Origin of the sequence: Citrobacter sp. MGH105 (assembly GCF_001037485.2) — a bacterium.
Classification (GTDB): domain Bacteria; phylum Pseudomonadota; class Gammaproteobacteria; order Enterobacterales; family Enterobacteriaceae; genus Citrobacter; species Citrobacter portucalensis.
Map to the genome: position 1 here is coordinate 740,875 of NZ_CP073048.1, position 115,343 is coordinate 856,217.

General features: G+C 52.3%; 108 protein-coding genes, 1 tRNA gene, 2 pseudogenes and 1 riboswitch (2 of these 112 only partly in view). Of the genes and pseudogenes, 48 read left to right on the forward strand and 63 right to left on the reverse strand.

Going from position 1 to position 115,343, the window contains the following annotated elements:
• Together SK35_RS03595 and SK35_RS03600 are read right to left on the reverse strand one after the other, a co-directional pair.
• Positions 1-273 carry the beginning of a multifunctional CCA addition/repair protein gene (locus SK35_RS03595; RefSeq protein ID WP_048215522.1) on the reverse strand. It extends 963 nt beyond the left edge of the window, so 273 of the gene's 1,236 nt are visible here — the first part of the coding sequence; the start codon lies at positions 271-273; its stop codon lies beyond the left edge, outside the window.
• A 62-nt stretch (positions 274-335) separates the two neighbouring features.
• Positions 336-956, reverse strand: coding sequence for a TIGR04211 family SH3 domain-containing protein (locus SK35_RS03600; protein WP_003828434.1), 621 nt, complete (start codon positions 954-956; stop codon positions 336-338).
• A 241-nt stretch (positions 957-1,197) separates the two neighbouring features.
• Between SK35_RS03600 and SK35_RS03605 the strand changes: the two genes are divergently transcribed.
• The 3 genes from SK35_RS03605 (at position 1,198) to hldE (ending at position 6,958) form a co-directional block, all read left to right on the forward strand.
• On the forward strand, positions 1,198-2,499 hold the full coding sequence (locus tag SK35_RS03605; protein ID WP_048215523.1) for a CYTH domain-containing protein: 1,302 nt from the start codon (positions 1,198-1,200) through the stop codon (positions 2,497-2,499).
• Between the two features lie 125 nt (positions 2,500-2,624).
• Positions 2,625-5,465 (forward strand): bifunctional [glutamate--ammonia ligase]-adenylyl-L-tyrosine phosphorylase/[glutamate--ammonia-ligase] adenylyltransferase, encoded by a 2,841-nt coding sequence (glnE, locus tag SK35_RS03610; protein WP_048215524.1) that lies wholly within the window; start codon positions 2,625-2,627, stop codon positions 5,463-5,465.
• A 59-nt stretch (positions 5,466-5,524) separates the two neighbouring features.
• On the forward strand, positions 5,525-6,958 hold the full coding sequence (gene hldE, locus SK35_RS03615) for a bifunctional D-glycero-beta-D-manno-heptose-7-phosphate kinase/D-glycero-beta-D-manno-heptose 1-phosphate adenylyltransferase HldE (protein ID WP_048215525.1): 1,434 nt from the start codon (positions 5,525-5,527) through the stop codon (positions 6,956-6,958).
• Between the two features lie 111 nt (positions 6,959-7,069).
• On the opposite strand, the pseudogene SK35_RS26820 reads toward hldE, so the two are convergent.
• Positions 7,070-7,198 (reverse strand): annotated as a pseudogene (locus tag SK35_RS26820) (hypothetical protein); the annotation flags it as partial.
• A 127-nt stretch (positions 7,199-7,325) separates the two neighbouring features.
• On the opposite strand from SK35_RS26820, the gene glgS reads away from it, so the two are divergent.
• Positions 7,326-7,532, forward strand: coding sequence for a cell surface composition regulator GlgS (gene glgS / locus SK35_RS03620; RefSeq protein WP_008785836.1), 207 nt, complete (start codon positions 7,326-7,328; stop codon positions 7,530-7,532).
• Positions 7,533-7,565: 33 nt separating this feature from the next.
• Here the strand turns inward: glgS and ubiK are convergent, their stop codons facing one another.
• Positions 7,566-7,862 (reverse strand): ubiquinone biosynthesis accessory factor UbiK, encoded by a 297-nt coding sequence (gene ubiK, locus SK35_RS03625; protein WP_048215526.1) that lies wholly within the window; start codon positions 7,860-7,862, stop codon positions 7,566-7,568.
• A 132-nt stretch (positions 7,863-7,994) separates the two neighbouring features.
• A riboswitch (FMN riboswitch) is annotated at positions 7,995-8,144 on the forward strand.
• A gap of 106 nt (positions 8,145-8,250) precedes the next feature.
• Between ubiK and ribB the strand changes: the two genes are divergently transcribed.
• Positions 8,251-8,904 carry a 3,4-dihydroxy-2-butanone-4-phosphate synthase gene (ribB, locus tag SK35_RS03630; protein ID WP_003828424.1) on the forward strand — a complete coding sequence of 218 codons (654 nt, stop codon included), beginning with the start codon at positions 8,251-8,253 and terminating at the stop codon, positions 8,902-8,904.
• Between the two features lie 84 nt (positions 8,905-8,988).
• Here the strand turns inward: ribB and dsbI are convergent, their stop codons facing one another.
• Genes dsbI through SK35_RS03645 form a run of 3 tightly spaced genes read right to left on the reverse strand, consistent with a single transcriptional unit; the run spans position 8,989 to position 12,169 of the window.
• Positions 8,989-9,666: a protein-disulfide oxidoreductase DsbI gene (gene dsbI, locus SK35_RS03635; protein ID WP_048215527.1), complete on the reverse strand. Its 678-nt coding sequence runs from the start codon at positions 9,664-9,666 to the stop codon at positions 8,989-8,991.
• Between the two features lie 14 nt (positions 9,667-9,680).
• A complete protein-coding gene (locus SK35_RS03640) occupies positions 9,681-10,349 on the reverse strand; it encodes a thiol:disulfide interchange protein DsbA/DsbL (protein ID WP_048215528.1) in 669 nt (222 codons plus the stop codon).
• Positions 10,350-10,372: 23 nt separating this feature from the next.
• Positions 10,373-12,169 (reverse strand): aryl-sulfate sulfotransferase, encoded by a 1,797-nt coding sequence (locus SK35_RS03645; protein ID WP_048215529.1) that lies wholly within the window; start codon positions 12,167-12,169, stop codon positions 10,373-10,375.
• 396 nt (positions 12,170-12,565) lie between these two features.
• Between SK35_RS03645 and SK35_RS03650 the strand changes: the two genes are divergently transcribed.
• Positions 12,566-12,742 (forward strand): hypothetical protein, encoded by a 177-nt coding sequence (locus tag SK35_RS03650; protein WP_071446370.1) that lies wholly within the window; start codon positions 12,566-12,568, stop codon positions 12,740-12,742.
• 65 nt (positions 12,743-12,807) lie between these two features.
• Here the strand turns inward: SK35_RS03650 and zupT are convergent, their stop codons facing one another.
• A complete protein-coding gene (zupT, locus tag SK35_RS03655; protein ID WP_003024600.1) occupies positions 12,808-13,581 on the reverse strand; it encodes a zinc transporter ZupT in 774 nt (257 codons plus the stop codon).
• Positions 13,582-13,728: 147 nt separating this feature from the next.
• Between zupT and ygiD the strand changes: the two genes are divergently transcribed.
• Entirely contained in the window at positions 13,729-14,517 is a 789-nt protein-coding gene (ygiD, locus tag SK35_RS03660; protein WP_048215530.1) for a 4,5-DOPA dioxygenase extradiol, read from the forward strand.
• An 85-nt stretch (positions 14,518-14,602) separates the two neighbouring features.
• Here the strand turns inward: ygiD and SK35_RS03665 are convergent, their stop codons facing one another.
• The 3 genes from SK35_RS03665 to tolC all read right to left on the reverse strand — a co-directional run bounded on the left by SK35_RS03665 (position 14,603) and on the right by tolC (position 18,072).
• Entirely contained in the window at positions 14,603-15,763 is a 1,161-nt protein-coding gene (locus tag SK35_RS03665) for a glutathionylspermidine synthase family protein (protein WP_048215531.1), read from the reverse strand.
• A 5-nt stretch (positions 15,764-15,768) separates the two neighbouring features.
• The gene (locus SK35_RS03670) at positions 15,769-16,446 is read right to left on the reverse strand and encodes a DUF1190 family protein (protein WP_003024591.1); all 678 of its coding nucleotides are present in this window, start codon (positions 16,444-16,446) and stop codon (positions 15,769-15,771) included.
• Between the two features lie 147 nt (positions 16,447-16,593).
• Entirely contained in the window at positions 16,594-18,072 is a 1,479-nt protein-coding gene (gene tolC, locus SK35_RS03675; protein WP_095533102.1) for an outer membrane channel protein TolC, read from the reverse strand.
• A 199-nt stretch (positions 18,073-18,271) separates the two neighbouring features.
• Here tolC and nudF point away from each other — a divergent pair, with 199 nt between their 5' ends.
• The 5 genes from nudF to parE are packed head-to-tail and all read left to right on the forward strand — an operon-like array spanning position 18,272 to position 22,677.
• Positions 18,272-18,904, forward strand: a complete 633-nt coding sequence (gene nudF / locus SK35_RS03680; protein ID WP_048215533.1) for an ADP-ribose diphosphatase — start codon at positions 18,272-18,274, stop codon at positions 18,902-18,904.
• The gene (locus SK35_RS03685; RefSeq protein WP_003024582.1) at positions 18,901-19,323 is read left to right on the forward strand and encodes a DUF1249 family protein; all 423 of its coding nucleotides are present in this window, start codon (positions 18,901-18,903) and stop codon (positions 19,321-19,323) included. The genes nudF and SK35_RS03685 overlap by 4 nt, the downstream gene beginning before the upstream one ends.
• Before the next feature lie 24 nt (positions 19,324-19,347).
• On the forward strand, positions 19,348-20,175 hold the full coding sequence (gene cpdA / locus SK35_RS03690; RefSeq protein ID WP_008785825.1) for a 3',5'-cyclic-AMP phosphodiesterase: 828 nt from the start codon (positions 19,348-19,350) through the stop codon (positions 20,173-20,175).
• Positions 20,175-20,756, forward strand: coding sequence for an esterase YqiA (yqiA, locus tag SK35_RS03695; protein ID WP_003024575.1), 582 nt, complete (start codon positions 20,175-20,177; stop codon positions 20,754-20,756). Before cpdA ends, yqiA begins: the two co-directional genes overlap by 1 nt.
• Before the next feature lie 28 nt (positions 20,757-20,784).
• Complete coding sequence (parE, locus tag SK35_RS03700) at positions 20,785-22,677, forward strand: DNA topoisomerase IV subunit B (protein WP_003024571.1); 1,893 nt, start codon at positions 20,785-20,787, stop codon at positions 22,675-22,677.
• Positions 22,678-22,783: 106 nt separating this feature from the next.
• Here parE and SK35_RS03705 read toward each other — a convergent pair whose 3' ends face one another.
• The 4 genes from SK35_RS03705 to qseB all read right to left on the reverse strand — a co-directional run bounded on the left by SK35_RS03705 (position 22,784) and on the right by qseB (position 25,825).
• On the reverse strand, positions 22,784-23,098 hold the full coding sequence (locus SK35_RS03705; protein ID WP_003024557.1) for a putative quinol monooxygenase: 315 nt from the start codon (positions 23,096-23,098) through the stop codon (positions 22,784-22,786).
• A 30-nt stretch (positions 23,099-23,128) separates the two neighbouring features.
• On the reverse strand, positions 23,129-23,710 hold the full coding sequence (locus SK35_RS03710; protein WP_003828397.1) for an NAD(P)H-dependent oxidoreductase: 582 nt from the start codon (positions 23,708-23,710) through the stop codon (positions 23,129-23,131).
• Between the two features lie 109 nt (positions 23,711-23,819).
• Complete coding sequence (qseC, locus tag SK35_RS03715; protein WP_048215534.1) at positions 23,820-25,169, reverse strand: quorum sensing histidine kinase QseC; 1,350 nt, start codon at positions 25,167-25,169, stop codon at positions 23,820-23,822.
• Positions 25,166-25,825 carry a quorum sensing response regulator transcription factor QseB gene (gene qseB, locus SK35_RS03720; protein WP_048215535.1) on the reverse strand — a complete coding sequence of 220 codons (660 nt, stop codon included), beginning with the start codon at positions 25,823-25,825 and terminating at the stop codon, positions 25,166-25,168. The genes qseC and qseB overlap by 4 nt, the downstream gene beginning before the upstream one ends.
• Before the next feature lie 150 nt (positions 25,826-25,975).
• Between qseB and SK35_RS03725 the strand changes: the two genes are divergently transcribed.
• From SK35_RS03725 to ftsP, 4 genes are all read left to right on the forward strand, one after another.
• A complete protein-coding gene (locus SK35_RS03725) occupies positions 25,976-26,374 on the forward strand; it encodes a YgiW/YdeI family stress tolerance OB fold protein (RefSeq protein WP_003024544.1) in 399 nt (132 codons plus the stop codon).
• A 118-nt stretch (positions 26,375-26,492) separates the two neighbouring features.
• Positions 26,493-28,751 carry a DNA topoisomerase IV subunit A gene (parC, locus tag SK35_RS03730; RefSeq protein WP_003828391.1) on the forward strand — a complete coding sequence of 753 codons (2,259 nt, stop codon included), beginning with the start codon at positions 26,493-26,495 and terminating at the stop codon, positions 28,749-28,751.
• Between the two features lie 195 nt (positions 28,752-28,946).
• Positions 28,947-29,684, forward strand: coding sequence for a 1-acylglycerol-3-phosphate O-acyltransferase (plsC, locus tag SK35_RS03735; protein ID WP_003024540.1), 738 nt, complete (start codon positions 28,947-28,949; stop codon positions 29,682-29,684).
• Positions 29,685-29,755: 71 nt separating this feature from the next.
• Positions 29,756-31,168 carry a cell division protein FtsP gene (ftsP, locus tag SK35_RS03740; protein WP_008785819.1) on the forward strand — a complete coding sequence of 471 codons (1,413 nt, stop codon included), beginning with the start codon at positions 29,756-29,758 and terminating at the stop codon, positions 31,166-31,168.
• A gap of 16 nt (positions 31,169-31,184) precedes the next feature.
• Here ftsP and SK35_RS03745 read toward each other — a convergent pair whose 3' ends face one another.
• On the reverse strand, positions 31,185-32,660 hold the full coding sequence (locus SK35_RS03745) for a TrkH family potassium uptake protein (RefSeq protein WP_020996330.1): 1,476 nt from the start codon (positions 32,658-32,660) through the stop codon (positions 31,185-31,187).
• Between the two features lie 199 nt (positions 32,661-32,859).
• On the opposite strand from SK35_RS03745, the gene SK35_RS03750 reads away from it, so the two are divergent.
• Positions 32,860-35,031 carry a YgiQ family radical SAM protein gene (locus SK35_RS03750; RefSeq protein WP_003024532.1) on the forward strand — a complete coding sequence of 724 codons (2,172 nt, stop codon included), beginning with the start codon at positions 32,860-32,862 and terminating at the stop codon, positions 35,029-35,031.
• Between the two features lie 103 nt (positions 35,032-35,134).
• On the opposite strand, the gene SK35_RS03755 is transcribed toward SK35_RS03750, so the two are convergent.
• The 4 genes from SK35_RS03755 to yqhD all read right to left on the reverse strand — a co-directional run bounded on the left by SK35_RS03755 (position 35,135) and on the right by yqhD (position 39,493).
• Positions 35,135-35,590: an HIT family protein gene (locus tag SK35_RS03755; protein ID WP_008785817.1), complete on the reverse strand. Its 456-nt coding sequence runs from the start codon at positions 35,588-35,590 to the stop codon at positions 35,135-35,137.
• Positions 35,591-35,634: 44 nt separating this feature from the next.
• The gene (locus SK35_RS03760; RefSeq protein WP_003828381.1) at positions 35,635-37,089 is read right to left on the reverse strand and encodes a DASS family sodium-coupled anion symporter; all 1,455 of its coding nucleotides are present in this window, start codon (positions 37,087-37,089) and stop codon (positions 35,635-35,637) included.
• Between the two features lie 188 nt (positions 37,090-37,277).
• On the reverse strand, positions 37,278-38,105 hold the full coding sequence (dkgA, locus tag SK35_RS03765; protein WP_048215536.1) for a 2,5-didehydrogluconate reductase DkgA: 828 nt from the start codon (positions 38,103-38,105) through the stop codon (positions 37,278-37,280).
• 224 nt (positions 38,106-38,329) lie between these two features.
• The gene (yqhD, locus tag SK35_RS03770) at positions 38,330-39,493 is read right to left on the reverse strand and encodes an alcohol dehydrogenase (RefSeq protein ID WP_048215537.1); all 1,164 of its coding nucleotides are present in this window, start codon (positions 39,491-39,493) and stop codon (positions 38,330-38,332) included.
• 194 nt (positions 39,494-39,687) lie between these two features.
• Here yqhD and SK35_RS03775 point away from each other — a divergent pair, with 194 nt between their 5' ends.
• Positions 39,688-40,587 (forward strand): AraC family transcriptional regulator, encoded by a 900-nt coding sequence (locus tag SK35_RS03775; RefSeq protein WP_048215538.1) that lies wholly within the window; start codon positions 39,688-39,690, stop codon positions 40,585-40,587.
• Between the two features lie 93 nt (positions 40,588-40,680).
• On the opposite strand, the gene yghB is transcribed toward SK35_RS03775, so the two are convergent.
• Both yghB and metC read right to left on the reverse strand, forming a co-directional pair.
• A complete protein-coding gene (gene yghB / locus SK35_RS03780) occupies positions 40,681-41,340 on the reverse strand; it encodes a DedA family general envelope maintenance protein YghB (protein WP_003024510.1) in 660 nt (219 codons plus the stop codon).
• A 131-nt stretch (positions 41,341-41,471) separates the two neighbouring features.
• On the reverse strand, positions 41,472-42,659 hold the full coding sequence (gene metC / locus SK35_RS03785) for a cystathionine beta-lyase (RefSeq protein WP_003828372.1): 1,188 nt from the start codon (positions 42,657-42,659) through the stop codon (positions 41,472-41,474).
• Positions 42,660-42,909: 250 nt separating this feature from the next.
• On the opposite strand from metC, the gene exbB reads away from it, so the two are divergent.
• Together exbB and exbD are read left to right on the forward strand one after the other, a co-directional pair.
• The gene (exbB, locus tag SK35_RS03790; RefSeq protein ID WP_003024507.1) at positions 42,910-43,644 is read left to right on the forward strand and encodes a tol-pal system-associated acyl-CoA thioesterase; all 735 of its coding nucleotides are present in this window, start codon (positions 42,910-42,912) and stop codon (positions 43,642-43,644) included.
• 6 nt (positions 43,645-43,650) lie between these two features.
• Complete coding sequence (gene exbD / locus SK35_RS03795; RefSeq protein ID WP_008785812.1) at positions 43,651-44,076, forward strand: TonB system transport protein ExbD; 426 nt, start codon at positions 43,651-43,653, stop codon at positions 44,074-44,076.
• Between the two features lie 77 nt (positions 44,077-44,153).
• Here exbD and SK35_RS03800 read toward each other — a convergent pair whose 3' ends face one another.
• Together SK35_RS03800 and SK35_RS03805 are read right to left on the reverse strand one after the other, a co-directional pair.
• On the reverse strand, positions 44,154-44,561 hold the full coding sequence (locus SK35_RS03800; RefSeq protein ID WP_008785811.1) for a hypothetical protein: 408 nt from the start codon (positions 44,559-44,561) through the stop codon (positions 44,154-44,156).
• A 1-nt stretch (position 44,562) separates the two neighbouring features.
• On the reverse strand, positions 44,563-44,967 hold the full coding sequence (locus SK35_RS03805) for a hypothetical protein (protein ID WP_048215539.1): 405 nt from the start codon (positions 44,965-44,967) through the stop codon (positions 44,563-44,565).
• 104 nt (positions 44,968-45,071) lie between these two features.
• Between SK35_RS03805 and SK35_RS03810 the strand changes: the two genes are divergently transcribed.
• Positions 45,072-45,575, forward strand: a complete 504-nt coding sequence (locus SK35_RS03810) for an ESA_00282 family adhesion-associated protein (RefSeq protein ID WP_008785809.1) — start codon at positions 45,072-45,074, stop codon at positions 45,573-45,575.
• Positions 45,576-45,643: 68 nt separating this feature from the next.
• Here the strand turns inward: SK35_RS03810 and SK35_RS03815 are convergent, their stop codons facing one another.
• Entirely contained in the window at positions 45,644-46,684 is a 1,041-nt protein-coding gene (locus SK35_RS03815; RefSeq protein ID WP_048215540.1) for an aldo/keto reductase, read from the reverse strand.
• 155 nt (positions 46,685-46,839) lie between these two features.
• Between SK35_RS03815 and yghX the strand changes: the two genes are divergently transcribed.
• The 11 genes from yghX to hybG all read left to right on the forward strand — a co-directional run bounded on the left by yghX (position 46,840) and on the right by hybG (position 56,707).
• On the forward strand, positions 46,840-47,727 hold the full coding sequence (gene yghX / locus SK35_RS03820) for a YghX family hydrolase (protein ID WP_048215541.1): 888 nt from the start codon (positions 46,840-46,842) through the stop codon (positions 47,725-47,727).
• 215 nt (positions 47,728-47,942) lie between these two features.
• Positions 47,943-49,583, forward strand: coding sequence for a methyl-accepting chemotaxis protein (locus SK35_RS03825; protein ID WP_048215542.1), 1,641 nt, complete (start codon positions 47,943-47,945; stop codon positions 49,581-49,583).
• Positions 49,584-49,667: 84 nt separating this feature from the next.
• On the forward strand, positions 49,668-49,955 hold the full coding sequence (locus SK35_RS03830; protein ID WP_048215543.1) for a DUF2623 family protein: 288 nt from the start codon (positions 49,668-49,670) through the stop codon (positions 49,953-49,955).
• Positions 49,956-50,143: 188 nt separating this feature from the next.
• Positions 50,144-51,262: a hydrogenase 2 small subunit gene (hybO, locus tag SK35_RS03835; protein ID WP_003024486.1), complete on the forward strand. Its 1,119-nt coding sequence runs from the start codon at positions 50,144-50,146 to the stop codon at positions 51,260-51,262.
• A gap of 2 nt (positions 51,263-51,264) precedes the next feature.
• Positions 51,265-52,251, forward strand: coding sequence for a hydrogenase 2 operon protein HybA (gene hybA / locus SK35_RS03840; RefSeq protein ID WP_003828357.1), 987 nt, complete (start codon positions 51,265-51,267; stop codon positions 52,249-52,251).
• Positions 52,241-53,419: a Ni/Fe-hydrogenase cytochrome b subunit gene (hybB, locus tag SK35_RS03845; RefSeq protein ID WP_003828354.1), complete on the forward strand. Its 1,179-nt coding sequence runs from the start codon at positions 52,241-52,243 to the stop codon at positions 53,417-53,419. Before hybA ends, hybB begins: the two co-directional genes overlap by 11 nt.
• Positions 53,416-55,119, forward strand: a complete 1,704-nt coding sequence (gene hybC, locus SK35_RS03850; protein WP_003828353.1) for a hydrogenase 2 large subunit — start codon at positions 53,416-53,418, stop codon at positions 55,117-55,119. Before hybB ends, hybC begins: the two co-directional genes overlap by 4 nt.
• Positions 55,119-55,613 (forward strand): HyaD/HybD family hydrogenase maturation endopeptidase, encoded by a 495-nt coding sequence (locus SK35_RS03855; RefSeq protein ID WP_032944999.1) that lies wholly within the window; start codon positions 55,119-55,121, stop codon positions 55,611-55,613. The genes hybC and SK35_RS03855 overlap by 1 nt, the downstream gene beginning before the upstream one ends.
• Positions 55,606-56,094 (forward strand): hydrogenase-2 assembly chaperone, encoded by a 489-nt coding sequence (gene hybE, locus SK35_RS03860; RefSeq protein ID WP_008785804.1) that lies wholly within the window; start codon positions 55,606-55,608, stop codon positions 56,092-56,094. Before SK35_RS03855 ends, hybE begins: the two co-directional genes overlap by 8 nt.
• Positions 56,087-56,428, forward strand: a complete 342-nt coding sequence (hypA, locus tag SK35_RS03865) for a hydrogenase maturation nickel metallochaperone HypA (protein WP_003828349.1) — start codon at positions 56,087-56,089, stop codon at positions 56,426-56,428. Before hybE ends, hypA begins: the two co-directional genes overlap by 8 nt.
• A 30-nt stretch (positions 56,429-56,458) precedes the next feature.
• Positions 56,459-56,707, forward strand: a complete 249-nt coding sequence (hybG, locus tag SK35_RS03870) for a hydrogenase maturation factor HybG (RefSeq protein WP_003024459.1) — start codon at positions 56,459-56,461, stop codon at positions 56,705-56,707.
• Positions 56,708-56,801: 94 nt separating this feature from the next.
• Here the strand turns inward: hybG and yghU are convergent, their stop codons facing one another.
• Positions 56,802-57,668: a glutathione-dependent disulfide-bond oxidoreductase gene (gene yghU, locus SK35_RS03875; protein WP_048215544.1), complete on the reverse strand. Its 867-nt coding sequence runs from the start codon at positions 57,666-57,668 to the stop codon at positions 56,802-56,804.
• 218 nt (positions 57,669-57,886) lie between these two features.
• Between yghU and SK35_RS03880 the strand changes: the two genes are divergently transcribed.
• Complete coding sequence (locus SK35_RS03880) at positions 57,887-60,175, forward strand: FdhF/YdeP family oxidoreductase (RefSeq protein ID WP_048215545.1); 2,289 nt, start codon at positions 57,887-57,889, stop codon at positions 60,173-60,175.
• A gap of 153 nt (positions 60,176-60,328) precedes the next feature.
• Positions 60,329-62,188 carry a bifunctional glutathionylspermidine amidase/synthase gene (gss, locus tag SK35_RS03885; RefSeq protein WP_048215546.1) on the forward strand — a complete coding sequence of 620 codons (1,860 nt, stop codon included), beginning with the start codon at positions 60,329-60,331 and terminating at the stop codon, positions 62,186-62,188.
• A gap of 329 nt (positions 62,189-62,517) precedes the next feature.
• Here the strand turns inward: gss and SK35_RS03890 are convergent, their stop codons facing one another.
• From SK35_RS03890 to tssB, 19 genes are all read right to left on the reverse strand, one after another.
• Positions 62,518-62,889: a hypothetical protein gene (locus SK35_RS03890; protein ID WP_048215547.1), complete on the reverse strand. Its 372-nt coding sequence runs from the start codon at positions 62,887-62,889 to the stop codon at positions 62,518-62,520.
• 8 nt (positions 62,890-62,897) lie between these two features.
• Positions 62,898-63,344, reverse strand: coding sequence for a DUF1311 domain-containing protein (locus SK35_RS03895; protein ID WP_048215548.1), 447 nt, complete (start codon positions 63,342-63,344; stop codon positions 62,898-62,900).
• Between the two features lie 574 nt (positions 63,345-63,918).
• Positions 63,919-64,377, reverse strand: coding sequence for a lysozyme inhibitor LprI family protein (locus SK35_RS03900; RefSeq protein WP_048215549.1), 459 nt, complete (start codon positions 64,375-64,377; stop codon positions 63,919-63,921).
• Positions 64,374-65,255 (reverse strand): LysM peptidoglycan-binding domain-containing protein, encoded by an 882-nt coding sequence (locus tag SK35_RS03905; protein WP_133158653.1) that lies wholly within the window; start codon positions 65,253-65,255, stop codon positions 64,374-64,376. Before SK35_RS03905 ends, SK35_RS03900 begins: the two co-directional genes overlap by 4 nt.
• 25 nt (positions 65,256-65,280) lie before the next feature.
• Complete coding sequence (locus SK35_RS03910) at positions 65,281-65,760, reverse strand: Hcp family type VI secretion system effector (protein ID WP_048215550.1); 480 nt, start codon at positions 65,758-65,760, stop codon at positions 65,281-65,283.
• Positions 65,761-65,782: 22 nt separating this feature from the next.
• Positions 65,783-67,129, reverse strand: coding sequence for a VasL domain-containing protein (locus tag SK35_RS03915; protein ID WP_048215551.1), 1,347 nt, complete (start codon positions 67,127-67,129; stop codon positions 65,783-65,785).
• A gap of 10 nt (positions 67,130-67,139) precedes the next feature.
• Positions 67,140-70,571 carry a type VI secretion system membrane subunit TssM gene (gene tssM, locus SK35_RS03920; RefSeq protein ID WP_156174805.1) on the reverse strand — a complete coding sequence of 1,144 codons (3,432 nt, stop codon included), beginning with the start codon at positions 70,569-70,571 and terminating at the stop codon, positions 67,140-67,142.
• Between the two features lie 110 nt (positions 70,572-70,681).
• Positions 70,682-72,103, reverse strand: coding sequence for a type VI secretion system protein TssA (tssA, locus tag SK35_RS03925; RefSeq protein WP_075551231.1), 1,422 nt, complete (start codon positions 72,101-72,103; stop codon positions 70,682-70,684).
• Between the two features lie 2 nt (positions 72,104-72,105).
• Positions 72,106-72,834: a type VI secretion system-associated protein VasI gene (gene vasI / locus SK35_RS03930; RefSeq protein WP_048215553.1), complete on the reverse strand. Its 729-nt coding sequence runs from the start codon at positions 72,832-72,834 to the stop codon at positions 72,106-72,108.
• Positions 72,831-75,587 (reverse strand): type VI secretion system ATPase TssH, encoded by a 2,757-nt coding sequence (gene tssH / locus SK35_RS03935; RefSeq protein WP_048215554.1) that lies wholly within the window; start codon positions 75,585-75,587, stop codon positions 72,831-72,833. The genes vasI and tssH overlap by 4 nt, the downstream gene beginning before the upstream one ends.
• Positions 75,588-75,595: 8 nt before the next feature.
• Entirely contained in the window at positions 75,596-76,354 is a 759-nt protein-coding gene (gene icmH / locus SK35_RS03940) for a type IVB secretion system protein IcmH/DotU (protein ID WP_048215555.1), read from the reverse strand.
• A 4-nt stretch (positions 76,355-76,358) separates the two neighbouring features.
• The gene (gene tssK, locus SK35_RS03945; protein WP_048215556.1) at positions 76,359-77,690 is read right to left on the reverse strand and encodes a type VI secretion system baseplate subunit TssK; all 1,332 of its coding nucleotides are present in this window, start codon (positions 77,688-77,690) and stop codon (positions 76,359-76,361) included.
• Between the two features lie 2 nt (positions 77,691-77,692).
• Entirely contained in the window at positions 77,693-78,226 is a 534-nt protein-coding gene (gene tssJ, locus SK35_RS03950; RefSeq protein ID WP_048215557.1) for a type VI secretion system lipoprotein TssJ, read from the reverse strand.
• Complete coding sequence (gene tagH, locus SK35_RS03955) at positions 78,223-79,512, reverse strand: type VI secretion system-associated FHA domain protein TagH (RefSeq protein WP_048215558.1); 1,290 nt, start codon at positions 79,510-79,512, stop codon at positions 78,223-78,225. The genes tssJ and tagH overlap by 4 nt, the downstream gene beginning before the upstream one ends.
• Before the next feature lie 24 nt (positions 79,513-79,536).
• Positions 79,537-80,625 (reverse strand): type VI secretion system baseplate subunit TssG, encoded by a 1,089-nt coding sequence (tssG, locus tag SK35_RS03960; protein ID WP_048215559.1) that lies wholly within the window; start codon positions 80,623-80,625, stop codon positions 79,537-79,539.
• Positions 80,589-82,442: a type VI secretion system baseplate subunit TssF gene (tssF, locus tag SK35_RS03965; protein WP_048215560.1), complete on the reverse strand. Its 1,854-nt coding sequence runs from the start codon at positions 82,440-82,442 to the stop codon at positions 80,589-80,591. Before tssF ends, tssG begins: the two co-directional genes overlap by 37 nt.
• Before the next feature lie 4 nt (positions 82,443-82,446).
• Positions 82,447-82,863 (reverse strand): type VI secretion system baseplate subunit TssE, encoded by a 417-nt coding sequence (tssE, locus tag SK35_RS03970; RefSeq protein WP_048215561.1) that lies wholly within the window; start codon positions 82,861-82,863, stop codon positions 82,447-82,449.
• On the reverse strand, positions 82,860-84,332 hold the full coding sequence (tssC, locus tag SK35_RS03975; RefSeq protein WP_048215562.1) for a type VI secretion system contractile sheath large subunit: 1,473 nt from the start codon (positions 84,330-84,332) through the stop codon (positions 82,860-82,862). Before tssC ends, tssE begins: the two co-directional genes overlap by 4 nt.
• 290 nt (positions 84,333-84,622) lie before the next feature.
• Positions 84,623-85,126 carry a type VI secretion system contractile sheath small subunit gene (gene tssB / locus SK35_RS03980; RefSeq protein ID WP_048215564.1) on the reverse strand — a complete coding sequence of 168 codons (504 nt, stop codon included), beginning with the start codon at positions 85,124-85,126 and terminating at the stop codon, positions 84,623-84,625.
• A 628-nt stretch (positions 85,127-85,754) separates the two neighbouring features.
• Here tssB and SK35_RS03985 point away from each other — a divergent pair.
• The 8 genes and pseudogenes from SK35_RS03985 to SK35_RS04015 all read left to right on the forward strand — a co-directional run bounded on the left by SK35_RS03985 (position 85,755) and on the right by SK35_RS04015 (position 94,922).
• A complete protein-coding gene (locus tag SK35_RS03985) occupies positions 85,755-86,273 on the forward strand; it encodes an Hcp family type VI secretion system effector (RefSeq protein ID WP_032944948.1) in 519 nt (172 codons plus the stop codon).
• Between the two features lie 222 nt (positions 86,274-86,495).
• The gene (locus SK35_RS03990; RefSeq protein WP_082193807.1) at positions 86,496-88,478 is read left to right on the forward strand and encodes a type VI secretion system Vgr family protein; all 1,983 of its coding nucleotides are present in this window, start codon (positions 86,496-86,498) and stop codon (positions 88,476-88,478) included.
• Positions 88,475-88,903: a DcrB-related protein gene (locus SK35_RS03995; protein WP_048215565.1), complete on the forward strand. Its 429-nt coding sequence runs from the start codon at positions 88,475-88,477 to the stop codon at positions 88,901-88,903. The genes SK35_RS03990 and SK35_RS03995 overlap by 4 nt, the downstream gene beginning before the upstream one ends.
• Positions 88,904-88,926: 23 nt before the next feature.
• Positions 88,927-93,312: an RHS repeat-associated core domain-containing protein gene (locus SK35_RS04000; RefSeq protein ID WP_187426976.1), complete on the forward strand. Its 4,386-nt coding sequence runs from the start codon at positions 88,927-88,929 to the stop codon at positions 93,310-93,312.
• Between the two features lie 9 nt (positions 93,313-93,321).
• A complete protein-coding gene (locus SK35_RS04005) occupies positions 93,322-93,729 on the forward strand; it encodes a hypothetical protein (protein ID WP_048215566.1) in 408 nt (135 codons plus the stop codon).
• Positions 93,730-93,949: 220 nt separating this feature from the next.
• A pseudogene (locus SK35_RS27105) lies at positions 93,950-94,040 on the forward strand (RHS repeat-associated core domain-containing protein); the annotation flags it as partial.
• Positions 94,041-94,057: 17 nt separating this feature from the next.
• Positions 94,058-94,423, forward strand: coding sequence for a hypothetical protein (locus tag SK35_RS04010; RefSeq protein WP_231912272.1), 366 nt, complete (start codon positions 94,058-94,060; stop codon positions 94,421-94,423).
• A complete protein-coding gene (locus tag SK35_RS04015; protein ID WP_048215567.1) occupies positions 94,416-94,922 on the forward strand; it encodes a hypothetical protein in 507 nt (168 codons plus the stop codon). Before SK35_RS04010 ends, SK35_RS04015 begins: the two co-directional genes overlap by 8 nt.
• 65 nt (positions 94,923-94,987) lie before the next feature.
• Here the strand turns inward: SK35_RS04015 and SK35_RS04020 are convergent, their stop codons facing one another.
• From SK35_RS04020 to SK35_RS04035, 4 genes are all read right to left on the reverse strand, one after another.
• Positions 94,988-95,245: a SymE family type I addiction module toxin gene (locus tag SK35_RS04020; protein ID WP_048215568.1), complete on the reverse strand. Its 258-nt coding sequence runs from the start codon at positions 95,243-95,245 to the stop codon at positions 94,988-94,990.
• 302 nt (positions 95,246-95,547) lie between these two features.
• Positions 95,548-96,330 carry a hypothetical protein gene (locus SK35_RS04025; protein ID WP_048215569.1) on the reverse strand — a complete coding sequence of 261 codons (783 nt, stop codon included), beginning with the start codon at positions 96,328-96,330 and terminating at the stop codon, positions 95,548-95,550.
• Positions 96,331-96,962: 632 nt separating this feature from the next.
• Positions 96,963-97,038 (reverse strand) — tRNA-Phe (locus SK35_RS04030).
• 105 nt (positions 97,039-97,143) lie between these two features.
• A complete protein-coding gene (locus SK35_RS04035; protein WP_048215570.1) occupies positions 97,144-97,851 on the reverse strand; it encodes a DUF554 domain-containing protein in 708 nt (235 codons plus the stop codon).
• A gap of 468 nt (positions 97,852-98,319) precedes the next feature.
• Here SK35_RS04035 and SK35_RS04040 point away from each other — a divergent pair, with 468 nt between their 5' ends.
• Positions 98,320-100,455, forward strand: coding sequence for an ornithine decarboxylase (locus SK35_RS04040; RefSeq protein WP_048215571.1), 2,136 nt, complete (start codon positions 98,320-98,322; stop codon positions 100,453-100,455).
• A gap of 52 nt (positions 100,456-100,507) precedes the next feature.
• Here the strand turns inward: SK35_RS04040 and SK35_RS04045 are convergent, their stop codons facing one another.
• From SK35_RS04045 to mutY, 4 genes are all read right to left on the reverse strand, one after another.
• Complete coding sequence (locus tag SK35_RS04045) at positions 100,508-101,764, reverse strand: nucleoside permease (RefSeq protein ID WP_008785778.1); 1,257 nt, start codon at positions 101,762-101,764, stop codon at positions 100,508-100,510.
• Between the two features lie 210 nt (positions 101,765-101,974).
• Positions 101,975-103,060, reverse strand: coding sequence for a membrane-bound lytic murein transglycosylase MltC (mltC, locus tag SK35_RS04050; RefSeq protein ID WP_008785777.1), 1,086 nt, complete (start codon positions 103,058-103,060; stop codon positions 101,975-101,977).
• An 86-nt stretch (positions 103,061-103,146) separates the two neighbouring features.
• Positions 103,147-103,416 (reverse strand): oxidative damage protection protein, encoded by a 270-nt coding sequence (locus tag SK35_RS04055; protein ID WP_003027126.1) that lies wholly within the window; start codon positions 103,414-103,416, stop codon positions 103,147-103,149.
• 27 nt (positions 103,417-103,443) lie between these two features.
• Positions 103,444-104,496 carry an A/G-specific adenine glycosylase gene (gene mutY / locus SK35_RS04060; protein WP_048216390.1) on the reverse strand — a complete coding sequence of 351 codons (1,053 nt, stop codon included), beginning with the start codon at positions 104,494-104,496 and terminating at the stop codon, positions 103,444-103,446.
• A gap of 160 nt (positions 104,497-104,656) precedes the next feature.
• On the opposite strand from mutY, the gene trmB reads away from it, so the two are divergent.
• The 4 genes from trmB to ansB all read left to right on the forward strand — a co-directional run bounded on the left by trmB (position 104,657) and on the right by ansB (position 107,706).
• Entirely contained in the window at positions 104,657-105,376 is a 720-nt protein-coding gene (gene trmB / locus SK35_RS04065; protein ID WP_003825406.1) for a tRNA (guanosine(46)-N7)-methyltransferase TrmB, read from the forward strand.
• Complete coding sequence (locus SK35_RS04070) at positions 105,376-105,702, forward strand: YggL family protein (RefSeq protein WP_003027115.1); 327 nt, start codon at positions 105,376-105,378, stop codon at positions 105,700-105,702. Before trmB ends, SK35_RS04070 begins: the two co-directional genes overlap by 1 nt.
• 49 nt (positions 105,703-105,751) lie before the next feature.
• On the forward strand, positions 105,752-106,471 hold the full coding sequence (locus SK35_RS04075) for a DUF2884 domain-containing protein (RefSeq protein ID WP_003825409.1): 720 nt from the start codon (positions 105,752-105,754) through the stop codon (positions 106,469-106,471).
• Positions 106,472-106,659: 188 nt separating this feature from the next.
• A complete protein-coding gene (gene ansB / locus SK35_RS04080) occupies positions 106,660-107,706 on the forward strand; it encodes an L-asparaginase 2 (RefSeq protein ID WP_003027108.1) in 1,047 nt (348 codons plus the stop codon).
• Between the two features lie 114 nt (positions 107,707-107,820).
• On the opposite strand, the gene hemW is transcribed toward ansB, so the two are convergent.
• The 5 genes from hemW to SK35_RS04105 are packed head-to-tail and all read right to left on the reverse strand — an operon-like array spanning position 107,821 to position 111,127.
• Positions 107,821-108,957: a radical SAM family heme chaperone HemW gene (gene hemW / locus SK35_RS04085; protein ID WP_003825412.1), complete on the reverse strand. Its 1,137-nt coding sequence runs from the start codon at positions 108,955-108,957 to the stop codon at positions 107,821-107,823.
• The gene (locus tag SK35_RS04090; RefSeq protein ID WP_003825414.1) at positions 108,950-109,543 is read right to left on the reverse strand and encodes an XTP/dITP diphosphatase; all 594 of its coding nucleotides are present in this window, start codon (positions 109,541-109,543) and stop codon (positions 108,950-108,952) included. The genes hemW and SK35_RS04090 overlap by 8 nt, the downstream gene beginning before the upstream one ends.
• Before the next feature lie 7 nt (positions 109,544-109,550).
• The gene (yggU, locus tag SK35_RS04095; protein ID WP_003027101.1) at positions 109,551-109,841 is read right to left on the reverse strand and encodes a DUF167 family protein YggU; all 291 of its coding nucleotides are present in this window, start codon (positions 109,839-109,841) and stop codon (positions 109,551-109,553) included.
• The gene (locus SK35_RS04100; RefSeq protein WP_003825417.1) at positions 109,838-110,404 is read right to left on the reverse strand and encodes a YggT family protein; all 567 of its coding nucleotides are present in this window, start codon (positions 110,402-110,404) and stop codon (positions 109,838-109,840) included. Before SK35_RS04100 ends, yggU begins: the two co-directional genes overlap by 4 nt.
• 18 nt (positions 110,405-110,422) lie before the next feature.
• The gene (locus SK35_RS04105) at positions 110,423-111,127 is read right to left on the reverse strand and encodes a YggS family pyridoxal phosphate-dependent enzyme (RefSeq protein WP_048215572.1); all 705 of its coding nucleotides are present in this window, start codon (positions 111,125-111,127) and stop codon (positions 110,423-110,425) included.
• A gap of 17 nt (positions 111,128-111,144) precedes the next feature.
• Here SK35_RS04105 and SK35_RS04110 point away from each other — a divergent pair, with 17 nt between their 5' ends.
• Positions 111,145-112,125: a type IV pilus twitching motility protein PilT gene (locus tag SK35_RS04110; protein WP_048215573.1), complete on the forward strand. Its 981-nt coding sequence runs from the start codon at positions 111,145-111,147 to the stop codon at positions 112,123-112,125.
• Here SK35_RS04110 and ruvX read toward each other — a convergent pair.
• The 5 genes from ruvX to endA all read right to left on the reverse strand — a co-directional run.
• Positions 112,122-112,538, reverse strand: a complete 417-nt coding sequence (gene ruvX, locus SK35_RS04115) for a Holliday junction resolvase RuvX (RefSeq protein WP_003825428.1) — start codon at positions 112,536-112,538, stop codon at positions 112,122-112,124. The two genes, SK35_RS04110 and ruvX, sit on opposite strands and share 4 nt — an antisense overlap.
• Positions 112,538-113,101 (reverse strand): YqgE/AlgH family protein, encoded by a 564-nt coding sequence (locus SK35_RS04120; RefSeq protein WP_003027086.1) that lies wholly within the window; start codon positions 113,099-113,101, stop codon positions 112,538-112,540. Before SK35_RS04120 ends, ruvX begins: the two co-directional genes overlap by 1 nt.
• Before the next feature lie 176 nt (positions 113,102-113,277).
• A complete protein-coding gene (gshB, locus tag SK35_RS04125; RefSeq protein ID WP_048215574.1) occupies positions 113,278-114,225 on the reverse strand; it encodes a glutathione synthase in 948 nt (315 codons plus the stop codon).
• 19 nt (positions 114,226-114,244) lie between these two features.
• Positions 114,245-114,976, reverse strand: coding sequence for a 16S rRNA (uracil(1498)-N(3))-methyltransferase (rsmE, locus tag SK35_RS04130; RefSeq protein ID WP_008785768.1), 732 nt, complete (start codon positions 114,974-114,976; stop codon positions 114,245-114,247).
• Between the two features lie 74 nt (positions 114,977-115,050).
• Positions 115,051-115,343, reverse strand: the end of a protein-coding gene (gene endA, locus SK35_RS04135; RefSeq protein ID WP_008785767.1) for a deoxyribonuclease I. The gene runs 415 nt beyond the window's last position; 293 of the gene's 708 nt are visible here — the last part of the coding sequence; its start codon lies off the right edge, out of view; it ends in the stop codon at positions 115,051-115,053.

Below are 115,343 nucleotides of genomic sequence, written 5' to 3' on the forward strand. Positions count from 1 at the left end.
ACGACGCTGAAGATCGGCCTCCAGCGTGACATCTGCGGCGGCATAGCAGGTGAACCCGGTATACCCCGAGCCTGACTTACGTTCGGTACGCGCCAGCGCATACTCTTCGCGGGTTTGCGGATGCAGAAACACGGGAAAATCGCGGCCTACCTGCTGGTAGCCCGCGTCGAGCATCTCTTGCGGCGTGGCGCCAACAACAACCCAATCTTTATCTTTAATCGGTAGCCCTAATAACGCATCCCGAACAGCACCACCGACCAGATAAATCTTCACGCCACTTTCCTTTTGAAAACTATGATCCCTTAATCATATGTCAGTGTGGCGGAGAAGGCGATTCAGTTCATCCAGCGATCTTTGCGTTTACGGCTTGGGATCATGTGTGGCAGAACCAGGCCGAGCAGCAGACCAAGACCCAACACGCCGCCACCGTACATAAACCACTGCATGATGATGGTGCGCTGTTTGTCATCAAGCTGAAGGTTGGCTGCGCTGACCTTCTTTTGCGCCACGATAAGCTCGTTTTTCAGCTTCTGGTTTTCTTGTTTCAGTCCGTCGATCACGCTGTCGCTTTGCGCGACCTTTTGCTGCATATCGGCGGTGCGCTGGTTCCACGTGGTATCGATATTATTGAGCTTATCGGTCAAGGTCTTAACCTGGTTTTCCAGGTCGGGAACGCGGGTACGCAGGCTCGGCGTACTGTTCAGCTCTTTCAGCGGGATCCAGGCGGTACGACCGGTGCTGTCTTTCACCTGGCCGTAGTTAGTGTTGGCATCGGTCTGTAATAGCGTGACTTCCTCGCCGGCGTTAACCGTACCCACGAGGCGATAATTATCTCCCGGACCGCTGCGGACCCAGGTGTTCAGTTCGTCAGAGACATAGCGCTTTTCTTCGGCATGAGAGACTGCAGTGGCGCTAAGTGCGAGTAAAGTTAATCCAATCAGGCGTAATTTTGGCATCAGGCTGTCGTTATTGTCATAGAAAGTGGAACGATAGTAGTGGCATCAGTGTCTCTACGCAAAGCATTCGACATCAATCGGAATCATCTGTGTCCTTTTTGCCACCACTCGAAACTTTTACGCCCGTCAAATTGCTCGTTGCATGGCAATTTGGCGCAAAATACTATCTACTGACCATAAATAACGAACTTAGTTCGCAGTCAGTTTTCTCAACTGTGACATAACCCATAAGTACAAGACCATGGCTCAGGAAATCGAATTAAAATTTATCGTCAATAGTGACGCTGTAGATGCGCTACGTGAACGTCTGAATACGCTGGGGGGAGAGCATCATGCGCCCAGCCAGTTGCTGAATATCTACTACGAAACACCGGATGCGTGGTTGCGTGGTCACGATATGGGGCTGCGTATTCGCGGTGAAAATGGTCATTACGAAATGACCATGAAAATTGCCGGACGCGTGACGGGCGGACTGCACCAACGGCCGGAATATAACGTTGCGCTAAACGCGCCTGAGCTGGACCTCACCTTGTTCCCAACGGAAGTCTGGCCTGATGGCGAGCTGCCCGCTGAGCTCGCTTCTCAAGTGCAGCCGTTGTTCAGCACCGATTTTTACCGTGAGAAATGGTTGGTTGATGTTGATGGCAGCCGGATTGAAATGGCCCTCGATCTGGGGGAGGTGAAAGCGGGCGAGTTTGCAGAACCTATCTGTGAGCTTGAACTTGAACTGCTAAGCGGCGATACCCGTGCGGTACTGAAGCTGGCAAACCAGCTGGTTTCGCAAACCGGTTTACGCCAGGGTAGCTTGAGCAAAGCAGCGCGCGGTTATCACCTGGCTCAGGGGAATGCGCCGCGCGAACTCAAACCGACACGCATTTTGAAAGTTCCGGCGAAAGCGAGTATTGAGCAGGGGCTGGAAGCGGCGCTGGAGCTGGCATTATCACAGTGGCAGTACCATGAAGAGCTGTGGGTGCGCGGCGTTAAAGGGGCGAAAGCCGAGGTGCTGGCGGCTATGGGCCTGGTGCGTCACATTCTGATGCTGTTTGGCGGTAATGTGCCGCGAAAAGCGAGCGCTCACTTACGTGATTTGTTGACCCAGTCGGAAGCGATCATTTCGTCGGACGTTTCTGCTGTTTCGGCGGTTTACAGCACGCAAACGGCAATGGCCAAGCTGGCGCTGACCGAATGGCTGGTGACCAAAGGATGGCAGCCGTTCCTTGATGCGAAGGCGCAGGGAAAAATTGCCGACTCCTTTAAGCGTTTCTCGGATACCCATCTTTCACGCCATGCCGCTGAGCTGAAAACCGCTTTTGCGCAGCCGCTGGGCGATCAGTACGCCGATCAGCTTCCACGTTTGACGCGCAACATTGATAGCATGCTGATGCTGGCGGGATACTACGATGAAAATGTCGCATCAGAATGGATCGCCAACTGGCAGGGTTTGCGCCACGCCATTGCGGCCAACCAATATATTGAAATTGAACACTTCCGTAACGAGGCAATTGCACTGGAACCGTTCTGGCTGCACAGCGGAAAACGATAATCAGGGCCGAGGCCGGGATGCCTGATGGCGCTGCGCTTATCAGGCCTACGCGATGTGTGTAACTGTCATGTAGGCCGGATAAGGCGAAAAGACGCATCCGGCACCATTCAAAGGATAACCCGTAAATGAAGCAGCTCTCTTCACCGTTACAGCAGTACTGGCCGACCGTTGTTGAGCGGCTGCCAGCAGCAATATCTGAGTCCTCGCTTAGCGTTCAGGCGAAGTCAGTACTTACATTCAGCGATTTTGTCCGTGACAGCATTATTGCCCATCCCGAATGGCTGGCTGAGCTGGAAAGCGCTCCACCCCTGGCGGATGAATGGCAACACTATGCCGACTGGTTACAGCAAACATTGGCTGACGTTAGTGATGAAAACACGCTGATGCGTGAGTTACGCCTGTTTCGCCGTCGCATTATGGTGCGTATCGCCTGGGCACAGACGTTGTCGCTGGTGACCGAAGAGAGTATTTTGCAGCAGCTAAGCCATCTGGCTGAAACGTTGATCGTCGCCGCGCGTGACTGGTTATACGCCGCCTGCTGTCGCGAATGGGGTACGCCCTGTAATCCTGAAGGTGTGGCGCAGCCGCTGCTGATTTTAGGCATGGGGAAACTGGGTGGCGGCGAGCTGAATTTTTCCTCCGATATCGACCTGATTTTTGCCTGGCCAGAACATGGCAGCACACAGGGCGGGCGACGCGAGCTGGATAACGCCCAGTTCTTTACCCGTATGGGCCAGCGGCTCATTAAGGTATTAGATCAGCCCACAATGGATGGGTTTGTCTATCGGGTGGATATGCGTTTACGCCCGTTTGGTGACAGCGGTCCGTTGGTACTGAGCTTCTCTGCGCTGGAGGATTATTACCAGGAGCAAGGGCGCGACTGGGAACGCTATGCGATGGTCAAAGCCCGCATTATGGGCGATGCCGACGGCACTTACGTCAGCGAGCTTCGTGCCATGCTGCGGCCTTTTGTTTTCCGTCGCTATATTGATTTCAGCGTGATCCAGTCGTTGCGTAACATGAAAGGGATGATTGCGCGTGAAGTGCGCCGCCGTGGTCTGAAAGACAACATCAAGCTGGGGGCGGGCGGTATTCGCGAAATAGAATTTATCGTGCAGGTATTCCAGCTGATTCGCGGCGGACGTGAACCGTCGCTGCAATCCCGCTCGCTGTTACCGACGCTTAGCGCCATCAATGCGCTGCACCTGCTGTCTGATACCGATACGGAACAACTGCGAGCAGCCTATCTCTATTTACGCCGCCTGGAAAACCTGCTGCAAAGCATCAATGATGAACAGACCCAAACGTTGCCAGGCGATGAACTGAATCGCGCGCGGCTGGCGTGGGGGATGAACGTTGATGACTGGCAGCAATTAACTGATGTGCTGGCCAATCATATGGACAACGTACGCCGGGTATTTAACGAGCTGATTGGCGATGACGAAGCTGAAACCCAGGAAGAGTCGCTTTCAGAACAGTGGCGCGAACTGTGGCAGGATGCATTACAGGAAGATGACACCACGCCGGTGCTGACGCATCTGGCGGATGACGATCGCCGGCGCGTGCTGTCTCTGATTGCTGATTTCCGCAAAGAGCTGGATAAACGCACCATTGGCCCACGCGGACGCCAGGTGCTGGATCATTTAATGCCGCATCTGCTGAGCGATGTCTGTACGCGTGACGACGCCTCAGTCCCGCTATCGCGCATTACCCCTCTGCTGGTGGGGATTGTTACCCGTACGACCTATCTGGAACTGCTGAGCGAATTCCCCGGGGCGCTGAAGCATCTGATTTCGCTCTGTGCGGCCTCGCCGATGGTCGCCAGCCAGCTGGCGCGGTATCCGCTGTTGCTCGATGAACTGCTGGATCCGAACACCCTGTATCAACCTACCGCGACGGATGCTTACCGTGATGAGCTGCGCCAGTATTTGCTGCGCGTGCCGGAAGATGACGAAGAGCAGCAACTTGAGGCTCTGCGCCAGTTTAAGCAAACGCAGCTACTGCGTATTGCCGCGGCCGATATCGCCGGTACACTGCCGGTGATGAAGGTGAGCGATCATTTAACCTGGCTGGCGGAAGCTATTATTGATGCGGTAGTCCAGCAGGCGTGGACGCAGATGGTCGCGCGCTACGGTCAACCCACTCATCTTAGCGAACGCGAGGGGCGTGGTTTTGCCGTCGTCGGCTATGGCAAACTGGGCGGTTGGGAGTTGGGTTACAGCTCGGATCTCGATTTGATCTTCCTGCATGACTGTCCGATGGACGTGATGACGGACGGTGAGCGTGAGATTGACGGGCGACAGTTCTATCTGCGTCTGGCGCAGCGCATTATGCACCTCTTTAGTACCCGTACTTCGTCCGGTATTTTGTACGAAGTGGATGCGCGTTTGCGTCCGTCAGGAGCGGCGGGGATGCTGGTGACATCAGCTGACGCTTTTGCCGATTATCAGCGTAACGAAGCCTGGACATGGGAGCATCAGGCTCTGGTGCGTGCTCGCGTAGTGTACGGCGACCCGCAGTTGACCTCTCAGTTTGATGCGATTCGTCGCGATATCATGACCCTCGTCCGTGATGGGAAAACTTTGCAGACCGAGGTGCGCGAAATGCGTGAGAAAATGCGTGCCCATTTGGGTAATAAGCATCGCGATCGTTTTGATATCAAAGCGGATGAAGGCGGCATCACAGATATTGAGTTTATTACGCAGTATCTGGTGCTGCGCTATGCGCATGAAAAACCGAAGCTGACGCGCTGGTCGGATAACGTGCGCATTCTGGAATTACTGGCGCAAAACGACATTATGGACGAGCAGGAAGCGCTGGCGCTTACCCGTGCTTATACGACGTTGCGTGATGAACTTCATCATCTTGCGTTGCAGGAACTTCCAGGCCATGTGGCGCTGGAGCACTTTGACGCTGAACGTACGCTGGTGCGTGACAGCTGGCGGAAGTGGCTGGTTGCCGAGTGAAGTGTGCTATTATCGCGCGCAAATTTTAAGACCCTCAGAGAATCTCTCAGGAGACAGGAATGAAAGTAACGCTGCCAGAGTTTGAACGTGCAGGAGTCATGGTTGTCGGTGATGTGATGCTGGATCGCTACTGGTACGGTCCTACCAGCCGTATTTCACCTGAAGCGCCGGTTCCGGTGGTGAAGGTCGATACCATCGAAGAACGTCCCGGTGGCGCAGCAAACGTGGCGATGAACATTGCCTCTCTGGGAGCGAATTCGCGTCTGGTGGGCCTGACCGGTATTGACGACGCGGCGCGTGCGCTGAGCAAAACGCTGGCGGATGTGAACGTAAAATGCGATTTCGTTTCCGTGCCGACCCATCCGACGATCACCAAACTGCGCGTGCTTTCCCGCAACCAGCAGCTGATTCGCCTGGATTTCGAAGAAGGTTTTGAAGGCGTAGATCCGCAGCCTCTGCACGAGCGTATTAATCAGGCGCTGGGTTCTATCGGCGCTCTGGTGCTCTCCGACTACGCCAAAGGTGCATTGGCAAGCGTGCAGCAGATGATTGCTCTGGCGCGTAAGGCTGGGGTGCCGGTGCTTATCGATCCGAAAGGAACCGATTTTGAACGCTACCGTGGCGCAACGCTGCTGACGCCGAACCTGTCTGAGTTTGAAGCGGTGGCGGGCAAGTGCAAAAGCGAAGATGAACTGGTTGAACGCGGCATGAAAGTGATTGCTGATTTCGACCTTTCCGCACTGCTGATCACGCGATCCGAGCAGGGGATGACGTTGCTGCAACCGGGCAAATCGCCGCTGCATATGCCGACCCAGGCGCAGGAAGTGTATGACGTGACCGGTGCAGGCGATACGGTTATCGGCGTGCTGGCGGCGACGCTGGCGGCGGGTAACTCACTGGAAGAGGCGTGCTATTTTGCTAACGCCGCAGCCGGTGTTGTCGTCGGTAAGCTGGGGACCTCTACCGTTTCTCCGATTGAACTGGAAAACGCCGTGCGCGGTCGGGCCGATACTGGCTTTGGCGTGATGAGCGAATCTGAGCTGAAACAGGCCGTTGCCAGCGCCCGCAAGCGCGGCGAGAAAGTGGTAATGACCAACGGCGTGTTCGACATCCTGCATGCGGGCCACGTTTCCTATCTGGCGAATGCGCGCAAGCTGGGCGATCGTCTGATCGTGGCGGTAAACAGCGATGCTTCGACCAAACGTCTGAAAGGCGAAACGCGTCCAGTCAACCCGCTGGAACAGCGTATGATCGTGCTGGGCGCGCTGGAATCCGTCGACTGGGTGGTCTCTTTTGAAGAAGATACGCCGCAGCGTCTGATTGCTGGCATTCTGCCGGATCTGCTGGTCAAAGGCGGCGACTATAAGCCAGAGCAGATTGCGGGCAGTGAAGAGGTGTGGGCGAACGGCGGTGAAGTGCTGGTGCTGAACTTCGAAGATGGCTGCTCTACGACAAATATCATTAAGAAGATCCAGAAAGACAGCGATAAATAACACCTGAAAAGTTTGCCGGATGGCGGTGTGAACACCTTATCCGGCCTACGTGACGTAACGTTTGTAGGCCGGATAAGACGCTTTCGCGTCGCCATCCGGCATTTTTACGTTTTATTCTTGAGCCACAGCGCTACTTTCCACTGATTTTAACAGCTCGGCCAGTGCTGACAGCGAACCGCTGGACAATCCAATTTCACTTAACAGCGAGTCAATCAGCGGCGCTTGTGTACGATAAGGAAGAGTTGTCGGAAACTGTGAATCAGAACGTTGATTTGCGCACAATATGTACAGAATAACTTCGTATCCAGGGAAATACTGAAATTAGAAAAAGCATATGGCCTTAGCAGATATTCAATAACTGGAGGGTATGCTCATGAACAGCAATATGTATTCACTGAACAATTTCGATTTCCTGGCCCGTAGTTTTGCCAGGATGCAGGCTGAGGGCCATCCCATTGATATCCAGGCGATAACCGGGAATATGGATGAAGAACATCGTAGCTGGTTTTGCAAACGCTATGCGCTGTACTGCCAGCAGGCGACGGAAGCCAGGAAGCTAGAACTGGAACACTAACAGAAAAACGGGCCTTGCGGCCCGTTGTCGTTTTTACTCTTGCGGATCAACTGACGGGATCGCGGGGGCTGGCTTAACTTCTGCCGTTTTATCACGTGATTCAAGCTCAGTCAGACGTTGCTCAAGCAGCGCCAGCTTTTCACGCGTGCGCAATAAAACCTGAGTCTGTACATCGAATTCTTCGCGGCTTACCAGATCCAGACGGGTCAGTTGTGACTGCAGCGTTTGACGAATTTTCTTCTCGACGTCTTCGCCAAACTCGCGGATCCCTTTCGGCATCGACTCGTGAACCTGACGAGCAATCTGCTCAATTTTTTTCGGGTCAATCATTGTGGTTTCCCTGAACTGGTACGTGTTGCTGCCTATTGTAGTGCGAACTGGCACAGGCATAAACCAGAATTGTGTGAAGCTAAGACGAGTAAAGGCGTTGATGAAGGTAATCAATAGCGTTATAGTTAACCCGCTTATTCTCAGGGCGGGGCGAAATTCCCCACCGGCGGTAAATCAACTGATGTTGAAAGCCCGCGAGCGCTTTTTGTTACGGCAAAAAGGTCAGCAGATCCGGTGTAATTCCGGGGCCGACGGTTAGAGTCCGGATGGGAGAGAGTAACGATCCAGTCGGGCATGGACCCGCTCACGTTATTTTTTTGCCGCTTAGACGGTACTCCTAAGACTGCCCTGATTCTGGTAACCATAATTTTAGTGAGGTTTTTTTACCATGAATCAGACGCTACTTTCCTCTTTTGGTACGCCTTTCGAACGTGTTGAACATGCGCTGTCTGCGCTGCGTGAAGGACGCGGTGTAATGGTGCTTGACGACGAAGACCGTGAAAACGAAGGCGATATGATTTTCCCGGCAGAAACCATGACCGTAGAACAGATGGCGCTGACCATCCGTCACGGTAGCGGTATTGTATGCCTGTGCATCACTGAAGACCGACGCAAACAGCTCGATCTGCCAATGATGGTGGAAAATAATACCAGCGCTTACGGTACCGGTTTTACCGTGACCATTGAAGCCGCAGAAGGCGTAACCACCGGCGTTTCCGCAGCAGACCGTGTTACTACGGTGCGTGCGGCAATTAAGGATGGCGCAAAACCTTCCGATCTTAACCGTCCGGGGCACGTTTTCCCGCTGCGTGCTCAGGCAGGCGGCGTGTTGACCCGCGGTGGTCATACTGAAGCAACCATCGACCTGATGACGCTGGCAGGGTTTAAACCAGCCGGTGTGCTGTGCGAACTGACCAATGATGACGGCACCATGGCCCGTGCGCCAGAGTGCATCGAATTTGCCGGTAAGCATAATATGGCTGTAGTGACTATCGAAGACCTGGTGGCTTACCGTCAGGCGCATGAGCGCAAAGCCAGCTAATTGCTGACTACCGCGACAACCGTGGTAGGGATAAAAAAACCGAAGTCAGTTTTCTGGCTTCGGTTTTTTGTTATTACAACCTGGCTATTTTTTTCTGGACAGTTTAAGTGCCCAGGCTCCGCTCATTACCAGCAACAGCACTAAACACAAACCAAAAGCGAGCAGGCATGCCTGCGCCATATTCATAAAATGCCATGGCGGAAGCAGATACCAGCCTTCGGACTGCTGGTACAGATCGACAAACCACTTTTGCATACTGCTAAGCGCTACGCCATCAGGAACGACAGGTGCGTCATAGCCGCAATCTCCAGTGGGCTTAAACCATTCTGGAGCCCAGTTTGCCAGCGGCAAATTGAAAGGGAATGTCGGATCGGTGGAACATCCCTGTACGCCAAAGAGCGAATCCGGGTCCGGGTTATGTACCGCATAATGAATGCCATTAAGTTTGATGGAGAACTTAATGCCCATAATGCTGCCATAAAATGCCGCAATGCAGCCGACCAGTTTTAGAATGAGGTTTTTAGGGTTTATTGCCGCGATCAGCCCACCGAAAACCATCACAAACATGGCAAAGCGGATGTATACACATTGCTCGCAAGGGGCCATGTAGAGATAGATTTGGAAGAACGAGTGCGCCAGAATAATTAACCCACCCATGGCACAAGCCATTAGCAACCACAAAAAGCGTCGCTCCTGCCATCTCACCAGGGTATTAACCGGTGTGGTACATAAGTCTCGCCACAATCCTTTGATAAAATCCATAGCCGGTTCCCTGTTTATTTTGTCGCCAGCTCTCTGACAAGCTCAGCCATGGAATCAATCGATTTGATGCTTTTGGTGTAGATCAGGTACTTACCATTGACCACGTAAGCCGGAACCCCCTGGATTTTGGCAACATCATAAGCCGCTTTCCATTTTTCCAGTGTCTCCTGGACTACGGGTTCTTTTAAGGCGCTCTCGAAGTCTGCTTGGCTCATACCTGCAGCGTCCAGTCCTGTTTTGATGAATGACGCGGGATCTTTACCGTCAGACCAGCGTTCCTTTTTGTCGTGGTAGGCAGTGTAGTAAGCGAATTTGGCTTTTTTGAACTGTGATTTGGCGTCAAACAATGAGATCCCTGCGGCCTGATCCTTAGCAATCATTACTGCAAAGACTTCACTGGCCTGTTTACCGTATTCTCCTTTGGTCTCGAGATGAAAAGGAGTGAAGGTCACGAGATCGGCAACTTTATCTGACACCGGACCGGTCACGGCTTTATCATATTTGTAGCAGAATGGGCAGGCGTAGCTAAATACTTTGATCAACGTTTTATCAGCATTGGGAATCGGTTTCTCCAGCACCATATAGTCAGTACCTTCAGTAAAAGCCGATGCTGCAAATGGTGATACCAGTGCTGCCATTAATACCACGCTTTTAAATAATGAAGTAATCCATTTAGATGACATAATTAATCCTTAACCTAACGAAATTATTTAAACATTTGTTGTGGGCGAACCAGTAATGCGCGGTAGTGCGTTTGGTTTGGTTTATCGGAAAGGACATCAATTTCGACTTTGACTTCTTTTGTTTTGTAGTCAATTTCGTTGATTTTGCCGATGGTAGGCTGTCCAACATCAAATAAATTAATAGAACCACCAAATCCAAACATCGTGTCGCGGTCTTTTTGATATTCAATTACCGACGTGATAGGACTGTAGAAATCATAACCGCGCTCTTTCCCGTATTCCCAAACTTGCTGAACGGTTCCTTTTTTCTCGTCAATTTTATATTCGACGAACCGGGAGTATTTCATTGTTGGTAGTGCTGGTTGTTCGAGTCCACGCCCATCGCCATTGTCAAAGATGGTTAGCGTTCCTTTGCTGGAGAGCCAGGCGGTGTGTTGGGTGTAGGTAAAATCGAAATCAGTATTCTCGCACTTACCGTTTTCATCACACTTCAGCGCGTTGCCCTTATCATCAACCGGTTTTAACAGTTTGCTTGCCAGCGCCTTATTCCAGCCTTTAGACGGTGCCAGGATCCATTTCACCTGTTTATCGCGACCGATTTTGACGACACCCTGATGGCGGGAAGAAAGAATGATGGAGTCATCTTTAGCGTCATAGGCAATGGAGTTTACGTGAGCCCAGTTACGGCCCGCACCAACGCCGAGGGCGTCACCATAGGGGGTATCTGGCTCTAGTTTTGCCTGTTGGCCTGCATGAGCGAGATCCACATTGACGCATACCGCGCCTGCGTCCAGAGCACCCAGCAGCGCGTCACGCATCGGGTCGAGAATTTGTGTCAGATCCCATACGTCAACAACACGTCCAGATTTATCGACTTCAATAATCTGGTCGCGGATGGTATGTACGTGAAGGCCATCTTCTTTGCGATAATCGCGTTTACCTACGCGTAGCAGTACGGTGCCGTTCACTGTTTCGACCGACTCATGTGAAGCATCCAGGAATCCGCGTGGCAGCTTATGGTCGGCCAGAACTTGCCCCAGCATATCGAATTCATACCAGTGCTGGCCCTGGACGGCGGTGAAGGTGCCTCGCGGTGTTTCACGAATACCCATCAGGTAGCCGCGCTTGTTGATATCCATGTCATGGCCGTCATAGAAGGTGTCCTGATCCAGCCACCACCGATATTCACCTTCCGTATCGACGACAAAGGTAAAGGGTGCGATATCAAAGGGGAGTGCTCCGCCAGCAGGACCCGCATCCAGGATGCCGGCATTTTTATCTTTTTCACCATGCCAGTGGAATTCTGCACCCTGCGGGGTAAAGGTGTGGGTATTCACCAGATAAAGACGATCTTCAAAACCCGGTGCTACTTTAATCACTTTTGTTTGCTGTAAATCAGATATAGAGCGGTTATCCATGTAGTGATTTACGATGGCGGAAGTTTGCACCACATAATCATCTTTCATGGCCTTACCGTTTTCTTTATATTCAACGGTTACCTTATTTGCGAACTTTTGATAAAGGCCAAAAATAGGAATGCCATCGTACGTGGCGAGTGACTCTTTGCCGACGGTATAAGTCACCGGAACGCCTTTTTCACCTTTACCATGGACGGTAACTTTAACATCTGAAATAACGTGGCTATCTAATTCAACCAGCGCAGTAAGCGGGGCATTTCCATAAGGGTCAACTACTATTGCGCCCAATTTTCCTGCAGGTTGGGCCGGTTGAAAACCAGCGGCAAGAGAGTTTCCTGCTGCTAATCCAAATGTCAGTGCCAGAGTCCCTGCCAGAAGTGTTTTTCGGTATTGTGTAAACATGGATATATCTCCTTATATTACCTATAAATATAATCTTGCTGAATATATTATGTTTTTACTGTTTTGATAAAATAAAGCAGCATTGCTAATACTATTTTTGTAATGCCTTAATTAATATTGATGAAATGTATTATTCTGCAGGAGCTAATTTTTATTATTTTTTTGATAGTATGAGTGAGATATTTTAAGAACAATATTTATTATTGCGTAGTGTGATCTTGTCGACATTGTTTTAATTGTTTATAACGAGTTTGGCTAATAGCGTAGCCGCTGATTTATATGATCGAAATCATATATTTGTTTGTGAAATATGCCACTATATGAGTATGTCAGAATAAGTTTGTGTAAAATTTTAACGTTAAATGTTTAATGATGTTAAATTTTAAGGGTAAAAGAATGTTTATTGCCTGGTATTGGATTGTATTAATTGCACTTGTTGCGGTGGGGTATTATTGCCATATGAAACGTTATTGTCGGGCATTCCGCCAGGACAGAGATGCCTTACTTGAAGCGCGAAACAAACTCTTTCGCCGCTCTGGTGAAGATAACAGCGCGGTTAAGGAACAGGATTAGTCCTTCATATTCTGCTATGGATGAGCGGATGCTGTAAATTTGCAGGGTGGCATCCGCCCTCTGGATTATCCGATTCCCATCGACTGGAGGATGACGAGGCTTAATCCCATCACCGACATTCCACATAACACCCCATAACTAGGATTATTATTGGGATCGATCTCTTTTGCCAACGGCATCAATTCATCGACGGACAGCGCCACCATAATACCTGCGACAGCCGCCATTATTGCCGCCATCACCACTGGTGATATAAGGCTACCGAGAATTAACCACGCCAGTACGCCGCCCAGTATTTCTGCCATACCTGAAATCCCTGCCCAGAATATCGCCGTACGTTTGGAGCCTGTGGCGGCATAGACGGGACCCGCCACCGCTAATCCTTCAGGAATATTGTGCAATGCAACAGCGAGGGCAATACCAAAGCCCAGCTCAAGGTTGCTACTGGCGGTAACAAACGTCGCAATCCCTTCAGGAAAGTTGTGCAGGCTGATGCCGAGCGTTAATAAAATCGCGGTGCGTTTAATAGAGCCGGGTAGAGGCTGCGTTGTTTTTTGTACCAGATCCTGAGGGTGCGCGTGCGGCAATAGACGGTCCAGGCCAAAGTAGCCCAGTAAGCCGACGATAAACATTCCGTAGCCCAGCACTGGCGACATACCTTCAGCGGCCAGCGCAGCAGGTAGCATCTCCATAAGGGAGATCAGTAACATAATCCCGGCGGCGAAGCCTAAAGAAAAGGCGAGAACGCGGTTAGACGGTTTTTGCCCTAACACGCCGAGAAATGCGCCGATAAACGTGGCGGCACCTGCCAGTAAAGTCAGAAGTAAAGGTACTGACATCGACAAATAAAACTCCTTATCAATCTGCTGTCCGGGTTAGATCGTCAAAATAACTGATGATCTTCATCATGGTTATCTGAGTTCTTCATCAACCGAATAAGCGTATTGTGGTGGTATCAAAATGACTCCCTCAGTAAGGATATCATCATGTCTTCAACTCGTATGCCAGCATTGTTTTTGGGTCACGGTAGCCCGATGAATGTTCTGGAAGATAACGTTTATACCCGTGCCTGGCAGCAACTGGGGGAAACGTTGCCGCGTCCGAAAGCCATTGTGGTTGTCTCTGCGCACTGGTTCACCCGTGGAACGGGTGTGACAGCGATGGAAGCCCCCAAAACGATCCACGATTTTGGCGGTTTTCCGCAAGCATTATATGACACCCATTACCCGGCTCCAGGCTCGCCTGAACTGGCGCAGCATCTGGTTGACTTACTTGCTCCAGTGCCTGTGACCCTGGACAAAGAAGCCTGGGGTTTTGACCACGGTTCCTGGGGCGTGCTGATCAAGATGTATCCGAATGCGGACATTCCGATGGTGCAGTTGAGTATCGACAGCACCAAACCCGCGTCATGGCATTTTGAGATGGGCCGTAAGCTGGCGGCGCTGCGTGATGAGGGCATTATGCTGGTGGCCAGTGGTAACGTGGTGCATAACCTGCGCACTGCACGTTGGCACGGTGAGAACACGCCTTATCCGTGGGCGACTTCATTCAATGACTATGTTAAGGCAAACCTGACATGGCAGGGACCGGTTGATCAGCATCCATTGGTGAACTATCTCGATCATGAAGGTGGATCGTTGTCGAACCCGACGCCGGATCACTATCTGCCGCTGCTGTATGTACTCGGGGCTTGGGACGGTAAAGAGTCTGTCACGATCCCGGTAGATGGTATTGAGATGGGAAGTTTAAGTATGTTGTCGGTGCAGGTTGGATGATGAATGCCCGATGGCACTGCGCTTATCGGGCATTAAGTTCGCGTCGTAGGCCGGGTAAGGCGAAGTCACCACCCGGCTCTCTCAATTATTCGACAAAAATATGCGGATAGAAACGTGACAGATCCTGCGTGATTAATGCGCGGTCTTCACGAATGCCGATCCCGGCTGGTTGATCGTTGATCAGCCAGCTGCCAATCAGCATATAGCTGTCGCCAAACTTCGGTAGCTGATGGAACTGCTGCACGATCATGCCTTCTTCACCGTACGGTCCTTCCACGGATTCGATCGTTTTACCGTTCTCAACGATGGAGACGTTAGCCCCCTCGCGCGAGAAGATCGGTTTGACGACGAATTTATCCATCTGCGGATGATCGTCTTCGGCGAAGTACGCTGGCAGCAGGTTCGGATGGTCCGGGAACATTTCCCATAACAGCGGCAACAGTGCTTTGTTGGAGATAATGCTCTTCCAGGCCGGTTCCAGCCAGCGAACGCCAGCGTCTTCCAGCTTGGTGGAGAACATTTCACGCAGCATGAATTCCCACGGATAGAGCTTGAACAGGTTAGCAATTACCTGATCCTGCATGTCGGTGAACTGACCTTTTTCACCAAGACCAATATCTTCTACATAGAGGAATTCTGTTGCGATCTCAGCTTCGGCAGCGCAATCCTGCAGATACTGGATCGTACCGCGATCTTCTACCGTGTCACGACAGCAGGTCAGATGAAGCAGTTGAAAACCATACTGCTCACGCAGCTCGGTGAAACGCTCGATCAGTTTTTCCTGCAGACTGTTGAACTGATCGCTGCCTTCCGGCAGGTTGCCCGCATTGAGCTGATCTTCCAGCCAGATCCACTGGAAAAACGCGGCTTCGTACAGCGAGGTTGGCGTATCGGCGTTGTTTTCTAAAAGCTTGGGTTCACCCGTGCCGTCCCACGCCAGATCGAGACGTGAATAGAGCGACGGTTGCTGTGTCTGCCAGGACTGGCGGACAAAGCCCCAGGTATGCTTCGGAATGCGAAACTTGGTCATCAACTCATCGCTGGCGATGACCGTTTCCACCACCTTGAGGCACATTTGATGCAGCTCTGCGGTGACCTCTTCCAGTTTTTCAACCTGAGCAAGAGTGAGCTTATAGTACGCGTCTTCACACCAGTACGGCTCGCCGTACATAGTGTGAAAATTGAAACCGTATTCGGTGGCTTTGTCGCGCCAATCCGGGCGCTCAACAATACTGACTCTTTCCATGACGATCAGCCACCCATTGAACGTGTGGTGGTGCCGCTTGCGCTACGCTGCATGGTGCTCTGTTTGGCCACAGACTCACCAAATCCGCCGCGGGTTACGGTAGAGGTGGTAGCTGGTTTCGGTGCCATAGCGGTTTTCGGTACGGTCATGGTGCGACCCGGCGTTGCTGCACCGTAGTTTTTACCGCTGGCATCCGTGTATTTGCCGTAAGCCGGGCTGGCTGGGTTTTTCGAGCTGAACAGCGGTTGCTGAGCGCCCATTCCGCCGCCCATCAGTCGGCCCATCATGTAGCCCGCCATCAGCGGCATCCAGAAGCTGCCGCTGCTTTGATTCTGCGCCTGAGCCTGGCCTTCACCGGTCGGTGCCATTCCCGCTTGCGCAGGAGCCTGCTGGCACTGGCCTTCGCCGAATTCAGCGATACAGTCTTCACGAGTGGCGTATTTTGGTGCGGTACGTTCAGCTTCTTTCAGCGCATTGTTAAACGCGGTAGTACATTCGGCGCTTTTACCCGGATTCGCCGCAGAGCAGTCGTCAGCGTTCTGATAAAGCGAAACCGTTTCGTCGCTCTTTTCACAGCCCGCGAGCATAAACACAGCGGTAACTGCCAGGGCGACAGGAGTCAGATGGCGCGCGCTCCAGCTTTTGCGGAACGAGGCGTGATGTATAGATTTTGTCCGTTTCATTTATGTCTTCCAGTACCCAGTGGTAACTCTGCTCAGAATAGAGGATGACTGGTCGAAATTGAAGCGGTAAGAGGCGAGAATGCGGAAGAAGGGGCGGATCTTTACGTTGTCTTACGTTCAGACGGGGCCGAAGCCCCGTCATCAGCATCAGTTACGGAACGGGTTGTTGCCGGTGCTGCTGGTTGAACGTACTGCTGTCGGCTGCGCCGCAGGCGTCGCGCTGTTGGACGTATAACCGTCCGCCGCGGCATCTTGCTGCGCGTTTTCCGGCGCGATCGAATCCGGGGTCGTGGATACGGGTTTACCCAGCGTATTATTCAGTGCCACCAGATCCTGCTCGTTCAGCGTACCGAGCGCAGATTTGACGTTTAACTGGTTGATAAGATAGGTATAACGCGCATTCGCCAGTTGCTGCTTGGCGTTGTACAGCGTGGTGGTGGCATCCAACACATCCACAATGGTACGTGTACCTACGGAATAGCCGGCTTCCATCGCATCCAAAGAACTTTGTGCAGAGACAACCGCTTGTTTGTACGCGTTAATGCTACTGATAGACGCATTAATGTTGTTGAACGAAGAACGAACGGTCTGCACCACGCTGCGGTGTGCGCTTTCCAGCTGTTCACTCGCGCCAACAAAGTTGTACTGCGCTTGTTTCACCTGCGAGTTAACCATTCCGCCCTGGTACAGCGGCAGCGAGAAGCTCAGACCGATTTTGTTCTGGCCCATGTTGCTGTCGTCATACTGGGAGCTGTTGGTTTTAGACCCGCTGTACGAGGTGTCAGATACCCCGGTAGAGGCGGTCAGGTCCAGAGTCGGTAAATGACCATCCTGCGCCAGACGAATCTGCTCACGTGCCAGATCCTGGCTCAAGCGGGCCTGCAATAACGACAGGTTGCGGTTTTCTGCTTCTTTCAGCAGCGCGTTTACCGCCTGCGGTTTGTTGGTTTTAAAACCATCAACGTTCAGTGAAGCCAGTTCCGGGTAGTAGTTACCGGTTACCTGGCGCAGCTGTTCTACCGCGTTATCCAGATTGTTACGCGCGGTAACTTCGTTCGCCAGTACAGTATCGTATTGTGAGCGGGCGTTTTGTACGTCAGTGATGGCAACCAGGCCAACGTTAAAACGCTGAGTGGTCTGATCTAACTGACGATAGACCGCATCTTTCTGTGCCTGGGTATAAGAAAGCACGTCAATTGCGTTCAGTACGTTAAAATAGGCCGTGGCGGTATTCAGGATCAGCGTTTGCTGATCGGTCTGATAGGTCACGTCCTGAATGCCTGCTGATTTTTCTTGCAGCGTCAGGGCACGCCATTTAGACATGTCAAAAATAGACTGAGTTAACTGCAAAGATGCGCTGGTGGCGTTGGAGTTGACGCCATTTGCATCACGGTAGCCATTGCTGTAGGTGTAATCGGCACCTAAACCCAGTTGCGGCAGTAATGGGCTACGCGCTTCGTTAATTTTTTCGAATGCAGCATCGCGATCGGCGGCGGATTTACGCAATTCCGGGTTGCTCAGGCGTGCTTGCTGATAAACCTGCATCAGGTTTTCTGCCTGGCTCAAAGTACTGAACCCCGACAGGCTCAGGCCGATAAGGATGGGGAGCAATTTCTTCATTTGCATTCCTTGTTGTGAAGCAGTATTTAGCGCTGATCAAATTGTAAAAATATTTGCTGATTCTAGCAGAATCCGCCACTTCAAAAAGTTGGCGTTACGTGCCATACGGCGTTAATTTGCATCAATTTAACACAAGGGCGTTCAAACATCAGTCAAACGACCTTGAAATTCACATTTTAATCACTATTGGTTTCAGGACAGCACAATGAGTAAACCAGACAACTTGCCAATGACTTTCACTAAAAATGATGTAGAAATTATTGCACGAGAAAAGCTATACCGCGGTTTTTTTTCACTGGATCTTTATCGGTTTCGCCATCGCCTGTTTAACGGGGGGATGAGCGGCGAGGTAACGCGCGAAATTTTTGAGCGCGGACATGCGGCAGTCTTGCTACCCTTTGACCCTGAGCGAGATGAAGTTGTGCTGGTCGAGCAGATCCGTATCGCGGCATTTGATACCAGCGAAAGCCCGTGGTTACTGGAAATGGTGGCCGGGATGATCGAAGAGGGCGAAACCGTTGAAGATGTAGCCCGTCGTGAAGCAATGGAAGAGGCCGGGCTGGAAGTTAAACGGACGAAGCCAGTTCTGAGCTATCTGGCAAGCCCGGGTGGCACCAGTGAGCGCCTGTCTATTTTAGTCGGCGAAGTGGACGCCACGACCGCGAGCGGGATCCATGGTCTGGCTGATGAAAACGAAGATATTCGTGTTCATGTGGTAAGCCGGGAACAGGCTTACCAATGGGTAGAAGAGGGGAAAATCGACAACGCAGCGTCTGTCATCGCCTTGCAATGGTTACAGCTGCACTATCAAGAGTTAAAAACTGAGTGGAAAAAATGAAGCGTTACACACCTGACTTCCCTGAAATGATGCGTCTGTGCGAAACCAACTATTCGCAATTGCGCCGCCTGCTGCCACGTAATGATGCAGCCGGTGAAACAGTGAGCTATCAGGTAGCAAACGCACAATATCGGTTAACGATCGTGGAATCGACCCGATACACTACGCTTGTTGCGATCGAACAAACGGCACCGGCCGTCACATACTGGAGCCTGCCTTCATTGACCGTGCGCCTGTATCATGACGCAAGGGTGGCTGAAGTGTGTTCAAGTCAGCAGATCTTTCGCTTCAAAGCGCGGTATGATTATCCAAATAAAAAGTTGCATCAACGCGACGAAAAGCATCAAATTAATCAGTTTTTGGCCGACTGGTTACGGTACTGTTTAGCACATGGAGCGATGGCGATTCCGGTTTATTAGCGTCGTGAAACCTAAGGACACCATTTGGAAAGCCTGTTAACCCTTCCTTTGGCTGGTGAGGCCAGAGTCAGGATCTTACAAATTACAGATACTCACCTGTTTGCCGAAAAGCATGAAACGCTGCTGGGTGTGAACACCTGGGACAGCTATCAATCCGTACTGGATGCAATACATGCAGAGTCGCCTGAGTACGATCTGATCGTCGCGACGGGTGATTTGGCGCAGGATCAATCCGCTGCGGCTTATCAGCATTTTGCTGAGGGCATCGCAAGTTTTCGTGCGCCCTGCGTTTGGCTACCGGGTAATCACGATTTTCAGCCGGCAATGTACAGCGCGCTGCAGGATGCGGGCATTTCCCCGGCCAAACGCGTTTTCATTGGCGAACAGTGGCAAATATTGTTGCTGGACAGCCAGGTGTTCGGCGTTCCCCACGGTGAGTTAAGTGAATTCCAGCTCGAATGGCTGGAGCGTAAACTTGCTGATGCGCCAGAGCGTAATACCTTGCTGCTTCTGCATCATCATCCTCTGCCTGCGGGCTGCAGCTGGCTCGATCAGCACAGTCTGCGTAATGCCGCTGAGCTGGATAACGTGCTGGTGAATTATCCTCGCGCCAGGTATCTATTGTGCGGGCATATTCATCAGGAACTGGATCTGGACTGGAACGGTCGCCGTCTGCTGGCGACGCCGTCGACCTGTGTGCAATTTAAACCGCACTGTTCCAACTTCACATTGGATACCATCAGCCCAGGCTGGCGGACGCTGGAGCTTTTTGCCGACGGGACGTTGCAGACTCAGGTACGTCGTCTGCAGGGTAATCGGTTCCACCCTGATACCGCTTCAGAAGGCTACTGATGTCTACGCTTCTCTATCTTCACGGATTTAATAGCTCTCCTCGTTCGGCGAAGGCGTGTTTACTGAAAAACTGGCTGGCGGAACACCACCCGCACGTTGAGATGATCGTGCCGCAGCTACCTCCGTATCCTGCGCAAGCCGCAGAGATGCTGGAATCGATCATTCTTGAACACGGCGGAGAGTCGCTGGGGATTGTCGGTTCCTCTTTAGGCGGCTATTACGCCACCTGGCTGTCGCAATGTTTTATGCTGCCGGCAGTGGTGGTGAACCCTGCCGTACGGCCTTATGAACTGCTGGTCGACTATCTCGGTCAAAACGAGAACCCCTACACGGGGCAGCAATATGTGCTAGAGTCACGCCATATTTACGATCTTAAAGTCATGCAGATTGACCCGCTGGAAGCGCCGGATTTGATCTGGCTGCTCCAACAAACGGGCGATGAAGTGTTGGACTACCGCCAGGCGGTGGCGTATTACGCCTCCTGCCGTCAGACAGTTATTGAGGGCGGAAACCACGCATTCACGGGCTTCGAAGATTATTTCAACCCGATTGTCGATTTCCTTGGACTGCACAGTTTCTGACGATCAATTCGAATTGCTTATTTAAACCATGACGCAAACTTATAACGCTGATGCCATTGAGGTACTCACTGGGCTTGAGCCGGTACGCCGTCGCCCTGGGATGTACACCGATACGACCCGTCCGAACCATCTTGGGCAGGAAGTGATTGATAACAGTGTGGATGAAGCACTGGCGGGCCACGCAAAACGCGTGGACGTGATCTTACATGCCGACCAGTCTCTGGAAGTCATTGATGACGGACGCGGCATGCCGGTAGATATTCACCCTGAAGAAGGCGTTCCGGCGGTTGAGCTGATCCTCTGTCGTCTGCACGCGGGCGGCAAGTTCTCTAACAAGAACTACCAGTTCTCCGGTGGTCTGCACGGTGTGGGTATCTCCGTTGTTAACGCCCTGTCCAAACGTGTGGAAGTGAACGTGCGCCGCGACGGGCAGGTATACAACATCGCGTTTGAGAATGGCGATAAAGTGCAGGATTTACAGGTTGTCGGTACCTGCGGCAAACGCAATACCGGGACCAGCGTGCACTTCTGGCCGGATGAAAGCTTCTTTGACAGCCCGCGTTTTTCTGTTTCGCGCTTAACGCACGTACTGAAAGCAAAAGCGGTACTGTGCCCAGGCGTTGAGATCACTTTTAAGGATGAGGTCAACAACAGCGAGCAGCGCTGGTGCTACCAGGATGGTCTGAATGACTATCTGAGCGAAGCGGTGAATGGCCTACCGACACTTCCGGAAAAACCGTTTATCGGTAATTTCAGCGGTGAGACGGAGACGGTGGACTGGGCGCTGCTCTGGCTGCCGGAAGGCGGCGAGCTGCTGACCGAAAGCTATGTGAACCTGATCCCAACCATGCAGGGCGGTACGCACGTTAACGGTCTGCGTCAGGGACTGCTGGATGCGATGCGCGAGTTCTGCGAATACCGTAACATCCTGCCGCGTGGCGTGAAGCTGTCGGCGGAAGATATCTGGGATCGCTGTGCTTATGTGTTGTCGGTAAAAATGCAGGATCCGCAGTTTGCCGGACAAACCAAAGAGCGCCTCTCTTCGCGTCAGTGTGCGGCATTCGTCTCTGGCGTGGTGAAAGATGCATTCAGTTTGTGGTTGAACCAGAACGTGCAGTCAGCCGAACTGCTGGCTGAGATGGCGATTTCCAGCGCGCAGCGTCGTCTGCGTGCGGCGAAAAAAGTAGTGCGTAAAAAGCTGACCAGCGGTCCGGCGCTGCCGGGTAAACTGGCGGACTGTACCGCACAGGATCTTAATCGCACCGAACTGTTCCTTGTCGAAGGTGACTCCGCGGGCGGATCGGCCAAGCAGGCGCGCGATCGTGAATATCAGGCGATCATGCCGCTGAAAGGTAAGATCCTCAATACCTGGGAAGTCTCTTCCGATGAAGTGCTGGCTTCGCAGGAGGTTCACGATATTTCCGTGGCGATCGGTATCGATCCGGACAGCGACGATCTGAGCCAATTGCGCTACGGCAAGATCTGTATCCTGGCGGATGCGGACTCCGATGGCCTGCACATCGCTACGCTGCTGTGCGCGCTGTTTGTGAAGCACTTCCGCACGCTGGTGAAACACGGTCACGTCTACGTGGCGCTGCCGCCGTTATACCGTATCGACCTCGGTAAAGAGGTGTATTACGCGCTGACGGAAGAAGAGAAAGCGGGCGTACTGGAGCAGTTAAAGCGCAAGAAAGGCAAGCCGAACGTGCAGCGCTTTAAAGGTCTGGGTGAAATGAACCCGATGCAGCTTCGTGAAACTACGCTGGATCCGAACACCCGTCGCCTGGTGCAGCTCATTATCGATGATGAAGACGATCAGCGTACCAACGCAATGATGGATATGCTGCTGGCCAAGAAGCGTTCTGAAGATCGTCGTAACTGGTTGCAAGAGAAAGGCGACCTGGCGGATCTCGAAGGGTAATTGCATGTAAAAAAGCCGGAGACGGGCGTAAAATGCCTTATCCGGCTCTCATCTGACGAAGCGATTTATGCCGGATAGCTAAGCGTCACCCGGCAAATCGACAATCTTAAATGCCCGACTCCAGAATACGAATATTCATGTCCAGCACGTCACCTTTCACGGCTTCGCTGTAGGCTTTCATATGCGGGGTCTGCAAATGCGCTTCAAGATGCGCGATGCTTTCCCACTGCTCAACCATCACGATTGAATCTGGCGCTGTGGTCTGAAAACTCACACCTGCGGCGTGATCCACCATCGGCGCATAGCCGTGGCAGCCTTCTTCTTTCAGTACGGTCGGAACGATTTTGGCAAACTGATCCAGTACCGCCTGGCGGTGATGTTGACCTGGACGTGTACGGATTTCTGCAATAACGGTAAGCATGGTTAACTCCTTCTAATTCCAGGTTACCAGTTAACCAAAAATTTCGGTCAGATGCTTGCGATATTCTGCGATATAACGCGGGACGTCCGGCATTTTAATCACGTCATTGGTGATAAAGGTCGGCAGCGCTTCCATTCCCAGGAACTGGTTTGCTTTATGGAACGGGAGATAGACGCCATCAACGCCAACGCCATGGAAGAACTGGTCTTTTTCAGTGAAGGCTTCCATCGGTGCGTTCCAGGTCAGGGACAGCATGTATTTTTTGCCCTGAATCAGCCCGCCGGAGCCGTATTTTTTTGAGGCATCTGAACGTGTGCGGCCGTCGCTGGCGTACAGCGTACCGTGACCTTCGGTAAACACGTCATCGATGTATTTTTTCACGGTCCACGGTGCGCCCATCCACCAGCCTGGCATCTGCCAGATAACCGCATCGGCCCAGACGAAATTCTGCACTTCTGCTTTTACGTCATAATCGCTGTCTGCGCGTACGACTTTAACATCATGCCCGAGGTCGCGCAGGATACCGTCCGCGACCTCGGTCAGGGTGTCATTCAGTTGACCATTAGAATGGCCGAATTTTTTCGCCCCGTTGATAATCAGAATGTTGCTCATTTTGTGTCCTCAAGGAAATACGTTTGAGGACGATTTTACTCCCACCAGCGGTACGGTGAAATTAGCAAAATGTGCAAAGTCTTTTGCTATATGAGCAACAATAACGCAATTACCAACTGACTTTTGCTTCAAAGCCACCTTCCGGAGCGTTGCCGAACGAGGCTGACATTCCATGCAGTGTTGCGATACGACGGACAATCGACAGACCGAGACCGCTGCCGGTCACGCTTTGTCCCGGTGGACGATAAAAGCGTTCACCGATGTGTGTAAGTACCTCTGGCGCAACGCCAGGACCGTTATCTTTGACGCTGAAGTTACGGGCGTTGAGCGTCACTTCCACAATGCTCCCCTGCGGACTGTAGCGAATGGCATTATCCAGCAGATTTCGTACCATCAGGCTCAGCAACAGCGGCTGTCCTGTACGCGTGATATTGTGCGCGTTAATCTGCAAACGTACGTCAATGTGCGCCTGCTGGGCCGGGTGGTAGATATCCATCACCGCGGATTGCAGTAGCTCCTCCAGCGAGATTTCTGCCACATCCTGAAGATTATCGAGGGAGTCGAGGCGCGAAAGCGTCAGGAGCTGATCGACCAGTCGGGTGGCGCGTTCAATTCCCGCATGCAGCTGCACCAGCGCTTTTTCCCGCGTTTGCGGGTCGTCGTCTGACAGTTGCACCACTTCGGTTTGCACCTTCAGCGCGGTCAACGGACTGCGCAGCTCGTGAGCGGCGTCAGAGGTAAAGCGCCGTTCGCGGACCATCATAGAGTGGATGCGGGTAAACAGCTGATTAAGCGATTCAACCAGCGGGCGCACTTCGCTTGGCACACCTTTCGGGTCGAGCGGTTCTTCTGACTCCGGGGCGCGCCAGCGCAGAGCTTGCGCCAGTTTTTTTAGCGGCCTGAGTTCGCGACTCAGCATGACCACCAGGATCAGAAACATCAGCGGCAGCGCAACCAGCCACGGGGTTAACTGTGCGGTAAGGATCGACAGCGCCATATCCTCCCGGTATTCCCACTCCTGGCCCACCACAATGCGATATTTTCCATCAGCGGAATTCAGCCACAGGAAGCGCCAGGAATCGTTGTCGCCCCTGAGTTGGCCGTCGCTAAACCCCTCCCGGCTGTAGCTGTAGGGAATATCCTGGCCATTGTCGCCATCGTGTAGCACCATTTTGCCGTCGGTGGAGTAGATGGCAAACGCCAGTGCGTCGTCATCAATATGGCCATGTTTCAGTTTTTTTGGCGTGCGGGCCATATTGTTTGAGGTGGTGACATCGCTGATATCCAGCGTGCTAAGCCGCTTGGCGAACAGCATCAGCTGCGTATCAAACAGCTCATCGACATTATCGGTAGTCTGCCTCCAGGCCACAAAACTGGATACGGCCCAGGTTGCTGATGCCAGAATCAGAAAAATAAGCGTTAGCCTGACTCGCAGGCTGAGGCGTTGTGTGAGTTTCATGCGTCATCCAGGGTATAGCCAATGCCATGCACGGTACGGATAAAGTCGCTGCCGAGCTTACGGCGTAAGTGATGGACGTGGACCTCAACCGCATTGCTGGAGACATTTTCGTCCCAGGTATACAGTTTTTCTTCAATCAGTTTGCGGGGCAGGACGCGACCTTTGTTGCGCATCAGCAGTTCCAGCAGCGCGAACTCTTTAGGTTTGAGTGACAAAGGTTCACCCGCCGCCGTGGCGACCAGCGCGCCGGGATCGAGCGTTACCTGGCCATGGCACAATGTGTTGCTGGCCTGGCCACTGGCACGACGTACCAGTGCCTCCAGTCTGGCGGCAACTTCGATCAGCGCAAAGGGTTTGCACAGATAGTCATCTGCGCCCAGGCGCAGGCCTTCTACGCGTTCTGCCAGCGCGTCGCGAGCGGTCAGAATCAGCACAGGCTCCTGCTTTCCGTTGGCTCGCCATTCGCGCAAAATGTCCCGTCCGTCTATGCCTGGCAGCGTCAGGTCGAGGATTACCGCATCATAAGGTGCGCTGTAGAGTGCTTCTTTCCCTTGGCGACCTTCGGTAAACCAGTCGATGCTGAAACCCATTTTACTCAGACCTGTTTTCAGGCCATCGCCAATCAACGTGTCATCTTCGATCAGTAAAATACGCATATGTTCATCCCTGCGATAACTCATTTGCAGTCAGTAAACCTGTGGCTACAGTCTCTGTACAGCAAAAAAAGTATCTTTTTTTGCCTTAAGAACTTGTTAAGGATTAACTTATTTAATAGTCGTAAACCAACATGAAAGGGAGACATGACGATGAAAAAATTAGCTGCAATGGTTGCCGTAATGGCACTGTGTTCCGCACCTGTTCTGGCAGCTCAGCAGGGCGGCTTCTCTGGGCCAACGACAACCACCACGCAGAGCCAAAACGGCGGATTTGTCGGCCCGAACGGTAGCAGCACGACGGTAGAAAGCGCCAAATCACTGCGTGATGACACCTGGGTTACCCTGCGCGGGAACATCGTTGAGCGTATTTCCGACGACCTGTACGTGTTTAAAGATGCGACCGGCACGGTGAATGTGGATATCGATCACAAGCGCTGGAACGGCGTAACCGTCACACCGCAGGATGTGGTTGAAATCCAGGGTGAGGTGGATAAAGACTGGAACTCCGTTGAAATCGACGTGAAACAGATTACCAAAGTTGCTAAGTAATCCCCATCAGGGCCGCATTCGCGGCCCTTTTCTTTGTGACTCAACACGCCAGATAGGGTAGTATCTGCGGCAATATTGCCCTTCAATAGAGGGGTACAAAGTTGAGGAACCACGATTAATGAGCGATATGGCAGAGCGCCTGGCGCTGCATGAATTCACGGAAAACGCCTATCTGAACTATTCCATGTACGTCATCATGGACAGGGCGTTGCCGTTTATTGGCGATGGTTTGAAACCCGTTCAGCGTCGCATCGTATACGCGATGTCCGAACTGGGGCTGAATGCCAGCGCCAAATTTAAAAAATCCGCCCGTACAGTCGGTGACGTGCTGGGTAAATACCATCCGCACGGCGACAGCGCCTGCTATGAAGCGATGGTGCTGATGGCGCAGCCGTTCTCTTACCGTTACCCGCTGGTCGACGGGCAGGGGAACTGGGGGGCACCGGACGATCCGAAATCCTTCGCGGCGATGCGTTATACCGAATCACGCCTGTCTAAATATGCGGAAGTCCTGCTGGGTGAACTCGGTCAGGGAACGTCGGACTGGGTGCCAAACTTCGACGGCACCATGCAGGAGCCGAAGATGCTGCCTGCTCGTCTACCAAATATTCTGCTGAACGGCACGACCGGTATTGCCGTTGGTATGGCAACGGACATTCCGCCACATAATCTGCGTGAAGTGGCAAAAGCAGCGATTACCCTGATTGAGCAGCCGAAAACGACGCTGGATCAGTTGCTGGATATCGTGCAAGGGCCGGATTACCCGACCGAAGCGGAGATCATTACTTCGCGCGCGGAAATTCGTAAGATTTACGAGAACGGACGCGGCTCCGTACGTATGCGTGCGGTATGGACGAAAGAAGACGGCGCGGTGGTGATTTCCGCGCTGCCGCATCAGGTTTCCGGGGCAAAAGTGCTGGAGCAGATCGCTGCTCAAATGCGCAATAAAAAGCTGCCGATGGTAGACGACCTGCGCGACGAATCGGATCACGAAAACCCGACCCGTCTGGTGATTGTCCCGCGCTCTAATCGTGTGGATATGGAGCAGGTGATGAACCACCTGTTTGCCACTACCGATCTCGAAAAAAGCTACCGTATCAACCTGAACATGATCGGTCTTGATGGTCGTCCGGCGGTGAAAAACCTGCTGGAGATCCTCACCGAATGGCTGGCGTTCCGCCGCGATACCGTGCGTCGCCGCCTGAATTATCGTCTGGAAAAAGTGCTCAAGCGCCTGCACATCCTTGAAGGTTTGCTGGTGGCGTTCCTCAACATTGACGAAGTCATCGAAATTATTCGTCATGAAGATGAACCTAAGCCTGAGCTGATGTCGCGGTTTGGCATTTCTGAAACCCAGGCTGAAGCCATCCTTGAGCTGAAATTGCGCCACCTTGCCAAACTCGAAGAAATGAAAATCCGCGGTGAGCAGGATGAGCTGGCGAAAGAGCGCGATCAGTTGCAGGCCATTCTGGCTTCCGAACGTAAAATGAGTAACCTGCTGAAGAAAGAGCTGCAGGCCGATGCAGACGCCTATGGCGACGATCGTCGTTCTCCGTTGCAGGAGCGCGAAGAAGCGAAGGCGATGAGCGAGCACGACATGCTGCCATCTGAGCCGGTGACCATTGTGTTGTCCCAGAGTGGCTGGGTGCGTAGCGCGAAAGGCCATGACATCGATGCGCCAGGATTAAGCTATAAAGCGGGCGACAGCTTTAAGTCGGCAGTGAAGGGTAAGAGCAACCAGCCGGTGGTGTTCGTGGACTCGACCGGTCGCAGCTATGCCATCGACCCGATTACGCTGCCGTCGGCGCGCGGTCAGGGTGAACCGCTGACCGGGAAGCTCACGCTGCCGCCAGGCGCGACGGTTGAGCACATGCTGATGGAAGGCGACGATCAGAAACTGCTGATGGCCTCCGATGCGGGCTACGGTTTTGTCTGTACCTTCAATGACCTGGTCGCACGTAACCGTGCGGGTAAGGCGTTGATTACGCTGCCAGAAAATGCGCGCGTGATGCAGCCGGTGGTGATTGAAGATGAAACCGACATGCTACTGGCTATTACTCAGGCTGGCCGCATGTTGATGTTCCCGGTGAGCGATTTACCGCAGTTGTCGAAAGGCAAAGGGAACAAGATCATTAATATCCCTTCAGCGGAAGCGGCGAAAGGCGAGGATGGCCTGGCGCAACTTTACGTGCTGCCGCCGCAGAGCACGCTGACCATCCACGTCGGTAAGCGCAAAATCAAACTGCGTCCTGAAGAGTTGCAGAAAGTGACCGGAGAGCGCGGCCGTCGCGGCACGCTAATGCGTGGTCTGCAGCGTATCGACAGCATTGAGATTGACTCGCCTCGACGCGCCAGTCACGGCGACAGCGAAGAATAACGCTACCGTCCGGCTCTCCCTGTTAAAGCCCAGGGAGAGCCAACGTTAAAAATTCCCGTGAAACCGTTGTTTATTCGTGCGTTGCGATTAACAATACGCTTTTCCAGAGAGCCGCCCTTAACAAAGCCCTAACCTGATACCGCGTGATGAATCAGGTGACGTAAAATGCCAGGCTCTTAGGCCTTAGAGGTTGTTATGCTATATATTTTTCGTTTAATTATTACTGTTATTTACTGCGTTCTGGTCTGTATTTTCGGTTGCATATACTGTCTGTTCAGCCCACGAAATCCAAAACACGTTGCAACGTTCGGTCATATGTTTGGCCGCCTGGCTCCCCTTTATGGCCTGAAGGTCGAGTGCCGCATGCCGGCAGACGCGCAGAACTATGGTAATGCTATCTATATTTGTAACCATCAGAACAACTATGACATGGTTACCGCTGCGAATATCGTTCAGCCGCCGACGGTGACGGTAGGTAAAAAAAGCCTGCTGTGGATCCCTTTCTTCGGGCAGCTGTACTGGTTAACCGGTAACCTGTTGATTGACAGAAACAACCGCGCTAAAGCGCACAGCACCATTGCTGCCGTGGTGAATCATTTCAAAAAACGTCGCATTTCTATCTGGATGTTCCCTGAAGGGACGCGTAGCCGCGGTCGCGGTCTGCTGCCGTTTAAAACCGGCGCGTTCCATGCAGCGATTGCTGCTGGTGTCCCGGTCATTCCGGTGTGCGTTTCCACAACCTCGAACAAGATAAAACTCAATCGACTCAATAATGGTCTGGCAATTGTCGAGATGTTGCCACCGGTGGATATTAGCCACTTTGGGAAAGATCAGGTTCGTGAACTGGCAGCGCATTGCCGCACGCTGATGGAACAAAAAATCGCAGAACTCGATAAAGAAGTTGCTGAGCGGGAAGCCGCCGGTAAGGTTTAATCCGCGCAATTCGGGTTTTTTACAGGAAATGACTTCCTGCGTGTTAATAGCCAGTTTTTTATGGAGTTTATATGTCATTCAGTCGGCGTCAGTTCATTCAGGCATCGGGGATCGCACTGTGTGCAGGTGCTGTTCCGCTGAAGGCTAATGCTGCCGGTCAGCAACAACCGTTACCCGTGCCTCCGCTGCTGGAATCCCGCCGGGGGCAGCCGCTATTTATGACGCTGCAACGTGCGCACTGGTCCTTTACACAAGGCACGCGCGCACCTGTCTGGGGAATTAACGGCCGCTATCTGGGACCGACAATCCGCGTCTGGAAAGGGGATGACGTCAAGCTTATCTACAGCAACCGTCTGACTGAAAATGTCTCGATGACCGTCGCCGGGTTACAGGTACCTGGCCCGCTGATGGGCGGCCCGGCGCGCATGATGTCCCCGAATGCTGACTGGGCGCCGGTGCTACCGATTCGCCAGAATGCCGCCACGTTGTGGTATCACGCTAATACGCCAAATCGTACTGCTCAGCAGGTCTATAACGGTCTTGCCGGGATGTGGCTGGTTGAAGATGAAGTGAGTAAATCACTGTCTATTCCCAACCACTATGGCGTGGATGATTTTCCGGTCATTATCCAGGACAAGCGGCTGGACAACTTTGGCACGCCGGAATACAGCGAGCCCGGCAGCGGTGGCTTTGTCGGTGATACGCTGCTGGTCAATGGGGCGCAAAGCCCGTATGTCGAAGTCTCCCGCGGCTGGGTGCGCTTGCGTTTGCTGAACGCTTCAAACTCGCGTCGTTACCAACTGCAAATGAGCGATGGCCGTGCGCTGCATGTGATTTCCGGCGATCAGGGTTTTTTACCTGCGCCTGTTTCGGTGAAGCAGCTCTCGCTGGCACCGGGCGAGCGTCGTGAGATCCTGGTGGATATGACTAACGGTAATGAGGTCTCTATCACCTGCGGTGAGGCGGCCAGTATTGTCGACAGGATCCGCGGGTTCTTTGAGCCTTCCAGTATTCTCATCTCCACGCTGGTATTGACGTTGCGCCCGACAGGTCTTCTGCCGCTGGTGACCGATAGCCTGCCAATGCGCCTGCTGCCAACGGAAATCCTCAGCGGTTCGCCGATTCGCAGCCGTGATATCAGCCTGGACGACGATCCTGGCATCAACGGTCAGCTGTGGGACGTCAATCGTATGGATATTACTGCCCAGCAGGGCTCCTGGGAGCGCTGGACGGTGCGGGCGGATATGCCCCAGTCCTTCCATATTGAAGGTGTTTCGTTCCTGATCCGTAATGTGAATGGCGCGATGCCGTTCCCGGAAGATAGAGGCTGGAAAGATACTGTCTGGGTTGATGGCCAGGTTGAATTACTGGTTTATTACGGACAGCCTTCCTGGGCCCATTTCCCGTTCTACTTTAATAGCCAGACGCTGGAAATGGCGGATCGTGGCTCAATCGGACAGATGTTGGTGAACCCGGCGCCGTAATGCGCCGGGGTATTCGTTACGCCCGCCAGAACATGCGCGAGAACAGGATCAGAATGGGGTAAATCTCCAGACGCCCCATGATCATGGCCGCGCACATCAGTAGCTTTGCTTCCTCGTTTAAGGTGCCAAATGTCGTGGCGGTGACGCCAAATCCTAGCCCCATATTGTTGATGCAGGCGGCGACGGTGGCGAAAGAGGAGAAGAGATCGTAGCCCATCAGATTGAGCGCCCAGATAAAAAAGCTGGTGAACAAAACGTAGAGAAAGAAAAAGCTCCATACCGAACGCACCACCCGGTCGCTTACCACGCTATTGCCCACTTTGATGTTAAGCAGGGCACGGGGATGCGCGAGCTGGTGTAACTCCTGACGGCACTGCTTGAACATAATCAAAAAGCGCAGCACCTTAATCCCCCCGCAGGTCGATCCCACACAACCGCCGAAGAAACTGGCGCTGAGCAGCATGAAGATCGTGTGCGAAGGCCACTGCGCGTAATCCGCCGTCGACAGGCCATTATCTGTCAGCATCGAACTGGCCAGAAAAAAAGCATGCACCAGGCTGTCCGTTAATCCGTACATGCCTGCCCGCCAAACTTGCCAGGTGGCGATCAGAGTGACAACCAGAGCGATAAGCAAAAAGAAACGCAATTCGGCATTGCGACGAAAGGGTTTGAAGGTACGTTTCACGATAGCAACGTACCAGAGGGTGAAGTTAAACGCAGACAGCAGTGAAAATATCCCTGCGACAAGCTCAATGGCATGGCTGTTATAAAAGCCGATGCTCTCGCTGCGAGTGGAAAATCCGCCGAGAGAGACCGTCGACAGCCCGTGGCATAAGGCGTCGAAAAACGACATCCCGGCAGCCCAGTAGGCCAGAGTACAAATAAGACCCAGAATGACATAGGTCATCCACAGCGTGCGTGCAGTATCAGCAAGTCTTGGCGTGAGGCGTTCTTCTTTAAAAGGGCCCGGCATTTCAGACTGATACAGCTTCATGCCACCAATACCCAGCAGCGGCAATACCGCCACGGCGAGGACGATAACACCCAGACCGCCAATAAAATTGAGCTGAGCCCGATAGTACAGATACGACTTCGGCAAGGCGCTGACGTCATCAATCACCGTTGCGCCTGTAGTGGTAATCCCAGAAACTCCTTCAAACAGGGCATCCGCAAAAGAGAGGTTTAAGCCATCGTCCATCCACATCGGCATCGCGCTGATAAACGAAAACAACAGCCAGAACAGGACGATAATGACGAAACCATCCCGGGTGCGCAGTTGAATCCCCGCATGTTTGGTTGCCAACCACGCCCCGCCGCCGAGGGTGAAGAAAGTCATAAACGTGCTGAAAAAGGCGAACAAGCTCCGCTCTTTGTTTAACAAAGCGATGAGCATCGGTGGCAGCATAGAAAAGCTGTAGAGAAGAACCAGAAATCCGCACAGGTGAACAACAACCCGTAACTGGGAAATATGCAGTGAATCGTTGAGTCGCAATGAAAAATCCCCCGCCGAAAAAGAGTTATCTCAGCTGGCCGGCATGGTCTTAATTATGATTGATAAAAATGATCGTCGTAAAATTTAACAATTTATATAACTTTCTACTGGTCTGGTTCAGACTCCACTTCATTTCTTGCCGACATACAGCGTATAATCCTCGGCCTTTGATTATTTTTTTACCATTTTTGGAAGCATTATGAGCGCAATATCCCTGATCCAGCCGGACAGAGACCTTTTCTCCTGGCCGCAGTACTGGGCTGCCTGTTTTGGCCCGGCACCGTTTTTGCCGATGTCACGCGACGAAATGGACCAACTTGGCTGGGATAGCTGCGACATCATTCTGGTTACCGGCGATGCATACGTCGATCATCCCAGCTTTGGCATGGCAATTTGCGGACGTATGCTGGAAGCACAAGGCTTTCGCGTAGGGATTATCGCCCAGCCGGAGTGGAACAACAAAGACGATTTTATGCGTTTGGGTAAACCGAACCTGTTCTTTGGTGTGACCGCAGGCAACATGGACTCGATGATCAACCGTTACACCGCCGATCGCCGACTGCGCCATGACGATGCCTACACACCGGACAACGTTGCGGGCAAACGTCCGGACCGCGCCACGCTGGTCTATACCCAGCGCTGTAAAGAAGCATGGAAAGATGTGCCGGTTATTCTCGGCGGTATTGAGGCCAGCCTGCGCCGTACCGCGCACTATGACTACTGGTCCGATACCGTTCGTCGCTCTGTTCTGGTGGATTCCAAAGCCGACATGCTGATGTTCGGCAACGGCGAACGTCCGCTGGTGGAAGTGGCGCATCGTCTGGCGATGGGCGAAACCATCGATCAGATCCGCGACGTGCGTAACACTGCGATTATGGTTAAAGAAGCGCTGCCGGGCTGGAGTGGGGTGGATTCCACGCGCCTCGACACGCCGGGTAAGATTGACCCGATCCCGCATCCGTATGGTGAAGATCTGCCGTGTGCTGACAACAAGCCGGTCGCACCGAAAAAGCAGGAAGCGAAAGCGGTAACCGTACAGCCGCCGCGCCCGAAACCGTGGGAAAAAACCTACGTGCTGCTGCCGTCCTTCGAAAAAGTGAAGGGCGATAAAGTGCTGTATGCGCATGCGTCGCGTATCCTGCACCACGAAACCAACCCAGGCTGTGCGCGTGCGCTGATGCAAAAGCACGGCGATCGCTACATCTGGATCAACCCGCCAGCCATTCCGCTCTCTACCGAAGAGATGGATAGCGTCTTTGCGCTGCCGTACAAACGCGTGCCGCATCCGGCGTATGGCGACAGCCGCATTCCGGCCTATGAGATGATCCGTTTCTCGATCAACATTATGCGTGGTTGCTTTGGCGGCTGTTCGTTCTGTTCGATCACCGAGCACGAAGGGCGCATCATCCAGAGCCGCTCTGAAGACTCGATCATCAATGAAATCGAAGCCATTCGCGACACCGTTCCAGGCTTTACCGGCGTGATTTCCGACCTCGGCGGCCCAACGGCGAACATGTATATGCTGCGCTGTAAGTCACCGCGCGCCGAGCAAACTTGCCGTCGTCTGTCATGCGTCTATCCGGATATCTGTCCGCATATGGACACTAACCACGAACCGACGATTAACCTTTATCGTCGTGCGCGTGATTTGAAAGGCATTAAAAAGATCCTTATTGCTTCGGGCGTGCGTTACGACATCGCGGTTGAAGACCCGCGTTATATCAAAGAGCTGGCGACCCACCACGTTGGCGGCTACCTGAAGATTGCGCCAGAGCATACCGAAGAAGGCCCGCTGTCGAAGATGATGAAGCCGGGGATGGGCAGCTACGATCGCTTTAAGGAATTGTTCGATACCTACTCTAAGCAAGCGGGTAAAGAGCAATACCTGATCCCGTACTTTATTTCCGCGCACCCGGGTACGCGTGACGAAGATATGGTGAATCTGGCGTTGTGGTTGAAGCAACGTCGTTTCCGTCTGGATCAGGTGCAGAACTTCTATCCATCGCCGTTGGCGAACTCCACAACCATGTATTACACCGGGAAAAACCCGCTGGGTAAAATTGGTTATAAGAGTGAAGACGTGGTGGTGCCGAAAGGTGATAAGCAGCGTCGTTTGCATAAAGCCCTGCTGCGTTACCACGATCCAGCCAACTGGCCGTTAATCCGCCAGGCGCTGGAAGATATGGGTAAAAAGCATCTGATCGGCGGTCGTCGCGAATGTCTGGTCCCGGCGCCTACGCTGGAAGAGATGCGCGAAGCGCGTCGCCAAAACCGTCATACTCGCCCGGCATTGACCAAGCACACACCGGTGGCGCATCAGCGCCAGACGCCTGCCGCAAACAAAAAACGCGGGAAAGTGGCAGGGCGCTAATCTGCCTTGCCCGGTGGTGAAACGCTTATCAGGCCTACAAATAGCACGATTTTGTAGGCCGGATAAGGTGCTTGAACCGCCATCCGGCAGAGAGACTCAGTATTTATGCTTCACGAATTCTGGCCGCTAATGCGGCCAGTTTTGCATCATCCGCTCGTTCATGATCGTGTGACGAAAGATATCCTTCATACTGCTCGAAAAATTTGTTCTGCCGCGCTTCAATCGGTTTCCAGTGGGTTAGATCGCCAGTACCGTGCATGGGGCTTAATTTGCTGTGCACATGGTCTACGCCGAAACCTTCGAAGAACATCCCCGTACGACTGACATCCGGGAAAGCTTTATCCAGTTTCTTAGCCACTTTTTGGGTCGCCAGCATCAGATCAGCCAGTGCCTGCGGCGGCATATCGAAGGCATAGCTGGGATAATGCTTTTTCGGGATCACCACGGTGAAACCGTCGGTGTTCGGGAAAATCGACAGAAAAGCCAGATGATGCTCGTCTTCCCAGACCTTATGGCAGGGTGCTTTACCTTCAACTATTTGACAGAAAATACAGGTCATTCCTTTTCTCCGCAGGTAAGGTGATTCGTCAGGACGCAGTCAGTTTAGTACAGACCCAACACCTTCCACCACATCAGACCCACGGTGATAAACACCGCCTGGTTAAACAAGCTGATGATAAATCCTGTACGCCACCAGACGCCTGTTGGAACGTACCCGGCACCAAACAGGATTGGACCGCGAGCGTGGGTGTACTGGGTGAGCGAGCAGTACAAACTGCTGGTGAAGGCCAGCATTAATGCCGTGGGGGCTGCGGGAATATTCAGATGCAGGCCGACACCAAGGAAAACGGCGTACAGCGCGGCAATCTGTGCATTACCGCTGGCAAAAAAGTAGTGGGTATAGAAGTAGGCAGCGTTCAGCAGCAGCAGGACGATCACCCAACTGGTACCGTGCATAGTACTGCTCAGGCTATCGCCGATCAGATTGCCAAACCAGGTGGTGAAGCCCAGTTTTTTCAGTTGGTTCGCCATCATCAACAGCGCGGCAAACCAAATCAGTGTGTCCCATGCGCCTTTCTCGCTCTTCACATCTTCCCAGCTCAGAACGCCGCTTAGCAATAAAATGGACAGTCCCACGAACGAGGCAGTGGTGGCGTCGACGCCTAACGTATCGCCAAAAATCCACAGCACCAGCAGTACGCCGACGGTAGCCAGCATCAGCCATTCGCCGCGAGACATACTGCCCATTTCCGCCAGCTCTTTGCGCGCCAGGTTAGGGGCGTCCGGCGTGTGTTTAATTTCCGGGCGCACGATCCAGTAGACCAGCAGTGGAACCAGCAGTAATGACACAAGGCATGGCAGCAGAGCCGCCATAAACCAGCCGCCCCAGGTCAGCGTGACGCCCGCATTGGCCGCCAGTTTCACCGCCAACAGGTTGCCGGTATAGCCGGTCATAAAGAGCGCGGCGGTGACGTCGTTGACGTTGCCAATACAGGTGATAAGAAAGGTACCGATTTTACTGCGGGACTCATCTTCCGGGTTCGAATGGAAACTGCGTGCCAGAGAGTCAGCAATCGGATAGATGACGCCGCCGCAGCGTGCTGTATTACTCGGCATTGCCGGGGAGAGGATCAGATCGGCAAAAGCCAGACCATAGGCGAGTCCCAGCGTGCGCTTGCCGAGCAGACGGATCATCTGCAGCGCAATGCGTCGTCCGAGGCCTGTTTTGATAAACCCGCGGGCAATCATAAAAGCCACGACAATAAGCCAGATAAGTGAACTGTTCAGCTCACTCAGTGCCGTGGTGATAGCGCCGCTGGCGGTTTTATCCCCGGCAGCATAGGCGAGTGCAAAAACCGTAATCCCAATAATGCCGACCGCGCCGATGGGTAAAACTTTTGCCACGATAGAGGCAATAGTCGCGACGAAAATAATTGCTGAATGCCAGGCTGGCGCACTTAACCCGGAAGGTGGAGTAAGCTGCCACAGTCCGGCAGAAATGAATATTATAAGAATTAATGGGAGCCATTTGACTCCGCTACTTTTTTTCTCAGTCACGTTTACGCACCTATGGATATGGTGAATGTATTCATTAAATAAATATATTTATTTAATAATTAACAGGTTATGTTGCGTAATGCTGCTCCAGCGACTGCAAGAAATACATCAATATATGTGTGTGAATTGTTTCCTGATATTTCAAATCAGTAAAGGCCCGACGAGAGTGTCGGGCTGGAGGGAAGGGGTTAACCGCCGAACTGATCCGGGTCTGGCCCCAGACGTTTGCCCTGATCGAGTTTCGCGATTTCGCCTAATTCGTCTTTATCCAGGCGGAAGTCCCAGACGTTAAAGTTATCTGCGATACGCGCAGGGGTGACCGATTTTGGAATCACCACCAGCCCGCTATCCAGGTGCCAGCGGATGACAATCTGCGCCGGTGATTTGCCATATTTCTCAGCGAGGTCACGGATGATCTTTTGATCAAAGACGTCTTTGCCGCCCTGCGCCAGCGGGCTCCAGGATTCGGTCTGGATTTTATGCGTTGCGTTCCAGGCGTGCAGTTGGCGCTGTTGCATAAGCGGATGAAGTTCGATCTGGTTAATCACCGGAGGTACGCCGGTTTCATCCATCAACCGCTGGAGATGATTGATCTGAAAGTTGCACACGCCGATGCTCTTAATCAGCCCTTCTTTTTGCAGGTCGATCATGTTTTCCCACGCTTCAACGTAGTGGTCGATCGCCGGAACCGGCCAGTGCATCAGGTATAGATCGAGGTAATCAAGCTGGAGTTTTTCCATGCTTTCGAGTAAGGCTTCCCGGGGGCGTTTTTGGTCATCATTCCACAGCTTGGTGGTGATGAATAACTCGTCCCGTGGTACGCCAGCATCGCGTATTGCTTTGCCGACACCTTCTTCGTTTTTGTACGCCGCAGCGGTATCAATTGAGCGATAGCCCACTTCCAGCGCTTTATGAATGGCGGTGATGACTTCTTCGTTGCTTGCCTTCCAGACCCCCAGGCCCAGTTGTGGCATGACGTTACCATCCTGTAGCTTGATAATGGTTGGACTGGTCATAATTCCCCCCCACACTTAATCCTTCAGGCTGCCTCTTTGTTGGCTGCTTGCGTTTACCCCGGTCACGTACTTATGTACGCTCCCGGGGATTCACTTAATTGCCGCCTCGATGCATCATGAATGATTGGGTGTAAATTGAGTTCACCGGGGCAGCCCCCGGTGAGTTAGGTGTGACTTAAGCCTGGTATAAATACCCAAAAACGAAAGGCGGAGGTTAAAAAACCTTAGCGGGCAGCTTCGTAAATCCGACGGCTGACTTCAAGCGTAATGTCCTGATGTTCGCCCAGTTGCGTACCGCCGTGTGCTTCCAGTTTTTCCAGCAATGCCGGGATGGAGCTACCGTCCAGGCCATAGTCAGACAGGCGAGTGGGTACGCCCATTTGTTCGAAGAAAGCGCGGGTAGCGGCAATGGCGGCGTCGATGCGCTGGTCGTCGGAACCTTCGGTGATATTCCAGATACGCTCTGCGTATTGCAGCAGTTTGGCACGCTTGGTATCACGTTTTTCATTCCACAGCGCTGGCAGAACGATGGCCAGCGTTTGAGCATGATCCAGACCGTGCATTGCGGTCAGTTCATGGCCCAGCATATGCGTTGCCCAGTCCTGCGGTACGCCTGCGCCAATCAGGCCGTTCAGCGCCTGGGTTGCCGCCCACATGACGTTCGCACGCACGTTGTAGTTTTCCGGCTCCTGCAAGGCTTTCGGACCTTCTTCTACCAGCGTGAGCAGAATGCCTTCGGCAAAGCGATCCTGAATTTTCCCGTCTACCGGATAAGTTACATACTGCTCAACGGTATGCACGAAGGCATCTACAACGCCGTTCGCAACCTGACGTGGCGGAAGGGTATAGGTGTAAACCGGATCCAGAACGGCAAATACTGGCTGCACAAACGGGGTCATAAAGGCCAGTTTATCGCCGGTGGTTTTACGCGAAATTACCGCGCCGGAGTTAGATTCAGAGCCGGTTGCAGGCAGGGTTAATACGGAGCCCATCGGGATGGCGCTTGTTACGTCGTTGCCGTGGGTTTCCAGAATGCGCCATGGATCGATGCCATCAGCGTACTGTGCCGCTGCCGCGATGAATTTGGTGCCGTCCAGCACTGAACCGCCACCTACCGCCAGCAGAAACGTCACTTTCTCATCACGCACGATTTTTACTGCGTTCATCAGCGTTTCATAAGACGGGTTTGGCTCGATACCGCCAAACTCCAGCACATCCAGGCCTTTCAGCGCGTCCTGAACCTGCGCCAGGACGCCAGTTTTTTTCACGCTGCCGCCGCCGTAGGTAACCAGTACGCGAGCGTCCTGAGGAATTTGATCGCGCAGCTCAGCAATCGCGCCTTTACCAAACAAAATACGTGTTGGGGTATGGAGATTAAAGTTGTTCATTGCTCGTTCCCTTTGGTGGGTAATAAAAGAGGGCAGGTGAGTGTCTGCCGGATGATGAACATTGTGGTCGCCCGCCGCGCTGCTCTCAATGCTCATTTCTGCCGATGTCTTGCCCATTTCTACAGACTGCTGGAGAAAACGGATAAATCTGCGCATTATGTCAGGGTCGAAAACCGATGATGAAATGGTGTCCCATGAACCGTGATGAGATCTGTCTTCTGCTGACAGATAAAATTAAGCAGCTGAAAAACAATGAAAATAGACTTAACGAACTGCTGCCAGATGTCCGCCTGCTACACGGTACGGAGCCGGCGGCGCGTACACCGGTCATGTATCAGCCAGGCATCATATTTCTCTTTTCGGGACATAAAATTGGTTACATCAATGAGCGCGTATTTCGCTATGACGCCAACGAATACCTGCTGCTAACCGTACCTTTACCCTTTGAATGTGAAACCTATGCGACGCCGGAGGTTCCTCTGGCCGGTATTTATCTGAATGTCGATATCCTGCAATTGCAGGAGTTGCTGATGGACATTGGGGAAGACGAGCTGTTCCAGCCCGCCATGGCGGCCAGCGGGATTAACTCTGCAACGCTCTCTGACGAAATTCTCTGCGCTGCTGAGCGCCTGCTGGATGTGATGGAGCGACCGCTGGATGCGCGTATTCTGGGGAAACAGATTATTCGCGAGATCCTCTACCATGTGCTGACCGGACCGCGCGGCGGCGCGTTACTTGCGCTGGTCAGTCGCCAGACGCATTTCAGTTTGATAAGCCGGGTACTGAAGCGGATTGAAACCAAATACACCGAAAACCTCAATGTAGAACAGCTGGCGGCAGAGGCGAACATGAGCGTGTCGGCTTTTCATCATAATTTTAAAGCGGTGACCAGCACGTCGCCGCTGCAATATCTTAAGAGCTATCGCCTGCATAAAGCACGGATGATGATGGTTCACGATGGGATGAAGGCCAGTGCGGCTGCCATGCGCGTCGGCTATGAGAGCGCATCGCAATTCAGTCGGGAGTTCAAACGTTTCTTTGGCGTAACGCCGGGGGAAGATGCGGCAAGAATTCGTATGATGCAGGGGAGTTGATTTCTTGTAGTAGGCCTGACAGGTATACCGTAGGCCTTAAAGCCGCGCGCCATCAGGCATAATGCCGGGAATTACCCCGGCTACGGATAATACTCAGGCGCTACAGTATTTTTTTTTAATCACCACGAACAATGTTCCCAACAATCCTGCGGTTAACAGGGCAATCGGCAGGATCATTAGAAAGGTCATCACCTGATCTTCATGGCGTTTAACGAATGGGATCATGCTCAGCGCATAGCCGAAACTGGTGACGACGGTGACCCACAGCAGGCCACTCAGCCAGTTAAAAAACTGGAACCGACGGTTAGGAAGCCCTGAAATGCCCGCCATCGTTGGCAGCAAGGTGCGAACGAACGCCAGGAAACGCCCTGCCAGCAGCGCCATCAGGCCGTGTTGATCAAACATGCAGGTGGCGCGCTGATGGTATTTTTCCGGTAATTGCGCCAGCCAGCCTTTCACCGTGCGCGTGTTGCCTAGCCAGCGTCCCTGAATATAACTCAGCCAGCAGCCCAGACTGGCTGCGGCCGTCAGAATAGCTATGGTAGGTAAAAAACTCATCACGTCCTGAGCGATCAGCGCTCCTGCCAGTAATAACAGGCTGTCTCCGGGTAAAAAGGAGGCGGGCAGCAGGCCATTTTCTAAAAACAGCGTGGCGAACATGACGAAGTACACCACGCTCACAACGTGCGGATCCGCCAGTGCGGCAAAATCGTGTTGCCAGAGCGCGGAGACAATATCTTGAATGACTACCATGGACTTTCCTGTGGAACAGCGTTTATGTGTGGATTGTACTCCTGAATTGCCCGGGATGCCTTGATCCCGGACGCAACAATTGCAGACTTTTCCACCAGAAGTGTCTGCATATATGTCCATCTGTGGCAATTTTACTCGATTCGGGCAAATCCTGCGGCCAAATCGGCAATCAGATCGTCAACATTCTCTAAACCGATATGTAAACGGATGAGCGTTCCGCTGAAATCCACCTCGCCTTGCGGACGGATTGCCGCAATGTGTTCCGGCTGGTTGGCGAGAATCAGCGACTCAAAACCGCCCCAGGAGTAGGCCATGCTGAACAGGCTGAAGTGATCCAGATACGCAGCAAGCTCCTCATTATTGAGCTTCTTATTCAATATAAAGGAGAACAGGCCGCTGCTGCCGGTAAAATCACGCTTCCAGAATTCATGCCCTTTACTGCCGGGCAGTGCCGGGTGGTTCACGCGGGCGACCTGCGGATGGCTGGCCAGCCACTCGGCGACCTTTAAGCTGCTTTCATGGTGCTGACGCAGGCGAACGCTCAGCGTACGCAGTCCACGGCTGGTCATATAGGCGGTATCGGCGTCCAGCATTTGCCCCATCAGATAGGCATTTTCGCGCAGTTGATCCCAGCAGCGGGCATTAGATACCGCCGTGCCGACCATGCCGTCAGAATGACCAATCAGATATTTGGTGCCTGCCTGAATAGAGATATCAATGCCAAAATCCAACGCTTTGAACAGCACCCCGGCAGCCCAGGTGTTATCAATCATGATGATTGCATCCGGCGCGACGCTTCTGACGGCGGCAACAATAGCGGGAACATCATGCACTTCCATAGTGACAGAGCCGGGAGATTCCAGAAATACGACTTTCGTGTTCGGCTGTATGTGCTTAACGATATCGGCGCCAACCAGCGGATCGAACCAGCCGGTGGACACGCCGAGCTTGCCGAGAATTTTGGTACAGAAATCCTGACTGGGTTCATAGGCTGTGTTGGTCATCAGCACATGATCCCCTTGCTCCACAAAGGCAAGGATGGTGTTGGCAACGGCCGCCGCACCGCAGGGGAACAGCGCGCAACCCGCACCACCTTCCAGTTCGCACATCGCTTCCTGAAGAGAGAAATGCGTCAGGGTTCCGCGACGCCCATAGAAAAGCGCACCGTTCGCCCGGTTGTGCGTGGCCTGTTTTTTAGCCTCTACGGTGTCAAAAACCAGCGAAGAAGCGCGCTGGATCACGCTATTTACCGAGCCCAGCGTGTACTTTTTACTGCGTCCTGCGTGAACGAGTTTGGTTTCAAGTTGCTTATCTGCCATGTTGTCTTACCTGTTTTTATACGTCTGGATGTCTAAACTACCATGAATCAAAGATGACGCATCCTGCAGAACGTTCATACAGTAGAAAATAATCTCAAAATGCTTCTGGTGACTTTTTTACTGCGTAAGCGCAAGGAAAAGAAACCAAAGGTGCGGCAATATGTAAATAGTAATGAGAACGACTATCAATTCGACGTCGTTTTGATATGATTACGCTCAGATTTTGTGATTTGCGTCCTGGAGATACAGAGTGGGTAATAATTTGATGCAGACGGATCTTTCCGTCTGGGGTATGTATCAGCACGCCGATATCGTGGTTAAGTGCGTGATGATTGGGCTGATTTTGGCGTCAGTGGTCACCTGGGCTATCTTCTTTAGTAAGAGCCTTGAGTTCTTTACTCAGAAACGCCGCCTTAAGCGTGAACAGCAACTGCTGGCGGAAGCCCGCTCTTTAGATCAGGCAAGTGAAATTGCCGCAGGATTCGATGGCAAAAGCCTGGGCGCACAGTTGATTAACGAAGCGCAGAACGAGCTGGAACTGTCAGAAGGCAGCGACGATAACGAAGGCATTAAAGAGCGTACCGGCTTCCGTCTGGAGCGTCGTGTGGCGGCGGTAGGTCGTCATATGGGCCGCGGTAACGGATACCTGGCCACCATCGGGGCTATCTCTCCATTCGTCGGTCTGTTCGGTACCGTATGGGGCATCATGAATAGCTTCATCGGGATTGCGCAAACCCAAACGACCAACCTCGCCGTTGTTGCGCCGGGTATCGCAGAAGCGCTGTTAGCGACCGCAATCGGTCTGGTCGCAGCAATTCCAGCGGTTGTTATCTACAACATTTTCGCACGTCAGATTGGCAGCTATAAAGCGATGCTGGGCGACGTCGCGGCACAGGTGCTGTTGCTGCAAAGTCGCGATCTGGACCTGAATGCAAGCGCATCCGCGCATCCGGTACGTGCAGCGCAGAAATTACGTGTAGGATAATGTTCCATGGCAATGAGCTTTAATGAAAACCTGGACGATAACGGTGAAATGCATGAAATCAACGTGACGCCGTTTATCGACGTTATGTTGGTTTTATTGATCATCTTTATGGTTGCCGCGCCGTTGGCAACCGTAGATGTGAAGGTGAATCTCCCTGCCTCCACCAGCACGCCGCAGCCGCGTCCGGAAAAACCGGTTTACCTGTCAGTTAAAGCCGATAAGAGTATGTTTATTGGCAACAATCAGGTGACGGATGAAACCATGATTAACGAGCTAAATGCGTTAACTGACGGGAAGAAAGACACCACGATTTTCTTCCGGGCAGATAAAACCGTTGATTATGAGACCATGATGAAGGTGATGGATACGCTGCATCAGGCGGGCTTCCTGAAGATTGGTCTGGTTGGCGAAGAGACAGTGAAAGCGAAGTAATCTTCCTCATTGCCGGGTAATGGTTGCCGCCTTACCCGGCGTGTCTCTCCTGATTCAACTCCCTCGCACACATGTTCTTATCTGTTCTCATCTAACGCGACCGTGGTTATCCTGGTGGGTTCGTAGTTCCCTTCAGACAGCTTTCGCGTCAGGCGTAAGGTGGCCGTTTCCCGCGCGAGTATATGCTGGTAGGTGCTTTCCAGTCGGGCCATGATTTTGTCCCGCAGTTCTGGTTGCTGCTCCATAATGGCTTCGATCGCGGCACCGTAGATCTCTTCTTTAGCCTGTAGCGAGTAAATTTCACGGCGATTTTGCCATTTCATCCGCACCAGTGCAGCGGGAATAGAGACTATCTCCTGAGCAACGCTTTCCAGTGTCGCGTTTTTATTGGCAATCAACACGGCTAAATTTTGCTTTAAGACAAACTCATCGCTTTTATGGTTATCTAAAGCCAAATAAACATTATTATCCTCAACATCTTTCATTTTATTTCTCTTCCAGAGAATAAAAAATAGGGTCGCTGGTTTCACGGGTAATTAAATTAAGCCAAATTTTGTTGCCCTGTTCATTTATGATGGCTGTTTTTTGAGTCAAAATTTTACTTAATTCTTGTGCATTAATGTCGCCTTCTGCCTGTAGTGAATTGAGTAGACGAGAGAATGACTCAATTTTTGCTGCACGAAATAGACGCTCTTTTAAATGGCGGTCGCACTCTTCAAATAGCATATTTCGTGACTGACCGGTAGCGGTTGAGCTAATCAAAATATCGGATTCGTAATCGCTTAATGTTATCTTCCCCTGAGTCAAATTTTCACTATTATCTGTGGAGGTGGTATTGTCAGGTGAGTTGGATAAGTGAAAACACGAGGGAACAAGATGCTCGGGAAGCATGTTGAAATATCCTTTGATGCCAATGATATGTTGTTTTAAATAAACCATGCCGCGTTGACAATAGCATGGCGTAATTTTAAAATCAAAAAAAATGGAGCCAGTATATGAACAGTATATTTTATTCTGTTATTACCCTGCTATTGCTGACCTGCGGGGTACTTTTGTTGATGCGCAGTGCAAATAAAAACCGTAATGCAGAAAATGGATACGCTGAAAACCAGCCGGAAATACTGAGTAAAGAAGAGGGTGAAGATCATTTCTCGGTACTGATGAATTCGATTACTCCGGTTTGGTATTGGCGCGTCAATCACGAATATATCGATTTTATCCACTCGACGATCAAACGGATGACAATGGTGGAGCTGAATGAGACGCCAGGGCTATTTGATGCACAGCGGCGTTGCAGCGATCTCAACTCTGCAGTGTATAAATATTACGACAATATTAAAAAACGCTGTCTGAGTGGCGAGAAAGTCCCGCATGCCGATCTGGACGTGCTTAACTTACGTCAGTGCTTCAGGGAGTTCAGCCTGGAAGCCTACCCTGCACTTGTCGCGCTGGTGTGGCCGGAATATCAGCGCCCAGAAATCAAAGCAGAAGAGGTGTGAGGGACTGGCTGGCCCGTATTACGTGCCGGGAAGAACAACGTTGCTACCCGGCACGGTGTTACCTACGGTTATTTGTCAGATGAGGCCTGCCACAGGTTCAGCTTACCGTCCGCGACGTGCTTATCGATCTGCGCCAGTTCTTCGGCGCTGAACGTCAGATTCGCCAGCGCCTGAACGTTTTCTTCCAGTTGCTCCGGTCGACTGGCGCCAATCAATACCGACGTTACCCTGTTGTCTTTTAGCAGCCAGCTTAAGGCCATTTGTGCCATCGACTGTCCACGCTGTTGCGCCATCTCATTAAGCAAACGCAGGCTGGTAAGGTTTTCTTCCGTCAGCATGTTTTCCGTTAACCCACGAACCTTTTTCCCTTCACGCTGCATGCGTGAACCTTCCGGAATACCGTTGAGGTATTTCCCCGTCAGCAGTCCCTGAGCCAGCGGCGTAAATGCGATGCAGCCCATGCCGTTGGATTCCAGCGTATCCAGCAGGCCGCTGCTGTCTACCCAGCGGTTAAGCAGGTTGTAAGACGGCTGATGGATCAGCAATGGAATTTTCCATTCCCGCATCAGCTCGGCCATTTTCTGCGTACGTTCCGGAGAATAGGATGAGATGCCGACATACAGCGCTTTACCGCTTTGCACGGCGTGGGCCAGCGCCGAGGCGGTCTCTTCCATTGGCGTATTTTCGTCAACGCGGTGAGAGTAGAAGATATCGACATAGTCGAGACCCATGCGTTTCAGACTCTGGTCGAGGCTGGCGAGCAGGTATTTGCGCGAACCGCCAGAACCGTATGGCCCAGGCCACATGTCATAGCCTGCCTTGGTGGAGATAATCAGTTCATCGCGATAGTGTGCAAAATCCTCGCGCAGCAATCGGCCAAAATTCTCTTCTGCGCTGCCCGGTGGCGGCCCATAGTTATTGGCTAAATCAAAATGCGTGATGCCTAAATCAAATGCTTTACGCAACAGGGCGCGCTGTGAATCCAGCGCCTGAACGTTCCCAAAACTGTGCCATAAACCCAGCGATAGCGCGGGTAAACGCAAACCGCTGCGCCCACAGTAGCGATAGAGCATCTGCTCGTAACGTTCAGGATTGGCAAACCAGGCCATGAGATCTCCTTAGTGCAGGTGAATTTCGAAACAACGTTTCTATTCTAGCGGGTTCACGGTGAATATCCCGTTCACCAGGTCACACTGAGATGAAAAACTGGGCAAAAACAGGTCACTGTGCTTTGCTTAAAAAAACATCAATCAGGAGTGCGACGATGCCGCGTTTGACTGCCAAAGACTTTCCGCAAGAGCTGCTCGACTACTATGACTATTACGCGCATGGCAAAATAACGAAACGCGAGTTTCTCAATCTGGCAGCGAAATATGCAGTGGGTGGCATGACGGCGTTGGCCTTATTCAATTTATTGAAACCCAACTATGCCCTCGCAACGCAGGTAGAATTTACCGATTCCGATATTCTGGCGGAATATATTACCTATCCTTCGCCTGAAGGGCATGGTGATGTGCGGGGGTATTTAGTTAAACCTGCGAAGGTGACAGGGAAAGTTCCGGCGATGGTGGTAGTGCATGAGAATCGTGGGCTGAATCCGTATATTGAAGATGTGGCGAGACGGGTGGCGAAGGCGGGCTTTATGGCACTTGCGCCGGATGGATTAAGTTCGGTAGGGGGATATCCTGGCAATGATGATAAAGGTCGGGAATTGCAGCAGCAGGTTGATCCCGTAAAGTTGATGAATGATTTTTTTGCCGCCATTGAATTTATGCAACATTATTCAGGGACGACGGGAAAGGTAGGTATCACCGGATTTTGCTACGGTGGTGGTGTGTCGAATGCCGCTGCTGTGGCTTTCCCTGAACTGGCCTGCGCGGTGCCTTTTTATGGGCGGCAGGTTCCTGCATCAGATGTCCCTAAAATAAACGCGCCTTTATTACTGCACTATGCGCAATTAGACACACGTATTAATGAGGGATGGCCTGCCTATGAAGCGGCGCTTAAGGCCAATAAGAAAGTCTATGAAGCCTATATCTATCCCGGCGTTAATCATGGCTTTCACAACGATTCGACCCCCCGTTATGATAAAGCTGCCGCTGATTTAGCCTGGGAACGTACTCTTGCGTGGTTTAACAAATATTTGCGATAGAAAACAATAGATTATTTAATGCTTATAACTAATTACCTGAATAATAATGCTACCTAATTTCATTAGCATTCATATTGATATAGTGTGGAGAGATAGTGGATGTACTTAAGAAAGTAAAAAAATAAAGAACGCATTATATCTTCTCTACTGCCTGCCGATAACAAGGATAAGTATCGCCTGATGGCGAATTCCTCATCAACGGCAAGGAAATTATTATGCGTTTGCTGAAAAACTTCACTATTCGTATTGTCATGTTGGCAATACTGGGACTTTTTTGCCTGCTCTGGTCGGGCGTGGGTTTATTCAGTCTTCATTCGTTATCAAAAATATCTGAAGGCAATGATATTGACCGTCATCTTGTCCATCAGATGACGGTTCTCAGTCAGGGCAACGATCAGTACTTTCGCTTCGTAACGCGCTTAAGTCGCGCCATGGATGTCAAAATGAGTGGCGGAACGCCTGATTTTGCGCCAGCGCAACAGTCCCTGGAGAATATGAGCAAAAAACTCCAGGAGATGAAAACATTATCTCCGGGCCCTATGGACCCTGACGTCGCTAACGCAGTACTGACGAAGTGGCAGGCGCTGCTGGACAACGGCGTGATCCCGCAAATGCAGCTGGCGCAGCAGGGAACGCTTACGGCCTTTGCTGAGCATGCCAGCACTATTACACCTGCGTTGAGCCGTGAATTTGGCGCCAGTGCCGAGCGTTTTAACGCCACGGCAGGTGAGCGACTCGATACCACCCGCGTGATGGTCGATGGCAAAACCTCTATCATCCGGACGCTAATTATCACCGCCGTTATCCTTGGGATTGCCCTCCTTTTCTTTACCGACCGCTACCTTGTTTCCATGATGGTGAAACCGCTGGGACGTATTCGCCAACAGTTCCAGCAGATTGCGCAGGGCGATCTTAGCCATCCCATCGAAGATTTTGGTCGTAACTGTGTGGGTCAACTGGTGCCGTTATTGTGCGCGATGCAGGATAGCCTACGCGAAGCCGTCAGTACCATCCGTTCAGGTAGTGACAACATCTGGCGAGGGGCGACGGAAATTTCCACCGGCAATAACGATCTCTCCTCACGTACTGAAGAGCAGGCTGCGGCACTGGAAGAGACCGCTGCCAGCATGGAGCAACTGACCGCAACGGTAAAACTGAACGCAGAAAATGCGCGTGAAGCCAGCCAACTTGCCGATACGGCCACAGAAACGGCAGGCAAAGGGAGCACGTTGGTTTCAGAAGTGGTAGAGACGATGGACGGCATTGCCGCCAGCTCTAAACAGATCGCGGAAATCACGTCAGTTATTAATAGCATTGCTTTCCAGACCAACATTTTGGCGCTGAACGCGGCGGTTGAAGCAGCCAGGGCAGGCGAGCAGGGGCGCGGTTTTGCCGTCGTCGCCGGTGAAGTACGCAACCTTGCCAGTCGCAGCGCCGGGGCGGCGAAAGAGATTGAGACGCTGATTGGCGAGTCATCGCGTCGTGTTGATCAGGGCGCTCGTCTGGTTAAAGAAACAGGATTAACCATGGAGGCGATTCTGCGTGGCGCCACCGAAGTGACTGTCATCATGAAGCAAATTGCCTCTGCTTCGGAAGAACAGAATAAGGGTATCTCGCAGGTGAGCGTGGCGATCACGCAGATGGACAGCGTAACGCAACAGAATGCTGCGCTGGTAGAACAAGTTTCCGCCGCGGCAGTGGCGCTGGAACGACAAACAGAGGAGCTGCAACGCTCGGTGCAACAGTTCCGCCTTTCCGCTAATGATGTGCAATACGCAGCCAGTCAAACCGCTTCCTCTTCAGCAGACAGCAAAACGTCTGCGGCCGCTAAAACGGATGAGTGGGTGTCCTTTTAAGCCGTTATAAAAAGTTCGTGATACCTCTGGTCTTTGCTTAAAAAATCGCTATATAATTTATTATATAGCGATTGGAGGTTATGCATGGACAACCATTTTGGTAAAGGTCTGATGGCCGGATTAAACGCCTCAAGTGCGAACAGTGCACGCTCAGTGGCGAATTTTTGTGCGGATTATAAGCGTGGTTTTGTGCTGGGATTTTCACATCGAATGTTTGAAAAAACGGGCGATCGACAGCTCAGCGCGTGGGAAGCGGGGATCCTGACGCGCCGTTATGGGCTGGATAAAGAGATGGTGATGGATTTCTTTAAAGAGAACCAGTCCAGTACAACAATTCGGTTTTTCATGGCCGGCTATCGACTCGAAGCTTGATCCGAAAGGGGTATTATCTTGCTTTAATTAATTACACTATTGACCTACGCCTTCGTTTTGTTGCTCCGCCGAAGTATTATAATGCACATAACCATATAAAAAGTGTGGTAATGGCGCGCCGATCGCAATATGCAACATGCGAATGGTGCAAAATAAAAGCCAGGTCTTCGCAACGGAATAACTATAAAATGACTGGAGATAACTCTCTCATCAATTCGAGCGGCATTAATCGCCGTGATTTCATGAAGCTTTGTGCAGCACTGGCCGCTACCATGGGGCTCAGTAGCAAAGCCGCCGCAGAAATGGCCGAATCAGTTTCTCGTCCTCAGCGCCCACCGGTTATCTGGATTGGTGCTCAGGAGTGTACGGGTTGTACTGAATCGCTGCTTCGCGCGACACACCCTACAGTGGAAAACCTCGTTCTGGAGACAATCTCTCTGGAATACCATGAGGTGCTCTCTGCCGCCTTCGGCCATCAGGTCGAAGAGAACAAACATAACGCTCTGGAGAAGTACAAAGGGCAATATGTTCTGGTAGTAGATGGTTCTATCCCACTGAAAGATAATGGTATTTACTGTATGGTTGCCGGCGAGCCGATCGTGGATCACATCCGCCGGGCCGCAGAAGGCGCAGCCGCTATCATTGCCATCGGCTCTTGCGCCGCGTGGGGTGGTGTTGCTGCCGCTGGCGTTAACCCAACGGGTGCAGTCGGCCTGCAAGAAGTACTGCCAGGCAAAACCATCATCAACATCCCCGGCTGTCCGCCGAACCCGCATAACTTCCTCGCAACGGTCGCGCATATCATCACTTATGGTAAGCCGCCGAAGCTGGATACCAAAAACCGTCCGACATTCGCCTATGGCCGTTTGATTCACGAACACTGCGAACGCCGCCCGCACTTCGATGCTGGTCGCTTTGCTAAAGAGTTTGGCGATGAAGGCCACCGTGAAGGTTGGTGCCTCTACCATCTGGGCTGTAAAGGACCAGAAACCTACGGCAACTGCTCAACGCTGCAATTCTGCGATGTGGGTGGCGTGTGGCCGGTGGCTATCGGTCACCCTTGCTACGGCTGTAACGAAGAAGGCGTCGGCTTCCATAAAGGTATTCACCAGCTTGCTCACGTGGAAAACCAAACGCCGCGTTCCGAGAAACCTGATGTCAACATGAAAGAAGGCGGCAATGTTTCTGCCGGAGCGATTGGACTGCTGGGTGGCGTAGTAGGACTGGTTGCCGGTGTCAGCGTGATGGCGGTTCGTGAACTGGGGCGTCAGCAGAAGAAAGATAACGCTGACTCACGGGGAGAATAACCGTGAACAGACGTAACTTTATTAAAGCAGCCTCCAGCGGGGCATTGCTGTTGGGCGCAGCGCCGTCCATCAGCCATGCGGCTGCAGAAAACCGTCCGCCGATCCCTGGTTCTCTTGGGATGCTCTATGACTCGACGCTGTGCGTAGGCTGCCAGGCCTGTGTCACCAAGTGTCAGGATATCAACTTCCCGGCGCGTAACCCGGAAGGCGAGCAAACCTGGTCGAACAACGACAAACTGTCGCCGTATACCAATAACATCATTCAGGTGTGGCGTAGCGGAACAGGCGTTAACAAAGACCAGGAAGAAAATGGTTACGCATACATCAAGAAACAGTGCATGCACTGTGTTGATCCGAACTGCGTTTCCGTTTGCCCGGTCTCCGCGCTGAAGAAAGATCCGAAAACCGGCATCGTCCATTATGACAAAGATGTCTGCACGGGCTGTCGTTACTGCATGGTCGCCTGCCCGTACAACGTGCCTAAGTACGACTACAACAACCCGTTTGGTGCGCTTCACAAATGTGAACTGTGTAACCAGAAAGGCGTTGAGCGTCTGGACAAAGGTGGTTTACCGGGTTGTGTTGAAGTGTGCCCAGCCGGTGCGGTGATTTTTGGTACGCGTGAAGAGCTGATGGCTGAGGCGAAAAAACGTCTCGCGCTGAAGCCAGGTAGCGAATACCACTATCCGCGTCAGACGGTGAAAGCAGGCGATACCTATCTGCATACGGTACCGAAGTACTACCCGCACCTGTACGGTGAGAAAGAAGGTGGTGGTACGCAGGTTATGGTACTGACGGGTGTTCCTTACGAGGATTTGGATCTGCCGAAGCTGGATGATCTTTCAACTGGTGCGCGTTCCGAACATGTTCAACATTCCCTGTACAAGGGCATGATATTACCCCTGGCTGCGCTGGCGGGCTTAACCGTGCTGGTTCGTCGTAACACGAAAAACGACCATCACGATGGAGGAGACGATCATGAGTCATGATCCTAAACCGCTGGGCGGAAAAATAATCAGCAAACCGGTCATTATTTTTGGGCCGCTTATCGTCCTGTGTATGCTCCTGATCGTGAAACGTCTGGTCTTCGGACTGGGCTCAGTCTCCGATCTGAACGGCGGTTTCCCATGGGGTGTATGGATCGCGTTTGACCTGTTGATTGGTACTGGCTTCGCGTGCGGCGGTTGGGCGCTGGCGTGGGCGGTGTACGTTTTCAACAGAGGACAATACCATCCGTTGGTTCGCCCGGCGCTGCTGGCGAGCCTGTTTGGCTACTCGTTGGGTGGTCTGTCGATCACCATTGACGTCGGTCGTTACTGGAACCTGCCGTATTTCTACATTCCGGGCCACTTCAACGTGAACTCGGTACTGTTCGAAACGGCGGTCTGTATGACCATCTATATCGGCATCATGGCGCTGGAATTTGCTCCGGCTCTGTTTGAACGCTTGGGGTGGAAAGTTTCCCTCAAACGTTTGAATAAAGTGATGTTCTTTATTATTGCCCTCGGCGCGCTGCTGCCAACCATGCACCAGTCTTCAATGGGTTCATTGATGATTTCTGCGGGTTATAAGGTGCATCCGCTATGGCAAGCTTATGAAATGCTGCCGCTTTTCTCGGTATTAACCGCCTTTATTATGGGCTTCTCGATCGTCATCTTTGAAGGCTCGTTGGTACAAGCCGGTCTGAAAGGTAACGGTCCGGACGAGAAAAGTTTGTTCATCAAGCTGACGAATACCATCAGCGTGCTGCTGGCTATTTTCGTCGTTCTGCGCTTTGGCGAACTGATCTATCGCGACAAGCTGTCCTATGCGTTTTCAGGCGATCTTTACTCCCTGATGTTCTGGCTTGAAGTCGTGCTGATGGTCTTCCCGCTGGTGGTGCTGCGTGTCACTAAGCTGCGTAATGACTCGCGCATGCTGTATCTGTCTGCGCTGAGCGCATTGCTGGGTTGTGCAACATGGCGTCTGTCCTATTCGCTGGTGGCGTTCAATCCTGGTGGTGGCTACCACTACTTCCCAACCTGGGAAGAGCTGTTGATTTCTATTGGTTTTGTGGCTATTGAGATTTGTGCATACATCGTACTCATTCGTCTACTGCCGATACTTCCTCCTTTAAAACAAAACGATCAAAATCGTCATGAGGCGAGCAAAGCATGAGCCAGAGAATTACTATTGATCCGGTAACCCGTATTGAGGGTCATTTACGCATCGACTGCGAAATCGAAAATGGCGTGGTATCTAAAGCATGGGCTTCCGGTACCATGTGGCGCGGCATGGAAGAGATCGTGAAAAACCGCGATCCGCGCGATGCCTGGATGATTGTGCAGCGTATCTGTGGCGTTTGTACGACCACTCACGCTATCTCTTCCGTTCGTGCAGCAGAAAGTGCGCTGAATATTGATGTTCCGGTGAACGCACAGTATATCCGTAACATCATTCTGGCCGCGCACACCACGCATGACCACATTGTTCACTTCTATCAGCTGTCTGCGCTGGACTGGGTGGATATCACCTCTGCCCTGAAAGCTGACCCAGCGAAAGCGTCTGCCATGCTGAACGGCGTGTCCTCCTGGCACCTGAACAGCGCAGAAGAGTTCACCAAGGTTCAGAACAAGATCAAAGATCTTGTTGCCAGCGGTCAGTTAGGCATTTTTGCTAACGGTTGCTGGGGGCACCCGGCAATGCAGCTGCCGCCGGAAGTGAACCTGATTGCGGTCGCACACTACCTGCAAGCGCTGGAATGCCAGCGTGATGCCAACCGCGTTGTGGCACTGTTGGGCGGTAAAACGCCGCACATCCAGAACCTGGCAGTAGGTGGGGTTGCTAACCCAATTAACCTTGATGGCCTCGGCGTGCTGAACCTTGAACGCCTGATGTACATCAAGTCCTTCATCGATAAGCTGAGCGACTTTGTTGAGCAGGTGTACAAGGTTGATACCGCGGTTATTGCTGCGTTCTATCCTGAGTGGCTGGAACGTGGTCAGGGTGCGGTTAACTACCTGAGTGCGCCGGAATTCCCGACAGATGGTAAAAACGGCAGCTTCCTGTTCCCGGGCGGTTACATCACCGATGCCGATCTGTCGACCTATCGTCCGATCACCTCTCACTCCGATGAGTACCTGATCAAAGGGATTCAGGAGAGTGCGAAACACGCGTGGTACAAAGACGAAGCGCCGCAGGCTCCGTGGGAAGGCACAACGGTTCCTGATTACACCGGTTGGTCAGACGACGGCAAATACTCCTGGGTTAAAGCACCGACCTTCTACGGTAAAACGGTTGAAGTGGGTCCGCTGGCCAACATGCTGTGTAAACTGGCGGCCAAACGCGAGTCTACCCATGCCAAGCTGAATGAAATCATCGCGATTTACACCAAGCTGACCGGTAAAACTATCGAAGTGTCGCAGTTGCACTCTACGCTGGGCCGTATTATTGGCCGTACTGTTCACTGCTGTGAACTGCAGAACGTTCTGCAGGATCAGTACAACGCGCTGATTGTGAACATCGGTAAAGGCGACCACACCACCTTCGTGAAACCGGATATTCCGGCAACAGGCGAATTCAAAGGTGTTGGTTTCCTCGAAGCGCCACGCGGTATGCTGTCTCACTGGATGGTGATTAAAGACGGCATTATCAGCAACTACCAGGCGGTTGTACCGTCAACCTGGAACTCTGGCCCACGTAACTTTAATGATGAAGTGGGACCGTATGAGCGCTCGCTGGTAGGTACGCCGATTGCCGATCCAAACAAACCGCTGGAAGTGGTTCGTACCATTCACTCCTTCGACCCTTGTATGTCATGTGCGGTGCATGTGGTGGACGTTGACGGGAACGAAGTGGTCTCAGTTAAGGTTCTGTAATGCGGATATTAGTCTTAGGGGTCGGCAATATTTTGCTGACCGACGAAGCCATCGGGGTACGTATCGTTGAGGCATTAGAGCAACGGTACATCCTGCCAGACTTTGTTGATGTTCTGGACGGTGGTACGGCTGGGATGGAGCTTCTCGGCGATATGGCGAACAGAGATCATCTGATCATTGCTGACGCCATTGTGTCGAAGAAAAACACGCCAGGAACGATGATGGTCCTGCGGGATGAAGAGATCCCGGCGCTGTTTACCAACAAAATCTCACCGCACCAGCTTGGCCTGGCCGACGTATTGTCGGCCCTGCGTTTTACCGGCGAGTTTCCGAAAAAGCTGACCTTAGTCGGCGTTATTCCGGAATCGTTGGAACCGCATATCGGGCTAACGCCAACGGTTGAAGCGATGATTGAACCTGCGCTGGAGCAGGTTCTTGCCGCGCTTCGCGAATCAGGCGTTGAAGCGATCCCTCGGGAGGCGGCTCATGTCTGAGGAGTTTGTCGGTTTTCAGACGGCCCCGAAGACGCAGATTCAGGCAGCGTTTGAAGAGGTTGCCCGGCGTTCGATGCACGATCTCTCTTTCTTGCATCCGAACATGCCGGTATATGTTTCTGATTTTACGCTGTTTGAAGGACAGTGGACGGGGTGTGTTATCACACCCTGGATGCTCAGCGCACTGATTTTCCCCGGACCGGACCAGATCTGGCCGGTGCGTAAAGTCAGCGAAAAAATCGGGCTGCGTCTGCCGTATGGCGAGATGACCTTTACCGTGGGTGAACTGGAGGGCGTATCGCAATACCTTTCCTGTTCACTGATGTCGCCGCTTTCGCACAGTATGTCGGCGCAAGAAGGTGTGCGTCTGACTGACGATTGCGCGCGCATGCTGTTATCGCTGCCGGTGAGCGATCCGAATGCGCCGCAGCTAAATCGCCGCGCGCTGCTGCTGGGTCGTCGGAACTGCGAAAATGCATGAGCTGTCCCTTTGTCAGAGCGCGGTTGAGATTGTTCAACAGCAGGCAGAGCAGCACGGTGTCAAACGTGTAACCGGTGTTTGGCTGGAAATCGGAGCGCTCTCGTGCGTTGAAGAGAGCGCCGTCCGTTTCAGCTTCGACATCGTCTGTCAGGGCACGCTGGCGCAAGGGTGTGAGCTGCATATTGATTACAAACCAGCCCAGGCATGGTGCTGGGATTGCAGTCAGGTTGTGGAAATCACCCAGCATGATGCGCAGTGTCCACTATGTCAGGGCGATCGTCTGCGGGTTGATGCAGGCGATTCACTGAAAGTGAAAAGTATTGAAGTCGAATAACCCATAGGTTGCTATGGGGCGGAGTCAGATATGTGTATTGGAGTCCCTGGTCAGGTTCTGGCCGTTGGTGAAGATATTCACCAGCTTGCGCAGGTTGAAGTGTGCGGCATCAAACGTGATGTCAATATTGCCCTGATTTGTGAAGGTGATACCGCTGAGCTGGTCGGGCAATGGGTGCTGGTGCACGTAGGGTTCGCCATGAGCATCATTGATGAAGATGAAGCTAAAGCCACGTTAGACGCACTTCGCCGCATGGAGTACGACGTCACCAGCGCATGACAATCGGTTAGTGCCTGATGGCGTTACGCTTATCAGGCCTACGCCTTCTATGTAGGCCGGATAAGGCATTTATGCCGCCATCCGGCATCTTGCGTTAACCCTGGCGCTTATCTTCGGTATTGGTGTCGAAGTCGCTGGCGTCATGACGTTCATGAAGCTGCTCGTTTAGCGGCCCGTTAGTGCGGTTTACAATACGGCCACGCTTAACCGCCGGACGCGCGGCAACCTCTTTTGCCCATCGCTGCACGTGCTTGTAGCTTCCTGCGTCGAGGAACTCTGCCGCGTCGTACACGTTGCCCAGCACCACATTGCCAAACCACGGCCAAACCGCCATATCGGCAATGGTGTATTCATCTCCTGCCACAAACTGATGCTGTGCTAACTGTTTATCCAGCACGTCGAGCAAGCGCTTGGCTTCCATAGTGAAGCGGTTGATCGCGTACTCGATTTTTACCGGCGCATAGTTATAGAAGTGACCAAAACCACCGCCGAGGAACGGCGCCGCACCCTGTAACCAGAACAACCAGTTCAGTGTTTCAGTACGTTTTGCCAAATCCTGCGGCAGGAAATAACCATATTTTTCCGCCAGATAGAGCAGAATTGCGCCAGATTCGAATACGCGAACCGGTGGGTTTTGCGAGTGGTCGCGCAGTGCCGGGATCTTCGAGTTCGGATTCACCTCAACAAAGCCGCTGGAAAACTGATCTCCATCGCCAATGCGAATAATCCAGGCATCGTATTCCGCGCCCTTCACGCCCTGCGCCAGCAGCTCCTCCAGCATAATCGTCACTTTCTGCCCGTTTGGTGTACCCAGCGAATAGAGCTGCAGCGGATGCTTGCCAACCGGCAGCGTTTTTTCGTGGGTGGCACCGGAAACAGGACGGTTGATATTGGCGAAAGCGCCGCCGTTCGATTTTTCCCACGTCCAGACTTTCGCGGGCTGATAGGTATTGTCTGACATATTGACCTGCCTTCTGAGTGGTTGTGTTGATGCAGTGTAGCAGTTAGGTAGAACTCAATTTAACAGATTGGGACTTTATGTCGCTTTGTGCTGAAAGGGGAAGATAAATCTAACCCGTTCATTGTACCTGGCCCGTACTCCATGAAGAGGAAATCAATGTTGGACGGAAATTGCTACCGTATTCACCATCAAAAATTGGCGGTGAATAAGCAGTAATAATGAAAAATGGTGTTCCAGGAGTAAGCGGTTATCAGGGCCCTGCGGGTGGGTGGAGTGCGGTAAAAGCCGTCACTGCTTCGGTGTTTTCGCAAAAGGCTGTCGCGCGCGACATTATCGCGATGTTCAAAATGAACCAGGTGAAAGGGTTCGATTGTCCGGGCTGTGCGTGGCCGGACCCCGGGCATCGTGCGCCAATGGAGCTGTGCGAAAATGGCGTTAAGGCGGTTTCCTGGGAGACAACCAGTAAGAAAGCGTCACCGGAATTTTTCAGTCGTCACCCGGTTTCCACACTCTGGCACTACAGCGATTATGAACTGGAAAACATTGGTCGTTTGACGCATCCAATGAAATACGATGCAGTGTCAGACACCTGGCAGGCGGTGGATTGGGATATCGCCTTTCGGGAGATCGGCGAGCGTCTGCGCAGCTATGACTCAGCACAACAGGTTGAGTTTTATACCTCCGGCAGAACGTCAAATGAGGCGGCGTTCCTGTATCAGCTGTTTGCCCGCGAATATGGTAGCAGCAACTTTCCTGATTGCTCAAACATGTGCCACGGACCGACCAGCGCAGGGCTAACGCCGGCCATTGGCCTTGGGAAAGGGACCGTTGAACTTGATGATTTTGACCACTGCGATCTGGTGATTTGTATCGGGCATAACCCTGGTACTAACCATCCACGCATGCTGACCACCTTACGCGACGTTGCCAAACGTGGAGCCAAAATTATCTCCATCAACCCGCTGAACGAAAGGGGGCTTGAGCGCTTTAGCTTCCCGCAAAGTGCGAAAGAGATGTTCACCGGTCAGGCGACGGAGCTGAGCAACGACTACTACCAGGTAAAAATGGGCGGTGACGCCTCGTTGCTCAAAGGCATAATGAAGGCGCTGATCGAAATGGACGAAGCGCGGATCCTACTGGATCTGCAGCCGACGCTCGATCATGCGTTTATCGACCAACATACCGCGGGATATGCAGCGCTGTATGACGACTTACGTCAGCATAACTGGGCGGAGCTGGAACAGGACTCGGGTCTGACGCGTAGTCAGATGGAAGATCTGGCGCACAGCTACAGTAAATCCAGCGCCACGATTGTTTGTTATGGTCTGGGCATCACTCAGCATAAAAACGGCACCGAGAACGTCCAGCAGCTGGTAAATCTGTTGTTGCTGAAAGGTAATATGGGTAAGCCGGGGGCGGGGATCTGCCCGTTACGCGGCCATTCTAATGTGCAGGGCGATCGTTCTGTAGGGATCAACGAAGCGGCGTCCGAAGACTTCCTGCAACGCCTTGAGAAGCATTTTTCTATCCGCGTTCCGCGCAAACATGGACGCTCCAGCGTGGAGAGCATTCGGGCCATCGAGCGGGGAGACGCAAAAGCGCTCATCTGCATGGGCGGCAATCTGGCGGTAGCGATGCCCCAGCCGCAGCGTACCTTTGCGGCGATGAAAAATCTGGATCTGCAGGTCCATGTGGCGACCAAACTGAACAGATCGCATCTGCTGCTGGCAAAGCATAACTACCTGCTACCTGCATTAGGCCGAACGGAGCGCGACATGCAGGCGACGGGGATCCAGTCGGTGACCGTCGAAGATTCTATGTCGATGGTCCACGCTTCCTGTGGCGCGCTGAAGCCGGCTTCCCACTGGCTAAAATCGGAGCCCGCGATTGTGGCGGGCATGGCGCGTGCCACGCTGCCGCATTCTCCGATCAGCTGGGAAGCATTTACCGGGGACTACACGTTGATCCGTGACGCCATTGAAGCCGTGATCCCCGCATTCCACAACTACAACGCACGTATTGCCGAGCCGGGCGGATTTCGTATGGATACGCCTGCTTCGCGCCGTGAATGGCGAACGGAAAATGGCAAAGCCAACTTTATCGTCAGTCATCAGCGGGCGGTAGGGCGGGAACATCAGCCTGCTGATGCACTGGTTCTGGCGACGCTGCGTAGCCACGATCAGTACAACACCACGATTTATGGTATGAACGATCGCTATCGTGGCATTACTGGCCGTCGGGATGTGGTGTTTTTAAGCGCCGAAGAAGCGACGAGCCGCGGTCTGAGCCAGGGTGATGTGGTCAACGTTCAGGCGCTGGACGACAACGGTCAGCCCTGCGCGGATCGCATCATGTACGGCTTAACGGTGGTGATTTACAACATGGCGGCTGGCTCAATTGGCGCTTATCTGCCTGAAGCGAATGTCCTGCTTTCGCTGGATGCGGTAGATACACAAAGTTTGACTCCGGCGTATAAAAGCGTACCGGTCACCCTGACCAAAGCGTAGTTCCTGCTGTGAATTTTTCGCCTCTGAGCGCCAGCCGCTGCGTTGAGGTGTATGATGATGTCGACCTCTGTCCGGTTAGTGTCGCAGAGCAGGCAATCAGAGCGAAAAATTCACGCCAACCTGCTCAGGCTGTATTGTTTTGAGGTAAGGTGCATGAGCAAAGGAACGACCAGTCAGGATGCCCCATTCGGGACATTATTGGGCTATGCCCCAGGTGGCGTAGCAATCTACTCTTCAGATTACAGCTCCCTCGACCCACGGGACTACGACGATGATGCAGCATTTCGCAGCTATATCGACGATGAATACATGGGCCACAAATGGCAGTGCGTAGAGTTCGCACGCCGCTTTCTCTTCCTTAACTATGGCATGGTCTTCACCGATGTGGGCATGGCCTGGGAGATATTCTCCTTACGCTTCCTGCGCGAAGTGGTGAATGACAATATCCTGCCGTTACAGGCATTTCCGAATGGTTCGCCCCGCGCGCCGGTAGCAGGCGCACTGCTTATCTGGCAAAAAGGCGGCGAATTTAAAGATACCGGGCATGTGGCGGTCGTCACCCAGTTGCTGGAAAACAAAATCCGTATTGCCGAACAGAATGTGCTCCATACGCCGCTGCCTCCCGGACAGCAGTGGACCCGCGAACTGGAGATGGTGGTTGAGAACGGTTGTTACACCCTGCGTGATACCTTTGACGACACGACTATTCTTGGTTGGATGATCCAGACCGATGATACCCGTTTCAGCCTACCGCAGCCGGAGATCGCCAATGATTCGCTGAAAATTGGCGGCGCGCGACTGGAAGATAACGGGCAATTTGACGGTAAATGGCTGAATGAGCAGGATCCGCTGCAAAAAGCCTACGTGCTGGCGAACGGCCATGTGATTAATCAGGACCCGCATCAGTACTTCACCATTACCGAGAGCGCCGAGCAGGAGCTGATTAAAGCCACCAACGAGCTGCACCTGATGTATCTGCATGCGACCGATAAGGTGCTGAAAGACGACAACCTGCTGGCGCTGTTTGATATCCCGAAAATCCTCTGGCCGCGCCTGCGCCTTTCCTGGCAGCGTCGTCGGCATCATATGATTACGGGGCGTATGGATTTCTGTATGGATGAACGTGGACTGAAGGTGTATGAGTACAACGCCGATTCCGCATCGTGTCATACCGAAGCCGGTTTGATTCTCGAAAGATGGGCCGAGCGTGGTTACACAGGGCAGGGACACAACCCGGCTGAAGGGTTGATCAACGAACTGGCTGGTGCCTGGAAGCACAGCCGTGCACGTCCGTTTGTCCACATCATGCAGGATAAGGATATCGAGGAAAACTATCACGCGCAGTTTATGCAGCAGGCGCTGCGTCAGGCCGGGTTTGACAGCAAAATTCTGCGAGGTCTGGATGAACTGCGCTGGGATGACGCCGGTCAATTGATTGACGGGGAAGGCCGTCTGGTGAACTGCGTCTGGAAGACCTGGGCGTGGGAAACCGCAATTGAACAGGTGCGCGAGGTCAGCGAAACGGAGTACGCCGCGGTGCCAATTCGTACCGGGCATACGAGTCAGGAAGTGCGCTTAATCGATGTGTTGCTGCGCCCGGAAGTGCTGGTCTTCGAACCTCTGTGGACGGTTATCCCTGGCAACAAAGCGATTCTGCCGATCCTCTGGCAACTGTTCCCGCACCACCGTTATCTGCTTGATACGGATTTCACTGTTAATGAAGAGCTGGCGCAAACCGGTTATGCGGTGAAACCTATTGCAGGACGTTGTGGCAGCAACATCGATCTGGTGAGTCATCAGGAAGAGCTCCTGGATAAAACCAGCGGTAAGTTTGCCGAGCAGAAGAACATTTATCAGCAGCTTTGGTGTCTGCCAAAAGTTGCCGGTAAATATATCCAGGTTTGTACCTTTACCGTAGGTGGTAACTATGGCGGTACCTGCCTGCGTGGTGACGAGTCGCTGGTGATTAAAAAAGAGAGCGATATCGAACCGCTGATTGTGGTGAAGGAATAATCGCGCAACCCCTGTGATGGTGATGTTGCCATCACGGGGTTATTTGATGGGAATAATTTTCGAAATACTCGAAAGCAAGAACCCGCCTTTTGGGCGGGTTCTTTAAATAGTGGTGCCGGACTCGGTGTAGTTCTTTGGGCTAATGAACTGTTTTCAATAAGAATGCTATTTTTTTAGTTTGCCAAGACCACCGGACAGACCACCACAAAACGAACCCTTATCGAATTGCAGGATTAACCTGCTGGTTTAAACACAACCAGATGATGTGAGTTTGGTTACTACTTCTCTCTCTAAATTATTGTGTAAATGCTAAAATGCTAATCATAAAATCACTCATTACTTTTATTTTTTATCCGCGACTTTTTATATTCGTCATATATTATGATGGTGTCATCATAGACCGTTAGTCTTGCGGAATAATCTTTATTATTTTTGTATTTTATTTTCATTGAGAGTAATTTATTTTCAATGTTTGAGCAGTCTCTTTTAATCGAATCCTCTACAAACTGATAAGTCAATTTTTCTTGACGAACATCAAAATCTCTTATCCATCCTTCACAGGAATCAGCGGTTTCAAAAAAATCCCGCAAGTCTTGCGGCATATCATAAATAACGATATGGTTAACATTTTCTGCAGACAAATAGTTGCAATGAGAAAATATCATAATGAAATTAATTATAATAAGGAATCTCTTGCGCATAATAATCTCTATATATAATCGTTAAGCCATTTTATTTGTGAAATATTCATCTCGGTTTTGCAATATAATGAAGATATTGGAATCCCATAACCGGAAAGCGCTCCAATACTAAGTGATGAATAGCCGCATTGTTTTTCCCTGTAAAGGATAAAATAACGATGAAGTTCGGGGAAGGTTATTCTTGCAAGGTGAATGTTAGAATCGTATGCAAGGGTCCCATCTTCATTAAGGCCTCTTTTCTTCCCTTCATTATTATCGAATATTTCCAGCCTTTTTTGTGCATTGATTTCTTCTTTTTTTAAAGCGATAACACTTTGCTGGTATTTGTCCATAAGGCACCAGTAAACTCTATCTTGTTGTATTAACTGGTCGTATGAGCAATCAGATGTTTCTATAGCGTGTGCGCTGGCAATGTTATATATAAATACAATATATAGAATGTTTTTTATGTTCATTGATTAGTATCCTTAAGAATTATCTTTCTTATTCGCAATAATGATAATATATGTGAGTATTATGGTTTGTTGTAATCTCCTTGGTTAGCTAATTTTTTTTGGTCGTAAGTAACTATAATTAAACTTCAGTCTTTGTATTCAATGATGATTCTGTGTTGGCTTGTTATAGTAATATCAATAGACGCTTTCTGGCAACCTTATTCCCTATTTAAAAATTTTATCTTCATAGTCATGATAGAGAAAAATAGCATCATCTGTCATAGTCAAAATTAGTAATAACTTATGATTGTTCGTATATTTTGTCTTCAGTCTACTGTTCCATATGTCTAATTTTGTACAGTATTTATGTATGTTTTTTACGGTGTCATCCAAAACTGGGTTTTTGTTATCGAAAAAGATAGGTAAATAATACAATAATCAGTATATAAACTTACTTGACGAACTTCTTTTGGGATTTTAGATGATAAATAATAATACTCGTCTGGGGTATATGTTTTTGAATATTCTGGCTTCTCGCGTGAATATGATGAGTTGCATACAAAAAGTAAAAAGCATAACAGTAAACGAGTCATGATTATTTCATACCCTCTGTATAATCTGGAATGTCTGCATGTATTAATTGTTCGCCTCTTTGCCTGTTTAGTTCAGCCATACAGGAATATATGCGAGTAAAACTACCCACACCATTTCCCCATGATTCTGCAAACGAGCACTGAGCAAGACGATAACGAATAAACTCTTGATTAGATTTATCCAGTCTGTAAAGTGCAATAGGGATAGCATCATCCAGTGCTGCACTTTTGACTTCAGACCATTTATTTATACGCAATCTGATATTATCTTCGGCTTTTCTCAGCGTTATAGTGCTTTCAATTACTTCATTTCTCAGGCAGTCGACAAGTTCCGCCTCTTCTCCTGATTCACAGTTGTTTTTACTTAGATAATAAACATTATTTGCATATGTGCTATGGATTGAGTAAATGCTAATTATCAGCGGAGCTAATATTATCAAAATCCGTGAAATACTAATCATTGATTTTTATTTCCTGTTGCAGATGTAAATAATGTGTGTACATAAGATAATTTTTCTGCATATTTAGAATCGCCACCACCATTATAACTGCTGGCAATAACGCTAGCTGTTATTGGCGATATCCACCCTGTAATAACTCTTTGTATACGACCCTTACAGTATCGTAACTCTTGACCATTATGAACTTTATTGGGGTTCACACCGGGGTTTGCCCTTATTAAAATATCCATTGTGGTGCCTATTCGATTTGTGTCTTTGGCTATAGCGTCAAATGTACTATGACCTTCAGTCGAAGATATTTTTACAGTATAAATTGTTTTGTCATTTGAATCATCCACAGAAACCATATCTGATTTTGATAATCTATTCATTAAGTATATAATTGCAGCTCTGATATTCATATGTGGATCTGCTATCATATTACTTGATGTGATACCTTGCCATGTTGAACCAGAAGGAATGACCAGGCTAACCGCCTCCGACCTACGGATTACAACTGGAGCAGCTTTATCTCCCTGAACACCAATGCGTAATGGTTTGTGTTCCCATTCATGTTTATGCCCATCTGCATCACCTTCTGTCCATAACATCGCTTTAATCCATAGCCAGTCCAGACGAGTATATGAAGGATATTTTGATAAATACCTATTCATATCAGACATTGCTTGAAAAATAAACTGATCATATGTATTCCAATTTGCTTTATTTTCCTTATAAGCATCTTCTCTTATTTTTTTCCATATATTGAGTTTATCAGTGCCAGTTAATGATTTCCTTTCAGGAATATTAGTTTTAAGCTTATCCCTCTGAGGTTGCTCAGTTCTAGGAATACCTTTGTGAATAGAACCATTTAACTGGCTTTTACTCCTTAATGTCATATGTACTCCTTGGGTAAAGATTTCACTAAAACACCCTCTCATTCCATAAGCTGTACGCACTGGTCCCGGCAATGCAGTGTTCCCAGTTGATTGATTCATATATAAAAGAAATACTTTCCTGAGGTTGTACTTCGCTGTCAATGATTACATGTGCAATCGAGAAATTAATATCACTAATTCGGGCTTTTTTTAATTCCAGCTTGTAATATTTTTCATTAATTCCAAATCGATTTGTCCGATAAAAATCAAAAGTGCAGGTCAATATTTCATTATCGTTAATTGCTTTTCCCAGCAAAGGAGATGATTTATCGACAGGTTTTTTTATCGTAACTGAATGATGATTGACATTTTGATCCCGACTTAATCCATGCGTCAGTTCATATACCATAATATGATCAAGATGCAGTAACTGAGCTTTATTACCGATAGAATCAAGTGAACAGCAACCTGCTGAAATCAATCCTTGCTTTTCACCGTTCAGAGTTAAATAAATTAAATTTGCCATGTTGTTCTCCTCGCGTTAACGATTATTTTCGTGATTTTGCATTAGTTGCCGACTCTGGCACTACATTGCTTTTCAGCAGCAGCCAGCGGCTTAATACGCCATTCATCTGTTCATTAACTTGTTTTTCCAGCGCTTCCGTATTCCGTCCCTGTGCCCTGGCGTCCTGGTACTGTGTCAGCAGGGATTCCAGCGGCGTTTCCTGATTCAGCAGTCGTTCCGCCTGCCAGGTGACGGTTTTGATATAGGAGAGGGTAAAGCCCTGTTTCTCTGTCTCCCGTTGCATCATCAGGTCGGCAAAGTCACGCAGATTTTGCCGCGCCTGCTGCAAGCCACGCATTTGCGGGCTGCTTTGCGCGCGGGTTTTCAGGATTTCATTCCACTGCGCTGTTGCCTGCTGCTGTTGCAAACTCTCCGGCCAGCGGCTGTCTGCGGTTTGCATCATCTGCATGCCTGTTTCCAGCAGTTGCAGCGGCGAGGTGTCGGGAAGCTGTTGCAGCCGTTGCCCGTAACTGTCCAGTTCAGGCGACGACAGCCAGACTGTTGCCGCGCCCTGTGCTGTATCCCTGACTTGTGAAAGTTGTTGTTGCATCGGGTACACCTGCCACCACCACAGTGCGGCAGCGGCAGCCGTCGTACAGGCAATACCCGCCATAAAACCTTTACAATTCCGGCCTGGCGTGGCGCTGGCGACCGGTGTGGTGCCGTTGTGGACTTCCACCTTCATTTCCGGCAGGTCGGGCAGGGGAGGAAGGCTTTCCTCCGTGACGGGCTGTGTGCTCTCCGGGGCATAGATCAACGTTCTGACGGTGGTCTGTGACGTAGTACCCACGCTGCTTTTTGGCTGTGGTTCTAGTCGTTTACGCGTGTTCTGCACAAAATAAAGCAGGTTTTCTACGTGCGGCTGGCGTTTCAATTCTACCTGCTGGAGTTTGTCGCAGATCAACTGCAATGCGCGCTCAGTCCGGTACAGCAACGGCAGGTTAGTGTCTGAAAAGGACAGTTGCTGGCGTAGGATATTACCGGTCCGGGTATTGAGCCAGTCAAGCATCCCGGTACGGGCTGATTCATCCTGCGGCCAGAATTTATCCCAGTCGTGGCTTATCATGGCCGCCAGTAGCTCCACACCTTCGCAAAATCCGGCCAGCCCGTGTGTACGCGTGCGCGCCAGGGTGTAATAGGTAGCTGTGTGCAGATCCACGCCGTTGGCTTTAAAGATCGCCAGTGCCAGTGATTCCACCAGTTTCCAGTTCAGCTCTGGCTGCGACGGGTGAGAGGATTTATTGATCTCTTCCCGCAGGGCGCTGAATTCCGGCAGGCCGCGAGGATCGCTGCCGGTAACAATAATTTGTGTGAGTATGTCTTGGCTCATTTCAGCCTCCTCAGTACAGGGTATCCGGCAACCGGAACTGGCTGAACAGCCCGCCGGTGAACGGGTTATCTACCGTGTCCGTATGCACCCGGTACACCATTGCGCCGCCGTCCACGTTAAAACGCACGCTGAATGTGCCATCCTGTACGCCGGTGAGTTGCCCTGCACCAAACAACCTGAACTGTGCCCACGGTCCGCTGAAACCGATGCTGCGCGGCGTTTTGCCGCCGGTGCCAATCAGCGTCAGCTTGCTTTCATTACCCTCACGCATGTTATTTGGCCAAACCAGATGCGCGGTATAATTGCGGCCCTGGCTGTAGTCCACTAACTGACCGTCAAGGTTGAGTACGCTGCGCCGTTTATTGCCGGAAAGCGATACGGTTTCCACGGCAAACTGAGCGCCAAGGCCGTTTTGCCTGCTGAAGAAGGCATCGCGAATTTCCTGCGCGGCATTCAGTTGCTCCTGGACGTCTTCGCGAATAATCACGTTGTTATCCCCGTCCTCCAGACTCAGGTTGTTTTCTATAAACAGACGCAAATTCTGTTGGTAGAACGTGTCCAGTACACCATCCGGTTTAAAGAAGCGTTCAAAGGCATCCAGCGATGCATCCTGTGACGAACGAGGGTTAAACGGATAGTTGTTGGCGAGCTGCTCGTTAAACGGTTTCACCACGTTGTCGCGCCAGTCCACTTCCATATAGTGAACCGCCTCCACCATTACCACATGCCAGGCCTGATCGGCCAGCCTGCCCACCCAGCGGTTAAGCGGGGCAGGCAATGTTTTTGCCATCTGGCGGGTGGTGAAGATTGGATCGCTGCTGTTTTGATCAAGCCGTAGCTGCACCGCCTTCAGTGCTGATTTTCCCTGTACCGGTGCGTTCTGGATCGCCAGCAGATAACGGTGCAGTTCCGTCAACTGTTGATAAACTGCCTGCAGGGTGTTTTCTTTGTCTTTCTGTACCGCCAGCGTGCTGTTCTCCGGGGAAAACTCATGTCCCAGGCGGGTTAGTAACTGATACTCCGGCTCTGCCATGGCTTCCTGAAGCGCTCTGTCATCCAGTTTTTCAGAGAGTACAGCGGGCTGTGTATTGTCGCGCAGTGCCGTCAGCGCCCGCTGGAGAGGCTGATCGCCGCTGATGATTTGCTCCAGTGCGCCGGTTAGCTCAGCAATGGATTCGTAATTGCGCACGTTAAGGTTATCCATCCCGGCGCGCCAGGTGGCGGTGTAGTCGCTGAGATACTGTTCGGTGAGCTGACGCTGGATTTCCGCCCGGTCTGCCTCGCTGTATTTCACACTGTGGGTCAGGTTCAGCACCCAGGAATCCATCGCCGTCAGTTCGACCAGCGCATCGCGCTGTTTGACAAAATAACTTTGCAAGCCGTAACGGGTGAGGAATTGCGGAACAATAAGTTTATTATCATCCCCGGAGGTAAACACCTGATCAAACGTGGCGCCCACCTGGTCACGCAGGTTCAGATCGGCGGGCAGCACGCCGAGGGCACGCGTTTTCAGACTCTGGTAAACACGCTGGTAGACGGGCAGTTTGCTGAGTTCTTTCTGGGCCGCCACCACCGGGCCGTAATAAGGCGTCCAGCGGCTGGTGGCGTCGACGTTGCCTGCCTGACGTTCCGCGTGCCAGTCTGTATGCTGCAGGGCATAGTCCAGATGAGACATAAGCTGCGCCTGGAGATCTCGCTGGCCATGGAACTTATCGCTCCAGCGTTTTGCCATGTACTGTTTCACTACCTCGTTGCTGCGTCCGCTTTTATCCTCCAGCATTCTGATGACGCGCAGTACCGCAAGTTTTTCCTCGCTCTCCGGCGGCGCGGCGTTCATCTCTTTGACCAGACCATTAAACAGGGCGGGCAGGTAACGCTGCTCCAGCAGTTGTAGGTAGGTCTGCTCCACATACGGGCCGACACGCCTGCCCTGATACAATCCCATATCGGCCAGGCGGCTGCGATCGCCCCAGTCACCGTAGGCCAGCGTGGCGTCACGCACCGGGTTGAGTAACGGCAGTTGCAGGTTGCCATAATCATCCATACCCTGCGGTGGCGGAACCGACATAAAGGCTTTGGCCTGCTCCAGTACGGTGATGCCGGAACGCCAGTTGTTATTGTAATAGTGATGCCAGCCCATAATCAGCAGCAGCGCGGCGATGCCCCCGGTGACGGAAAACACCGATAACCGGCGGCGGGACTGCATCAGCCAGACGCGGCTTTCACCGGCGAGGTTAGGCTCTGCCAGTAAAGTCTGTGGAAACAGGTTGCGGGTAAAATAGGGGGCTGTGTCCACCAAAGGCCAGGCCGTCATAGGGCTATTGCCCAGGCGGAACTGACGGGCGGCAGACTGCATAAAAATATCGTCTATCTGGCCGCGTTGCAGGGAGGAGGTGAAGTACACGCCTCGCAGCATGACGTCCATATTTTCCCCGTCCAGTAATCCGCTCAACAGGGATACCAGCGGTTCACGGCTGCCCTGTATCTGACGAACAAAGCTGAACAGGGAACTGCGGGAGCCGGGGGTTAGCAGTCGCTCCGGCAGGGCGTTATTGAGCTGTTCGCTCCAGGTCTGCCAGAATGCATTCAGCTCTGCGCGCCAGTTGTCATTTTCATGAGCATGACGGGTAAAGGTAACGCCAAGAATGGCATCGCGATCGTTCCTGTCCAGAGACTGAAACAGAGCAGCGAAACCGTACAGTAAATCCAGCCTGGTCAGTACCACATACACCGGTAACTGGCAGTGAAGGTGCTGGCGTATATCCTGCAAACGTCCGCGCAGAATTTGCAACAGGTGCTCCCGGCGGCGTTTGTCGGCAGTCAGCAGATCGGGCAGATCCAGCGTCAGTATCAGGCCGTTCAGCGGCTGTCTGGCGCGTTTTTGTACCAGCCAGTCCAGCATAGTTGTCCACAGGCGACGGTGCAGCACATCCGCCTCCTGTTGCTCAAACAGGAGGCCGTCTGCATCAAAAATGACCGCCTGTTTTCCCACATGTGGGATAACATACCGGCGCAATTCCACTCCCCGCACGGCCTCCGGGGCGTAAATAATGTCGGATGGAAAACCTTCGCGCAGCAGCGACGTTTTGCCACTTCCGGATGGACCAATAACCATATACCACGGCAGTTGCCACAGGTAGCGACGGTTGTCGAGATGGCGTTGCAGACGCAGCAGCCAGTGGTCGAGATAACGTTGCTGGGCAGTCAGTTCTACAGTCAGCGGATCTTTTTCCTCTTCACGCTGTTGTTTTTGCTGTTTTTCCAGCAGTTGCAGGCGCCTCATTACCCTGACGGTAAGCCATACCAGCGCTGCGAGCGCCCAGGCTGCCGTCGCCAGCCAGCGGTTCGTCAGCGGTTTAAGCCACTGCTCGTCGTAGAACGACCATGACGGGCCTTTCCACCAGATCCATACCAGCAGCACAATCCACGCCAGTGCCAGCAGCCAGGCGGCGGAAACCTTAACGCGGGGCATCGCCGGTCGGAGGACGGATCGCAGACTGCTGAACAGTCGAGGGGTTGGTAATCTGAACACGGTAACTCCTTGTTACGTTATTATTTTTCTGCCGTGAATTTGTTTTCCAGTTGCTCCAGCAGGGACGGCTCCCAGTCAGCCAGCGTCATACGCAGCCCTGCTTTAAACAACATCCGGTACTGCTGCTGTGCAAGCTGCACCATTCCGGCGTCTTCCATCAGTTGCGCGCCCAGATACTGCCGGAGAAACTGATCGCGCGGATCGCCTTCCGGCAGCTTTTCCAGGTATTGCAGTGCGGCTTCCAGTCCCTTCTCGCTGAAACACTGGTGGACAGCCTCTGTGTCTTCGTCGGTCCGCACAATCGGGGCTGTCTGACTGCCCGGAGACGTCGCCAGCCACTGTTTTGTCTGCTCACTCATAAACGGCGTGCGGTCATTAAACCGCAGGGTGGCAAGTTGCGGCAGGCGGACGAGAAAACGGGCCATTTCATCCCGGATGGCTTCTGCTGCACTGGAGTAACCCAGGCGTTGCGCGGTTTGCGCCGAAAGGTAATGCCCATCGAGCCAGTACGGGGCCAGAAGCAGGCTTTTTTCCACCTGTTGCCAGAGCGCCAGATCGGCATTGCTCAGTCGGGTCTGATAATCGGCGGTCATATCAGCAGGTACCGCCGCCAGCGGCGTTCGCCCGTCGCTTTCTGCCTGGGGTACGGATGTAATGGCCTGCCATAACGCATGGCGACGCAGGCGGTAACCCTGCGGCGAATCCGGCTGGCGCTCACAGAGAATGGCGGAGACTTTCAGCAGTGTGTCGCGCCAGGCCTTATCATCATGACTGTCAATATCGACGGTCGGGATAGCGGGGGCGGACACCGATGGCGATACCGGGGAGGGTAGTGTGGCTGCGGCCGGAGGTGCGCCGACGGATGGCGTGGGTGACGGGGCAGACAGCGCAGGCTCTGCCCCGCGAAATGCCCGGCGATACTGCGACGAGAGATCGTCGACGGCCTGCGCCAGTGCCGGGATATTTTGCTCCTGCCAGCGCTGCGCCAGTTTTGCCAGCTCAGCCAGCAGGTTGTCGCGTTGCGTGATATCTGCCGATTCTGCGAAGCTCTCTGCACCGGATTCAAATCGTTTCAGTACCTGGGCGGCGAAACGCTGTTTATGAGCTGCATTTTGCGGTGCGGCCTGCGTCCAGTAATGTTCCACATATAACGTCAGTAAACGTAACGCCAGCAGCGGATCACCGGCGTGTTGCAGCGTACGTAATAGGTGGGCCAGCAGGCGAAAGTCTTTGCTTTCCGACGCCAGAAGCACTAATCCCCGGCGCTGTATTTCCGGGATATCCAACTGACTGTGCGTCAGTGAGCCAAGTTTAAGCATTTCGCCGTCGATATATTCCCAGTCGGGATTATCGTCTTTCAGCGCGGAGACATGTTTATCTTCCGGCAGATTTTCAAGCAGGTGTGAAATCCAGGTATCCGGGTTACGTAAGTCCATTGCCATTTTTATTCCCCCGCCCAGTGGCAGGCGTCACGCAGCGGTGCGATGGTTTTCGCCAGCCCGTCAATGTTAAATGTCAGTTTTCCGGCGGCACTGTCCGTACCGGTGTTGATGGTCAGGGTTTTTGTGCCAAAGAGCTGCTTAATTTCGTCAATACCGGATAGTCCGCGGCTGGACTCCAACAGGACACCGTTCTCACGGATAAACCAATGAGACTGAAAGCGTCCGTGGTCAGTGGTCAGCGTCACGGCGATGTCGTTCTGCGTCATGGAATGGGTCAGCGCCACCTGCATCCGGGTGATGTTGTCCACACAACTGAACATCAGTACCGGGCGTGGCGGGACGTTGCCGATGGCAGGTGTAGTAATAACCACAGTAGGGCGTTCGCCATCGCTCTGCGTCATCAGTAGTGCGGTGGAATTATCCGGGCGCTGTTTCTCCTGGGCGAAAGCCCGTTTCCAGGCTTCACCTTCATAACGGGCCTTTACCAGCGCGCCATTAAAGCTGGGTTGCTCTGGTGCCAGAATATGGTCATAGCAGTCAAGACGCTCCAGTGCAGCAGGCTCCCGGCGACAGTCCAGCATGGCACTGAGCGTCGTCTGTGCGTTGGTTTCCGGCACCACAATCCCCGGCAGTACGGCAATCACCTGTTTTGCAGGTGTTTCCGCCTGTACTGCGCGGGGGAATAATCCCGGCAGCAGCATTATGATCATGAGCGTCTGTATTCTGCTCATAGAACGGTTTTGTCCTCTGTTTCTGGTTCCGACTGTGTGTCGGAATCAGTGCTATCCTCCGGTGCATCTTCCACATCAGCGATAAAGGAGCCGTTTGTCACACCCAGCGTGATACGGGCAATGGCGATATTCGCCGCCATTTTCTGCAACAGCAGCAGGGAGAGCGGCGGCAGCATCTCACCGTCGATGACCGACTCCAGCATCCGCGCGCCGTTTTCAGCGCGGGTGACGCGCTGCATTATTTCGTCGGTGACTTCCGGCTCAATTATCACCTCTGCACCGAAGCGTGTACGCAACACGTTATCCAGCCGCGCCAGTTTCCCGGCGATAATGACGGAGAGTGTTTCACGCGACAGCGGCAGGTATGGCACCACTTCCATGCGTGCCAGTAGCGCAGGTTTGAAGAAGTCTGCCAGTATCGGATACAGCGCGTCGTGCATGGTTTCAGGGTGATCGGCATGTTCGACAATCAACTGATAACCGAGGTTGGAGGTGAGGAAAAAGACGATGTTTTTACAGTCAATCAGACGGCCTTCGCCATCTGCCATCTCGCCCTTGTCGAACGCCTGGTAGAACAGGTTAAGCACGTCCGGGTGCGCTTTTTCCACTTCATCAAGCAGCACTACGGAGTAAGGTTTTTGACGAATCGCTTCGGTCAGCACGCCGCCCTCGCCGTAGCCAACATAGCCTGGAGGGGAACCAATCAGGCGAGAAACAGTATGTTTCTCCTGGAATTCGGACATATTGATGGTGGTGAGGTACTGGCGACCGCCATAGAGAAGTTCTGCCAGTTGCAACACGGTTTCCGTTTTACCCACGCCGCTGGGGCCGGCCAGCAGGAATGCACCCAGAGGTCGCCCCGGGCGGCGCAGATCCGCACGCGCTGTCAGCAGGTGCTTATGCAGATGCTTAATCGCCAGATTCTGGCCCTTGATAATGTCACCCAGCCACAGCGGCAAATCGGTGATGACCGACATCTCGTTCTGCGACAGACGGTTAAGTGGTACGCCTGTCCATTCGGCAATCACAGCTGCGATTTGTTTTTTATCGACGTGTGGGGAAACCAGAAGCTGCGTATGGTGCAGAGTATTCAGTTCGGCGGTCAGCGCTGCCAGTCGTTCTGCGGGACAGCGTTCTGGGACGGTTTCTGGTTGCTTCGTCGCGAATTCATTTGCCGGAACGGGGGTGTTTTCGGCATCCACTTCTTCTGACTGCACATTTTCTTCTTCACTGCTAACGGATTCATCCAGCAGCCCTTTACGCAGCGAGATAATTTCCTGTACCAGCGCCTGCTGCTGGTGCCATGCCGTTTCCAGTTCATCCAATTCGGTCAGCGTTTCGTCATACTGCACCAGTACTTCATTCAACCGCGAGGTATCAGATCGCAGGCCTATGCGGATTTCACGCTCAAGCTGGTGAATTTCTGCTTTGCACTGATGGCTCAGTGTGGTCAGCGCTGAAATTTGCCGTGGTGGAGAGGAAAGATTGATCGCAACGCGGGCGCAGGCGGTATCCAGCACATCAATGGCTTTATCCGGTAACTGACGTCCGGAAAGATAACGCTCGCTTAACGTTGCTGCTGCCTGTAAGGCTTCATCATCAATCAGCACGCCGTGGGACTGCTCATACACCACCGACAGGCCGCGCAAAATAATGGTGGATTCGGCAGCATTGGGTTCGCGTACTTTTACCAGTTGGAAACGACGCGACAGGGCGGCGTCTTTCTCGAAATATTTTTTATATTCGCTCCAGGTGGTGGCGGCGATGGTTTTCAGCTCGCCGCGTGCCAGCGCAGGTTTTAGCAGGTTAGAGATATCCAGCCCGCCCTGCTGGTTGCCCGCACCAATCAGCGTGTGGGCCTCGTCGATAAACAGAATAACGGGTTTCGGTGACTGAATGACCTCCGCCATCAGCCCCTTAAAGCGCTTCTCAAACTCGCCTTTCACCGACGCACCTGCCTGTAGTGCACCAAGATCCAGGGTCATAATATCGGTATCGCGCAGCTTGTCCGGTACCTTGCCTGCGACAATGCGCAGCGCCAGTCCTTCGATCAGCGCGCTTTTGCCGACGCCTGCCTCACCGACTACCACCGGATTGTTTTTACGGCGGCGGCAGAGAATATCAATCATCAGGTCAATTTCATTATCGCGGCACAATACTGGATCGAGCCTGCCGTTGCGGGCATCATCGGTCATGTTTCTGGCGTAGCGGGCAAGCAGGCTGTCTCCGGTATCGGTTGCGGCGCTGATGACCTGCCCGTCCGCATTCAGCATAACCGACTCGGCTGAAGCCTTCGTCCATCCAGCAAAATCCTGCTGTAGCTGGTCGCGGTTGATGGCGGTGAGCAGCCGGGCGGCGGCGGGCAGCACGTAGCGCAGCGGCGAGTGGAGCAGGGCGAGCAGCAGGACGCCCCCGCGCAACTCTGTCTGCTGCATTTCAGCGGACGCCAACAGCCAGGCCTCTTTCAGCCATTCAACCAGCATGGGGGAAAACGACGGATAGCTATCCACTGAACGGGTGGTGGCGTAATTTTCCACTGTCAGCGCCTGGCGTAAATCATCGGTGCCGATCCCGGCGCGTTCAGTAATGACCCGCAAATCGCTGCGCGGGATAGCCAGCATCTGGAGCAGTACGTGGCTGACAGTGATTTCCGCCGCCTGCTGGCTCATACACTCCGAGGCTGCGGCTTCCAACGCCTGTTTCGCGAAGGGATTAAGCCGTTTTACCAGTGTGGCCAAATCAATCTGGATCATATGTGTCCTTACCTGGCGAGCAGCCGGTTTAACTGGTGAAGAATGTCCTGCGTCTGGCCGTCCAGGCGCAGCAGATAGAACAGATAAAACAGCGCCAGCACGATGATACCGCCGGACAGAACATGGCGGATGGTCAATCGTTTAATGAGCTGGTAGCGTCCGCCATGGGCTTTTTTATCCTGGTGCAGCAGTGGAAAGGGCGCATCGCCGCGCAGTTTATGCAGGACGTGATACAGGCGGCGGTATATCTGCTCAAACTCCCCCTGATCCTGAGGCGCGACTTTATAGCGCCCGCGAAAGCCCAGTGAAAAGCAGATATACAAAAACTCCAGCAGATCCTGGTAGCGTTTTGGCTCGCGCATCAGGCGTTCCAGCAGAATAAAGACCTTTTCACCACCCCAAGCTTCATTGTGGAAATGCACCAGTAACGACTGTTTGATCCACTCGTTCTTGTTGGACCAGCCGTTACCCAGTGCCGCTTCATCTATAAAAGTACAGAGGATGTAACGAAACGAGATAATCACGCCTGGCTCATAGCCCTGCTCCTGAAGTAGCTGCTCCATTGCCTGCACATCCGTCACCACCTGAGTGAACAGGTGTTCAGGCATGGCATGGCTGTTCATCCCCGCAACACGCATTACCATCCCCAGCAGCGGTGTGGCTGCGTCGATCATCGGGTTCAGGCTGTTGCCGCGCAGCGTAAGCTGGTACTGACGGAGGCCTTCGCTTTCGTATTCGGGTAAAGGGGGCTGTGATAGCGCATCCATCGTCTTATCCTCTTATAGCCCACAGTTGCATGTTCAGATCCGGAAACGAACCGGATACATGCAGGGCGACGGCACCGGTGGCCGCCACATCCGCCCAGGCTGGAGCGCTCTTGTCCAGTTCGAAATAGCTGAAACCGGCATGGTACGGAAGCTGGCGGGGGGCCACCATCAGCGTATGCAGCGGGATACCGGGGATTTGCACACTGACCATATTGCGAATTTTTTCCGGCGAGGAAATTTTTGACTGCTGGATAAACTGGCGCTGGAGTTGCTGTGTCTCCATTTTCGCCGCCACCGCCAGCACGAAGGTGGCTGACTGCAACAGCGCTGAGTCATGTATGTCAGCCTGCCAGATGCCATCGCGCAGATGCAGCGGCAGGTTAACCGCCCTGGGCGACAGGACGGTATGCAGTGCCCGCTTCACTTCCGGCAACAGTGTTTTGAAGGTTTCTGTCAGGTTGCGGTGATCGTAGATATCCAGCGGGCAGGGCAGGCGGGACGATTCGGTAAATGTCATGAGTTCACCTAGCAGTCCGGCTAGATCGAGATAAAACATTTCCGGATGAAGCTGTGATCTGCGGGCGCGATGGGTGAACCGGGTTTGGTTACGGTTGAGCAGTTGCAGCATCATAAATTCCGCCACGTCTGCAATACCGCTTTGCGCCGGAGAGCCAATACGATTAGCCAGGTCATTAGCCCGTCCGCCAACCGCTTCCTGTACCTCGCGCAAAAATTCACGCAGCCGCGTGCTAACGTAGATGTTCTGGCAGGTGGGGATAAAGCTGTCATCCAGTATCAGGGAGCCGTCAGCGTGCCTGTCTTTGATACGGCACAGTGGTAGCGTGACATATGCGCTCATATCATCAGCCCCGCTCATAATACGAGGCGTTAACTGTCCCAGTGTCAGTGCCCGCGCATCACCATTCTCTGAATGCAGATCCCGGACATCGGCATCGTGCAGTCGGTAACGTCCGATCTGCTGTCCGTAGCTGACTTCGCCTCTCACGTCACTGGCAACGGGTAAGGCCAGATAGATATTACGGCTCTCTTCGTCAGGAAAGCTGTCCGGATGTAGCGGAGCGGGCAGCGAATCCTGGTCCGGAATGGAGAACACCGTGCCGTCCGGCAGGGTGCCGGACGCACTGTCGAGCATAATTTTGCCCTGTGCCAGCGACTCATTATTAAGCGAAAGCTCGGTAAATCCCCAGGACAGATCATTAATGGTCCGGAAACGCAGATTATTCACATAATCGTTATAACGTTGCTGCTGCTGGAGGTGGTGCGGACGCATCAGTGTCCCTTCCCGCCACATCACTTTGTTTCGCGTGGTTGCCATCGTTAATCATCCTCTTTTTTCATTTCAATACTGCTCTGTCGGATATGTACCAGCAGGCGGTAGTGGTGTCCTGTCCCTGCCACCGGTTCGATTTGCTTCCATTGTGTGGTCTGGTCGTCGGAGAAATAGGCAATCACGCCGATAAACTGTGTTTTCTCATCCAGCTTCACCGGTGGCAGGGTTTTTATGGTGTCGGGCAGCAGGCTGAAATCCTGATGATCGATATAGTTTTTCCCCAGTGCATCCGGTAACGGCGTACTTGCGAGCTGGTCATAATCCGCAGCCTGTAATTTCGAATCATCACTCAGGTAAACCAGTTGTACGTCCACCGCCGCAGCTTCACCGTCCGCATTGATGTTGGCATCCGGCTCCGTCAGCAACGTAATCGTCACCAGTGACGACTGGTCAGCCAGTTTTCCGACCTGAATATCTGGGTTTTTAATGACCTGGCCGATTTTTTTTGCTGTTTCACAACCACACAAGGCGATGGTTAACAACGCCACCAATACCCAGGCGAGGAAACCACGCCCTGTCATGCTTCCGGCTCCCGCTGTTTTTCACGAAGTACCCGGTCAAAGACCTGGGCATACACTTCGTTAAAAAGCATCTCAAAACCCTGCTGGCGGCTGGAGGCCAGTTCGTCGTAGTAATCGCAGTACATCTGCCAGGCTTCGGCATCATCCAGCGGCTTGCGTAGTTCATGGCTGCGGCGATACTGCACAAAACGGCGCATCAGGCTCTGTGGCGAGAAGGCGTCCAGTAGCACGCGCAGCGATTCCACAATGGCCGCGTGGTTGGCTTCTTCGTGATGGCGGATATTGCGCAGGCTCTCGCTGACGGCGGCAGGTGCGGCGAGATGAACCGGGCTTTTTCCTTCGGCAAACAGCACGTCCAGAGCGGTGGCGTAGTCCATATTCAGGCGCAACGGATTATCTTCCAGCGGGCGCAGATGTTTGTCAGAGAGGCTGTTGCGGTGCTGCTGTAGCTCAAGCAACCCTTTAACCGCCGCCTGCAGTGTCCTCCCGGCTTCTTCCAGAAAATCATCGGCATCTTTCGTGTTATGCACAGTAAGCGATCCTCCCAACCCGCGTAGCAACGGGGTTATAGCAAGATGGCGCTGTGCCGCCTCTGCCGGTGAAATTGCGTCATCATCGCTGTCCTGCGGATAGGCATACATTGATGGCAGATCCATAAACGGTGTGTTGATCCCGCCATGTGTGACCGGATCAGACAACGGAGCGGATGGACGTACAGGCGTGATTGCCGCAAGAGGATTGTCCCTTGTGGTCAGACTTTCGGTCCGCAGCGCCTGCAATGGGTCGGTGGAAAAGCCATTCACAACGGTATCGGCAAGCTGGTGGCGGGACGGCATTCCCGGATATTCCGGTGCGCCGTCAGTGGACAGCAACGTGTCTGACAAAATGTCGTGGTTAGAAACAATGGTTTCAGGGGTAGCCATCTCTTCGTCGTAATGCCGCATCCCGCCCTGATTCAGATAAACCCGGAGTATCAGATGCCCCGTCTGGATCTCATCGCCCTGGCGTAACTGCACCAGATCCGAGGCTACCGTGACTTTGGCCTGATTCAGCCATAGTGGTGCAGTCAGCTGATGCAGGCAGAATGCGCCATCATGCAGGCTGATGCTGAACGCTTTCGCCGGAACATCCTGATGCCTGTCCTGAACCGGCCAGTGGCACTCACTGCTGTGGCCCACATCCCCGCTCTGTGTGAACAGACACCGTGCCGCGCGCCCGCTTTCCAGTTCGCTGCCGTTGACGACATGCAGTGAAAGCGTTTGTTGCCGCGTTTTTTCTTCCGCCATATCATGCTCCATGATGGTTATATTTTACTCCCTGACCCTGATGGTGACTGAGGGATGTTCTCCCGGTTCGCCGAGAAATGACGTCCAGCCCAGTAGTGCGCTCTTGTTATCGCCCAGCCGCATGGTGCCCACCTGCTCCGGTGCCAGTCCCAGGTGCAAATCCCAGGCAAGTTGATCGCGCAGGACGAAGGAGACAAACATCGCCAGCAGCAGAAAGCTTTCTCCTGATGGCAGGAACGAGAGAAACCGCTTACGACTCAGGTTGTTAATGCTTAACTGAAATTTACCGCTGAGATCGGGAACACTCGTCCCGAGAACAAAACTGCCCAGCACCGATCGACCGGCCAGTTTTTCGCCATTTTTAATCGTGTAACATCCGAGACTGTTTTGCTGATCCGGCTCTATTTCCACCATCCGTCGCTGCCAGTTTTGCAGCGTCACGTCAGATAAATTTAAATCGAAACAGTGCGCGACCAGCGAGCAGACGATCTCTGGCGAGCGTCCCGGATTCGCCAGTATTCCGGCATAGGCCAGCATTTTGCTGTGATTAACTGGCAGCCTTTCGCGAAGTTGCCGGTGGCCAAGCCCGACCAGGGAATACATCCGTTGCGAGAACGCATCCACGCCACCGTTACGGAAAGAGACGTGGTAGCGATACTTACGCCAGGTATGCCAGACGAACTGTGTCAGGCGGTGGCTGAACATATCCAGAAAATCGCCAACCGGACTTTGCTCATGTGCGGATTTCCAGGCCAGGTGATCAAGGTAATAACCTGGCAGGGGAGACTGGCTGCCCTGTAGCCCCATAAAGGTGGTGGTCATCCGGAACTGCCCGGAGGTCTCCTGCTCTAGCGCGCTGACATCACTTACCGGAAAGCCCAGTCTGGCATCAGCCCGGAAATGAATGGTCTCCTGTGACGGAGGGGTATCCAGCGATAATTCCGGTGTTTCTCCCCCCTCTGATGCCAGCCGGTGCAGCAGTTCTGAGAGGGCAAAAAAATTACAGGCGCAGGCGTCCTGAAGAAAACTCTCCCGTAATGCGTTTTGTTCATCCTGTACCGGAGCATCGTCCGGGGTCAGATGAGCGGGTGTTGCCCGGTTCTTTCCGCCCATTTCCATGACTCCTGGCTTTCCGTGTTAACAACTGTCAGCATGTGGAATGAATTGACGCTGGCATACAGCGACAGAAAGTGTGACAAAACTGCACCCAGAAGGTACATCTCTCCTTCACAGACAAACGGTCCCGGATGGATATACAGAGTTGACGCCAGACCACGCACCGGTATCCCGGTAAACAGGCGATCAACGGGTCTGGTGTCCAGCCGTTCAATGGCATCCAGCTTTTGCTGTGACAGGCGAGCCATCTGTGGATGATGAATGGCGTGGCGGTCAAAATTGGCTATGACCTGTTTGAGCGCATCAGCATCCAGCAGTGACAGATAATTCAGGTTCATGGCGGACAACAGGGACCAGTGCAGGCTGCCGTCTATAACCGGCCAGAGTGGCGGCGTGGGTCGGGTGATATTGCGAAACGATGCCACTGATGCGTTTTTACCTGTTGTACCGGTTATGTCGCCAGGCAGGATCTGTATCGGCAACTCACGGTTGGTGCAGGTCAGCGATACTGAGACCACTTCATTATTAAGCAGCGAGGCATCCGGGTGGCCGCCATCAGCGTGAATAAAAGCAAGGCTATGATCAAAGCCCCGCTGAAACAGCGAGGTCTTTGTCCGGTGCTGCCAGTAGACAACTTCCCGCTTGCGACTGTATTCCATCTGATGACTGAAGCTTTCAAATGCAGGCCACTGACGCACAGAAGGTGTTGTAACGGGTTGTCCAAACTCTTTTTTTCTGAATATATCCTGCGTCTGGCTCACCACACTGTTAACCGAAAAAATGTCGTAATGATCCGGATAGTGGCGGCTGGGTATCAGTGGATAATCTGCCCGCTGGTGATCCAGCGTAATCGCTTCGGCATGATGGAAAAAAAGATTAATGGCGGGCGCACAATATAAACGCAGGGAATCGCAGTGTAACTGGATATCCACGGGTAAGGGGCGCGAAAAACGCAGCCGCAGGGTGAAACGATTCTCCTTTAACCTGTCAGGTAGCGCCGGAATGCCACAGACATCGAAAAAGAGAAAACTGTCGGTGTAGCAGAAAAATTCCTGGAGAATGCGGTAGCCGCTGTGGACATTACCGGGCCAGGGCAGCATGGCATCTTCTGGTTCAAACCCCACAGCTTTCAGCATAAATTCGGGCATCGGGATCGACTGCTCGCCCGTAAGCAACTCTGCGCCCTGTAAATATTCGCAAAACCACAAATACAGCTGGTAGCGGGTATAGTTATCATCGTTGCCCAGCCAGAAGCGCAGCTTGTTTAGATCCAGAGTGGTGAAATCTGTACCAGGTGCGATGGCAAATGTAATATCAATAATGCCATGGCGGGGCGTACTGCGATCCTCTACCTGATCCAGTTGAACGGGCAGCAGCCAGATATCCCGGCAAAGAGTGAACGTACAGGGCGGGGCTACATCGTGTTCATTGCCGGAATACGCAGACAATACCTGGTTTCCCTGAGTCCCTTTCGAACCGGTTGTGAACTGTTCGTTGCGGGGGATGCATACCGGCACGGAGGTTTTGTCCATATCCGGGCTGTATTCAATCAGCGTCATCGACGGCACCGGGCGCAGATAATTGGGCCACAGCATTTTGATCAAGCCATGTGTCAGCTCAGGAAACTCATCCTCAATTTTCTGGCGCAGATTGCCGGTCAGAAATGCCACGCCTTCCAGTAGACGCTCGATATCCGGATCGGCTCCTTTTTCAGCCAGAAACCGGGCCAGATGCGGCTTTTCGGTTGCCAGTTGTTTACTTAACTGGCGAAGGTAATTCAGTTCCTGCCTGTAATAACGCTCTTCGAATTCCATTTTACTACTCCACCCGATAATGCTGACTGCCGTCCGGTGCCATATCAAACTCAAGCACATCGTCGATGTCGTTAAATGTCACCCAGGCGGTGATATGGAATGTTATTTCCTGTGGGCTGGCCATAAAGGGAAGCACCGCCCGAACCTCAGAATGTGAGATTCGGGGTTCATAACGCTCAATGCACTGCACGATAGCCTGGCTCATGGCGCTGCGATAATTATCTGCTCCTTCCGGCTCTTCGATGCCGAGCTCCGGGGTACCCCGACAACTGCCGGAGCGAGTATTCAGGATATTTCGCAGGCTGTGGCGAATGGACTGTCTGAATGCCTCTATATTGCTGTCCCCCCGCCAGTTTCTGGCAGGAGGGTTTTCCAGACGCTCAAACAGCGATCCGGCAGGTCTCTCGTGCTCCGGTATCACTTGTCTAACCGTCCGACTAAAGACAGTTCAAACGACGCACCCATATATTTAAAATGGGGTCTTGCGGAAATTGCCACCTGATACCAGCCTGGTTCGCCGTCTACGTCCAGAACCTCAACTTTAGCGCCACGCAGGGGCTTACGGCTGCGGACGTCAGTGGGCGGATTCTCCTGGTCAGCGACATACTGGCGGACCCAAATATTGAGTTCTCGCTCAAGGTCACTTCTCTCTTTCCACGACCCGAGCTGCTCGCGTTGCAAAACTTTAATGTAGTGTGCGAGGCGGTTGATAATGAACAGGTACGGTAGTTGTGTACCCAGCTTGTAGTTGGTTTCGGCATCTTTGCCCGGAAAATGCTTGGGTTTCTGAACCGAATTGGCGGAGAAAAAGGCTGCGTTATCGCTGCCCTTGCGCATGGTCAGCGTGATGAACCCCTCTTCGGCCAGTTCGAACTCACGGCGGTCGGTGATCAACACCTCTGTTGGGATCTTGGCCTGAATCTGTCCCATTGATTCATATAAATGTACCGGAAGATTTTTTACCGCGCCGCCGCTCTGCGGCCCAATAATATTCGGCGCCCATCTATATTTTGCGAACGAGTCAGCCACATTACTGGCTAGCATCCAGGCGGTATTGCCCCAAAGATAATGCTCGTGGCTGTGGCTGACATCTTCGGCGTAGTTGAAGCTTCTGATGGGGTTTTCGGTGGCTGAATAGGGCTGGCGGAGCAGAAAACGCGGTGCGGTCAGCCCCAGGTAGCGAGAGTCTTCGGAATCACGTAGGGCGCGCCATTTTGTGTAAGCAGGGCTTTCAAAGATGGCATAAAGATCTTTGATATTGGGCAGCTCAGTCCATGAATTGAGTCCCATAAATTCCGGCGATATGGAAGAAAGGAACGGCGCATGGGCCATAGCGCCGACGGCGCTGACATAGTTCAGCAGTTTCATGTCTGGCGTGGTATTTTTGAACTCATATGCGCCTAATACCGCCGCGATGGGTTCACCACCAAACTGACCAAATCCGCTGGAATAAACATGCTTGTAGAAGCCTGACTGGGTAATCTCTGGCGCGAACTCGAAATCGTCCAGCAGTTCTTCCTTGGTGACATGCAGGATATTAACCTTAATATTCTCGCGAAAATCAACGCGTTCCACCAGGGCTTTCATTGAACGCCAGAATGACTCCAGTTGCTGAAACTGAGGGGCGTGAATAATAGCATCCATCTGGCGGCTGATTCGGGCGTCAATATCCGCAATCATACTGTCCACGGCCAGTTTATTTACGGGGTCTGCTGGTGAGCTGGATTGCAGAAGGCTGGCAACAAAAGCCGTTACGCCCTGTCGGGCAATATCATAACCGTCAGCACCGGGCTGGATACGGGTTTGTGCCATGATTTCATCAAGCAACGACGGGGCATGGCTTCCCTGTTCAGCGCGGGTGGAAACAAGTTCCTCTTCCTTTAACGACATACTGAAAATCCTTGTGTTGATCTGTATTTCTGGAGTCAGGTTTCACGGTCAGTGGAACACCTTCCGCCAGTGTGGCTTCATCTGCTGATACCCGTTGATATGGATGATTTCATCCATCAGACATCCGAGCCTCTGGTCAGGCGCCGCGATCAATACATCCAGTGTTTCTGTGTTGATATCGCCTGTCTGAGTGATACATAACCGGCTCACTGTCTGCGTTATTGCGTCATCGGTTCTGGTGGTATCTTTCCGCAAGCCCATACCAGGATAATCTCCCTGAAAAACAGAGATTACTGGTTTTCTGCCTGGCTGATCTCCCGCAGTAACTGTTCGCGGGATTCTTCATTTTCCAGCAATGCCTGAAGCTGGGCGCGAAATGCTGGCAAATTACCCAGCGGCCCTTTTAATGCTGTCAGCGCTTCGCGTAGTTCCAGCAATTTGTTCAACTCCGGCACTTGTTTTGCCACACTGTCCGGAGAAAAATCGTTCAGGGATTTGATTTTCAGCGAGACATTCATCTCATCGTCATCTTTTGCGTCGTCCTTCAATGCTGCCGGAACTGCAAAATTCAGGCTAATGGAAGCTTCTGCCATCACTGAATTGAATGAATGCTTATCGATAGAAACCATCTGGCGTTCATCAAGTGGTGCTGTTTCTTGTGAGTTTCCGGTATCTCCCACTATCAACATATTGAGGGGTAATTCCACCTCAGAAGGCTCGCCGTCAGTTTTTGGAACGTAAGAAATATTAATGCGTTCTTTGGGGGCCACACTGCCGTTATAATCTTTGCTCATAGAGATCATCCATCAGGTTATGTTATGTTTTCTGCATCTCCGTACAGACCATGAAATACCGTGCAATAAAAAACAACTGGTAATCATTATTACGCGAAGAAAATTTTTTGAGAAGCACTTTTTCTAAATGAAATACAGGAGTATCCTTCTGTTGTGGTTATTGTTTAGGTTGTATTGGTTTCGTTAAGAATAAATTAAAAGAAATTTCAGTTATTTTTATTTTTATGTAATTATATGATTTATATGTGATTTTTTTTTGATTTTATATGTAGTTAATATATTTTTCATGAATCAATATACCGCAATTATCTTTGTGTGACGGGTTGGTTGGTGAATGGTTTTTACCGATTGGAGTAATGGAATAATGATGAATATAATATTTATTCATGAATGTGGTATTGTCATTATTTTATAGAAATGAATATTGATATATCACCATAATGGATGTGTGAATATTTAATTCAGTCATCAGGAATATGCTTTTTAGCCTCTGGGTTTACGGTTCAATCTGCCATGTGAAGAGAGTTTAAACTACAGAGTTTTTTATGTGTTAAGCATGTTTTTATCTGCCGGATATCTTTTGGCAGATGTATGTAAGTATCGTTAATCGTTAACAAGGAGTTTATGAATGCCAACACCGTGTTACATCTCAATTACGGGGCAAACCCAGGGGAATATTACCGCTGGTGCATTTACCGCAGATTCTGTCGGCAATATCTACGTGCAGGGGCACGAGGATGAAATGCTGGTACAGGAATTCCAGCACAACGTGACTGTACCCACCGATCCGCAGTCCGGGCAGCCGAGTGGTCAGCGTTCGCACAAGCCGTTCATTTTTACTGTGGCGCTGAACAAAGCCGTACCACTGCTTTACAACGCGCTGGCCTCCGGCGAAATGCTGCCGAAAACTGAACTGCACTGGTGGCGTACCTCTGTTGAAGGCAAACAGGAGCACTATTTCACCACCCGCCTGACGGACTCGACGATTGTGGATATGAAGTTGCATATGCCGCACTGCCAGGACCCGGCGAAGCGCGAGTTCACGCAATTGCTCGAAGTCTCACTGGCCTACCGCAAAATCGAGTGGGAGCACGTCAAGTCCGGCACCTCTGGTGCTGATGACTGGCGCGCGCCGCTGGAAGCGTAAGGCTGAATCCACAGCACCCTGTCCTTACGGGCAGGGTGCTGTTTTGTTGGGGATCGTAAACAAAAAAGCAGTGTCAGTAAGGGGTTACGTTTTTTACGGGAGATGGCGGACGCCGGAAACTTCGGCGGTAGCGTGCCTGAATAATGCAAGCGTAACACTGTACTGTCATTCGCCGCAGTCCGGCTGGTGGTTTCTTTTCCCTGTTAATTCAGGAGATTATTCATGTCAACAGGATTACGTTTCACACTGGAGGTGGACGGCCTGCCACCGGATGCGCTGGCCGTGGCGTCCTTTCACCTGGAGCAGTCCCTTTCCTCGTTGTTCACCCTCAATATTTCGCTGGTCAGCCGGCAGCTTCTCAGCATTGATTTCTCTCAGGTACTGGAAAAAACAGCCCATCTTAAAATCTGGCAGGGCACGGAGATACAGCGCCGGGTGAACGGTATTGTGACCTGGTTTGAGCAGGGGGAAAACGACGGACATCAGATGCTGTACAGCATGATTGTCCGGCCACCGGTGTGGCGAGCCTCCCTGCGGCAGAACTCCCGTATTTTTCAGAATGAGGACATTAAAAGCATTCTGGGAACGATATTGCAGGAAAACGGGGTGACGGACTGGAGTCCGCTGTTCAGTGAGGCGCATCCGGCGCGGGAATTCTGCGTGCAGTACGGTGAAACGGATTATGACTTTCTGGCGCGGATGGCGGCGGAGGAAGGGCTGTTCTTCTACGAAGAGCACTCGCCTGACAGCGACGACCAGAGTCTGGTGCTGTGCGACACGGTGCGCTTTCTGCCGGAGGCGTTTGACATCCCGTGGAACCCGAATACCCGGACCGAAGTGAGTACGCCGTGCATCAGCCAGTTCCGCCACAGCGCGCAGATACGCCCGTCTTCTGTCATCGGCAAGGACTACACCTTTAAACGCCCCGGCTGGGCGGGGCGCTTTGAGCAGCAGGGGCAGAATCTGGATTACCAGCGTACACAGTATGAAGTGTTTGATTATCCGGGGCGCTTCAAGGACGGCCACGGGCAGAACTTCGCCCGCTGGCAGGTGGAGGGCTGGCGCAATAATGCCGAAGAGGCGCAGGGAAAAAGTCGTTCTCCGGCAATATGGCCGGGACGGCGCATTCAGCTGACGGAACATCCGCAGGCGGGCCTGAACCGGGAATGGCAGGTGGTGAGCAGCGATTTGCAGGGGAAACAGCCGCAGGCGGTGGCGGGGCGTTCCGGCTCAGGGACCACCCTTGAGAATGATTTTACGGTGATGCCGGCGGACAGGACGTGGCGACCCCGGCCAATGGAAAAGCCGTCAGTGGACGGCCCGCAGTCAGCCACTGTCACCGGCCCGGAGGGGGAGGAAATTTTCTGCGACGAGCATGGCCGGGTGCGGGTGAAGTTTAACTGGGACCGGTATAACCCGGCGAACCAGGACAGCTCGTGCTGGATACGGGTGGTACAGGCGTGGGCGGGACCGGGGTTCGGCAACCTGGCGATACCGCGGGTGGGACAGGAGGTGATAGTGGACTTCCTGAACGGGGACCCTGACCAGCCGATAATCATGGGACGGACGTACCATGCGGATAACCCGCCGCCGGGGGGGCTGCCGGGGACGAAGACGCAGATGACGATACGGTCGAAGACGTACAAGGGGAGCGGGTATAACGAGCTGATGTTCGAGGATAAAACAGGTCAGGAACTGTTGTCGATGCATGCGCAGAAGGACATGAAGACGACGGTACTCAACGATCAGGGTACGGCGATCATTCGTAACCAGAGTCTGGTAGTGGGCAATAACCGGCTGAAAGTCGTGACCGCCAACGAAGATGTCAAAATTGATGGGCACCAGCTGCTCAATATTCGGCAGTTTCAGGAAGTGAATGTCAAAACCGATGTGACCTGTTTTAACGGCGGCGACAGGATAATGCAAAGCGCGGGAAACGTGGTCATCGGCTCAGGTTCCATGATCCGGCTGGAATGTGGGGAGAGCGCACTGGAGTTGCATGCCGGGGGTGTGATTAACCTTAAGGGCAAGGCGTTTAACATCGTGGCTGAGGGTAACAGTCTCATTACGACAGGCACAGCTATGCTGGGCCTGAATCCGGAAGAGCCCGCCCCGGCTATTGGCGTTGTCGGTAAAAACCATAAAAAAGACTTAACCAGCATTATACAGGGATTATTCCCCGAAGAGACGGGGGGCGGAAAATGAACGCCATTTACCGCATGAATGAAGGCCATCTGGCGCTGACCGGAGAAGACTGGCTTGACTGCACGATGCAGGTTATTCGCAATACCCGTACTCACACTTCACTGGTGATCACCCGTGCAGTTATCCCCGAAGACAGAACGTTTGATGATGAACTGACATTTCAGTGGGCGCAGGTGGCGGCGCAGATCAATAACTTTCAACAGACGCCGCCTGTCGTATTAACGCTGCCTTTATTGCCTGACTGTCCCGCCCGGGAAACGACGGCTACATATCTTCGTGAACCTTATTTTTGTTGCCAGCGCCAGCTGGCCGTACTGATGCCTGAACGGCGTCTGTTGATGCTGACCTGCACCGTGCTGAATGCCTTCAGCGAAGAGGACGAACGGTTCTGGCTGCAGGTTAAAAATACGCTGGACAGGGACTGAGATCAGACAGAGGACGTTTTGCCATGAGCAATCCGAACGCTGCCCGTCTGGGCGACGACATCATTCATACCAGTATTCTGGCCGATATACTGGGAGGGGTTTTTGAAGCGGCTATTTGCGTTGCTGTTGGGGCCGTCGTGGTTGCCGCTGCTGCCCCTCTTGCCGCCGCGGCGGCAACTGCTGCAGGCGTGTCAGCTGCGACGGTTGCGGCAGCGTCAGCCGCCGCAACAACCTGTACAGCCGCGGGTATTGTCGGAGGGCTGACCGTTTCGTTATCGGGGGCCGCTGAGGTTGTCGGCGATATTGCTCAGGGCGCGGCAAACTTTATCTCCCCCCCTTCACCGCAGGGGAAAATTGTGACGGGCTCTTTAAATGTGCAGACCAATAGTCTGCCTGCCGCCAGAGCTGCAGGGCGTCTGATGACTGCCGCCGAAAACGCCACGCGGGAAAAAATGGAGGCGGAAGAGAAGAAACGGCGGGAAGAAGAGGACGCCCGGATGTCCACCGGGATGAAAGTGCTGAACGGGGTGTCTGCGCTGTTCAGCTATGGCAGCGAACTGCTGGGAGAGATGGTTAACCCTGTCGTGGCCGGACCGTCAGGCGGAGTGGTGGAAGCTGAGCATGATGTGGTGCTATGCGAAAAACACCCACCGAATCCCATACAGTTTATGGCCGAAGGCTCTTCTCAGGTCAGTATCAATGGTCTGCCTGCTGTCCGCACCGGAGACCGGACAACCTGCGGCGGCACCGTTTCCACGGTGGTCTCTCCCAACGTCATCATCGGGGGGAAACCGGTTGCGGTTCGCCCTATTCATAGCGGCAAATCACCCGGCGTGGAAACCGCGCTGCTCGCGCTTTCCGTCCTGACGTGCCGCCCCACTAAGCTACTGAAACAGCTTCCCTGCATGATAATGGGGATGGCGGCGGCAATGCTTGCCAGTAAGATTGGCGAATCTGTGCGGGCACTGTGGAATCCGGTACATGCCGCGACGGGCGCGAAGGTTCTGAGCGGGGAAGAGGACTGTGATTTTGAGCTCCCGGCCCGTTTCCCTCTCATCTGGCAGCGCATCTACAACAGCCGTAACCCGCATGAAGGGCTCTTTGGTCGCGGCTGGCGCACCGCATTTGAAACCCGCGTGGTCAGGGAGGAGGAATACACCTGCTTCCATGATGAAGGGGGACGCGAACTCCGTTTTGTCTGTCCCCCGCCGGGTGAGGCAGGATTCAGTCCCGATGAAGGACTGTTATTTGCGCAGAGCGAACAGGGCATGGTGGTGATTGGTGATCTGGACGGCGCCACCTGGCGGCTCTATCTTCCGCACCCGTCAGCGCCCTCGCAACTGCGCCTGCACCTGCTGTCGGATAATTATGGCAATGGCTTGCGGCTCCATTATGACGAACAGGATCGCCTGCAGGCGATTACCGATACCCAGGAAAGCCTGCGGGTGGTGCTGCATTATCAGGACTTACACTCCCCGCAGCGTCCGACCCGGATCACTGAGCATATGCTCACCCCGGACACCCCCGGTGGCGAGCCGGTTCATCGGCTACTGATGTCCTACGACTACACCCCGCAGGGGGAACTGTGCCGTGTGACCGATGCGGATGATGTCTGCCTGCGTGAATTTGATTACACCCCGGACGCCCTGATGGCAGGGCACCGGATGCCCGGCGGGGCCCGTCACCGCTATCAATGGAAAAAGTTCAGCGACGGCTGGCGGGTGGTGGCCTATGAGTCCAGCGGAGGTGACAGCGCCACGATTGGTTATGACCTGACACAGGGCGTGACCATCGTCGCCCATGGCGGTGGCGAAACGCACCGGCATGAATGGGATCATCGCTATCTGGTGGAGAAGTACACCGATGAATCCGGGCAGGTATGGGGCTATGAGTGGAACGAGGACGGGCAGCTTTCGCGTACCGTCGACCCGTTGGGTGCCAGCAGAGCATATCACTATGATAATGCGGGAAACATGATTCTGGAGACCGACCCGCTGGGCCGGGCCGTTTGTACACGCTGGCTTGAAGACCGGGCGCTGCCTGTTCAGGCCAGCGGGCCGGAGGGAAGCGTACACCAGTATTTTTATGATGCGAACTTTGGTCTGCGTGCAGAAATCAATGCACTCGGGCTGTGCTGTTATTACCGTCGTGATGAATGGGGCCAGGTCGTCGAATTCACAGATGAAAAGGGCGGCGTACAACGCTTTAGCTGTAATGAGCGTGGGCAGCTTATCAGCGTTCAGGACTGTTCCGGGAAAACAACGCAGTACCGGTACGATGCGGCTTACCGGCTGGCCGAAGAGGTGGATGCGGCCGGGGAGAGTACCCGCTATGTTTACAGCCCGGCAGGCAGGCTAAAAACGGTTTCCGGTGCCGAGGACTGGACGGCCAGCCTGTCCTGGACGGCACAGGGGCTGCCGGAAAGCTACCGGGTGGGACACAATAATCCGGTGCGCTGGCAGTATGATGCCTGTGGTCGGGTGAGCGTGGTGACTGACCCGCTGGGCCATACCGTGCGGCGTGAATATGACGCGCGCAACCGGCTGACGCGTTTGTATAACGAAAGTGGTGAGCTGTACCGGTTTATCCACGGCATAAATGGGCATCTGACGGAAGAGCGGGGTCTGGATGGTGTTATCACCCGCTACGAATACGATGTCTGTGACCGGGTGGTCAGTAAAACCTGGGCGGCCGGCACGCCGGATGCGCTGACGCACCGCTGGCAGTATAACGCAGCCGGGGAAGTGACCGATAAGCAAACGCCGGACGGGCACACGGTCTACCGGTACACGACGGGAGGGACTCTGCAGGCGGCGCTGTTTTATCCGCCGGGAGCAGAGAGTCCTGCACAGCGCGTGCTGCTGGAGCATGACCGGCTCGGCCGGCTGACGGCGGAGGAGAACGACTCTGGCCGGGTGAGCTACAGCCTGGATGAACTGGGTAACCGGACATCCGTTCAGTTGCCGGATGGTCGCAGCCTGAAGACGCTGTATTACGGCAGCGGTCATGCGCTGAGTATCAGCCTGGATGAGCGGCTGATTACGGAATTTACCCGTGACAACCTGCACCGGGAAATCAGTCGAACGCAGGGCGGCCTGACGACACGTACGCGTTATGATCGACTGGGGCGGCAGGCGCGTCGGGAAATCTACCGCAAAGAGAACGGGATGCGGCCGGTGGAGGCGTGGCACTGGCAGTACGACAGCCGTCACAACCTGCTGAGTGAAACGCAAATCAGCGACTACCGCTATCAGGGCTACCATTACGATGACGGTGACCACGTCTGTCGCCACGACACCAGTTTTCGTGGGGTGACGCATCATACGTACGATGCGGCAGGTAACCTGCTGACTGCCCCGCAGGCAGGGCAGTCGCTGACACATAACCGGCAGACGCAGTGCGGTAATGGTGCGTGCAGGTATGATGTTTACGGCCGGATGGTGCAGAAACCGGGCCCGGGTGGCCTGTGGCGCTACGGTTATGACAGTGAACACCGGATGACGGAAGCGGTGCTGGACACGCCGGACGTAACCGGGGCCGGAAATACGCGACACCGGGTGATTTTTACCTACGACCCGTTTGGGCGGCGAACAGAAAAGCGCAGCGAGGTGACGGTATCTGCGCCGGATGACGGGCGTGTCACCGGGACGCAGGAGGTGACAACCTTTGTGTGGGAAGGGTTCCGGCTACTGGCGGAGACCCGCAACGGACAGTCGCTGGTGTACGTGTACGAAGGGGCGGGGAGTTACACGCCGCTGGCGAGGATTTACGGTACCGGCGACAAACAGCGTGTGGACTACTACCGCTGCAGCCATAACGGTATGCCGCAGGCGCTGACGGATGAGGACGGGAAACTGCACTGGCGTCAGGATGTGGAGACGTGGGGAGAAACGCGGTCGGAATACGCGGATGAAGAGGGAGGCAGGTGGCGGAAGATATGGGGTGGTGCGCCGGAAGAGAACCTGCGGTTCGCGGGTCAGTATCTGGACAGGGAAACGGGGCTTCACTACAATACGTTCAGGTATTATGCGCCAGATATGGGGCGGTTTATTACGCCGGATCCGATAGGGCTACGTGGGGGAATAAACAACTACGCGTATGTACCTAATCCGCTGATGTGGATTGATCCTCTTGGATTAAGTGGTTGGCAAATAGATGGCGATAAGACTACAGCTATTTTGCAAGGTGGTCCTTTTAAAGAGAAATATTATAAAGATGGAAGAACAGGTTTGTGGTGGTCTAAAGACACTACCGGGCACGGTGGGTCTGCGTACAAAGTATATAGAGAAACATCAACCACTCTAGAATGGATTGCAGATGCTGATGAAAATGGTCAGTTTATGCCTGATAAACATAAAGGGAATACGGGGCGAAGTATCCCTAAAAAAGGTTGTAAAGGAATAAAGTGAGTTAATGACATGATAAAAAATAGCGCAGAATTTGTCTCATTGAGAAATAGTGATATTCCTGATGAGTATAACCGAGCGGCCACAGAAGAGGCTCCTCTTGATGTATGGATGGATCTTATTGAAAATCATCATGATATGAAAGTATGGGTTGCAAGAAACAAATCCATACCAAAAGAAATAATTAATATTTTGTCAAGAGATATAAATCCTATTGTTAGGGATGCTATATCATCGAAATATCCTTTGGATTTTGATATTTATTTGCTGTTATCAAAAGATCCCGATGATGGGATTAGAGTTAGATTAACTTATAATAAAAAATTACCAACATCTATTTTAAAAGAAATGGCTGACAATGATCCTAGTGAATTTGTGAGGAAAGAAGCACGACTGAAATACAAACAGCGAATTAAATAATGATAAACATTTAAATTTTTTGAATGAACACATCATGTGATTTTATTTTCATTTCTGAAATTTACCAAATCAAAAACTGGTTAAGAAATTACCCCTTCCCAGTTTATGAGTAAATTTATCTATGTATGACGACAGACGATGGCACTATGACATTGCAACTTTGATAATTTATATACGAAGTTGACGGTACGATCAGCAAGACGCATAGATTGCGCATCCTGACCCGATAGGGCTGGCGGGTGGTATCAACCTCTATAGTTACGTTCCTAATCCGCTGACATGGATAGATCCTTTAGGGTTAATGCCGTGGGCGTGGGATCCTAATGGAATGGGACACCATTTAATCCCACGCAACAAGGCCAATAGCATCGGTCTGACCGAGCTTGGTACTATGAGAAATACGCCAACATTCTTTCCTGATCCTTATAATTCTGGAATGCATGAAGAATTGCACAGAGCTATTAAAGGTGACATAGGCAAAATTCAAGGGTCGTGGACAGGAACAGCGGATGATTTATTTACTGCTACTAGTCGCAATTTAGATTCTGTCTCTCATATAAGAGGTGATTTAAGAATTCCTTCGACGGGTGAGGTCTTAGCCAGAAATGTAACTCCTAAAGAAGCTCATTCAAAATTATTGGAATGGTACAATAATAAACAAGCGGGTAAGACCTCAGGAGGTAAGTGTGGTTAAAACAATAAAAGTCGATGTTGATTTTAATGGAATAATTATCTTCGATTATCCGGGGATACTAGTACCTTTTGGTGGGAAAATAGAAAATGGGGACAATATTCTCCAGGGATTTACTACCACAGATAAAGGGGATCTTGTTCTTGATGAAGGTATTGCTTTACCTATCATGGGCATTGATGATGGAGGCTATGTTGTTCGGTTATTTTTAAATGAACTCCCTGATAATGAAAATAGGAAAGTTATATTTAGTGATAAATATTTTTACCTTAATGTGACAGGTGATTTATATATTGCCGATATGTCGGTCTTTTGGGAGTGGGAAGATTATACCGGTTGGCATAATGCTGATATTCCTAAAGGAATATATAAAGTCAGCCTAGAAGGGATTCATTTAGAAAAGGATGGTGATACTGTTTATTGCTATGATTTGATTTTAGAAAAAACAAGCAAACTTGGTATAAGAGAAATTGAACCACGTTCAGATTCCAGACTTTATTAAACAAAAAACCGGGAAGGTTATAAAATCTTCCCGGCTTTCTTATTATTTAACCCTCGTTCAGTCCACTAAACCAGCACATCCTTAATCCCCTTAACCACCTGTTTAGCCTGATAAAGTTGTTCGCGCAGCTCCTGCACCTCGTTATTATCCGCCATCAGCACAATACACCCGTCTGAAATCTTCACCGTCACGCCGCGCCCGGTCTCAAATCCCGCCTCTTCGAGCCAGTCGCCCTTAAGGTGCAGGCTGGGACTGCGAGTATATCCGGTGGGGATTTTGGTTTTGCGGTTGGTACGGGAGATGCCGACATAACCGACTTTCATGCGCGCCGTGTTCTGGATGAGTTTATGTGTTTAACTATATGATTTAATAGTAAAATAAATGGTGTTCCGATGGCTTAAATGATCAGGGTGTGGCGGTGGCGTATGGACTACGACGCAATGAGCTTGGTGATTTACATATAAAGCTAACGTTACGATTCATACTCCAGTGAGATTCTCTGTCCTGACCCGATAGGGCTGGCGGGGGGAGTAATCTTGCCCTGCTGCTCCAGCCCGCCAGGGGTAGCAGGTACGTCGGATTCGCTGACGCGCCGCTACAAGTCAATAATGGTAGCCAGGACGGATTACTGGTAACGGTTCACCAGGTCTTTAACCATTGATGCATAGGTTTTTTGCTTAAGCTGCGAAAATTGCCTTTCAGCAGTTGCTTCTGCAGCATTTTTTTTCCCTGGCAGTGGTAGTGGCATTTTATCTTCATAATTGACCGGCGACCAGGTAGCCCATTCACCAGTTGCCACGTCCACTAGAGTGAAACGCACCAGATAACGTAGTGATGTATTGTCGGTTAGTTTTTCATTTTTATAATCTGACCAGAGCATGTTTTTTGTCGCAGCGTCATATTTGCCTGACTGCAATGTATCCTGATAAACGATGATTGCTTTCTGATGACCTTTCGCGGCGACATAACGCAGAGCCTGCATCCAGTTCATGTTTTCTACAACAGCAATATCCTGGCTCTCGTCTTTATTTTTATCTTTATTACAAGTCACGGTCTTTTGCCTGTCCGGGATACCGGAGAATGTTGCGACGGTATAATATCGACTCATTTCCTGCTGCATGATGGCTTCCGGTGCTCGGCTACCGGACTGTACCAGAATAACAGGCGAACTCAGAGGTACGCGAAATACATTCCCTTCCAGCGCAGCCTGGATGTCCTCTTCGGACACCGCCAGCGTAGTTTCATTGCCAAAAATATCCTTGTCCGTCAGTTTCTGTGCTGAAGCAGTCTTACTTACGCCGTTCTCTGTCCGTGCCCCTGCTTTCTTTGCATCAATAGGAGAGTGTGGCGTGCAACCAGCTAGCAGAAATACTGCTGTACATAAAAATACTGCTGACCTGGAATTCATATTTGCATCCTCAATGGCGTCAGGTGTTTCCTGCAATTATTTATCTGAAAACTCAAACTGAATTATACACATGAAATAAAGACCTAAAAAGAGAATTGCTGTTTATTAAAACATTCGGTTAAATAATAATTGATGGTTTTGTATGTATTATTTAAATATATGCAATCCTATTGCAGAGTACAGTTTATCCGTGTGGGGCTGGCTGGCAGTATTATTGGGAGAATTATAACAGTACGAAGAGTTTTTAGGGGGGTGCAATATTCGGGAGTAAAACTATATTATTGCCTTAACACTAATATTGGTTTGTTCTCCTGAATGAATTTAAGCCGGGAATAAATGATGAAAACTCTGGAATATACAACATCAGAGTAAGACAAGAAGCGTCTCCTTCGGATCAGATTTTAAGATTTCGGGTATACAGGTGGGGGGGCGGTGTGTCTCAACGTCCTGGATTCGCCCATGCTCTTGAGTGTTGCCGAGAAAGGTAGATGCCAGCAGCTTACGCGCGACTTCTGCCAATCTAATTTGTGTATAAGAGTAGACGAATTGGAGGTGAGCAGTTGGCAAAGTTCGATGAAGAGTCCGTTTCGCCAAAAGCAAAAAACCCGCCATAGGCGGGTTCTTCTAAATAGTGGTGCCCGGACTCGGAATCGAACCAAGGACACGGGGATTTTCAATCCCCTGCTCTACCGACTGAGCTATCCGGGCAACGAGGCGCATTAAAACCGATTCGCTTCGTTTCGTCAACGAAATTTCTTCAAATCAACGCAGACTGCACAATCTATCACCACATTGTTGCTATTGCACGCATTCTCAGGCAAAAAATGCCGTCCACGCGGCGGAAAGCGGCATTGCCAGCAGAAGGGCAGGAAGCATATTCACAACCGCAAACATTTTGATTCCACAAATACGTAAACCGGTTGCCAACAACAGTAGCCCACCTACGGCGCTGAAATCGGCCATCATGGCTGGCGTCGTTAGGGGCAAAATCATTGCCGCGCAGGTGGCAAGCGTTAGCTGGATTGCCAGCATTGGTACACAAATTGCCGATACCGCGATACCTAATGAACAGGCAAAAATGATGGCCGTGAAGAAATCAAGAAACGACTTGGCGATTAAAATATTCGGATCGCCGGTCATCCCTTCATGTATCGCCCCGAAGATCCCGGTACCACTGGCGCAAAATAGCACGATGATGGCCACATAGCTCTGGATGAAGGATTCGTGCGTGGTGTTGGCATCCGACCGGGTGAAAAGCTGCTGCGCTTTGGCAACCGCGGTATTGATCCCTTTTTCCAGATAACAGAACTCACCAATTAATGCACCGACCAACGTAGCCAGGACCATCACCGGTAGGTTAGCGCATTTGATAACCAGCAAAATACCAATTCCCAAAGAGCACAATCCGAATATGGAGGTCATGGAGGCACGAATGCGTTCCGGTAAATGCTGGCTGAGTAGTGCGCCGAGAACACCACCAAATAAAATGGCGCCAGCATTAATAAAGGGTCCAATTACCACGTTTGCTCCTGCATACCCATTATCGTCTTGATGCTAAAGGCAATTCTCTGGGTAAAATATGTTTTCAGATTGCATTATTATGCCGCGATTGACAGGCGGATTGCTTGTTTATCTGTGAGGTTCAGGCTCCGGATTTTATCTTGCGCCTGAAAGTGAAAGGTGCCATGATTGCGCGAATTTTCTCCTGTCTGAATGGGGCTGCCTGGGATGATATTACTCCCCCTACATCGCCTTCAACATCGCCTTTTTGCGCGACGTTTGCCCCTTCCTGCGACTTATCTTTACGCTCCCACCATGCGGTGAGGGCAGCGCACGCTCACTGCAGGATAACAGTAAAATCAGAGGCTATCTGCTTTTACTGATGTCTGGCGGTCGGGGCTGGTAACCAGTTTGACCTGTCATTTCGTGGGCAAAGCAATATGGCTTTGTCCGGGACTTTTGATTTTCCCGAAACGGGTTATTGCGCTTATGAAATCAATGAAAATTGCCGCCAGTGGAGAACTGGTTTCTCGTCTGTCCAGCCATCGTCAGGTGGTGTCGCTGGACAGTACTGATTTTACTGACGTTGCGGCAGTCGTCATTACCGTTGCGGATAGCCGCAGCGGGATCCTTGCTTTGCTGAAACGCACCGGTTTTCATATACCCGTGTTTCTGTTCGCAGAGTCGGATGTTGATCTGCCGGCGGGCGTGAATGCGGTCATTCGCGGTCAGGCGCAGGACTGGCTGGAGCTGGAGTCTGCTGCCTGTCAGTATGAAGAAGATTTGCTGCCGCCGTTCTATGACACGTTGACTCAGTATGTCGAGATGGGGAACAGCACATTTGCCTGCCCAGGACATCAACACGGTGAGTTCTTTAAAAAGCATCCCGCGGGGCGCCATTTCTACGAGTTCTTTGGCGAGAATCTGTTTCGCGCGGATATGTGCAACGCCGACGTTAAGCTTGGCGATCTGCTGATTCATGAAGGCTCGGCGAAACATGCGCAGAAATTTGCCGCGAAAGTTTTCCACGCGGATAAAACCTACTTTGTGCTGAATGGCACCTCTGCGGCCAATAAAGTAGTAACCAATGCGCTGCTGACGCGCGGCGATCTGGTGCTGTTTGACCGTAATAACCATAAGTCGAACCACCACGGTGCGCTGATCCAGGCGGGTGCGACGCCGGTGTATCTGGAAGCGGCGCGTAATCCGTTTGGCTTTATTGGTGGTATTGACGAGCACTGCTTTGATGAGGAGTATCTGCGCCAGCAACTTCGCGAGGTTGCGCCGCAAAAGGCCGATCAACCGCGCCCGTTCCGTCTGGCGATCATTCAGCTCGGCACCTATGACGGTACGATCTACAACGCCCGGCAGGTGATCGACAAGATCGGTCATCTGTGTGATTACATCCTGTTTGACTCCGCATGGGTCGGTTACGAGCAATTTATTCCGATGATGGCCGATGGGTCACCGCTGCTGCTGGAGCTTGATGCTAACGATCCGGGGATTTTTGTCACCCAGTCGGTACACAAACAGCAGGCCGGATTCTCGCAAACTTCGCAGATCCACAAAAAGGATAACCATATTCGCGGTCAGGCGCGGTTCTGCCCGCATAAGCGTCTGAATAATGCATTTATGCTGCATGCTTCTACCAGTCCGTTTTACCCGCTGTTTGCGGCGCTGGACATTAACGCCAAAATCCATGAAGGCGAGAGCGGCCGTCGGCTATGGGCGGAGTGTGTGATGCTGGGCATTGAGGCCCGTAAAGCGATTCTTACCCGCTGCAAGATGATTCAGCCGTTTATTCCCCCGGTAGTTGATGGCAAACCGTGGGAAAGCTATCCGACGCAGGTGATTGCCAGCGAGCGCCGCTTCTTTAGCTTTGAACCAGGTGCTAAATGGCATGGTTTTTCCGGCTACGCGCGCGACCAGTATTTCGTCGATCCTTGCAAACTGCTGTTAACCACTCCAGGCATTGACGCACAAACCGGGCAATATACCGAGTTTGGTATTCCGGCGACGATTCTGGCGCATTACCTGCGTGAAAACGGCATCGTACCGGAGAAATGCGACCTTAACTCGATTCTGTTCCTGCTGACCCCGGCAGAAAGCGCAGAGAAACTGGCGCAACTGGTGGCGATGCTGGCGCAGTTTGAGCAGCATATTGAAGACGATACGCCGCTGGCAGATGTGCTGCCCACCATCTTCAACAAGTATCCGGTACGCTATCGGGATTACACGCTGCGTGAACTGTGCCAGGAGATGCACTCACTGTACGTCAGCTTTGATGTGAAAGATCTGCAAAAAGCGATGTTTCGTCAGGAAAGTTTACCTGCCGTGGCGATGAACCCACAGGATGCGAACAGCGCTTTTATCCGTGGTGATGTTGAACTGGTGCGGATTAGTGAAGCAGCTGGCCGCATTGCGGCGGAAGGTGCGCTGCCTTATCCTCCGGGCGTGCTGTGCGTGGTACCGGGCGAAGTATGGGGTGGGGCGGTACAGCAATATTTCCTGGCGCTGGAAGAGGGCGTAAACCTGCTGCCAGGCTTCTCGCCGGAGCTGCAAGGTGTTTACAGTGAAACGGATGCAGACGGTATTAAGCGTCTGTATGGATATGTTGTGAAGTAAGCGCAAAAAAAGCGGGTTACCTTTTGGTAACCCGCTTTTCTCTGCGTAAACGTTAGTGCGCGATAGTCTGTGTGCCTGCTGGAACGCGTACGTGTTTGTATTTAAACAGCGCAACGAAGGCAAAAGCCAGAACCAGCGAGTAACCTGCGAAGATCAACCACACGGTCTGCCAGTCGGTAATACCGTTCAGCGTATAGTGTTCAACGACTTTACCGCTCACCAGTCCGCCCAGAATACAACCGAAACCGTTGGTCATCATCAGGAACATACCCTGTGCGCTGGCGCGGATTTCAGGGCGTACTTCTTTCTCCACGAACACGGAACCAGAGATGTTGAAGAAGTCGAAGGCGCAGCCGTAAACAATCATCGACAGAACCAGCAGCACGGTACCGAACGGCGTTGGATCGCCGTAGGCAAACAGGCCGAAGCGCAGCATCCACGCCACAATACTGATAAGCATCACGTTCTTAATACCGTAACGGCTTAAGAAGAACGGGATGGTCAGGATAAACAGCGTCTCGGAAATCTGTGAAATCGACATCATCACCGATGCGTGTTCCACGATAAAGCTACCGGAGAACAGTGGGTTGTTATCGAAGCTGTGCAGGAAGGTGTTACCAAACATATTGGTAATCTGCAGCTCTGCGCCCAGCATCATTGAGAAGATGAAGAAAATCGCCATACGCTTGTTTTTAAACAGCGCGAAAGCATCCAGACCGAGCATTGATGTCCAGCTCTGGTTTTTCTGCTGATTGGCAACCGGAATATGCGGCAGCGTCAGGGTGAACAGTACCAGTACCAGGGACAATGTCGCACCGATGTACAGCTGCATATGGCTCAGTTCAAAGCCGGAGAAGCTCACGGCCCACATCGCCAGAATAAAGCCGATGGTGCCCCAGATACGAATTGGCGGGAAGTCGGTAACGATATCCATCCCGGCAGATTGCAGGCGATAGTAGGAGATGGTGTTGATTAGCCCCAGTGTTGGCATATAGGCCAGGGAGTTAAGCAAGATCACAAAGAACATGGCCCCTGGCGTGGTGACTTCGGCTGCGGCAAACAGCGTTCCTGCGCCGACCAGGTGGCAAAGGGCGTAAACCCACTTCGCACTGATCCATTTATCGGCCACGATCCCTAACAGCGTTGGCATAAACACGGCGGCGATCCCCAGCGAGCTATACACCGCGCCAATGGATGCACCATCGAATTTAAGGGTGACAAACATATAGGAGCCGAGGGTAGTGAGCCAACTACCCCATAAGCAGAACTGCAGAAACGAGAGAACTTTCAGCTGCAGCTTAAGATTCATGTTAATTTCCTCACACCGTAATGCGGATGAATGTTTTAAAAGGCACATTTGCCGTGGCTATATGATGTGATTCTATCAATGAGAGGCACTCTTTTTTTGTTACCTGTGACAAATATTTGCAAACAATTTCTGATTGCAAAGCAAAAGAGTGATGGAGTTAACGTTTTTGGTGCTTCAGGCCCCCGTTTTAGGGGGCTGAAGAGGAATACATTAGCGGCGTCGATAGGATTTTTGTGCGGAATTGACCTTGTAAAGGTATCGGCGTGATTCAGCAGAGGGATGTCGGGTGGTCAGCGTTTGATAAACGTCACCTGGAGACATGCTGTTAATGATATTCGCGGCCTGAATTTTATCGTTCGAGAACACGCGTAGCACGCTGCCCGCGCCGCCGTTATACGCGGTGATTACCGCATAGCGGCGTGAGGTCGGATTATCGATACCACCTAAATAGACATTGTTGAGCATTGCCAGATAGGCCGTGCCGGTATCAATGTTGCTGGCCGGATCAAACAAGAAGCTACGGCTTGGTGTGCCTGAGCGCCCTTGCGAGCGGAACACATCTTTCCCGGCGCTGTGCTGTACCACCTGCATCAGTCCCAGCGCATCGGCATGGCTCACCGCATACGGGTTAAACGAGGATTCGGTTTGCATGATAGCCAGAATCAGCGACTCGTCGACGCCGTACTTACGTGAAGCCTGACGCACCATACCGACGTATTTATGCGCGCGCTTATCAAGGTGGTTCGGCACCAGATTGATCGTCACGCTATAGATGATACGCAGGCCATTGCTGCGGCTTTTAAGTCGTGTTTGCAGCAGGTAGTTGGCAAAGTTGGTGGCACGCCCCTCCCAACGAATGGGCTGGCCGGTATTATCAACCACCTGTCCGTACAGGAATGGCTCTTTGGAAATCTTAATGTCGTCGACATCGGAATAGAGGTCGATAGAACCCGGATCATCGCCCATCAGCAATGTCTTGATAATCGCCCGACGCAGGTGTCCGGCGGGATCTGTCCCGGCAATGGTCTCGACGGTTATCGTACCGTCATCAAAGTTGATATGGCTGCGGGTTTGATACTGATCGGTATACTTGACGTAGTCCTTCGGACCCGCAATCAGCACTTCCTTAAATCCCCACAAATTCTCAATATTATGGGCAAATTGCCCCATCAGAATATCAAAACCGTTGGTATCCTTGACCCAGGCTTCGTTATAGGAATCGCCTTTTTTGGTCGAACTGGAACAGGAGATGAGCAACGGCGCAATAACGGCAAGCGCGAGAAATTTTTTCATCATTCCGGGAGTGCGTGTTGTGTTTGTTGTTTGCAAGGACCAGATTAAAACGTAGGCCGGATAAGCGCAGCGCCATCCGGCAACGGTTCTTATGATTCTGGCGTATAGCCTTCAATATGCACATCCTTACCTTCAAACAGGAAGTTAATCATCTCCTGTTCCAGTAACTTACGGTGTTCGACGTTCATCATATTGAGTTTTTTCTCGTTAATCAGCATGGTCTGTTTATGCTGCCATTGCGCCCATGCTTCTTTAGAAATCTCGTTATAAATGCGTTTTCCCAGATCGCCCGGGTACAGCTGAAAATCCTGTCCTTCTGCTTCGCGTTGCAGGAAAGTGCAAAAAATCGTTCTGCTCATAAAAAGTCCTCTTTATCGTCCGGTACGTTAAACGTGTGTACCGGCACGTAATTGCTGTAACAAACGCTCCACGGGAGCCGCCAGTCCGACCGACGGCGGTTGCGCTAAGTTATACCAGAGCGCGTTGCCTTCATCCATGCATGAGGTGAATGAAGACACGGGAAGCCACATAGGCACAATATCTAAGTGGAAATGGCTAAAGGTATGGCGAAACGCATTAAGTTGGGTCAGATTATCTGCGTTAATTTGTCGTTGCGCCAGCCAGTTGCGCAGTCCATCTTCATCGTCAAACTGCGGAAAACAGTATAAACCACCCCATAAGCCGCTGGGCGGTCGCTGTGCAAGCAGCACTTCGTCATCATGCTGCATCAGTAAAAAATAGCCCGTTCGTTCCGGTAGCGTCTGTTTGGGCTTTTTACCGGGATACAGCGCCCAACTTGCATTGGCGCTCGCCACACAGCCATTTTCCAACGGACACAGGGAACATTTAGGTTTTGAGCGCGTACAGACCATTGCGCCTAAATCCATCATCGCCTGATTAAAACGCTCAACACCCTGGGCCGGCGTAACTTGCTCGCTCAGCTCCCACAGCTTCTTTTCGACCTCTTTTTTACCCGGCCAGCCGCTTACAGCATAACAGCGAGCCAGCACGCGTTTGACGTTACCGTCGAGAATCGGAAAATGCTGACCCAGAGAGAGAGAAAGGATCGCGCCTGCGGTTGAACGTCCGACGCCAGGTAGGGCGGCTACTTCATCAAAGGTTTGCGGAAATATACCGCTATGCAGCGTCACAACCTGCTGCGCGGCTTTATGCAGATTTCGCGCACGGGCGTAATAACCCAGCCCGGTCCACAAATGCAGAATTTCATCCAGCGGCGCATGGGCTAAATCCGTTACCGTTGGGAAGCGCGCCATAAAGCGCTCAAAATAGGGGATAACGGTCGCAACCTGAGTTTGTTGCAGCATTACCTCAGAGAGCCATACTTTGTAAGGCGTCTTGTCAATTTGCCAGGGCAGCGTTTTCCGCCCGTATTTGTCGTACCAGCTCAAAACCTGAGCCGAAAATTGAGACGCTTGCATGATTACCGTTTCATTATTGCCGGGGGCAAGATTGCAGCACAGCGGCAACGGGGTGTAAACCGGAACTTTCCGCTGCTCACTTTCTTCCTTTACTTGCATCCGGCAACTAACTTTGGATAATGCCCGTTTTCAGAACTCAAACACAGCAGACTAAACTTTTATGAAGAACGACGTCATTTCACCGGAATTTGATGAAAACGGCCGCCCTCTGCGCCGGATTCGTAGTTTTGTTCGTCGCCAGGGGCGACTGACGAAAGGGCAGGAACACGCGCTGGAAAACTACTGGCCGGTGATGGGCGTTGAGTTCAGCGAAGAGCCTGTAGATTTCGCAGAACTGTTTGGCCGTGACGCGCCAGTCACGCTGGAAATCGGTTTTGGTATGGGAGCGTCGCTGGTTGCAATGGCGAAAGCGCGTCCGGAACAGAATTTCCTCGGCATTGAGGTTCACTCACCTGGCGTTGGTGCGTGTCTGGCTTCAGCCCATGAAGAGGGTGTCGAGAACCTGCGCGTCATGTGCCATGATGCTGTTGAAGTCCTGCATAAAATGATTCCTGACAATTCTTTATCTATGGTTCAGCTGTTTTTCCCTGACCCGTGGCATAAAGCACGTCATAATAAACGCCGTATCGTTCAGGTACCGTTTGCTGAGCATATCTTAAGTAAGCTGAAGCTGGGCGGCGTGTTCCATATGGCGACCGACTGGGAAGCGTATGCGGAGCACATGCTTGAAGTGATGTCCTCGATTGACGGGTATAAAAACCAGTCAGAGAGTAACGATTATGTACCGCGCCCGGAATCGCGCCCGGTAACCAAATTTGAACAACGTGGTCATCGTCTTGGCCACGGCGTATGGGACTTAATGTTCGAGAGGGTGAAATAATGGCAAAGAACCGTAGCCGTCGTCTGCGTAAAAAGATGCACATCGAAGAATTCCAGGAAGTAGGATTTTCGGTTGCATGGCGTTTCCCGGAAGGTACATCTGGAGAGCAGGTCGATCAAATCGTTGATGACTTTATCAATGAAGTCATCGAACCGAACAAGCTGGCTTTTGACGGCAGCGGCTATCTGGCCTGGGAAGGTCTGATCTGTCTGCAGGAAATCGGCAAATGCACCGAAGAACACCAGGCAATCGTGCGTAAGTGGCTGGAAGAGCACAAACTCGAAGAAGTGCGTACCAGCGAACTTTTCGATATTTGGTGGGACTAAGTAGCACAGGGTCGGCAAATGCCGGCCCGATTTGTATTGAGGGAAAGATATGATGCGCAAAACGCTGCTGGCGGCAGTCCTAACGTTCACGGCGATGGCCGCACATGCAGATTACCAGTGCAGCGTCACCCCGCGTGACGATGTGATTTTGAGCCCACAAACGGTGCAGGTGAAGGGCGAGAATGGCGACCTGGTTATTACCCAGGCTGGCGATGTCACCTTCAACGGTAAACAGTACAACCTGAATGCCGCACAGCGTGAGCAGGCCAAAGATTATCAGGCGGCGTTGCGTAGCAGCCTGCCGTGGATCGACGAAGGTGCCAGAGCGCGCGTAGAGAAAGGTCGCGTGGCGCTGGACAAAATCATCGCCAAAGAGGTCGGTGAAAGCAGCAACATGCGTGGCCGCTTAACCAAGCTGGATGCGCAATTGAAAGAGCAGATGAACCGCATCATCGAGCATCGAACTGATGGCCTGACTTTCCATTATAAGGCGATTGATCAGGTCCGCGCGGACGGACAACAGCTGGTTAATCAGGCGATGGGCGGCATTTTGCAGGACAGCATCAACGAAATGGGGGCGAAAGCCGTGCTCAAAGGCGGTGGTAATCCACTGCAGGGCGTACTCGGAAGCCTCGGTGGTTTGCAGACCTCAATTCAGAACGAATGGAAGAATCAGGAACAAGACTTCCAGCAGTTTGGCAAAGATGTCTGTTCCCGCGTTGTGACGCTGGAAAACGATCGTAAAACGCTGGTTAGCACTCTGAAATAATCTTCACCTCTTATTAACGGCACAGAAACATTCTGTGCCGTTTTATTTTGTATATTTCTGTTTTTTTGATATCCATCTCTAAGAACGGCAATTTGGTGGAGATATAAATCTGGTTAATTGGAACTCGTCACATTATTCATCTGTAGGATAGACATAATGCTGCAAATTCAAGTAACTGGAGAAATAACATGGAGTTTTTCAAGAAAACGGCACTTGCCGCACTGGTTATGGGTTTCAGCGGCGCGGCGCTTGCACTGCCAAACATCACCATTTTAGCGACCGGTGGGACGATTGCCGGCGGCGGTGATTCCGCGACAAAATCTAACTACACGGCAGGCAAGGTTGGCGTAGAAAATCTGGTTGAGGCCGTACCTCAATTGAAAGATATCGCTGTCGTTAAAGGCGAGCAGGTGGTGAATATCGGCTCCCAGGATATGAATGACGAAGTCTGGTTAACGCTGGCGAAAAAGATTAATACCGAGTGTGATAAAACCGACGGCTTCGTGGTAACACATGGTACGGATACCATGGAAGAAACCGCCTATTTCCTCGACCTGACCGTCAAGTGTAACAAACCGGTGGTGCTGGTCGGCGCAATGCGTCCGTCTACGGGTATGAGCGCTGATGGCCCGTTTAACCTGTATAACGCAGTAGTAACTGCCGCAGACAAAGCCTCTGCCAACCGCGGAGTGCTGGTGGTGATGAACGACACCGTTATGGATGGTCGTGACGTGACTAAAACCAACACTACCGACGTCGCTACCTTCAAATCCGTTAACTACGGCCCGTTGGGTTACATCCATAACGGTAAAATCGACTACCAGCGTACGCCTGCGCGTAAGCACACCACGTCTACTCCGTTCGATGTGTCTAAGCTGACCGAGCTGCCGAAAGTTGGAATTGTTTATAACTACGCTAACGCCTCTGATCTGCCGGCAAAAGCGCTGGTGGATGCGGGTTACGCCGGGATCGTCAGTGCGGGTGTAGGTAACGGTAACCTGTATAAAACCATTTTCGATACGCTGGCAACCGCCGCGCATAAAGGTACCGTTGTAGTGCGTTCATCCCGTGTACCAACGGGCGCCACTACACAGGATGCAGAAGTTGATGATGCAAAATACGGATTTGTGGCTTCAGGTTCCCTGAACCCGCAAAAAGCACGTGTTCTGCTGCAGCTTGCGCTGACTCAAACCAAGGATCCTAAGCAGATCCAGGAAATGTTTAATCAGTATTAATCGATGAAGGTGGCTGCGCTTACCGCCCTAACCCTGTAGGCCGGATAAGACGCAGCCGCCATCCGGCAATTTTCCTGATGGCGCTACGCTTATCAGGTCTACGTTCACCAGCCATCACTCCGCCAGAAACAGCTCCAGCAGCGAATTCAAGAACAGCTTACCGTGTTGGGTAATCTGCCAGTACTCATCGCATTCACTCAGGTAGCCCTGGGAAATAGCCTCATCGATCTGTCGACGAATAACGTCTTCGGTAAGACCGGTATATTGCGTAAACTCCGCGCGAGGCGCGGCTTCCAGCAGCCGGAAACGATTCATGAAGAACTCGAACGGCTTATCGGCTTCGGCGACATCGCGCTGGCTTTCGAGATAACGCCCTTGCATATACCCACGCGGATGCCGTGTTTTGGTGGTGCGCAGGATTCGTCCGTCAGGGAATGTGATCTTACCGTGTGCGCCGCAGCCAATGCCAAGATAGTCGCCAAAACGCCAGTAGTTAAGGTTGTGCTGACACTGATAACCCGGTCTGGCGTAGGCTGAGGTTTCGTACTGCTGATATCCCGCGGCGGTCAGTAGCTGGTGGCCTTGCTCAAAAATATCCCACAGTGCGTCATCGTCCGGTAAAACCGGCGGTCGGGAACCGAACAGCGTGTTGGGTTCGATGGTCAACTGATACCAGGAAAGATGCGGTGGGTTGAGCGCGATGGCCTGCTGTAAATCACCCAGCGCCTCTTCCAGCGTCTGATCCGGTAAACCATGCATCAGGTCGAGGTTAAAGCTGCGTAGCCCCAGACCGCTCGCCAGGTGTGCTGCTCGTTTGGCTTCTTCCGGCCCGTGAATACGTCCCAGACGTTCGAGTTTGGCGGAGCTAAAGCTCTGTACGCCAATCGAAATACGGTTGACGCCAGCGCGTTGATAATCCACAAAGCGATCGGCTTCCACCGTCCCGGGATTCGCCTCCATCGTGATTTCTGCATCTTCGGCCAGATTCAGCCGTGCTCGCACGCCGTCGAGCAGCGTTTGCATCGCCGGGCCAGAAAGCAGGCTCGGCGTGCCACCACCGATAAAAATCGTCTTTACTTCACGTCCCTGGGCATGGGCCACCTCAGTATCCAGATCGCTCAGCAGATGCTGCACATAGTCGTCATGAGGGACTTCGCCCTTTAGCGCATGCGAGTTGAAGTCGCAGTACGGGCATTTCTGCACGCACCACGGGATGTGAATATAAAGACTTAGCGGCGGAAGCTTAACCATTACGCAGGGCATCCAGCAGCAGCTTCAGCGCCTGGCCGCGGTGAGAAATTGCACTCTTTTCTTCACGGGTCAGTTCGGCTGCGGTTTTCCCTTCAGACGGCACAAAGAAGATCGGGTCGTAGCCAAAACCACCGTTTCCGGCAGGTTCACGGGTAATCACGCCCGGCCAGCTTCCGTGGCACACAACAGGCGTTGGATCGTCTGCATGGCGCATATACACCAGCACGCAGTGGAACTGCGCCTGGCGCTTGTCATCAGGAATATCCTGCAGGGTGTGAAGCAGTTTTTCCAGGTTCTGCTGATCGGTCGCATCTTCGCCGGAATAGCGGGCTGAATAGATACCCGGCGCGCCGCCAAGGGCATTTACTGCCAGACCTGAGTCATCAGCAATGGCCGGTAAGCCGGTAATTTGCGCGGCATGACGCGCCTTCAGAATGGCGTTCTCAATAAACGTCAGCCCGGTCTCGTCTGCAGAATCAACACCCAGTTCCGTTTGGGCAACAACATCAAGACCGAAATCACTCAGAAGAGAGGCGAGTTCACGCACTTTACCGGCATTGCCGGTCGCGAGGACAACTTTTTGCATGGGATACCTAATCAGTTAACGCCGCAATTTCGGGCGGGATCTGTTGCGGATGAATGATTTTAACCTGTTTGTGACGACCAAGCTCGCCCTTCTCAATGACGACCTGGCTTTTTGCCACACGGAACTGTTTGCCGAGAAACTTCACCAGATGGCTATTGGCCTGGCCATCTACTGGCGGGGCGGTAATGGCGACTTTAACTTCGTCGCCATGTAAACCCACAATACTGTCACGGCTGGCTTTAGGCTGAATGTAGAGCCGTAAAACCAGACCGTCGTCGCAGGGTGTAACGGCACTCATAGCGCCATCCACAGCCCCGGCAGCAGCATGTTGCCTGTCGCCTGCAACACTTCCGCGATGCCCATGTTAATAACGTAGAGCAGCAGAACCAGAATCATTGGGGAGAAATCGATCCCGCCCATGCCTGGAAGTATGCGACGGATAGGACGCAGCAGCGGATCTGCCAGTTGAATCAGCACGTACTCTACAGGACTGCGGCCCTGGCTGACCCAGCTCATAATTGCCATCACCAGCAGCACCCAGAAAATCAGCAGCCCGATAGTCTTCAGGACAATCAGTACGGCGGCGATCCAGATGATCGGCTGGAACGTGACCACCTTAAACAGCACGATTGCTTTGATAAAGCTGAGAACGAGCGCAACTAATGCCGATGCGCTGTCGATCGGCCCCATCGGGGGAATAATGCGGCGTAACGGCCCAATGATGGGCTGAGTGATTTTCACTATAAACTGCGAGAACGGGTTGTAAAAATCGCAGCGAGACCATTGCATCCACACGCGCAGCAGCAGCGCCATGGTATACAGCTCAATTACCGTTGAGAGCAGGAAGGTCAACGTATTCATGGTGTTCCTTAGTTTTCCTTATTTTTTAGTGTAATCACGAGCACCAAAAATGGCAGTGCCAATGCGCACCATCGTGCTACCCGCCGCGATGGCGGCATCCATATCATCAGACATTCCCAGTGAGAGAGTGTCGATGCCTGGGTAGCGTGTTTTCAACCCGGCAAATGCTACCGCCATTTGCTGTGCAACTTCAAACTGCCTTACATAATCTGACTCTGGAGCCGGAATCGCCATCAGACCACGCAGGGTAATGCGCGGCAGTGCAGCGACTTCAGCGGCTAGTGCATCAAGCTCTGCCAGCGAAATTCCTGACTTACTGTTCTCATCGCTGATATTAATTTGGATCAGTACATTGAGCGGCGGCAGTTCCGCCGGGCGCTGTTCGCTCAGACGGGCAGCGATACGCAGACGGTCGATCGTATGGCACCAGTCAAAGTGCTCAGCGACCAGACGACTTTTGTTGGACTGCAGCGGGCCGATAAAGTGCCACTGCAGATCGTTGACGCCTTTTTCCTGGAAGTAGCGGATTTTATCCACCCCTTCCTGCACATAGTTTTCACCGAAGGCACGCTGCCCGGCGGTAATGGCTTCTTCGATGGCGCTCGCAGGTTTGGTTTTACTGACTGCAAGCAACGTAACTTCTTCTGAAGACCGCCCGCAACGCGTCGCGGCGGCTGAGATTTTGTCCCGGACATGTGCCAGGTTATGCGCGATATCGTTCATTTTCCGAGGATGTTCATATGAATATGGAAGAAATAGTGGCCCTTAGTGTAAAGCATAACGTGTCGGATCTACACCTGTGCAATGCATGGCCTGCGCGCTGGCGCATACGTGGAAAAGTCGAAATCGCACCCTTTACTACGCCTGACGTGGAGAATCTGCTGATGTGCTGGCTCAGTGAGCAACAACAGGTACAGTGGCAGGAACAGGGGCAGATTGATTTTGCTATTGCGCTGGCAGGTTCCCGGCGGCTGCGCGCCAGTGCTTTTGCTCATCAACAGGGAACCTCGCTGGCGCTAAGATTGCTCCCGCTTGATTGCCCACGTTTAGACGATCTCCAGACCCCTGACGTCATACCTGAACTGCTGCGCAGTGAAAATGGGTTAATTCTGGTGACAGGCGCTACCGGTAGCGGTAAATCAACGACTCTGGCGGCGATGGTAGAGTACCTGAATCAGCATGTTGCGGGGCATATTCTGACGCTGGAAGACCCGATTGAATATCGCTACACCAGCCAGCGTTGTCTTATTCACCAACGGGAGGTGGGCGTACACTGCGCTTCTTTCGCCGCCGGTTTGCGCGGCGCGCTGCGCGAAGATCCCGACGTCATTTTGCTGGGCGAGCTGCGCGACGCGGAAACCATTCGTCTGGCATTAACGGCAGCGGAAACCGGGCATCTGGTGCTGGCAACGTTACATACGCGAGGGGCGGCGCAGGCCATCGCGCGGCTGGTGGATACCTTTCCCGCACAGGAGAAAGATCCGGTGCGTAATCAGCTGGCAGACAGCCTACGGGCGGTACTTTCGCAAAAGCTGGAGGAAGATAAGTTGGGAGGACGCGTGGCGCTATTTGAGCTGCTCGTCAACACGCCAGCCGTGGGCAATTTGATTCGTGAAGGGAAAACGCATCAGCTACCCGGCGTAATTCAAACCGGGCAGCAGACAGGTATGCAGACGTTTACGCAGAGCCAGCAGCAGCGCCAGGCGCAGGGTCGGCTTTAGTAGCCCTGCTCGAAATAGCTTTCGAGAATAATAACGGCAGAAGCGGAGTCCACTTTGCCTTTATTCAACGCCCGGTATCCGCCTTGTTCGAACAGGCCGGAGCGGGCCTCGACGGTGCTCAAGCGTTCATCGTGCAGCGTTACGGTTACGCCAAAGCGACCGTGAATACGGTTAGCGAACTTACGCGCGCGCGCGGTAAGGGGCTGTTCTGTGCCATCCATGTTGAGTGGTAGGCCGACAATGATTTCATCCGGCTGCCATTCTTTCAGCAGGCGTTCAATCAAACTCCAGTCTGGCGTACCGTCCTGCGCTTTAATGGCGGGCAACGGTCTCGCCGTACCGGTAATGCGCTGACCAACAGCAACACCAATACTTTTCGTACCAAAATCAAAAGAGAGTAATGTTCCGCTCATCAGGCATGTCCCGCCACGCCAGGCATGGTCTGAATATCTATCCCGATAAGCTTCGCCGCATCGCGCCAGCGGTCGGCAATCGGCGTTTTGAATAAGATGTTGAGGTCTGCGGGCGCCGTGAGCCAGGCGTTATCCAGTAGCTCTTGTTCCAGTTGACCTTTTTCCCATGATGAATAACCCAGCGCAACCAGCACTTCGGACGGTTGCTCCTGCGTACCCAGGGTTTCTAGTACATCGCGGGAGGTTGTGATGATGGTGTTATCTGAGATGCGAATACTGGAGGCAAAGCGTGACGGTGGAGTGTGGAGAATAAATCCACGGTCTTCCGCCAGCGGGCCGCCGAGCATCACTGGTTTATCCAGACGTATGGCCGGATCGCGTTCTTCTGGGGTAATCTTCAGCTTTTCCAGAATCCCTTCAATTTGTAAGTTTTCCAGAGGCTTATTAACGATAATCCCCATTGCTCCGTTCTCATTATGTTCACAGATGTACACCACGGAACGGCGGAAAATCGGATCCTGGAGAGCAGGCATGGCAATCAGAAAGTGATGCTGTAAATTCATTGTCAGAGGTTCTGTTTCCTGGTTCAAAAAAGCAACAGAGCCCAGTATGTGGGCAAAGCTCGAAGATGTCACCCTCTGAAGATAGCATTGCCGGATGACGGCTTCGCCTAATCCGGCCTGCGGGGTGCAATTCCAGGCCGGATGAGACGCGATGGCGTCGCTATCCGGCAACGTATTTATTTCTGCAAACGCACCTCAATGGCATCCATCAGCATACCGGTAATCGAAACCGGGAACTCCGCTTCAATTTCACGAATACAGGTTGGGCTGGTAACGTTAATTTCCGTCAGGCGATCGCCAATGATATCCAGACCGACAAAAATCAAACCTTTCGCTTTCAGCGTTGGCCCAATGCGACGTGCAATTTCCCAGTCGCTGTCGGTCAATGGACGCGGCTCGCCACGACCGCCAGCGGCCAGGTTGCCACGGGTTTCGCCGCCCTGCGGAATACGCGCCAGGCAATAAGGAACGGGTTCGCCATCGACCACCAGGACGCGTTTATCGCCATCTTTAATTGCTGGCAGATAGTTCTGCGCCATGCAGTAGCGGGTACCGTGCTCGGTCAGCGTTTCAGCAATGACGCCAAGGTTCGGGTCGCCTTCCTTCACACGGAAAATAGATGCGCCGCCCATACCATCCAGCGGTTTGAGAATGATGTCGCTGTGTTTTTGCCAGAAGGCTTTCAGCTGCGCTTTGTTACGCGTGACCAGCGTTTCCGGCGTCAGGTCGGCAAACCATGCGGTGAACAGCTTTTCGTTGCAGTCGCGCAGGCTCTGCGGTTTGTTGACGATCAGCGTCCCTTTTTCTTCTGCACGTTCCAGAATATAGGTTGCGTAGATGAACTCGGTATCAAATGGCGGATCCTTACGCATCAGAATAACGTCCAGGTCTGCCAGCGGGAGATCCTGCTCGCTCTTGAACTCATACCATTTGTCGTAGTTCTGCTCTACGCTCAGGGTACGCGTATGGGCGCGGGCTTCACCGTTGATCAGATAAAGATCGGCCATCTCCATATAATGAATTTCGTAACCGCGACGTTGCGCTTCCAGCAGCATAGCGAAGCTGGAATCTTTCTTGATGTTGATGCTTGCGATGGGATCCATCACGATGCCGAGCTTGATCATTTTCTTCTCCGTTTATGCCTTAGCCCAGATCGCCAAAACGCACCTGTAGCGCAGTAATGGCGGTGAGCGCGGTTGTCTCAGTACGCAGAACGCGAGGTCCTAACAGAATATCAGTAAACTGATAACGTGCGGTCATGGCAATTTCATCTGCCGACAACCCGCCTTCCGGGCCAATCAGCAAGCGGATGCGTTCCACCGGCAGCGGCAGCGTATTGATGCTGGCGCTGGCGCGCGGATGCAGGTTCAGTTTCAGACCTTCGTCCTGTTCCGCGCACCATGCTTCCAAATCCATTGCCGGGCGAATTTCGGGCACCCGGTTACGACCGCACTGTTCGCAGGCGGCAATGGCGATTTTCTGCCACTGCTGGAGCTTCTTGTTCAGGCGTTCACTGTCCAGTTTAACGCCGCAGCGCTCAGAAAAAAGTGGCGTAATGAGGCTTACACCCAGTTCGATCGATTTCTGGATAGTAAATTCCATTTTTTCACCACGCGACATCACCTGACCCAGGTGGATGTGCAACGGCGACTCACGATCGTCTAGTTCAGCGTTAAGTACCTTCACGTCCACGCTTTTTTTACTGGCGTGGGTGATTTCAGCGTCGAATACCTGATTGCTGCCATCAAACAGCTGTAGCGCCTGGCCCGGTCCCATACGCAGCACGCGGCCGATATGGTTGGCTGCATCTTCACACAGTGAAATTTGGCTGCCGGAAGTGATTGGCTCAGGGTGATAAATGCGAGGAATGCGCATAGTTAAACATCCGCGTCATGGCCCTGGGCTGCGAAAGGCCAGGGCATGGTTAAAAATATTGACGCTAGTGTAGGTTAGCTCTTTTGCGCCTGGCAAGCGCGTTGCACATATGGGTTATGGTTCCCCTGTACCTTTGCAATGCGTTCGTCGCGCTCACACTCCCAGTCGGTGACCGGATATTGCTTATTCCAGGCGTTAAAAAGCTGAGTTTGCTGGCGGGAGAGCGTTAGATCGTACTGGTCGCGCATGTAAAAATAGGTACGAGCAATGGCACCGCGAGCGCGGGCTGGCGGCTCGGCAACTTTCTCTTTGAAGTCGACCTTCATGGCGCATTGCCCATACTGACCCTCGCCACCGTTCCACTGGC

Excerpts from the sequence above, each read along its gene's own strand:
- SK35_RS03600 (WP_003828434.1), bottom strand. The coding sequence starts at position 956 with ATGCCAAAATTACGCCTGATTGGATTAACTTTACTCGCACTTAGCGCC.
- mutY (WP_048216390.1), bottom strand. The coding sequence starts at position 104,496 with ATGCAAGCGTCTCAATTTTCGGCTCAGGTTTTGAGCTGGTACGACAAA.
- SK35_RS04040 (WP_048215571.1), top strand. The coding sequence starts at position 98,320 with ATGAAATCAATGAAAATTGCCGCCAGTGGAGAACTGGTTTCTCGTCTG.
- SK35_RS03755 (WP_008785817.1), bottom strand. The coding sequence starts at position 35,590 with ATGACCTGTATTTTCTGTCAAATAGTTGAAGGTAAAGCACCCTGCCAT.
- SK35_RS03665 (WP_048215531.1), bottom strand. The coding sequence starts at position 15,763 with ATGGAAAGAGTCAGTATTGTTGAGCGCCCGGATTGGCGCGACAAAGCC.
- yqhD (WP_048215537.1), bottom strand. The coding sequence starts at position 39,493 with ATGAACAACTTTAATCTCCATACCCCAACACGTATTTTGTTTGGTAAA.
- icmH (WP_048215555.1), bottom strand. The coding sequence starts at position 76,354 with ATGGATGCGCTATCACAGCCCCCTTTACCCGAATACGAAAGCGAAGGC.
- SK35_RS04020 (WP_048215568.1), bottom strand. The coding sequence starts at position 95,245 with ATGAAAGTCGGTTATGTCGGCATCTCCCGTACCAACCGCAAAACCAAA.
- qseB (WP_048215535.1), bottom strand. The coding sequence starts at position 25,825 with ATGCGTATTTTACTGATCGAAGATGACACGTTGATTGGCGATGGCCTG.
- qseC (WP_048215534.1), bottom strand. The coding sequence starts at position 25,169 with ATGAAACTCACACAACGCCTCAGCCTGCGAGTCAGGCTAACGCTTATT.
- SK35_RS03775 (WP_048215538.1), top strand. The coding sequence starts at position 39,688 with ATGAACCGTGATGAGATCTGTCTTCTGCTGACAGATAAAATTAAGCAG.
- tssG (WP_048215559.1), bottom strand. The coding sequence starts at position 80,625 with ATGGGCGGAAAGAACCGGGCAACACCCGCTCATCTGACCCCGGACGAT.
- SK35_RS03995 (WP_048215565.1), top strand. The coding sequence starts at position 88,475 with ATGAACGCCATTTACCGCATGAATGAAGGCCATCTGGCGCTGACCGGA.
- SK35_RS03710 (WP_003828397.1), bottom strand. The coding sequence starts at position 23,710 with ATGAGCAACATTCTGATTATCAACGGGGCGAAAAAATTCGGCCATTCT.
- hybO (WP_003024486.1), top strand. The coding sequence starts at position 50,144 with ATGACTGGAGATAACTCTCTCATCAATTCGAGCGGCATTAATCGCCGT.
- SK35_RS04010 (WP_231912272.1), top strand. The coding sequence starts at position 94,058 with ATGGGACACCATTTAATCCCACGCAACAAGGCCAATAGCATCGGTCTG.
- SK35_RS03830 (WP_048215543.1), top strand. The coding sequence starts at position 49,668 with ATGGACAACCATTTTGGTAAAGGTCTGATGGCCGGATTAAACGCCTCA.
- SK35_RS03815 (WP_048215540.1), bottom strand. The coding sequence starts at position 46,684 with ATGGCCTGGTTTGCCAATCCTGAACGTTACGAGCAGATGCTCTATCGC.
- tssA (WP_075551231.1), bottom strand. The coding sequence starts at position 72,103 with ATGGCAATGGACTTACGTAACCCGGATACCTGGATTTCACACCTGCTT.
- mltC (WP_008785777.1), bottom strand. The coding sequence starts at position 103,060 with ATGATGAAAAAATTTCTCGCGCTTGCCGTTATTGCGCCGTTGCTCATC.
- dsbI (WP_048215527.1), bottom strand. The coding sequence starts at position 9,666 with ATGGATTTTATCAAAGGATTGTGGCGAGACTTATGTACCACACCGGTT.
- SK35_RS03670 (WP_003024591.1), bottom strand. The coding sequence starts at position 16,446 with ATGAAACGGACAAAATCTATACATCACGCCTCGTTCCGCAAAAGCTGG.
- hemW (WP_003825412.1), bottom strand. The coding sequence starts at position 108,957 with ATGGTTAAGCTTCCGCCGCTAAGTCTTTATATTCACATCCCGTGGTGC.
- SK35_RS03990 (WP_082193807.1), top strand. The coding sequence starts at position 86,496 with ATGTCAACAGGATTACGTTTCACACTGGAGGTGGACGGCCTGCCACCG.
- ansB (WP_003027108.1), top strand. The coding sequence starts at position 106,660 with ATGGAGTTTTTCAAGAAAACGGCACTTGCCGCACTGGTTATGGGTTTC.
- SK35_RS03810 (WP_008785809.1), top strand. The coding sequence starts at position 45,072 with ATGAACAGTATATTTTATTCTGTTATTACCCTGCTATTGCTGACCTGC.
- SK35_RS03985 (WP_032944948.1), top strand. The coding sequence starts at position 85,755 with ATGCCAACACCGTGTTACATCTCAATTACGGGGCAAACCCAGGGGAAT.
- hldE (WP_048215525.1), top strand. The coding sequence starts at position 5,525 with ATGAAAGTAACGCTGCCAGAGTTTGAACGTGCAGGAGTCATGGTTGTC.
- SK35_RS04110 (WP_048215573.1), top strand. The coding sequence starts at position 111,145 with ATGAATATGGAAGAAATAGTGGCCCTTAGTGTAAAGCATAACGTGTCG.
- SK35_RS03805 (WP_048215539.1), bottom strand. The coding sequence starts at position 44,967 with ATGCTTCCCGAGCATCTTGTTCCCTCGTGTTTTCACTTATCCAACTCA.
- ubiK (WP_048215526.1), bottom strand. The coding sequence starts at position 7,862 with ATGATTGACCCGAAAAAAATTGAGCAGATTGCTCGTCAGGTTCACGAG.
- exbD (WP_008785812.1), top strand. The coding sequence starts at position 43,651 with ATGGCAATGAGCTTTAATGAAAACCTGGACGATAACGGTGAAATGCAT.
- SK35_RS03895 (WP_048215548.1), bottom strand. The coding sequence starts at position 63,344 with ATGAACATAAAAAACATTCTATATATTGTATTTATATATAACATTGCC.
- vasI (WP_048215553.1), bottom strand. The coding sequence starts at position 72,834 with ATGAGCAGAATACAGACGCTCATGATCATAATGCTGCTGCCGGGATTA.
- yqiA (WP_003024575.1), top strand. The coding sequence starts at position 20,175 with ATGTCTACGCTTCTCTATCTTCACGGATTTAATAGCTCTCCTCGTTCG.
- yghX (WP_048215541.1), top strand. The coding sequence starts at position 46,840 with ATGCCGCGTTTGACTGCCAAAGACTTTCCGCAAGAGCTGCTCGACTAC.
- SK35_RS04105 (WP_048215572.1), bottom strand. The coding sequence starts at position 111,127 with ATGAACGATATCGCGCATAACCTGGCACATGTCCGGGACAAAATCTCA.
- hybC (WP_003828353.1), top strand. The coding sequence starts at position 53,416 with ATGAGCCAGAGAATTACTATTGATCCGGTAACCCGTATTGAGGGTCAT.
- SK35_RS03605 (WP_048215523.1), top strand. The coding sequence starts at position 1,198 with ATGGCTCAGGAAATCGAATTAAAATTTATCGTCAATAGTGACGCTGTA.
- SK35_RS04055 (WP_003027126.1), bottom strand. The coding sequence starts at position 103,416 with ATGAGCAGAACGATTTTTTGCACTTTCCTGCAACGCGAAGCAGAAGGA.
- ruvX (WP_003825428.1), bottom strand. The coding sequence starts at position 112,538 with ATGAGCGGAACATTACTCTCTTTTGATTTTGGTACGAAAAGTATTGGT.
- SK35_RS03905 (WP_133158653.1), bottom strand. The coding sequence starts at position 65,255 with ATGACATTAAGGAGTAAAAGCCAGTTAAATGGTTCTATTCACAAAGGT.
- glgS (WP_008785836.1), top strand. The coding sequence starts at position 7,326 with ATGCTCATGAACAGCAATATGTATTCACTGAACAATTTCGATTTCCTG.
- ftsP (WP_008785819.1), top strand. The coding sequence starts at position 29,756 with ATGTCATTCAGTCGGCGTCAGTTCATTCAGGCATCGGGGATCGCACTG.
- SK35_RS03855 (WP_032944999.1), top strand. The coding sequence starts at position 55,119 with ATGCGGATATTAGTCTTAGGGGTCGGCAATATTTTGCTGACCGACGAA.
- SK35_RS04120 (WP_003027086.1), bottom strand. The coding sequence starts at position 113,101 with ATGAATTTACAGCATCACTTTCTGATTGCCATGCCTGCTCTCCAGGAT.
- rsmE (WP_008785768.1), bottom strand. The coding sequence starts at position 114,976 with ATGCGCATTCCTCGCATTTATCACCCTGAGCCAATCACTTCCGGCAGC.
- SK35_RS04090 (WP_003825414.1), bottom strand. The coding sequence starts at position 109,543 with ATGCAAAAAGTTGTCCTCGCGACCGGCAATGCCGGTAAAGTGCGTGAA.
- yghB (WP_003024510.1), bottom strand. The coding sequence starts at position 41,340 with ATGGTAGTCATTCAAGATATTGTCTCCGCGCTCTGGCAACACGATTTT.
- parC (WP_003828391.1), top strand. The coding sequence starts at position 26,493 with ATGAGCGATATGGCAGAGCGCCTGGCGCTGCATGAATTCACGGAAAAC.
- tssK (WP_048215556.1), bottom strand. The coding sequence starts at position 77,690 with ATGGCAACCACGCGAAACAAAGTGATGTGGCGGGAAGGGACACTGATG.
- tagH (WP_048215558.1), bottom strand. The coding sequence starts at position 79,512 with ATGGCGGAAGAAAAAACGCGGCAACAAACGCTTTCACTGCATGTCGTC.
- dkgA (WP_048215536.1), bottom strand. The coding sequence starts at position 38,105 with ATGACCAGTCCAACCATTATCAAGCTACAGGATGGTAACGTCATGCCA.
- ygiD (WP_048215530.1), top strand. The coding sequence starts at position 13,729 with ATGTCTTCAACTCGTATGCCAGCATTGTTTTTGGGTCACGGTAGCCCG.
- nudF (WP_048215533.1), top strand. The coding sequence starts at position 18,272 with ATGAGTAAACCAGACAACTTGCCAATGACTTTCACTAAAAATGATGTA.
- SK35_RS04000 (WP_187426976.1), top strand. The coding sequence starts at position 88,927 with ATGAGCAATCCGAACGCTGCCCGTCTGGGCGACGACATCATTCATACC.
- plsC (WP_003024540.1), top strand. The coding sequence starts at position 28,947 with ATGCTATATATTTTTCGTTTAATTATTACTGTTATTTACTGCGTTCTG.
- SK35_RS03880 (WP_048215545.1), top strand. The coding sequence starts at position 57,887 with ATGAAAAATGGTGTTCCAGGAGTAAGCGGTTATCAGGGCCCTGCGGGT.
- SK35_RS04025 (WP_048215569.1), bottom strand. The coding sequence starts at position 96,330 with ATGAATTCCAGGTCAGCAGTATTTTTATGTACAGCAGTATTTCTGCTA.
- hybG (WP_003024459.1), top strand. The coding sequence starts at position 56,459 with ATGTGTATTGGAGTCCCTGGTCAGGTTCTGGCCGTTGGTGAAGATATT.
- SK35_RS03750 (WP_003024532.1), top strand. The coding sequence starts at position 32,860 with ATGAGCGCAATATCCCTGATCCAGCCGGACAGAGACCTTTTCTCCTGG.
- SK35_RS04070 (WP_003027115.1), top strand. The coding sequence starts at position 105,376 with ATGGCAAAGAACCGTAGCCGTCGTCTGCGTAAAAAGATGCACATCGAA.
- SK35_RS03640 (WP_048215528.1), bottom strand. The coding sequence starts at position 10,349 with ATGTCATCTAAATGGATTACTTCATTATTTAAAAGCGTGGTATTAATG.
- SK35_RS04045 (WP_008785778.1), bottom strand. The coding sequence starts at position 101,764 with ATGAATCTTAAGCTGCAGCTGAAAGTTCTCTCGTTTCTGCAGTTCTGC.
- ribB (WP_003828424.1), top strand. The coding sequence starts at position 8,251 with ATGAATCAGACGCTACTTTCCTCTTTTGGTACGCCTTTCGAACGTGTT.
- gshB (WP_048215574.1), bottom strand. The coding sequence starts at position 114,225 with ATGATCAAGCTCGGCATCGTGATGGATCCCATCGCAAGCATCAACATC.
- SK35_RS03685 (WP_003024582.1), top strand. The coding sequence starts at position 18,901 with ATGAAGCGTTACACACCTGACTTCCCTGAAATGATGCGTCTGTGCGAA.
- tssC (WP_048215562.1), bottom strand. The coding sequence starts at position 84,332 with ATGTCGTTAAAGGAAGAGGAACTTGTTTCCACCCGCGCTGAACAGGGA.
- SK35_RS03910 (WP_048215550.1), bottom strand. The coding sequence starts at position 65,760 with ATGGCAAATTTAATTTATTTAACTCTGAACGGTGAAAAGCAAGGATTG.
- SK35_RS04075 (WP_003825409.1), top strand. The coding sequence starts at position 105,752 with ATGATGCGCAAAACGCTGCTGGCGGCAGTCCTAACGTTCACGGCGATG.
- SK35_RS03825 (WP_048215542.1), top strand. The coding sequence starts at position 47,943 with ATGCGTTTGCTGAAAAACTTCACTATTCGTATTGTCATGTTGGCAATA.
- tssF (WP_048215560.1), bottom strand. The coding sequence starts at position 82,442 with ATGGAATTCGAAGAGCGTTATTACAGGCAGGAACTGAATTACCTTCGC.
- tolC (WP_095533102.1), bottom strand. The coding sequence starts at position 18,072 with ATGCAAATGAAGAAATTGCTCCCCATCCTTATCGGCCTGAGCCTGTCG.
- SK35_RS03650 (WP_071446370.1), top strand. The coding sequence starts at position 12,566 with ATGTTTATTGCCTGGTATTGGATTGTATTAATTGCACTTGTTGCGGTG.
- SK35_RS03645 (WP_048215529.1), bottom strand. The coding sequence starts at position 12,169 with ATGTTTACACAATACCGAAAAACACTTCTGGCAGGGACTCTGGCACTG.
- SK35_RS03890 (WP_048215547.1), bottom strand. The coding sequence starts at position 62,889 with ATGCGCAAGAGATTCCTTATTATAATTAATTTCATTATGATATTTTCT.
- SK35_RS04005 (WP_048215566.1), top strand. The coding sequence starts at position 93,322 with ATGATAAAAAATAGCGCAGAATTTGTCTCATTGAGAAATAGTGATATT.
- hybE (WP_008785804.1), top strand. The coding sequence starts at position 55,606 with ATGTCTGAGGAGTTTGTCGGTTTTCAGACGGCCCCGAAGACGCAGATT.
- trmB (WP_003825406.1), top strand. The coding sequence starts at position 104,657 with ATGAAGAACGACGTCATTTCACCGGAATTTGATGAAAACGGCCGCCCT.
- zupT (WP_003024600.1), bottom strand. The coding sequence starts at position 13,581 with ATGTCAGTACCTTTACTTCTGACTTTACTGGCAGGTGCCGCCACGTTT.
- SK35_RS04100 (WP_003825417.1), bottom strand. The coding sequence starts at position 110,404 with ATGAATACGTTGACCTTCCTGCTCTCAACGGTAATTGAGCTGTATACC.
- hybB (WP_003828354.1), top strand. The coding sequence starts at position 52,241 with ATGAGTCATGATCCTAAACCGCTGGGCGGAAAAATAATCAGCAAACCG.
- SK35_RS03915 (WP_048215551.1), bottom strand. The coding sequence starts at position 67,129 with ATGAGCCAAGACATACTCACACAAATTATTGTTACCGGCAGCGATCCT.
- yggU (WP_003027101.1), bottom strand. The coding sequence starts at position 109,841 with ATGAGTGCCGTTACACCCTGCGACGACGGTCTGGTTTTACGGCTCTAC.
- yghU (WP_048215544.1), bottom strand. The coding sequence starts at position 57,668 with ATGTCAGACAATACCTATCAGCCCGCGAAAGTCTGGACGTGGGAAAAA.
- tssJ (WP_048215557.1), bottom strand. The coding sequence starts at position 78,226 with ATGACAGGGCGTGGTTTCCTCGCCTGGGTATTGGTGGCGTTGTTAACC.
- SK35_RS03725 (WP_003024544.1), top strand. The coding sequence starts at position 25,976 with ATGAAAAAATTAGCTGCAATGGTTGCCGTAATGGCACTGTGTTCCGCA.
- SK35_RS03705 (WP_003024557.1), bottom strand. The coding sequence starts at position 23,098 with ATGCTTACCGTTATTGCAGAAATCCGTACACGTCCAGGTCAACATCAC.
- gss (WP_048215546.1), top strand. The coding sequence starts at position 60,329 with ATGAGCAAAGGAACGACCAGTCAGGATGCCCCATTCGGGACATTATTG.
- tssB (WP_048215564.1), bottom strand. The coding sequence starts at position 85,126 with ATGAGCAAAGATTATAACGGCAGTGTGGCCCCCAAAGAACGCATTAAT.
- SK35_RS03800 (WP_008785811.1), bottom strand. The coding sequence starts at position 44,561 with ATGAAAGATGTTGAGGATAATAATGTTTATTTGGCTTTAGATAACCAT.
- parE (WP_003024571.1), top strand. The coding sequence starts at position 20,785 with ATGACGCAAACTTATAACGCTGATGCCATTGAGGTACTCACTGGGCTT.
- metC (WP_003828372.1), bottom strand. The coding sequence starts at position 42,659 with ATGGCAGATAAGCAACTTGAAACCAAACTCGTTCACGCAGGACGCAGT.
- SK35_RS03900 (WP_048215549.1), bottom strand. The coding sequence starts at position 64,377 with ATGATTAGTATTTCACGGATTTTGATAATATTAGCTCCGCTGATAATT.
- tssH (WP_048215554.1), bottom strand. The coding sequence starts at position 75,587 with ATGATCCAGATTGATTTGGCCACACTGGTAAAACGGCTTAATCCCTTC.
- hypA (WP_003828349.1), top strand. The coding sequence starts at position 56,087 with ATGCATGAGCTGTCCCTTTGTCAGAGCGCGGTTGAGATTGTTCAACAG.
- glnE (WP_048215524.1), top strand. The coding sequence starts at position 2,625 with ATGAAGCAGCTCTCTTCACCGTTACAGCAGTACTGGCCGACCGTTGTT.